The organism is Prosthecobacter sp. SYSU 5D2, from assembly GCF_039655865.1.
In the GTDB taxonomy this organism is placed as follows: Bacteria; Verrucomicrobiota; Verrucomicrobiia; order Verrucomicrobiales; family Verrucomicrobiaceae; genus Prosthecobacter.
The window spans coordinates 115344-230160 of record NZ_JBBYXL010000002.1 but is presented as its reverse complement, the minus strand read 5'-3'; the positions used below and the strand labels follow the sequence as shown (position 1 = coordinate 230160).

Annotated in this window: 101 protein-coding genes and 1 tRNA gene (2 of these 102 only partly in view); 38 read left to right on the top strand and 64 right to left on the bottom strand. The window is 60.5% G+C overall.

The window, feature by feature from the left end:
* The 14 genes from WJU23_RS03675 to WJU23_RS03610 form a co-directional block, all read right to left on the bottom strand.
* Positions 1–197, bottom strand: partial view of a hypothetical protein gene (locus WJU23_RS03675; protein WP_346331182.1) — the beginning only. It extends 235 nt beyond the left edge of the window; the window shows 197 of its 432 coding nt (coding positions 1–197); it begins with the start codon at positions 195–197; the stop codon falls past the left edge of the window.
* Positions 198–222: 25 nt separating this feature from the next.
* Positions 223–606 carry a 30S ribosome-binding factor RbfA gene (gene rbfA, locus WJU23_RS03670; RefSeq protein WP_346331181.1) on the bottom strand — a complete coding sequence of 128 codons (384 nt, stop codon included), beginning with the start codon at positions 604–606 and terminating at the stop codon, positions 223–225.
* Between the two features lie 99 nt (positions 607–705).
* Positions 706–2964: a translation initiation factor IF-2 gene (gene infB, locus WJU23_RS03665; RefSeq protein ID WP_346331180.1), complete on the bottom strand. Its 2259-nt coding sequence runs from the start codon at positions 2962–2964 to the stop codon at positions 706–708.
* A 79-nt stretch (positions 2965–3043) separates the two neighbouring features.
* Positions 3044–4297 (bottom strand): transcription termination factor NusA, encoded by a 1254-nt coding sequence (gene nusA / locus WJU23_RS03660; protein ID WP_346331179.1) that lies wholly within the window; start codon positions 4295–4297, stop codon positions 3044–3046.
* Between the two features lie 215 nt (positions 4298–4512).
* Entirely contained in the window at positions 4513–5916 is a 1404-nt protein-coding gene (locus tag WJU23_RS03655; RefSeq protein ID WP_346331178.1) for a sulfatase, read from the bottom strand.
* 216 nt (positions 5917–6132) lie between these two features.
* Positions 6133–7221, bottom strand: coding sequence for an acyltransferase (locus tag WJU23_RS03650; protein ID WP_346331177.1), 1089 nt, complete (start codon positions 7219–7221; stop codon positions 6133–6135).
* Positions 7222–7242: 21 nt separating this feature from the next.
* The gene (locus WJU23_RS03645; protein ID WP_346331176.1) at positions 7243–8493 is read right to left on the bottom strand and encodes a glycosyltransferase; all 1251 of its coding nucleotides are present in this window, start codon (positions 8491–8493) and stop codon (positions 7243–7245) included.
* 173 nt (positions 8494–8666) lie between these two features.
* Positions 8667–10064, bottom strand: a complete 1398-nt coding sequence (gene nuoF, locus WJU23_RS03640) for an NADH-quinone oxidoreductase subunit NuoF (protein WP_346331175.1) — start codon at positions 10062–10064, stop codon at positions 8667–8669.
* Positions 10065–10303: 239 nt separating this feature from the next.
* The gene (locus WJU23_RS03635; RefSeq protein ID WP_346331174.1) at positions 10304–10759 is read right to left on the bottom strand and encodes a R3H domain-containing nucleic acid-binding protein; all 456 of its coding nucleotides are present in this window, start codon (positions 10757–10759) and stop codon (positions 10304–10306) included.
* A gap of 120 nt (positions 10760–10879) precedes the next feature.
* Positions 10880–12754 (bottom strand): YidC/Oxa1 family insertase periplasmic-domain containing protein, encoded by a 1875-nt coding sequence (locus WJU23_RS03630; RefSeq protein ID WP_346331173.1) that lies wholly within the window; start codon positions 12752–12754, stop codon positions 10880–10882.
* 60 nt (positions 12755–12814) lie between these two features.
* Positions 12815–13156 (bottom strand): membrane protein insertion efficiency factor YidD, encoded by a 342-nt coding sequence (gene yidD / locus WJU23_RS03625; RefSeq protein WP_346331172.1) that lies wholly within the window; start codon positions 13154–13156, stop codon positions 12815–12817.
* Complete coding sequence (rnpA, locus tag WJU23_RS03620; protein ID WP_346331171.1) at positions 13153–13518, bottom strand: ribonuclease P protein component; 366 nt, start codon at positions 13516–13518, stop codon at positions 13153–13155. The genes yidD and rnpA overlap by 4 nt, the downstream gene beginning before the upstream one ends.
* Positions 13519–13536: 18 nt before the next feature.
* Complete coding sequence (gene rpmH, locus WJU23_RS03615; RefSeq protein ID WP_133796731.1) at positions 13537–13719, bottom strand: 50S ribosomal protein L34; 183 nt, start codon at positions 13717–13719, stop codon at positions 13537–13539.
* A 162-nt stretch (positions 13720–13881) separates the two neighbouring features.
* Entirely contained in the window at positions 13882–14277 is a 396-nt protein-coding gene (locus WJU23_RS03610; RefSeq protein WP_346331170.1) for an FKBP-type peptidyl-prolyl cis-trans isomerase, read from the bottom strand.
* Positions 14278–14440: 163 nt separating this feature from the next.
* Here WJU23_RS03610 and WJU23_RS03605 point away from each other — a divergent pair, with 163 nt between their 5' ends.
* Together WJU23_RS03605 and WJU23_RS03600 are read left to right on the top strand one after the other, a co-directional pair.
* The gene (locus WJU23_RS03605; RefSeq protein ID WP_346331169.1) at positions 14441–15889 is read left to right on the top strand and encodes a DUF1501 domain-containing protein; all 1449 of its coding nucleotides are present in this window, start codon (positions 14441–14443) and stop codon (positions 15887–15889) included.
* 321 nt (positions 15890–16210) lie between these two features.
* On the top strand, positions 16211–17602 hold the full coding sequence (locus WJU23_RS03600; protein WP_346331168.1) for an O-antigen ligase family protein: 1392 nt from the start codon (positions 16211–16213) through the stop codon (positions 17600–17602).
* 36 nt (positions 17603–17638) lie between these two features.
* On the opposite strand, the gene WJU23_RS03595 is transcribed toward WJU23_RS03600, so the two are convergent.
* The 3 genes from WJU23_RS03595 to WJU23_RS03585 form a co-directional block, all read right to left on the bottom strand.
* Positions 17639–18964 (bottom strand): dipeptidase, encoded by a 1326-nt coding sequence (locus WJU23_RS03595; protein WP_346331167.1) that lies wholly within the window; start codon positions 18962–18964, stop codon positions 17639–17641.
* A 54-nt stretch (positions 18965–19018) separates the two neighbouring features.
* Positions 19019–21751: an isoleucine--tRNA ligase gene (gene ileS, locus WJU23_RS03590; protein ID WP_346331166.1), complete on the bottom strand. Its 2733-nt coding sequence runs from the start codon at positions 21749–21751 to the stop codon at positions 19019–19021.
* Positions 21752–21929: 178 nt separating this feature from the next.
* On the bottom strand, positions 21930–22430 hold the full coding sequence (locus WJU23_RS03585) for a cation transporter (RefSeq protein ID WP_346331165.1): 501 nt from the start codon (positions 22428–22430) through the stop codon (positions 21930–21932).
* A gap of 204 nt (positions 22431–22634) precedes the next feature.
* Here WJU23_RS03585 and WJU23_RS03580 point away from each other — a divergent pair, with 204 nt between their 5' ends.
* Complete coding sequence (locus WJU23_RS03580; protein WP_346331164.1) at positions 22635–24266, top strand: hypothetical protein; 1632 nt, start codon at positions 22635–22637, stop codon at positions 24264–24266.
* Between the two features lie 71 nt (positions 24267–24337).
* Here WJU23_RS03580 and WJU23_RS03575 read toward each other — a convergent pair whose 3' ends face one another.
* Positions 24338–25360 carry a methyltransferase gene (locus tag WJU23_RS03575; RefSeq protein WP_346331163.1) on the bottom strand — a complete coding sequence of 341 codons (1023 nt, stop codon included), beginning with the start codon at positions 25358–25360 and terminating at the stop codon, positions 24338–24340.
* A gap of 86 nt (positions 25361–25446) precedes the next feature.
* On the opposite strand from WJU23_RS03575, the gene WJU23_RS03570 reads away from it, so the two are divergent.
* Positions 25447–25689, top strand: a complete 243-nt coding sequence (locus WJU23_RS03570) for a glutaredoxin family protein (protein ID WP_346331162.1) — start codon at positions 25447–25449, stop codon at positions 25687–25689.
* 56 nt (positions 25690–25745) lie between these two features.
* Positions 25746–26996 carry a phosphoribosylamine--glycine ligase gene (purD, locus tag WJU23_RS03565; RefSeq protein WP_346331161.1) on the top strand — a complete coding sequence of 417 codons (1251 nt, stop codon included), beginning with the start codon at positions 25746–25748 and terminating at the stop codon, positions 26994–26996.
* A 41-nt stretch (positions 26997–27037) separates the two neighbouring features.
* Here the strand turns inward: purD and WJU23_RS03560 are convergent, their stop codons facing one another.
* The 10 genes from WJU23_RS03560 to WJU23_RS03515 form a co-directional block, all read right to left on the bottom strand.
* A complete protein-coding gene (locus WJU23_RS03560; RefSeq protein ID WP_346331160.1) occupies positions 27038–28204 on the bottom strand; it encodes an HRDC domain-containing protein in 1167 nt (388 codons plus the stop codon).
* Complete coding sequence (gene rho, locus WJU23_RS03555) at positions 28201–29673, bottom strand: transcription termination factor Rho (protein ID WP_346331159.1); 1473 nt, start codon at positions 29671–29673, stop codon at positions 28201–28203. Before rho ends, WJU23_RS03560 begins: the two co-directional genes overlap by 4 nt.
* A complete protein-coding gene (coaE, locus tag WJU23_RS03550; RefSeq protein WP_346331158.1) occupies positions 29670–30284 on the bottom strand; it encodes a dephospho-CoA kinase in 615 nt (204 codons plus the stop codon). The genes rho and coaE overlap by 4 nt, the downstream gene beginning before the upstream one ends.
* Positions 30285–30371: 87 nt before the next feature.
* Positions 30372–32879 (bottom strand): Amuc_1098 family type IV pilus outer membrane protein, encoded by a 2508-nt coding sequence (locus WJU23_RS03545; RefSeq protein ID WP_346331157.1) that lies wholly within the window; start codon positions 32877–32879, stop codon positions 30372–30374.
* A gap of 136 nt (positions 32880–33015) precedes the next feature.
* Positions 33016–33969, bottom strand: a complete 954-nt coding sequence (locus tag WJU23_RS03540; RefSeq protein WP_346331156.1) for an Amuc_1099 family pilus-like system protein — start codon at positions 33967–33969, stop codon at positions 33016–33018.
* A 41-nt stretch (positions 33970–34010) separates the two neighbouring features.
* Positions 34011–35018: an Amuc_1100 family pilus-like protein gene (locus tag WJU23_RS03535; protein ID WP_346331155.1), complete on the bottom strand. Its 1008-nt coding sequence runs from the start codon at positions 35016–35018 to the stop codon at positions 34011–34013.
* Positions 35018–36751, bottom strand: coding sequence for an Amuc_1101 family PilM-like pilus complex protein (locus tag WJU23_RS03530; RefSeq protein WP_346331154.1), 1734 nt, complete (start codon positions 36749–36751; stop codon positions 35018–35020). The genes WJU23_RS03535 and WJU23_RS03530 overlap by 1 nt, the downstream gene beginning before the upstream one ends.
* A gap of 52 nt (positions 36752–36803) precedes the next feature.
* The gene (locus WJU23_RS03525) at positions 36804–37415 is read right to left on the bottom strand and encodes an Amuc_1102 family pilus-like protein (protein ID WP_346331153.1); all 612 of its coding nucleotides are present in this window, start codon (positions 37413–37415) and stop codon (positions 36804–36806) included.
* 230 nt (positions 37416–37645) lie between these two features.
* On the bottom strand, positions 37646–39079 hold the full coding sequence (locus WJU23_RS03520) for a sulfatase (RefSeq protein WP_346331152.1): 1434 nt from the start codon (positions 39077–39079) through the stop codon (positions 37646–37648).
* 96 nt (positions 39080–39175) lie between these two features.
* Complete coding sequence (locus tag WJU23_RS03515) at positions 39176–39445, bottom strand: hypothetical protein (protein WP_346331151.1); 270 nt, start codon at positions 39443–39445, stop codon at positions 39176–39178.
* Between the two features lie 100 nt (positions 39446–39545).
* Here WJU23_RS03515 and WJU23_RS03510 point away from each other — a divergent pair, with 100 nt between their 5' ends.
* Both WJU23_RS03510 and WJU23_RS03505 read left to right on the top strand, forming a co-directional pair.
* Positions 39546–41054 carry an alkaline phosphatase D family protein gene (locus tag WJU23_RS03510; protein ID WP_346331150.1) on the top strand — a complete coding sequence of 503 codons (1509 nt, stop codon included), beginning with the start codon at positions 39546–39548 and terminating at the stop codon, positions 41052–41054.
* Entirely contained in the window at positions 41054–42025 is a 972-nt protein-coding gene (locus WJU23_RS03505; RefSeq protein ID WP_346331149.1) for an NAD(P)-dependent oxidoreductase, read from the top strand. Before WJU23_RS03510 ends, WJU23_RS03505 begins: the two co-directional genes overlap by 1 nt.
* Before the next feature lie 86 nt (positions 42026–42111).
* On the opposite strand, the gene WJU23_RS03500 is transcribed toward WJU23_RS03505, so the two are convergent.
* From WJU23_RS03500 to WJU23_RS03485, 4 genes are all read right to left on the bottom strand, one after another.
* Positions 42112–43539: an aspartate aminotransferase family protein gene (locus WJU23_RS03500; protein WP_346331148.1), complete on the bottom strand. Its 1428-nt coding sequence runs from the start codon at positions 43537–43539 to the stop codon at positions 42112–42114.
* A 175-nt stretch (positions 43540–43714) separates the two neighbouring features.
* The gene (locus tag WJU23_RS03495; protein WP_346331147.1) at positions 43715–44158 is read right to left on the bottom strand and encodes a c-type cytochrome domain-containing protein; all 444 of its coding nucleotides are present in this window, start codon (positions 44156–44158) and stop codon (positions 43715–43717) included.
* A gap of 21 nt (positions 44159–44179) precedes the next feature.
* On the bottom strand, positions 44180–45064 hold the full coding sequence (locus WJU23_RS03490) for a class I SAM-dependent methyltransferase (protein WP_346331146.1): 885 nt from the start codon (positions 45062–45064) through the stop codon (positions 44180–44182).
* A gap of 94 nt (positions 45065–45158) precedes the next feature.
* Positions 45159–45863, bottom strand: coding sequence for a pirin family protein (locus tag WJU23_RS03485; RefSeq protein WP_346331145.1), 705 nt, complete (start codon positions 45861–45863; stop codon positions 45159–45161).
* Positions 45864–45953: 90 nt separating this feature from the next.
* Here WJU23_RS03485 and WJU23_RS03480 point away from each other — a divergent pair, with 90 nt between their 5' ends.
* Positions 45954–46859, top strand: coding sequence for a LysR substrate-binding domain-containing protein (locus WJU23_RS03480; RefSeq protein WP_346331144.1), 906 nt, complete (start codon positions 45954–45956; stop codon positions 46857–46859).
* Between the two features lie 708 nt (positions 46860–47567).
* Complete coding sequence (gltB, locus tag WJU23_RS03475; protein WP_346331143.1) at positions 47568–52178, top strand: glutamate synthase large subunit; 4611 nt, start codon at positions 47568–47570, stop codon at positions 52176–52178.
* Positions 52179–52350: 172 nt separating this feature from the next.
* Here the strand turns inward: gltB and WJU23_RS03470 are convergent, their stop codons facing one another.
* Together WJU23_RS03470 and WJU23_RS03465 are read right to left on the bottom strand one after the other, a co-directional pair.
* Positions 52351–53220 carry a DUF4159 domain-containing protein gene (locus WJU23_RS03470; RefSeq protein ID WP_346331142.1) on the bottom strand — a complete coding sequence of 290 codons (870 nt, stop codon included), beginning with the start codon at positions 53218–53220 and terminating at the stop codon, positions 52351–52353.
* An 87-nt stretch (positions 53221–53307) separates the two neighbouring features.
* Positions 53308–54348, bottom strand: a complete 1041-nt coding sequence (locus tag WJU23_RS03465) for an alpha/beta hydrolase (RefSeq protein ID WP_346331141.1) — start codon at positions 54346–54348, stop codon at positions 53308–53310.
* Positions 54349–54561: 213 nt separating this feature from the next.
* Here WJU23_RS03465 and WJU23_RS03460 point away from each other — a divergent pair, with 213 nt between their 5' ends.
* Positions 54562–54978 (top strand): thiol-disulfide oxidoreductase DCC family protein, encoded by a 417-nt coding sequence (locus WJU23_RS03460; RefSeq protein WP_346331140.1) that lies wholly within the window; start codon positions 54562–54564, stop codon positions 54976–54978.
* A 155-nt stretch (positions 54979–55133) separates the two neighbouring features.
* Here the strand turns inward: WJU23_RS03460 and WJU23_RS03455 are convergent, their stop codons facing one another.
* The 17 genes from WJU23_RS03455 to WJU23_RS03375 form a co-directional block, all read right to left on the bottom strand.
* Complete coding sequence (locus tag WJU23_RS03455) at positions 55134–55499, bottom strand: hypothetical protein (protein WP_346331139.1); 366 nt, start codon at positions 55497–55499, stop codon at positions 55134–55136.
* Positions 55500–55502: 3 nt separating this feature from the next.
* Positions 55503–55919: a hypothetical protein gene (locus WJU23_RS03450; protein WP_346331138.1), complete on the bottom strand. Its 417-nt coding sequence runs from the start codon at positions 55917–55919 to the stop codon at positions 55503–55505.
* Positions 55920–55963: 44 nt separating this feature from the next.
* A complete protein-coding gene (locus WJU23_RS03445) occupies positions 55964–56344 on the bottom strand; it encodes a hypothetical protein (protein WP_346331137.1) in 381 nt (126 codons plus the stop codon).
* Between the two features lie 34 nt (positions 56345–56378).
* A complete protein-coding gene (locus WJU23_RS03440; RefSeq protein ID WP_346331136.1) occupies positions 56379–56807 on the bottom strand; it encodes a hypothetical protein in 429 nt (142 codons plus the stop codon).
* Positions 56782–57678 (bottom strand): AAA family ATPase, encoded by an 897-nt coding sequence (locus tag WJU23_RS03435; protein ID WP_346331135.1) that lies wholly within the window; start codon positions 57676–57678, stop codon positions 56782–56784. Before WJU23_RS03435 ends, WJU23_RS03440 begins: the two co-directional genes overlap by 26 nt.
* Before the next feature lie 31 nt (positions 57679–57709).
* Positions 57710–58399 (bottom strand): hypothetical protein, encoded by a 690-nt coding sequence (locus WJU23_RS03430; RefSeq protein WP_346331134.1) that lies wholly within the window; start codon positions 58397–58399, stop codon positions 57710–57712.
* Between the two features lie 5 nt (positions 58400–58404).
* Entirely contained in the window at positions 58405–59628 is a 1224-nt protein-coding gene (locus tag WJU23_RS03425) for a TrbI/VirB10 family protein (protein ID WP_346331133.1), read from the bottom strand.
* 24 nt (positions 59629–59652) lie between these two features.
* On the bottom strand, positions 59653–60597 hold the full coding sequence (locus tag WJU23_RS03420) for a hypothetical protein (RefSeq protein WP_346331132.1): 945 nt from the start codon (positions 60595–60597) through the stop codon (positions 59653–59655).
* 6 nt (positions 60598–60603) lie between these two features.
* A complete protein-coding gene (locus WJU23_RS03415) occupies positions 60604–61335 on the bottom strand; it encodes a hypothetical protein (protein WP_346331131.1) in 732 nt (243 codons plus the stop codon).
* Between the two features lie 20 nt (positions 61336–61355).
* On the bottom strand, positions 61356–61976 hold the full coding sequence (locus WJU23_RS03410; RefSeq protein WP_346331130.1) for a hypothetical protein: 621 nt from the start codon (positions 61974–61976) through the stop codon (positions 61356–61358).
* A gap of 12 nt (positions 61977–61988) precedes the next feature.
* Positions 61989–63077 carry a hypothetical protein gene (locus WJU23_RS03405; protein ID WP_346331129.1) on the bottom strand — a complete coding sequence of 363 codons (1089 nt, stop codon included), beginning with the start codon at positions 63075–63077 and terminating at the stop codon, positions 61989–61991.
* Positions 63078–63143: 66 nt separating this feature from the next.
* Positions 63144–63998, bottom strand: a complete 855-nt coding sequence (locus WJU23_RS03400; protein ID WP_346331128.1) for a hypothetical protein — start codon at positions 63996–63998, stop codon at positions 63144–63146.
* A 54-nt stretch (positions 63999–64052) separates the two neighbouring features.
* Entirely contained in the window at positions 64053–64568 is a 516-nt protein-coding gene (locus WJU23_RS03395) for a hypothetical protein (protein WP_346331127.1), read from the bottom strand.
* On the bottom strand, positions 64565–67261 hold the full coding sequence (locus WJU23_RS03390; protein WP_346331126.1) for a hypothetical protein: 2697 nt from the start codon (positions 67259–67261) through the stop codon (positions 64565–64567). Before WJU23_RS03390 ends, WJU23_RS03395 begins: the two co-directional genes overlap by 4 nt.
* Before the next feature lie 3 nt (positions 67262–67264).
* Positions 67265–67660 carry a hypothetical protein gene (locus WJU23_RS03385; RefSeq protein WP_346331125.1) on the bottom strand — a complete coding sequence of 132 codons (396 nt, stop codon included), beginning with the start codon at positions 67658–67660 and terminating at the stop codon, positions 67265–67267.
* A gap of 95 nt (positions 67661–67755) precedes the next feature.
* Entirely contained in the window at positions 67756–68079 is a 324-nt protein-coding gene (locus WJU23_RS03380; protein WP_346331124.1) for a hypothetical protein, read from the bottom strand.
* Positions 68080–68228: 149 nt separating this feature from the next.
* Entirely contained in the window at positions 68229–68969 is a 741-nt protein-coding gene (locus WJU23_RS03375) for a sigma-70 family RNA polymerase sigma factor (protein WP_346331123.1), read from the bottom strand.
* A 200-nt stretch (positions 68970–69169) separates the two neighbouring features.
* Here WJU23_RS03375 and WJU23_RS03370 point away from each other — a divergent pair, with 200 nt between their 5' ends.
* Positions 69170–71125, top strand: a complete 1956-nt coding sequence (locus WJU23_RS03370) for a protein kinase (RefSeq protein ID WP_346331122.1) — start codon at positions 69170–69172, stop codon at positions 71123–71125.
* A 25-nt stretch (positions 71126–71150) separates the two neighbouring features.
* On the opposite strand, the gene WJU23_RS03365 is transcribed toward WJU23_RS03370, so the two are convergent.
* Positions 71151–71789 carry a hypothetical protein gene (locus WJU23_RS03365; RefSeq protein WP_346331121.1) on the bottom strand — a complete coding sequence of 213 codons (639 nt, stop codon included), beginning with the start codon at positions 71787–71789 and terminating at the stop codon, positions 71151–71153.
* 68 nt (positions 71790–71857) lie between these two features.
* Here WJU23_RS03365 and WJU23_RS03360 point away from each other — a divergent pair, with 68 nt between their 5' ends.
* From WJU23_RS03360 to WJU23_RS03345, 4 genes are all read left to right on the top strand, one after another.
* Entirely contained in the window at positions 71858–72304 is a 447-nt protein-coding gene (locus WJU23_RS03360) for a GAF domain-containing protein (protein ID WP_346331120.1), read from the top strand.
* 48 nt (positions 72305–72352) lie between these two features.
* Positions 72353–72724, top strand: a complete 372-nt coding sequence (locus WJU23_RS03355; RefSeq protein WP_346331119.1) for an MGMT family protein — start codon at positions 72353–72355, stop codon at positions 72722–72724.
* Between the two features lie 67 nt (positions 72725–72791).
* Positions 72792–75689, top strand: coding sequence for a PSD1 and planctomycete cytochrome C domain-containing protein (locus tag WJU23_RS03350; protein ID WP_346331118.1), 2898 nt, complete (start codon positions 72792–72794; stop codon positions 75687–75689).
* 78 nt (positions 75690–75767) lie between these two features.
* Positions 75768–77192, top strand: coding sequence for a DUF1501 domain-containing protein (locus WJU23_RS03345; protein ID WP_346331117.1), 1425 nt, complete (start codon positions 75768–75770; stop codon positions 77190–77192).
* A gap of 6 nt (positions 77193–77198) precedes the next feature.
* Here the strand turns inward: WJU23_RS03345 and WJU23_RS03340 are convergent, their stop codons facing one another.
* From WJU23_RS03340 to WJU23_RS03325, 4 genes are all read right to left on the bottom strand, one after another.
* Positions 77199–79046: a bifunctional serine/threonine-protein kinase/formylglycine-generating enzyme family protein gene (locus tag WJU23_RS03340; protein WP_346331116.1), complete on the bottom strand. Its 1848-nt coding sequence runs from the start codon at positions 79044–79046 to the stop codon at positions 77199–77201.
* A gap of 85 nt (positions 79047–79131) precedes the next feature.
* Positions 79132–79860: a sigma-70 family RNA polymerase sigma factor gene (locus WJU23_RS03335; protein WP_346331115.1), complete on the bottom strand. Its 729-nt coding sequence runs from the start codon at positions 79858–79860 to the stop codon at positions 79132–79134.
* Positions 79861–80022: 162 nt separating this feature from the next.
* Entirely contained in the window at positions 80023–81372 is a 1350-nt protein-coding gene (locus WJU23_RS03330) for a Gfo/Idh/MocA family oxidoreductase (RefSeq protein WP_346331114.1), read from the bottom strand.
* Between the two features lie 10 nt (positions 81373–81382).
* Positions 81383–81805, bottom strand: a complete 423-nt coding sequence (locus tag WJU23_RS03325) for a SufE family protein (protein WP_346331113.1) — start codon at positions 81803–81805, stop codon at positions 81383–81385.
* Positions 81806–81881: 76 nt separating this feature from the next.
* On the opposite strand from WJU23_RS03325, the gene WJU23_RS03320 reads away from it, so the two are divergent.
* Entirely contained in the window at positions 81882–82583 is a 702-nt protein-coding gene (locus WJU23_RS03320) for an SWIM zinc finger family protein (RefSeq protein WP_346331112.1), read from the top strand.
* A 45-nt stretch (positions 82584–82628) separates the two neighbouring features.
* Here WJU23_RS03320 and folP read toward each other — a convergent pair whose 3' ends face one another.
* Both folP and WJU23_RS03310 read right to left on the bottom strand, forming a co-directional pair.
* Complete coding sequence (gene folP, locus WJU23_RS03315; RefSeq protein WP_346331111.1) at positions 82629–83495, bottom strand: dihydropteroate synthase; 867 nt, start codon at positions 83493–83495, stop codon at positions 82629–82631.
* A complete protein-coding gene (locus WJU23_RS03310) occupies positions 83492–84301 on the bottom strand; it encodes a histidinol-phosphatase (protein ID WP_346331110.1) in 810 nt (269 codons plus the stop codon). Before WJU23_RS03310 ends, folP begins: the two co-directional genes overlap by 4 nt.
* A gap of 294 nt (positions 84302–84595) precedes the next feature.
* Here WJU23_RS03310 and WJU23_RS03305 point away from each other — a divergent pair, with 294 nt between their 5' ends.
* Both WJU23_RS03305 and WJU23_RS03300 read left to right on the top strand, forming a co-directional pair.
* Positions 84596–86074: a hypothetical protein gene (locus WJU23_RS03305; RefSeq protein WP_346331109.1), complete on the top strand. Its 1479-nt coding sequence runs from the start codon at positions 84596–84598 to the stop codon at positions 86072–86074.
* Positions 86075–86133: 59 nt separating this feature from the next.
* A complete protein-coding gene (locus tag WJU23_RS03300) occupies positions 86134–87465 on the top strand; it encodes an alpha/beta hydrolase family protein (protein ID WP_346331108.1) in 1332 nt (443 codons plus the stop codon).
* Between the two features lie 39 nt (positions 87466–87504).
* Here WJU23_RS03300 and WJU23_RS03295 read toward each other — a convergent pair whose 3' ends face one another.
* Positions 87505–88410 carry an AraC family transcriptional regulator gene (locus WJU23_RS03295; RefSeq protein WP_346331107.1) on the bottom strand — a complete coding sequence of 302 codons (906 nt, stop codon included), beginning with the start codon at positions 88408–88410 and terminating at the stop codon, positions 87505–87507.
* Between the two features lie 104 nt (positions 88411–88514).
* Between WJU23_RS03295 and WJU23_RS03290 the strand changes: the two genes are divergently transcribed.
* From WJU23_RS03290 to WJU23_RS03265, 6 genes are all read left to right on the top strand, one after another.
* The gene (locus WJU23_RS03290; protein WP_346331106.1) at positions 88515–89558 is read left to right on the top strand and encodes a TIM barrel protein; all 1044 of its coding nucleotides are present in this window, start codon (positions 88515–88517) and stop codon (positions 89556–89558) included.
* A 22-nt stretch (positions 89559–89580) separates the two neighbouring features.
* A complete protein-coding gene (locus WJU23_RS03285) occupies positions 89581–90414 on the top strand; it encodes an aldolase (RefSeq protein ID WP_346331105.1) in 834 nt (277 codons plus the stop codon).
* Between the two features lie 2 nt (positions 90415–90416).
* Complete coding sequence (locus WJU23_RS03280) at positions 90417–91538, top strand: Gfo/Idh/MocA family oxidoreductase (protein ID WP_346331104.1); 1122 nt, start codon at positions 90417–90419, stop codon at positions 91536–91538.
* A gap of 11 nt (positions 91539–91549) precedes the next feature.
* Positions 91550–92557 (top strand): carbohydrate kinase family protein, encoded by a 1008-nt coding sequence (locus tag WJU23_RS03275; protein ID WP_346331103.1) that lies wholly within the window; start codon positions 91550–91552, stop codon positions 92555–92557.
* A gap of 66 nt (positions 92558–92623) precedes the next feature.
* Positions 92624–93310, top strand: coding sequence for an FCD domain-containing protein (locus WJU23_RS03270; protein WP_346331102.1), 687 nt, complete (start codon positions 92624–92626; stop codon positions 93308–93310).
* Positions 93311–93324: 14 nt separating this feature from the next.
* Positions 93325–94725 carry a DUF1501 domain-containing protein gene (locus WJU23_RS03265; protein ID WP_346331101.1) on the top strand — a complete coding sequence of 467 codons (1401 nt, stop codon included), beginning with the start codon at positions 93325–93327 and terminating at the stop codon, positions 94723–94725.
* 56 nt (positions 94726–94781) lie between these two features.
* On the opposite strand, the gene WJU23_RS03260 is transcribed toward WJU23_RS03265, so the two are convergent.
* Complete coding sequence (locus WJU23_RS03260) at positions 94782–95111, bottom strand: hypothetical protein (RefSeq protein ID WP_346331100.1); 330 nt, start codon at positions 95109–95111, stop codon at positions 94782–94784.
* Between the two features lie 9 nt (positions 95112–95120).
* A complete protein-coding gene (locus tag WJU23_RS03255; protein WP_346331099.1) occupies positions 95121–95648 on the bottom strand; it encodes a DUF6036 family nucleotidyltransferase in 528 nt (175 codons plus the stop codon).
* A 73-nt stretch (positions 95649–95721) separates the two neighbouring features.
* Between WJU23_RS03255 and WJU23_RS03250 the strand changes: the two genes are divergently transcribed.
* The 13 genes from WJU23_RS03250 (at position 95722) to WJU23_RS03190 (ending at position 112447) form a co-directional block, all read left to right on the top strand.
* Positions 95722–98562, top strand: a complete 2841-nt coding sequence (locus WJU23_RS03250) for a DUF1553 domain-containing protein (RefSeq protein ID WP_346331098.1) — start codon at positions 95722–95724, stop codon at positions 98560–98562.
* Positions 98563–98615: 53 nt separating this feature from the next.
* A tRNA-Leu gene (locus WJU23_RS03245) sits at positions 98616–98700 on the top strand.
* A 72-nt stretch (positions 98701–98772) separates the two neighbouring features.
* Positions 98773–99495 carry a hypothetical protein gene (locus WJU23_RS03240; RefSeq protein ID WP_346331097.1) on the top strand — a complete coding sequence of 241 codons (723 nt, stop codon included), beginning with the start codon at positions 98773–98775 and terminating at the stop codon, positions 99493–99495.
* A 124-nt stretch (positions 99496–99619) separates the two neighbouring features.
* On the top strand, positions 99620–100609 hold the full coding sequence (locus tag WJU23_RS03235) for a Gfo/Idh/MocA family oxidoreductase (RefSeq protein ID WP_346331096.1): 990 nt from the start codon (positions 99620–99622) through the stop codon (positions 100607–100609).
* Positions 100606–101577: a Gfo/Idh/MocA family oxidoreductase gene (locus WJU23_RS03230; protein ID WP_346331095.1), complete on the top strand. Its 972-nt coding sequence runs from the start codon at positions 100606–100608 to the stop codon at positions 101575–101577. The genes WJU23_RS03235 and WJU23_RS03230 overlap by 4 nt, the downstream gene beginning before the upstream one ends.
* Before the next feature lie 3 nt (positions 101578–101580).
* Positions 101581–103830 carry an exo-alpha-sialidase gene (locus WJU23_RS03225; RefSeq protein WP_346331094.1) on the top strand — a complete coding sequence of 750 codons (2250 nt, stop codon included), beginning with the start codon at positions 101581–101583 and terminating at the stop codon, positions 103828–103830.
* 19 nt (positions 103831–103849) lie between these two features.
* Positions 103850–104992, top strand: coding sequence for a sialidase family protein (locus WJU23_RS03220; protein ID WP_346331093.1), 1143 nt, complete (start codon positions 103850–103852; stop codon positions 104990–104992).
* Between the two features lie 21 nt (positions 104993–105013).
* Positions 105014–106156 carry a sialidase family protein gene (locus WJU23_RS03215; RefSeq protein WP_346331092.1) on the top strand — a complete coding sequence of 381 codons (1143 nt, stop codon included), beginning with the start codon at positions 105014–105016 and terminating at the stop codon, positions 106154–106156.
* Between the two features lie 4 nt (positions 106157–106160).
* Positions 106161–107789 (top strand): hypothetical protein, encoded by a 1629-nt coding sequence (locus WJU23_RS03210; protein WP_346331091.1) that lies wholly within the window; start codon positions 106161–106163, stop codon positions 107787–107789.
* Between the two features lie 64 nt (positions 107790–107853).
* A complete protein-coding gene (locus WJU23_RS03205) occupies positions 107854–108615 on the top strand; it encodes an SDR family NAD(P)-dependent oxidoreductase (RefSeq protein ID WP_346331090.1) in 762 nt (253 codons plus the stop codon).
* The gene (locus WJU23_RS03200; protein WP_346331089.1) at positions 108612–110144 is read left to right on the top strand and encodes a malonate decarboxylase subunit alpha; all 1533 of its coding nucleotides are present in this window, start codon (positions 108612–108614) and stop codon (positions 110142–110144) included. The genes WJU23_RS03205 and WJU23_RS03200 overlap by 4 nt, the downstream gene beginning before the upstream one ends.
* Entirely contained in the window at positions 110141–111301 is a 1161-nt protein-coding gene (locus WJU23_RS03195; protein ID WP_346331088.1) for a thiolase family protein, read from the top strand. The genes WJU23_RS03200 and WJU23_RS03195 overlap by 4 nt, the downstream gene beginning before the upstream one ends.
* Before the next feature lie 57 nt (positions 111302–111358).
* Positions 111359–112447, top strand: a complete 1089-nt coding sequence (locus WJU23_RS03190) for a substrate-binding domain-containing protein (protein ID WP_346331087.1) — start codon at positions 111359–111361, stop codon at positions 112445–112447.
* Between the two features lie 13 nt (positions 112448–112460).
* On the opposite strand, the gene WJU23_RS03185 is transcribed toward WJU23_RS03190, so the two are convergent.
* The 3 genes from WJU23_RS03185 to WJU23_RS03175 all read right to left on the bottom strand — a co-directional run bounded on the left by WJU23_RS03185 (position 112461) and on the right by WJU23_RS03175 (position 114616).
* Positions 112461–113177 (bottom strand): sulfite exporter TauE/SafE family protein, encoded by a 717-nt coding sequence (locus tag WJU23_RS03185; RefSeq protein WP_346331086.1) that lies wholly within the window; start codon positions 113175–113177, stop codon positions 112461–112463.
* A 36-nt stretch (positions 113178–113213) separates the two neighbouring features.
* Positions 113214–113987, bottom strand: a complete 774-nt coding sequence (locus WJU23_RS03180; RefSeq protein WP_346331085.1) for a succinylglutamate desuccinylase/aspartoacylase family protein — start codon at positions 113985–113987, stop codon at positions 113214–113216.
* An 86-nt stretch (positions 113988–114073) separates the two neighbouring features.
* Entirely contained in the window at positions 114074–114616 is a 543-nt protein-coding gene (locus WJU23_RS03175) for an Rrf2 family transcriptional regulator (RefSeq protein WP_346331084.1), read from the bottom strand.
* A 192-nt stretch (positions 114617–114808) separates the two neighbouring features.
* Between WJU23_RS03175 and ilvC the strand changes: the two genes are divergently transcribed.
* Positions 114809–114817 carry the beginning of a ketol-acid reductoisomerase gene (gene ilvC, locus WJU23_RS03170; RefSeq protein ID WP_346331083.1) on the top strand. It continues 1020 nt past the right edge of the window, so the window shows 9 of its 1029 coding nt (coding positions 1–9); it begins with the start codon at positions 114809–114811; its stop codon lies off the right edge, out of view.

Below are 114817 nucleotides of genomic sequence, written 5' to 3'. Positions count from 1 at the left end.
TGGGTGGCCTCGTTCATGATCGTCTCACCGCGTGCGACTTCGATAGCATTGGCCTCGGTGGCGCTGGGCAGAGAGCTGGCGCTGCGGGCAGAGTGCAGGGTGGCCAGGAGGGCGGCGAGGCCGAGGAGCTGGGCGACCTGCATCCAAGCGCCGAGTCTGGCCAGGAGGGCACCGCGCGGGAATACAGGAGAAGTCATCGGCCCGGTCAATGCGCTGGCTTATTTATTTGAAATCCGGCTCTTCTTCGCCTTCCGGCAGCGGATCCGCAGGCGGGGGCAGGTTGTCAATGGCATTGAGAATGCGTACGCCTTTCTCCACGGACTTGTCCAGGCGGAAGAAGATCTGCGGGGAGTTCTTCATGATGACGCGCTTGTGCACTTCACGCTGGATGGCACCGCGCTGCTTGTTGAGCTTTTCGATGATGCCTTCCTCATCCACCGTGCCGGTGGCGATGATGCCGATGTAGGCAAAGGCCTGTTTCAGGTCCGGCGTGGCGCGCACCTCGTGGACGGTGAGGATGGCGTTATCCATGCGGTAAAGGCGCTCCAGCACCATGCTGAGCTCGCGCTTGACCAGTTCGCTGACGCGTAGGACTCGTTGAGACATAAATGAATGACGAATGACGAATGAGGAATGACGAAATCAGAATGAAGGGACGGACCAGGAGGCCCGACACCCTTTATTCTAAATTTGGTTATTCCATTATTAGAGCACCTGGGCGAATTTTTCCAGTTCGTAACATTCGATGACGTCGCCTTCTTCGTAATCGCTGAAGCCGCTGAGCTTGATGCCGCATTCAAGGCCGTTACGGACCTCGGGGACTTCATCGTGGAAACGGCGGAGGGTTTCAAAACCACCGTCATAGACGGCCTGGCCGTTGCGCAGGACGCGGGCGCGCTGCTTGCGGTCAATGCGGCCGTCAGTGACGATGGAGCCACCGACGTAACCGCGGTTAACCTTGAAGACCTGCTTGACCTTGGCATGGCCGAGCACCTTCTCACGGGTCAGCGGGTCAAGCATGCCCGTCATGGAATCCTTCACCTGGTCAATGAGCTCATAGATGATGGAGTAAAGCTTGATCTGGACGCCTTCGCGCTTGGCCACGCTGAGCGCCTTGTTCTCCACCTTGGTGTTGAAGCCGATGATGACGGCATCCGACCCGGAGGCGAGAAGCACGTCGGATTCCGTGATGGGGCCGACATCGGAGTGGAGGATCTTCTGGTTGATCTTGTCGCTGGTGATCTCGCCCAAGCATTTGACGATGGCTTCCACGGAGCCCTGCACATCGGCCTTGAGGACGATCTTGAGGGTCTTCTTGTTGCCTTCATCAATGCTGTTGAAGAGGGATTCCAGGGTGGAGCGGCGGGTGACGGTGAGCTTCTTCTGGCGGAGCTCTTCCAGGCGCTCGATGCTGAGTTTCTTGACGGAGCGCTCGCTGTCCATGACGACGACTTCGTCACCGACGTGAGGCATGTCGCTGAAGCCGACAAGCTCTACGGGCATGCCGGGCCGGACTTCCTTGATAGGAGCGCCACGGTCGTTGATGAGGGCGCGGGACTTGCCCCAGTGCGGGCCGCAGATGAAGGGCTGGCCGACTTTCAGCGTGCCCTGGCGGACGATGACGGTGGCCACAGGGCCTTTGCCTTCCACCATGGAGGACTCGATGACGGTGGCGCGGGCCGGGGCTTTGGGGTCGGCCTTGAGCTCGAGCACCTCGGCCTGCAGGGCCATGGTCTCCAGCAAGCTGTCAATGCCGAGGCCGGACTTGGCGGAAACTTCCATGACCTCGGTATCGCCGCCCCAGTCAACAGGGGCGAGGCCGATTTCCTGAAGCTGGCCTTTGACGCGCATGATGTCTGCGGACGGCAGGTCGCATTTGTTAATGGCCACCATGATGGTGACATTGGCGGCCTTGGCGTGGTTCAGCGCCTCTCGAGTCTGCGGCATGATGCCGTCATCCGCCGCGATGATCAGGACGACAATGTCCGTGACGTGAGCGCCACGGGCACGCATGCCGGAGAAAGCGGCATGACCGGGGGTGTCAATGAAAGTGATGGGCTTGCCGTCATGGAAGACGCTGTAGGCACCGATGTGCTGGGTGATGCCGCCGGCCTCACCGTGAGTGACCTGGGTCTTGCGGATGGCATCCAGAAGGGAGGTCTTGCCATGGTCAACGTGGCCCATGAAGGTGATGATGGGGGCGCGGAGCTCAAGCTTGTCCTCCTCCATTTCCTCAATGACCTGGGCTTCAGGCTCGACGATGACTTCTTCCACTTTGTGGACGCCGGCGCCTTTTTCGCGCTTCTCACGCTCGAGATGGAAGCCGTGTTTTTCACAGACTTTTTCTGCCACTTCGATGTCAATGGCCTTGTCGGCATTGGCGACGAAGACCTTGAGGGCGATGAGGTCGGCGATGATCTTGAACGGGCGCAGGCCCATCCGCTCGGCCAGTTCCTTGACGATGATCGGCGGCTTGAGGTGGATGATTTTCTCACCCGTTTCAGTCAGCTCAAACTCAGGGGCGGCTGCTTCTTCCACCTTGGGCGGCGCGGGAGGCGTCGGCAGGGAGGGCGGCGGCGGCATGGCCTGGACGGGGCCGGGCTCGCGGATCATGGAGATCGGCGGCAGGGAGGTCGGCTGTTCCGGCGGACGGCGGCGGACCTTGGGCTTGTCGTCGTCTTCGAAAAGATTCAGCGCTTCACGCTTGTGATCATCCAGGGTTTTCTTGGGTGGCTCGGTCGCTTTTGGAGCGGGTTTGGGTGCAGGTTTGGCACCGAGCGCAGGCAGAGGCGTGGCTTCGCGCCGGGGGCCTCTGCTTTTCGGTTTCCCGTCCTCCTCGATCAATGAGAGCACTTTTTTAGCCGCCGCTTTTTTGGGGGGCATGCTCTCAGCCGCAGCATTTCCGTCAGCAGGGCTGGCGGAATCGGTTTTGGCGGGTTTGGATGAAGAGGATCGGCTTGGCATGAGAAACGTTGGTCGTTCGAACGGCGGGTCGGGCTGTCGGTTGGAGATTAAAGAGATGTGAGGCGGCGCGGCTCATAAGCTACGCTTTAGGAGTATAAGCTGCAATGAGGGCGTGAACCTGACGGGCAAGCTGTTCGTCGTCCCCGAGGACTTCGGCGATGTCTTCCACATCTGCCTGGAGGAGCATTTGCAAGTCGCCCATGCCACCATTAGCCAGTTTTCGGGCAGTATCAAGATTGATGCCAAGTGCGCGCTCAAGGTCATGGGCGGCGGTATCGAGCTGGCCTTCGAAGACTTCGGCGGCGTGCTCGTCACGCTCAATGCTCAGCTCCATGCCGACGAGGCGGGAGGTGAGGCGGGCGTTCTGGCCACGGCGGCCGATGGCCTTGGAAAGGTCTTCCTCGCTGACGGTGAGGCGGGCGGCCTTCTGGTCTGGGGCCACCTGGATGGATAGCACCTTGATGGGCTTGAGGGCTTCGCGGACAAATTCAGCCGGATCTGATTTCCAGCGGATGATGTCCACCTTCTCGTTGTTCAGCTCGCGGACGATGTTCTTCACGCGGGCACCACGAAGGCCGACGCATGCGCCGACTGGGTCAACTTTTTCATCGGCGCTGTGGACGGCGACCTTGGTGCGGTAGCCGGCCTCACGGGCGATGGAGGCGATTTCCACGGTGCGGTCGCCGATTTCGCTGACTTCAAATTCAAACAGGCGGCGGACGAAATTGACATGCGCACGGCTGAGGATGATCTCCGGACCACGGGCACCTTCGCGCTCCACAGCCTTGACGTAGAAGCGCATGCGGTCGCCGGGGGTGTAATCCTCCGTGGAGACGCGTTCTTTGGAAGGCATGGAGCCCTCAAATTTGCCAAGATCCACGATGACGTCGGACTTGTCAAAACGGCGGATGGTGCCGTTGACGACGTCGCCAGTGCGGTCCTTGAACTCGTCGTAAAGGTTTTCTTTTTCCGCCATGCGGAGGCGCTGGAGCATGGTCTGCTTGGCCGTCTGCGCGGCGATGCGGCCCATGTTCTTCGGGGTGACTTCCAGGTCAATCTCGTCGCCGAGCTGGGCGTCTTTTTTGATCATCCGCGCCTTGGCCAGCGGCAGCTCTTCCCAGGGATTGGAAACAGTCTCAACGGCCAGCAGCTTGGCCCACGCCTTGATGGTGCCCTTCTCAGGGTCAATATCAATGCGCAGCTCCCGTGCAGGGCCGATGCTCTTCTTCGAGGCCGCGAGAAGCGCCTGGGAGAGGGCTTCGACCATCTTGGTGCGGTCAATGCCTTTCTCTTTCTCGTAGTAATCGAATAGTGCTTTAAGTTCGCTGATCATAAAAAGGGTGACTTCACCAGACAAAAAAGAGCGGGGAAGACCCCACTCTTGCCAAAAAACAGTGCCTTGTCCCGGTAAAGGAGCACTGAGTGTAGTTCAGCGGGACATTTCGGCAAGCCAAAATTCGGATAGTCTTATAGTCCTGGGATTGAGAAGGGGCGTATGGCAGACGGGAACCCGCATTATGAAGGGCCGGGGAATGATAGCGGCGGGGGTTACTGGACGGCCTTGTTCTTTTTCTTTTTGCCTTTCTTGGGCTCCTTCTGGCTCCGGGGCATGCGCTCCAGGGCGGCCATCTCGGTGGCCTGGCCTTGGTCTCCTTGTTGTTTCATCCAGGCATCCAACTGAGTGCGGAGGTCCTGGCGGACGGAAGCGAGGTTTTCATCGGCGATTAGATTGGTGCGGTTCCACGGATCCGCCTCGCAGTCGTAAAGCTCCTCGCCCGGGCGCTGCTGGTAGGCCGTCACCAGCGTCTGGGCGGCCACATCCCCGTCCTTGGCCAGGCGCTGCCAGCTGGCAAAGGGAGCGTCTTTGGTGGCTGCGCACTCAAAGATGGCCTCCGGGGTGAAATTGCGGATGTAGCGGTAGCGGTCATTGCGGACGCTGCGCACGCCGTAAAACTCCGAGCCTGCATTGATGCCGCGCGTGGTTTGCAGGCCGAAGACGGCTTCCTTATGCCGGTCAGCCTGGCCCCTCAGCACCGGCAGGAAGCTGCGCCCCTCCAGGATCTCCGGGCGGGCGATGCCGGCGGCTTCCAGAAAAGTGGGCACGATGTCCACGTATTCGACCAGCGCGGCGGATTCCGCCCCCGCCTTCACCTGCCCCGGCCAGCGGGCGATGCAGCCGCTCTGCAGCCCTGCATCGTAACAGGTCCATTTGGCGAAAGGGAAAGAATTTCCCTGCTCGCTGAGGACGATGACCAGGGTATTCTCACGTTGGCCGTTTTGGTCCAGCAGGTCCACCAGCTCACCCACCTGGGAATCGAAGTAGGTGATCTCGGCCAGGTATTTGGAATAGTCCGCGCGGGTCTCCGGCGTGTCTACCCAGATGGGCGGCAGGGCCAGGGTGGCCGGTGGATAAGCGGAAGGATCTCCCTTCGTGTAGGGTCCGTGCGGCTCATTGGAGGCGGCGATGAATAGGAAGGGCTTCCGGCTTTCGGCACTCGCTTTCAGCACCTCTTCAAACACGGCTGGATCTGGATTGTTATCTCCTTTGCGCTTGCTGAATTCAAAGGGGAAGACGGACGGCGGATTGATGTGGGTCTTGCCAGACAGGTGCGTAGTGTAACCGCCCGCCTGCAAGTAATGGGCGATGCTCTTCACCCACTCATGCGCAAAGGTGTGATTGGGATAGGCCCCGGACTTCACCGGATAAAGGCCCGTGTATAAACAATGCCGCGTGGGGGAGCACATGGGCGCCGCCTGAAAGCAGCGCGTCATCTTCATCCCTTCGGCGGCGAGCTTGTTCAGGTGCGGCGTCTTGGCCTGGCCTCCATAGACGCCCAGGTCCCGGTAAGTGCAGTCATCGGCAATGATGAGCAGAAGGTTAGGCCCAGCGGACTGCGCCGGGGACATCGCAAAAGGAAGGAGCGCCAGGAAGATGGGCAGGAGACGGTTCATGAAATGAAGTGACCGACTTCATGAACGGGGGGACGGGGCCGATTTATCCGGGGATTGTGCAAAGCCCTGTGGACAATGTCTCTGGTCAAAATTTCCGTGCTTTGATTGGCTTTCGGCGCTCTGGCCGCTCATTAAATGAACGCTGAAGTTTCGGAACCGGTTAGCTCAAGTATTTGAGGGCAGAGTATGGGACGCTTGTGGAACCACCGGATTGCGCTAAATCTTTTTGGCAAGCTTGCGCCCCATATTAATAAATGGGACCTCAACAAGGCCGTAGAGAAGAAGGGAAACAAGCGTGGTAAGAACCAGTACAGTTCCAAAGAAAATAAATGCAGGGACCTTTATGAAGGAGAAGCCATAGGCAGTGAGCAGCAAAATTGGAAAGTGGAGAATGTAGATGCCGTAGGAGCACTGGCCAAGAGAGACCAGCCAGGGGCGGGAAAGCGAGGTTGATAGGAACGAGTTTTTTATGGTGGCCAGCATGATCATGGCGGATCCCAAGCCTGCCACATAAAACTGGCCGAGGACGCCGATGCTTTTTCGGTCCAACCACGTGGCGGCACAATAGAGCAAAATACCGGTAACCAACAGGCCTGCCGTCGGCACTTTCATGGCCGGTTTGGTCTCGACCAGCCTCGCCAGGATAATGCCGAGCGCAAAGAGCGGTATCATTCCAATCGTGGGTATGGTAAAGTCTGCCAGCGTGGGGCTGGCGCAAAAGATCAGCAAAGTAACAGCCAGAGCGATCCGCCAATGAAGGATGGCCAGCAGGGCAGAAAGCAAAGGAAAGAGGATGGATATTCGCAGCTCAGCCGTCAGCGTCCACATCGGAGGATTGAAGAAGGTATTTTCGATCGGCGGCATGACCATGGTTGTCTGCATCAGCCATTGAAAGACATCATGATGATTTTGCCTGATCGTTTCGTAGGTGAAATAGCTATTAACCAGACTTTCGATGCTGGAAAGTGGTAAGCCCAGCAAGACAAGGGCTCCCAGCGCTAGCGAAACATAAAACAACGGATAGAGCCGGAAAACCCTCTTTACCATGAAGGATGCGTAAGACCTGGGAGTCAGCGTTTTGTTCTTCAGACTCAAATGCAGCACATAGCCGCTAAGGACAAAAAAGAAAGCAACCGCCGACTTGGCATTGAAAAAACCAGCGAGAAAAAAAGGCAGCTTTGGAACCATTGAGTAAACCGAGTTGCAATGTTCAAAGACGACAATGATGGCGGCGATGAATCTCAGGGTGTCCAAGGCTAGAATCCTTTGGTTCCCGGGCAGAGGGATGGTATTGGGCGTATCCATGAGAGTGCAGATAAAGCCGGCTCAGCGGTGGGATGTGCCCAGCAGATCGGCCGAAAAGACTTGAGGAAAACGCCGGTGACATTCCTCATAGGCAGGCCGGAGAGCTTCCGCATCTTGCTCCTTTGCATGACGCGGATAGGGACGCCAGTGGGGTAGCACCGTGTCTTGTGTCCATGGCAGCCCTCGTTGTTCAGAGTGCTGTCGCAGGACTTGGGTTAATTTGGCGTGGGTTTGAAGGCATGAGATATTTTCCATCGCCCATGCAGCCGGCTTGAGTGAAGGCGCAGCCTGGTGCAGATCATAAATGTCCTGAGCGATGCGCCCAGGCCTCAGCCGCTTTCCAGTCTGTTCATGTATGTAATGCAGAGGTCCGACATGGGCGTCTGCCCTGATGCCGAGGGCACACCCGGCAAAGAGGGACTCCACAGCGGCTACGCAACAGCCCTCTCGCAAGCTGAAAATCAATGAAACCCGGGCTTGCAATTGTAGCTGTGACACCTGCTCAGCCGGGATTGACTGGTGGATTTCCAACTGCTGAAGAACACCGATTTCCCGTGCCAGTTTTAAGATGAAATCGGCATCGCGTCCGCCCTCTTTCTGGCCCACCAGCACCAGCCTCCAGTGAGGGGGGAGATGGCGCAGAGCATTGAAAAAATCCCAGTGTCTTTTGAATTCGCCCCAGTTGGCAACCATGAGGATGTCAATAGGCCGTTCCCCGGTTGTTTCGGAAGAATAAAACTGCGGATCGATCCAGTCGCAAGGAAGGCTCTCCAGAGGCACAATCCGCGGGTGGAACTTTGCCAGCTTGCTTCTCTCCTTATAATTGCAGGGCTGCACAAACACCGGCCCCGAAGTCCTGGCCAAAATCAGACTTAACGAGGCGTAGTCCGTCGGGGACCAACTGGTTGAAAGGATCAAATCATAATGATCGTCCAGCCATTTGAATTCTGCTTCAGGGATGCCTAGGGCCAGCCGCACCCAGTTATACTCGAAATACATCAGCAGAACACCTTTTTCTCCAGAGGGACCTGGGGCCTTCAGAATGATGGACCGGGTGAGGTGTGGTTTCTGCACAACCAGAGTTCTATACCGTGGAAGTGCCGCCACAATGGGCTGCCAAAAATCGGACGCTTCAGGAAACCGTCCCGCGTGCCGAAGCCGGCGGATGATGATTGCATCAAGTTTGGGAGATTCACTAAACTCTAGCGCACGACAAAGCATTCCAGCTCCGTTTTGTGGACTGGCCAGAAAGGACAGCAACAGCCACCGCATGCCATTTAGACTACGGAGGCGCCGTGAATGCCTCAAGGAATCCACCACCCAAAGAGGAAAAAGCACCCTGCAGCGCTTAAGCGCTGAGAATCTCCCTGATGTCGTTTGAGATAGTGGCCTTGCAGACTGCAAACTCATAAATCGGGAGTTGTGGAGCGGAAATTGAACAGGCCTCAGTTCACCGCCAGGCTGGCGGCGGCGACGAGGCCTTCTTCGGAGACGATCTTGCCGGTGAGCTCGGGTTTGCACCCGGCTTTGAGCTCATCGCCAAATTTCTTGATGAAGCTCTGGGTCGGCCAGGAGCAGGCTTCGCCGAAGGCGCAGATGGTCTTGCCTTCGATCTGGTTGGCCACGCTTTCCAGGGTGTCCACATCATCCGGGCTGGCGGTGCCGGCGACGATGCGGTCGCTGAGCTTTTTCATCCACAGGCTGCCTTCGCGGCAGGGGGTGCACTGGCCGCAGGATTCGTGGGCGTAGAAGTTGTTCAGATTGTTGATGACCCAGGACATGCTGCGGGTGTCATCCATGATGATGACGCCGCCGGAGCCTGCCATGGAACCGCAGGCGGCCATGGTATCGAAGTCCATGGGGATGTCCATGATGGTGAGTTCGCGGCCATCCTTGAGCTTGAATTTTTCATCGGCGCGCAGGACCTTGGCAGAGCTGCCGCCGGGGATGATGGCCTTGAGCGTGCGGCCGGGCTTGAGGCCGCCGCAGAGGTCGTTGATGACCTCACCCATGGTCACCTTGCCCACTTCCACTTCATAATAACCGGGCTTCTGGACGTCACCGCTGACGCACAGGATGCGGGTGCCGGTATTGTTCGGCGTGCCAAGTTTGGCATACTCCGCACCGCTCATCTGGATGATGTGCTTCACATGGCACAGAGACTCCACATTGTTCACAATGGTGGGGCACATGTACAAGCCGAGAGCGGCTGGGAAATAGGGCGGCTTGATGCGCGGGTAGGGGCGCTTGCCTTCGAGCGATTCAATCAGGCCGGTCTCCTCACCGCAGATATAAGCGCCGGCACCGCGATGGACGTAGATTTCGCAATCGAATCCGGAGCCCAGGATGTTGCTGCCCAGGAAACCCTTGGCGCGAGCCTCGGCGATGGCTTTTTCGACGATCTTGGCGGCGTGGGGAAATTCTTCGCGGATGTAAATGTAGGCCAGCTTGGCCCCAGTGGCGAAGCAGGCGATGGTCATGCCCTCGATGAGCTGATGCGGGTCCTGATGCAGGATGTAGCGGTCCTTGAATGTGCCGGGCTCGGATTCATCCGCATTGCAGATGAGGTACACGGGCTTGGTATTGGTTGGTGGGATAAACCCCCACTTCACGCCGGTAGGGAAACCGGCACCGCCACGGCCACGCAGACCGGCGGCCTTGACCTCATTGATGATGGCGGACTTCTCCATCTTCAGGGCGACCTTGAGCTGCTCGTAGCCGCCGTCGTTCAGGTAACAGTCGATGGACGGATCGTAGCCGACACGGTCAACGTTCTTGAAAATGAGCCGCTTCTCGCGGGAGTGCGGTTCTTTGCCGGGGAGGTACTGGACAGCGGAGGCCATATTTTGCAGTATCAGGCTACGTCAGAAGGCGGCAACCGGGATTTGTGAAAAATTTCACAAGCGGGGCGGCGAATGACGAAGGGTGGTAGCAGGAGGGTAAAAAGATTGGGGGTGGATCTTTTTTGGACAGGATTGCAGATGGGCAGGATTTACAGGAGGGCTTGTGGCCTGGGCACTGGGATTCTCTTCGCGGCGCTGCGCCAGGTGCGGGCTACTTTTTGCGGCCGGTCTCGGGCCGCCTACTCGCGCTTCTTCAGGAGGATGCGTTTGAAGCGGCTGTCGCCACCGTCCAGGCTGAGGCTCTGGACCTGGGGATCGTTGACGAAGACGTTGTGGATGAGACGGCGATAGTAGCTGTTCATCGGCTCCAGCGTCTGGCTCATGCCGGTGGCGCGCACGCGCTCGCCCAGCTCGCGGGCCTGCTCCACCATCTTGTCCTCGCGGATGGAGCGGAAGTATTCGATGTCCACGCGGATGCGCGGGGCCTGGGGGATGTGACGCTGGAGGATGCGGTTCACCAGGTACTGGATGTCCTCCATCGTGGCGCCGCGCCGGCCGATGAGCAGCTGGGAATCCTCCGTGTGGAGCTGGAGCGTGAGGCCTTCCGGCCCCTCAAGCTCATCAATTTTCACGGTGAAGCCGAGATACCCCAGCATGGTATCCACAATCTGGCGGGCGTGGGAGAGAGGCGTCATGACAGCCGGAATCTTAGCCCGAATGCCCCGGCGCTCAATGGGGAACTGCGGGTAATCCGCATCCGGAGGGAAGGCTGCTCCCCTCTGGAATCACAAATTCGCCTCCCCTGCCTCGCTGGCCTAACCGCCGAGCTTGGGGTTTTTCGGCTTGGTTTTCTTCTCCTTATGATTCGGGTTCATGGGGTTGAAGAAGGGATTTTGGGTGGGGGGGCCTTTGGGGGCGTGCTCGATTTTTTCCAGGGTGGGCTCTTTCATGTAGAGCTTCATGATGCGGCTCTGGAAAATGGCGAAGAGGTTCTGCGTGGACCAGTAAAGGGAGAGGGCGGCGGCGAAGTTATACGAGATGAAGAGGAAGAAGAAGGGCATCACGGCGAACATGATCTTCTGGCTCTTGTCCATGGTGGCGGGCTGCGGCGTCAGCTTCATCTGCAAGATCATGGTGACGCCCATGATGAGAGGCAGGGGATTCAGATCGAAGTCTGTACCCATGATGGGCAGGGAGAAGGGGAAGTTAAAGGTATGAATGGTGTCCGGAATGGACAGGTCCTTCACCCACAGCCAGCCCTGGCCACGAAGCTCGGCGGCATTCTGCAGCACGCTGTAGAAGGCGAAGAAAATGGGAATCTGCATGAGCATGGGCAGGCAGCCGCCCACGGGGTTCACGCCGTAGTCCTTGTACATTTTCATGACCTCCATCTGCTGCTTTTGGGGATCGTCTTTGTACTTGGCCTGAAGCTCTTTCATCTTCGGTGCCAGCAGGCCCATGCGCTTCATGGAATACTGCGCCTTGGACTGCAGGGGCCAGAGGACGGTGCGGATGATGAGGGTGAGGAGGATGATGGCGACGCCCCAGTTGCCACTGAGGTCATGCATCCAGCGCATGACGATGCTCAGCCCCTTGCTGATCCAGCCGAACATGCCGTAAAACATGATGAAATCCCGCTGGCCTTCCAGCTTGCTCAGGCGGTGGTATTCCTTGGGGCCGAGGTAAATCTCATACTGCTCGGTCATGCTGGCACCGGGGGCCAGTTCTACCGGCGGGAGGCTGATGGCGGCCTCGATGCCGTAGTCGTGCTTGGCGGAATCATAGTCGGCGTATTTGTCCGTGCTATGGTCCATGAGGTAGCGGCTGGCCCAGATCTTCCCCGGCTTGTCGCCACCGGGGGTTACACGGCTGACGATGGTGGCGTAAAAGCGGCTCATGACGCCGGCATAACGCATGCGGGTGTGGCTGCTGCGGTGCTCCGTCTTGGCACTGGAGAACCAGCCTCCGCCGAAGTAACCGGTGTCTTCATGGTCGGCATCGCCGCCGTCATTCCAGAAGAAGCTCGGCTTCAGCACCTCATCCGGGCTCAGGCTGGAGGCCGCGCCGGTGTAGAGATAATATTCCTCGGACTTGTGCGGCAGGGTGCCGGTATTGGTCAGCGTCAGGGTGAGCGCAAGAAGGTGCTCGTCGGACTTGTCCCCTTCTGTGAGCTGGTAGGCTTTGCGGACGGTGATGCCATCAGCGGTGACGCCTTCAAAAATGATGCCCTGGTCGGATTTGCTGACGATCTTATACGCCACCAGGTCCAGGCCAGTGGCCTCGCGGCGGAGAGCGCCCACGGGTTCCAACGTTTTACGCCCGGTTTCATTGAGGGTGATCCGGTCCCCGGCGGCGAGCTCCGCCGTGGCGACGCCCGCGCCTTTGGTGGTGAAGTGGTAGGTCACGCTACCGCTGACGATGCTGTGCTTTTCCTCAGGCAGACCGGCCGTGGCGGCGGTGATGGCATCCGGCTGGCCGGGCGTCATGGTCGGGGTGGTAATGGCGGATCCGTCTGTACCAGCGGTGGCCACGCCGGGCGTGGCGGGCTGCACCTCGGTGTTCTTCGGCTTGTTGGCCTCCTCCAGGGCACGCTGGGCGGCGAGGGCCTCCTGGTTCTTCATGAGGAACCAATAATTGGCAGCCATGCCGAGGCCGCAGAGGGTGATGACGATCCAGGCTTTTCTATCCATGCGATTTGAGAAAATAATGTTGAGAGGGGGAGGCGGAGTTCAGTGTTCCGTATTCAGTTTTCAGTCTTCCGGCCCGGCAGAAGGGGGGCGGGAGGGGGCGTCAACGGACGGACCGGCGGATACTGCACACGAATCTGCCGTTTGTCGCTGGCAGGAACACGGCCTTTTTGTAACCGGTGGGACGGGGTCATGCCCCTGGCCGCCCCAGGGATTGCAGCGGAGGATGCGCCAGGCACCCATGGCGCTGCCGCGAAAAAAGCCGTGTTTTTCCACGGCCTGAAGAAAGTACTCCGAGCAGGTCGGAGTGAACCGGCAGCCCGATCCGGGGCCGCCGAAGTAATGCAGAGGGGGGGAGATGAAACGCTGATAACCACGGATGAGGATGCGGACGAGCCATTTCATGGAGCGGGTGGCACAGGTTTCAAAAAAAGACCCTGGCGCCTGGCCAGGCGGAGCCAGTCCTGCTCCATTTCACCAAAGTCCGCGCCCGCAGCCCGCCAGCGGGCGATGGTGACAAACTGCCACCCAGGTGCGATTTCTGCCCGGTGCGCCCGGATGATCTCCCGAAGCTGCCTGCGCACACGGTTCCGCACGACGGCGTTTCCGAGGCGTTTGCTGGTGACGAGACCGAACTGAAATTCAGCGACCGCGTCCTCACGCAGCAGGGCCAGGACAAAAAAGCGGCCCGCCTGGCTGCGCCCCTTCTCCTTGATCCGCGCGAAGTCGCGCGACTCCTTCAAATGAAGGCGGGAAGGAAGACGCATGGGCGGGCCTGCCTGCTACTAGGCGTGCTGCTGGACGTGGCGCTTGTAATGGATCTCCACGCCGACTGGCATGAGACGCTTGCGGCCACGGGCGCGGCGGCGACGCAGGATGTCGCGGCCATTTTCAGTCTTCATGCGTTTGCGGAAGCCGAACTGGCGTTTCCGGGTGCGCTTGGATGCTTGGTAGGTCCTCTTGGGCATAATCGTGTGGGGTGCTTGCTAAAACGTCTTTTTCCTTCGCTGTGGGCCCGGCGCATCATCTAAAACTGCCTGGTCCCCCGCAACAGGGGGCGCGAGATTACGCAGTCTCGCCGGGTTGTCAAATGAGTGCTGCGACGAGTCTTTGCGGCCGGAAGGGCTAAATTACCGAACTTTCAGCAATTCCACGTCAAAAATGAGAGCTTCGTTAGGCCCGATGTCGCGTCCGGCGCCCTGTTTGCCATAGGCCAGCTTCGAGGGAAGATAGAGGCGGTGCTTGGCCCCTTCCTTCATCAGCTGCACGCCTTCCGTCCAGCCGGCGATGACGCGGTTGAGCGGGAATTCGATGGGCTCACCGCGCTTGTAGGAGCTGTCGAAGACCTTCCCGTCGATCAGAGTGCCTTCATAATGAACGAGTACCGTGTCCGTGGCGGAAGGGCTCTTGCCGGTGCCTTCGGTGATGACTTTGTACTGAAGACCGCTGGCGGTCACGGTCACGCCGTCTTTTTTGGCGTTGTCTTCAAGAAATTTTTCACCTTTGGCGAGTGCGATGTCGGACATGATGGGAAGGGGTACGGGTGGATATGGTCAAAAAACGACGGGCGGCGACCATACCCAGCCACCGCGATTGCGCAACCCAAGGCTGATTTCGATGAGATTTGGAAAAAACATGTCCAATCGCCAGCAGGAGCCGCCTTGTGACGTAAACCTCTTCACTCCAGTCATGACACCCCTGCCCCACCACGAAGTACTGACCAACCGCCGTGACTTTCTGCGCCGTGGCGGTGCGGGTTTTGGCGCGCTGGCCCTGTCTTACCTGCTGGGGGAAAACCCGCTGAATGCCGCCCTGGGCGATGAGGGCGGCCAGCCCGGCAGCCCCATGTCCGCCAAGCTGGCGCACCGGATGGGCAAGGCGAAGAGCGTCATCTTCCTGTTCATGGAAGGCGGCCCCAGCCACCTGGACACCTTTGACCCCAAGCCCCTCCTGCAGCAACTGCATGGCCAGGAGCTGCCGCCCAGCTTCGGCCAGGTCATCACCGCCATGGGTGAAAGCCGCTCCCCCCTGCTGGCGGACAAGCGCCAGTGGAAGCAGCATGGCGAAAGCGGCATGTGGGTCTCTGACTGGCTGCCGCACACGGCCAAGCTGGCCGATGAACTCTGCGTGATCCGCTCCTGCGTCTCCGACGGCATCAACCACGCCGGCGGCGTCTGCCAGATGAATACCGGCAGCATCTTCGGCGGGCGGCCCTCCCTCGGCTCCTGGGTGAACTACGGCCTGGGCACGCAGAACCAGAACCTGCCCGCCTTTGTCGTCCTCAAAGACAGCGATTCACAAGTGGTCAATGGCGTGCGCAACTGGGGCAGCGGCTTCATGCCCGCCGTCTATCAGGGCGTGCAGTTTGAGCCGGATGGCACCCCCATTGCCAACCTCACCACGCCCAAAGGCATGAGCGAGCCCCGCCAGCGGGCCAAGCTGGACTTCCTGAGCAAGATGAACACCCGCTACGGGCAGCCCCGCCAGGACAACAGCCAGCTCGATGCCCGCATCAAAGCCTATGAACTGGCCTTCCGCATGCAGGCCGAGGCCCCCGATGCGGTGGACCTGGCCAAGGAATCCGAGGCCACCAAAAAACTGTACGGCCTGGATGACAGCAAGACCGCCGTCTTTGGCCGCAACTGCCTGCTGGCCCGCCGCCTGGTGGAGCGCGGCGTGCGTTTTGTGCAGCTTTACTCCGGTGCCGGCAGCAAATGGGATTCCCACAGCAAGATCGAAGAAAACCACGGCCGCCTGTTTGGCCAGACGGACAAACCCATCGCCGGTCTCCTGATGGACCTGAAATCCCGCGGCCTGCTGGATGAGACGCTGGTCATCTGGGGCGGCGAATTTGGCCGCACCCCCATGAGCGAAGGCGGCACCGGGCGCGACCACAACCCCACCGGCTTCACCATGTGGATGGCCGGCGGCGGCATCAAAGGCGGCCAGGTCATCGGCAGCACCGATGAGCTGGGCCTGCGCGCCGTGGACCAGAAAATGCACGTCCACGACCTCCACGCCACCATCCTCCACCTCATGGGCGTGGACCACACCCGCCTCATCTACAAATACAAAGGCCGCCCCGAGCGCATCGACCAAAACGAAGGCCACGCCTTCACCAAAATGCAGATGGCCTAGGCGGTGGGGCTGTTTTCCTCATGCAATCCCCCTTGTCATAGCCGTCCTGATCGCAGCAGGCGGACATTCAGTCGCCCAGCCCATGGCGGTATGGTAACAACCTCCCGGCAAAGCATGCTGCCCGCGGTCAGCCAGAGCCTTTGATTGAAATGGATCTTTCTTGAGTGTTCTTCAGGAAGAAACTCGTCCGCCGCGCACCTGACCCACAAATGGCTGACAAATTTCAACAAATGCTCCTCTTGGACAAACCGTTTTTGATGCTAGCATTCTTGCAGTTGCGTTTGCCAAATGCTTGCGAAGCCTGATTAGAGTCTGCTTTTGATGGAATATCGCGCCGCCCTCATATTCCTTTTTCTTTATTACATCCGTCCCCAGGACTGGGTGCCTGCGATTTCGGGCGCGAACGTCATCCGTCCGATGATGCTCATCTGGCTGGTCAGTATTCTGAGCGCACGGTCCAGACCTGTGGTTACGGGCATTTTGCGGACGCCCCATGACTGGGCGATTCTGGCCTATTATGCCTATATCGTATGGCACGCCCCAGATTTCTCCGGCACTCTCAAAGGCTTTCTCCCTTTCGTGGTTTTTTATGTTTTTACTGTCAAATCACTGATCTCCTGGGAACGTCTGCAAGGGTATCTGAAATTTTGGAACTTCATGCTCATGGGTGTTGCAGCCATGGCGGTGGCCAGTCTTCATGGGGTGGATATGACGGGAGCCAAAGACGCCACTGAAAAGATGTTTGGCCGGCTTTGTATCGGCACCTGGTTGCATGACAACCCCAACGCCCTCGCCCACTCGGTCATTGTCGTTCTGCCCCTGAGCTATATTTTTTATTTCTGGAAGCGTGGGGTGATCGGCCGGATGATCATCTTTCCAGCCTGCGTGACCCTGGCCTGCTATTGTGTTTACGCGACGGAATCCAAGGGTTCCTTTTTGGTTGGCGGTGTGCTGCTGGTGATGATCTTTGTGGTCGGAAGGCCCAAACCTGTGCAGATCCTGGCTTTGACAATGGCCGCTACGATGGGGGTCTCAGCCCTCAGCTTCCTGCCTCGCATGCAGCAGATGGGCAATCTTAGAGGTGACGCTGGGGTTCAGGGCCGTCTGATGGTCTGGGAAATGGCCAAGCGGACTGCTGAGGAAAAAAGCACGGGGGTCGGGTGGAAGCAGTTCCAGGGATTCATCATCTGGGATGGCCAGATGGAAAACAAGGCCACACATTCCAGCTATGTCCAGATTGGAGGAGATCTGGGACCCTACGGCATGTTCTTTTACCTTCTGCCCCTCTGGCTGGCTCTGAGATCCCTTTTAATGAGTGCTAAACTGACCCGCGAAGATCCTCGCATGGAACGCTGCAGACGGGCCATTATGATTTTGATCATCGCCTACATGGTTTCTGGGTGGATGATCAATCGTGAATATCACACGGAGTACTTCCTGCTGATCGCTGCAGCCGCCGCATTGCACCGCCTGACCCTTGCCCAAGAACTGGAAACGGCTGCCTTGCTCAATGAAACCCAGACGAAGGCCGTGGAAGGCCAAATGGTCTTAGCAAATGAAGCGCCTCCAACGGGCGTTTTACCGGTATTTGAGGCCTTGCACCAAAAAGGAAAAAGGCTCTGGAACCGCATCACCGTTGTGGATGTGGGCATAGGAGTGACGATGACCTGGGCGGTCATGTCCGCCTGGGATTACATCCTCAAGAACCTGTAACACCTCCCTTCCCTGCAGCCAACCTGCAAGGGTTGGCTACTTGCCCAGTTCAGTGAGCAAGGCCTGGTTCAAGCGGATGCCGGCTTCAAAGTTGGCGATGGGGAAGTTCTCGTTCGGGGCATGGGCCTGGCAGTCAGGCAGGGCGAGACCCAAAAGAAGGGTATCAGCTTTGAGCACGTCTTTGAAGGCCTGGACGATGGGAATGCTGCCGCCTTCACGAATGAGGGCGATCTTACCGCCAAAAGTCTGGGTGAGCGCACGCTGGGCGGCCTGACCGAGGGGGCCCTGGGGGTCCATGAGGTAAGCCTGGCCGGTATGGCCACGATGGATGTCCAGGCGCACGCTGGCAGGCGCATGGGCCCGCAGGTAGGCGCAGGCCAAGTCCAGAATGTGCTCTGGATTTTGGTCCGGCACGAGGCGGAAAGAGAGCTTCACAAAAGCTTCCCGCGGGATGACGGTTTTAGAACCTTCCCCCTGGTAACCACCGCCGATGCCGTTCACTTCCGCCGTTGGGCGTGCCCAGCGGCGCTCGCGGTCGGAATAACCGGCTTCGCCAAAAAGAGCGGGCACTCCGGTGAGGGAGAGAGTTTCGGCATCGGCGTCGCCCAGTTCTTCCCAAGCGCTGCGCTCCCAGTCGGCCAGAGGCTTCACGGCGTCATAAAAACCGGGGATCTGGACGCGGCCCTGGTCATCGTGAAGGGAGGCGGCGAGCCGGGCGGCGATGGTGGCAGGATTGGCCACGGCACCGCCGAAGATGCCGGAATGCAGATCGATGCTGGGTCCATGGACTTTGACCTCCATGCAGGCTATACCACGCAGGCCATAAGTGAAAGTGCCGACGCCCGGCGCGACCATGCCAGTATCGGAGATGGCCACGACATCGCAGGCCAGCTCCTGGCGGTGGGCCTCCAAGAAAGGCTTCAAATTGGGGCTGCCGATCTCCTCTTCGCCTTCAAAAAGAATGGTCAGGTTCACAGGCAGGTCGCCATACTTCGCCAGGGTTTCGGCCAGGCCGGAGACGTGGGCGATGAGCTGGCCTTTGTTATCCGTGGCCCCACGGCAGTAGATGACACCTTCGCGGATGGTAGGCTCAAACGGCGGCGACTTCCATTCCGCATACGGCTCCGCCGGCTGCACATCATAATGCCCGTATAGAAGAACGGTGCGGCGGCCGGGGATGTGCTTGTTTTTGGCGACGATGACGGGATGCCCTGGTGTCTCATGCAGGCCCGTGGTCAGACCCATGGAGGTCAGCTTGGCCACCAGCCACTGCGCGCAGGCTCGGGTATCCGCGTGGTGGCGGGAATCCGTGGAGACGCTGGGAAAACGCAGGCAGGTGAGGAGGTCATCAAGAGCGGTCATGGTCGGGAGATGGGTGGGAATCAATGGTGGCTGAGCATTGGCTTACGCCTGTGCTCAGGAGACGGCCTCAGCACAACGGCCGCAGAGGGTGGGGTGTTCGGCGACACTGCCGACATCGGGGAGGTGCTTCCAGCAGCGGGCGCATTTGGGATTGCCGCAAACGGTTACGCTTGCGGTTAGGCCGCTGCCCTTGGTGATGTTGAGGTCGCTGAGAATGAAGAATTCCTGGAGCGTGCCGAGGTCGCCAAAGACGCTGTGGTCGAAGCCTTTTTCGGGGAGGGTCAGGGAGACGGTGGCCTCCAGGTTGGAGCCGATCTTCTTTTCCTGGCGGGCTTTTTCGATGGCCTGCTGGATGACGGCGCGGGCCTGGAGAAGCTGGTCCACAGCAGCCGTGGCGTCCTCGGTTGGGGCGAAGTCGGGGTTGGGCTGGGGGAAGGCTTCCAGGTGCAGGCTGTCGGCATGGCCCAGGTGCTCCCAGGCTTCATCCGCAGTGAAGGCGAGCACGGGGGCGAGCAGCTTGCACAGGGTCTCGGTGATCTCACGGATGGCGGCCTGGGTGGCGCGGCGGCGCGGGCTGTTCGCCGCATCGCAGTACATCCGGTCCTTGGTGATATCAATGTAGAGAGAGCTGAGATCGCCGGTGATGAACTGGTTCACCAGGGTGAAGACCTTGCGGAAATCGTAGGCGGCATAGGCTTCCACACAATCCTTCGTGAGGGTGTGCAGGCGCTCGAGGATCCAGCGGTCGATAAGGGTGACCTCACCGGCTGCATCGCGCGCTTCATCATGAAGGTTGCCTAACAAGACGCGTAATGTGTTGCGGATGCGGCGGTAGTTTTCACTGTTCTGCTTGAAGAGGTCTTCGGAGAAAGGCACTTCATTTTGGTAATCCACACTGGCCACCCAGAGGCGCACCATGTCGGCACCATAGGTGTTGTAGTAATGGTCGGCGGTCATGGGCTTGGCGCTCTTGCCGGCGGCGCCCTGGTCGCTCTTGCTGATCTTTTTGCCGCTCGTGTCCACGACGAAGCCGTGGGTGATGACGCTCTTATAAGGCGCGGCATTGCGGGCGACGATGCTCATCATGAGGCTGCTCTGGAACCAGCCGCGATGCTGGTCGGTGGCCTCAATGTAGAGGTCGGCCGGGGCGTGGAGCTCAGGGTGCTGGTCCAGCACGGAGACATGGCTGCAGCCGGAGTCAATCCAGACGTCCAGGGTGTCATTGCCACGCTTGGTATCCGCAGGCAGGCCGACGGCCTCGGCCCACCAGGCATCGTCTTTTTCAAACCAGAGATTGGTGCCCTGCTTGGCGACGATGTCGGCCACCTTGCCGATGATGGCGGTCTCCATGATGATGGTGCCATCGGCGGTGTAGAAAACGGGCAGCGGGACGCCCCAGGTACGCTGGCGGCTGATGCACCAGTCCGGGCGGCTTTCCACGGTACCATAAATGCGGTTACGCCCCCAGGCAGGCAGCCAGGTGACTTTGTCAATTTCCGCCAAGGCGCGGGTGCGGATGTCATCAATCTTGATGAAGAACTGCTCCACGGCACGGAAGATGATGGGCGTTTTGGAGCGCCAGCAGTGGGGATACTGGTGGACATACTTTTCGTTACCCAGCAGCGCGCCTTTTTCTTCCAAGATGGCGATGATGCCTTCATTGCTCTGGAAGACATGCTTGCCGACGAATTCCGGCAGGCCGACCTCGGCGGTGTATTTGCCATCGCCATCCACGGGGGAAAGGATGTCCAGGCCATGCTCGCGACCGGCCTGGTAATCGTCCGCGCCATGGCCGGGAGCGATGTGGACGGCTCCGGTGCCGGTGTCATCGGTGACGAAGAGGGTATTGATGACCTTGGACGTGCGCGGCAGGAAGGGGTGCTGGGCTTCCTGGCCGGCGAGATCCTTGCCCTTGAGTTTTTCGACAGGCTGCCCGGCGTCCAGTTTGAAACCGGTGCTGGCGGTGAAGGCTTCGATCCGGGAGGTGGCGATTGTGAGCTTTTCCGTGCGGCCGCTCTCATGTACAAACGTACCGGCGGTGTAATCGAACTCGGGATGAAGCGCGATGGCCAGGTTGGCCGGCAGCGTCCAGGGCGTGGTGGTCCAGATGACCAGGGCGGAGTCATTCGGGAGGGCAAACTTCACGAAGACGGCAGGCGAAGTCTTCTCCTTATATTCCACCTCCGCCTCCGCCAGCGCCGTCTGGGCACCGTAGCTCCAGAGGACGGGACGCTTCATGCGATAGACCAGGCCCTGCTCCACGGCCTTGCCGAAGGTGCGCAGGATGCCGGATTCGTAACCGGGATCGAGGGTGAGGTAAGGGTTCTCCCAATCGCCAAAGACGCCGAGGCGCTTGAAGCTGTTGCGCTGGATGTCGATGTATTTGCGGGCCTCAGCCTCGGAGCGCTGGCGGACTTCCACCGGGGTCAATCCGGCGGCCTGTTTGACGACTTTGAACTCGATGGGCAGGCCGTGGCAGTCCCAGCCGGGGACGAAAGGGGCGTGGAAGCCGGCCATGGTCTTGGACTTCACGATGAGGTCCTTCAGGATCTTGTTCAGGGCGGTGCCCATGTGCACATCGCCATTCGCGAAAGGCGGGCCGTCGTGAAGGATGAAGGTGGGCTTGCCTTGGCTCTGGGCCTGGATGCGCTGATACAATTTTCCTTCCTGCCACTTGGCCAGGCGCTGCGGCTCCCGGGCGACGAGGTCCGCCTTCATGGGGAAGTCGGTCTTCGGCAGGAGGACGGTGTCTTTGTAGTTCGTGGCGGGGGCTGGCTCGGCGCTCATGGGAAAAAATTCGGGAAAAGGGGCGCGGAGCCTAGACCAGAGGGCGGCGCAGGGCAAGAGGGGGAAATGAAATGACGAATGCAGAATGACGAATGCAAAAAAAATCTCCGGCACCTGGAAGGGTGGCCGGAGATTTGGGGGAAAAGATGGCAGACAGGAGTGTCCGCCTCACTTCACTTTATTTCACAGTACCGTGGAAGCCGGCCTTGTTCATGGAGGCCAGGAGGTCGGACTCGGTGAACTGGCCCTGGACGGTGAAGGTCTTGGCTTTGTTTTCGATGGTGTAGCCGGTGACGCCAGGGACCTCTTTGACGGCGGCGGTCATGGCATTCACGCACTTCTGGCAGCAGAGGTGGGCACCTGTGACGGTGACGTCGGTGAGCTTTTTGTCCGACTTGCTGGAGGCGAAGCCGGCAGATTCATCGGAGAGCTTACCGTAGTAACCGGCTTCCATGATGGCCTCGACCGCTTTTTTGGCGTTGGACTTGGTCTTGGCAACGATGGTCACAGTTTCCCCGTCGGCGGTGACGGTGGTGTCCTTGATGCCTGCGGCGGCCTTGACAATGCCGTTGGTGCAGCCTTTGCAGCAGTTGTGCACGCCTTCCATCGTGACGGTAGTTTCAGCCTGGGCCAGGCCGGTTAGGAGAAGGAAAAGGGAAACAAGGATGGCATTTTGCATAAGAGGCTGAATGAACGTGTGATGCGACTGCATGCTATCCGAAAAAAGTTCACAAAAATAAATGGTGTCTGATACCGGCCAGAAAAAATGGCGTATAAGATGCTGACTTGCTATGGCCTCACAGCCAAAAGCTGCTTCCGAAGTCAACTCCCGAGCCCAAACCAAAAAAATTAAACACACAAGATCCGACTCACTCATCTATCCATGAAAGCACTCCGTCTCAGTCTCTTAAGCGCCCTGTTGGGCAGTACCGCGGCCATGGGCGCCGCCATCCCTGCCGACATGGCAGGCAGCTATCAGGCGCTGATTTCTTCTGAAACATCGCCTTACGGTCTGCTGGCCCTGAAAGTCTCCACCAAAGGCGCGGTCTCCGGCAAACTGACCACCTCTGACAAAAAAACTTATTCCCTCAAAACGACGCTGGACTACACGGCGGGTGATGATCCCGCCACCGAGGGCGAAGGCCTGACCGAAACAGGTGTGGCCATTAATGCCGCTGCCATTGCCATCAAAGGCACTTCCTACACACTGGAGCTGAAATTCAGGGATTTTGCTGACCGGGACACCCTGGAAGTCACGGTGAAGGAAAGCGATGCAACGGTGGGTCTCGCTATGTCAGGTTTCAAGGTCAAGACCTATGCGAAGGGTGAGACGGTGCCGACGCTGGGCAGCTACACGGTGGCTTTTGAACTGGCAGCGGACGTTGATGGTGCTCCTGAGGGCTCAGGCTATGCCGTGGCCAAGGTGGATGCAAAAGGAGTCATGAAACTGGCAGGCAAGCTGGGTGACGGCACCAAGATCACAGCAACCCTGCCCAATGGCCCGGATAATCAGTTTGTGTTCTTTACGAACCCCTACAAGCGTGACGGCAGCTTCTTTGGCGGGAGATTGGCCATGACTGCGCGTGATGGCGGCGGTTTCCATGTCGAAGTGCCAAATGACATTCTCCTGTCCTATTATGACGCCCAGTGGAAAAAAGCGGCAGGCGCCAAGGACAAGAGCTACCGCGACGGTTTCGGACCTTTGAGCCTTCTGGCCAGTGCTGAACCATGGGCTCCGGAGAAAAAGACCAATGTGGCAACCTACCTCGGCCTTGATGAAGGCTACGTCTTTGATGTCGCGCTGAGTGGCGACATCCCAACTGACCGCCTTCCCGTCCAGTTCACTCTGGATGCGAAAAACAACCTCGTTGTCACCAAGGCACACGCCAGCGCACCGAATCCGGTAACAAGCGACGACTGGAAAAAGATACTCAAAGGCAAGGTGGACATCAAGACGGGCAAGGTGACCATCACAATCACTCTTGGGGACAAGCGCAAAGTGGTTATCGAAGGTGTCGTCTTACTTCCTGAGGGAGATGAACTGGCCACCTTCACACTCGCACCCGGTTTTGTCATGATCCCGCCAGTGGACAAAAAGACCGGCACCATCTCTTATGGTGCGCTTCAGTTCCAAGGGCCGTTTGTGATTGATCCATTGCTTGCCAGTGCTGCAGCGACCGCTGGCACCTACAATGCTGTGATCAAAGAGGAGTCCAACACCGTTCCTCCAGCATCAGGAACCGTGACAGATGGCGAAACCATCAAGTTCACGATTTCACCTGATTTGAAGACCCTGACCATTGATGGGAAAAAAATGCCTCTCGTTGGCGATAGCCGTCCTATCTCTTTGGGTTACGTTCTGATCAAAGGCATGAATAGCACAAGTGTGATCATGTATTTGGACGAATCCGGCACTCCAACGGGTTTCTTCCTTACCTATGCACAACCTAAACTGCCGCCAAAGCCAAGTGCACAGGGCGTCTTTAGCTCGGATCAGATCACCAAGCTTCCTTAAGCAGGCCAAGCTGAAATCTCGATAAAACAAAGCCCCGGTGTGACCCACCGGGGCTTTTTTGTGGCTGGGAATCAGGCCTTCTGGGCGGTCATGAATCCACGGCCAACGACGGTGTCTGCATAAGCGCCAGAGACGAAACCGGCCTCAGTGAGGAGGGCGGCGTATTCGCCGGTGCTGTAGCATTTGCCCTGGGTGGAGTGCATGAGGAGGCAGGAATATTCGGCGACGTGGACGGGGCCGGTTTTGTCCTCGTTGATGAAGGCATCATGGATGATAAGGAGGCCACCGGGAGGGAGGGCGGTGTGGGAGAGGGCGAGGAGCTGGCGGACCTCTTGGACGTCCCAATCGTGGAGGACGTTGCTGTAGAGGTGAACGTCGCAGCCGGTGGGAAGGCCATCAAACATGTTGCCGGTGGTGACCGTGACGCGGTCGGCGCAGCCGCGCTCGGCGATGAGCTTGCTGGCGATGCGGTCCACGGGGACCTGGTCGAACACGACGGCCTGGAGGTGGGGATGCTGGGCGGCGATGGAGCAGGCGTAGATGCCGGAGCCTGCGCCGATATCCAGCAGGCGGGTGCGGGCGGTGAGGTCCAGTTTTTTAGCCAGGGCCTGGGCTAGGTAACGGCCCCGGCAATCCATGGCGGCGGTGAAGCTGCGGGCGAAGTCCTCCTGCTCCATGGCCTGATGCCAGTCAAAGGCGGCCTTGTCCCCGGACCAGCCGGCGGGCTTGCCACTGCGGAGGACCTCCAGGTAATCGCGGGCGATGGGCCGGTCGTGCAGGGAGGCGTAATAAGGACCCAGGAACCACTCGGACCCGGCGCACAGATGCTCACGGGCGGTGGGGGTGAGCTGAAAACGGCCGGACTCCTGATGCACCCAGCCGTTGCTTGCGAAGAGGGTCATCATGACATCGGCGGGGCGTTCTTTGAAGCCGTGATAAGTGCAGATTTCCTGCAGACTGGAGGGTTGCGCGGCCAGCCAGGTGAAGAAATCCAGGCTGAGCGCGGCGGTGATGAGGTCCACGGCATACAGGCCGTCGCGGTAGCGGTAAATGCTGAGCGGATCAGTGGCAGGGGACGCGGAGAGGTCAGTCATGGAGAATAGAACCATGGAAGACTCCGCATCCGTATGCTACAAGAGAAAACCTTTCTCCCCTTCCCCATTCCTCCCTTTTCTTTCTTATGACTCCGATCGTGTATGTAAAAACCGGCTGCCCCTGGTGCGATGATGTGATCTCCTACATGGAGGCAAACAACGTGCCCTTTAAACAGGTGGTGGTTAGCGGCAACCGGGAGGCGATGCAGGAAATGATTGACCTCTCTGGCCAGAGCAAGGCACCGACGATGGACTGGGACGGGGAGGTGCTGGCGGACTTTGGCGTGGATGAGCTGGTGCCGTTTTTGAAGAAAAAAGGCGCGATCTGAAGGGCGGACTTTTCCAGGGTTGCCTAGCGCCGCTGGCGCGCTATGCATCCCGCCCCATGAAGATCCTGGTTACTGGCAAAGGCGGGCGTGAACACGCCCTGATTACCGCATTGAGCGAATCTCCGCAGAAGCATGAGCTGTATGCGTATCCGGGCAGTGATGCCATCGCGACGCTGGCGACGCGGGTGGATGTGCCGGGCCTGCCGGAGCTGATGACCTGGATGCAGGAGAATGCTATAGACTTGTGTGTGGCGGGAGAGGAGGCGTGGCTGGTGAAGGACCGGGGCCTTGCGAACCTGTGCGCAGAGGCGGGCATCCCATGCTGGGGACCGTTCAAAGAAGCGGCGCAACTGGAAGCCTCGAAGATTTTCGCGAAGCGGTTTCTGCAACGGCACGGCATCCCGACGGCGGACTTTACGGTGGCGACCACGGCAGCGGAGGCCAAGGCGGCGCTGAACCGGTTTCCCATTGTGCTGAAATTTGACGGTCTGGCGGCGGGCAAGGGCGTGGCAGTGTGCCCGGACAGGACGGAGGCGGAGGCCTTCATTGAAGATGTGATGGAGAAGCGCATCTTCGGCGCAGGAGACCTTCTCATTGAGCAATGCCTGTCCGGCCCGGAGATCAGCATTTTTGTCTCCGTGTGTGATGACCAGTACCAGATCCTGATGCCGGCTCGCGACTACAAGCGCATCCGCGACAATGACGAAGGGCCAAACACAGGCGGCATGGGCGCGGTGGCTGGCCGGGAACTGGCCACGCCAGAGCTGATGACCCAGATCGAAAACGAGATGGTCAAGGTGACGGTGGAAGGGCTGCAGAAGGACGGGCTGAAGTATCGTGGCTTCCTTTACTTTGGCATCATGCTGACGCCGACAGGGCCGCAGATGCTGGAATTTAACTGCCGCTTTGGTGATCCTGAGGCCGAGGCGGTCATGCCGATGCTGAGGGGCGACTTTGCCAATTATGTCTTTGAGGCGGCGAAGGGGACGCTGAAACCGGAGCTGATCCAGTTTGCCGAAGGCTGGAGCATCTGCCTGATCTCAGCTTCGGCCGGGTATCCGGTTTCATCCCGGAGCGGGGATGTGATCTCCGGACTGGAGGCGGTGGAAGGTGCGCGCGTGTACCACTGCGGGACGCGGAAAAATGAGTCGGGCCAGTTTGAAACCAACGGCGGCCGGGTGCTGGCGGTGGTGGCGCAGGGCAGCACGCGGGAAGCCGCGCGGGACAAGGCTTATGCGGAATCCCAGAAGGTAAACTTTGACGGCTTGCAACGGCGCGGGGACATCGGCACGATGCACTTTGAGTGAGTTTCAAGGAGAGGGACTTGCCAGGTCCCTGTCTTGACCGGTCAGGCAGCGACGGTTTGAGGCTGCTGGAGCACGCTTTCCAGGGGCTCCTTCAGAAGTTCCCGCTGCCAGGCCATGAGGGCATCCAGACCGGCTCCGTCAGCGACGACTTCTTCCAGGGTGCTGCGGGAGCCGAGGAGGCTGCTTTCGATATCAAGGCTGCCAGCGATGGTGTCGCGGAGGGCGCAGAGGCGGTCAATCTGGTCGCGCTGGGTATCGCTGAGGCGGGCTTTGGCCTTTTTGACACGCTGAGGCCAGGCGGACTGGCCAGCACGGAAGACATCAGCGATGAGATCGTGGAATTCTTTTTTCCAGCGCGGGCGCCAGCCGCCGGGAGGATTCATGACGCCGCCGACCTCGAAGGTCTCGGCGTAGCTGACCATCTGCTTGTTGGACATGATCCGGTAGCAAGGGATGTCCCGCTCCATGGCGATGGCCTCCCGCCAGTCCCACATGGCTTTGAGAATGGCAAGACCTTTGGAATGAAGACGGCCGCTGCCCTGGACGCGCCAGGGGTCTTCCTTCGGCGCGATGCTGCGGGCGGCGACATCCACCTGCAGACCGGCGCAGCTCTGCTCGAACCAGGCTTCCCTGCCCTTCTCGCGCAAGAGCTTCATGAGGTAATCAGCCAGGGGGATGAGGTAACGGACGTCATCCACGGCGTAGGAGAGCATGTGCTCCGGGAGGGGGCGGCGGCTCCAGTCGGCCTTTTGGGAGGCTTTGGAAAGCTGGAGGCCGAACATGGAATGGATGAGCGCGGCGAGGCCAAACTGGCGGAAGCCAACCAGGCGGGCGGCGATCTGCGTATCCCGGACGACGCGCGGCGCCCAGCCATAAGTACGGCGGAGCATGGTGAGGTCATAATCCGAGCCGTGGAACCAGAGCTCATGCCGGTCCAGGAGAGCGAGGAGGCCGGAGATATCCTCGATGGCGAGGGGATCTACGAGGGCGAAGCGGCCTGCGCAGGCGACCTGGAGGAGGCAGAGCTTTTCGTGGTAATGATGGAGGGAATCCGCCTCCGTATCCAGGCAGCAGCGGTTCTCACCGGTGGCCTGCATGTGGGCTTCTGTCTCGATGAGCCACTGCTGAAGATGCTCCGGCTGGTCAATAAAGACGTAATCGCCGGGCACGATGGCCGGGGGGATGAGAGGAGGGACGACGTCACTCATTTGAGACCCGTGAGCAAAATTTCAGCGTTGTTGCTGGTGCGGGCGATGTTGCGCAGCAGCAGCTCGAGAGCCTCCACGGCGGGCACCTGGGCCAGCTGCTTGCGGATGGCGGAGACGCGCTTGAACTCATCCGGGTGGTAGAGGAGGTCATCCCGGCGGGTGCCGGATTTCAGCACATGAAGCGCCGGGAAGATACGGCGCTCGGAAATTTCACGGTCCAGGGTGGCCTCCATGTTGCCGGTGCCTTTGAACTCCTCAAAGATGAGGTCGTCCATGCGGTTTTCCGTCTCGATGAGGGCGGTGGCGATGATGGTGAGGCTGCCGCCTTCTTCCACATTGCGGGCGGCCCCGAAGAATTTCTTTGGCTTGACCATGGCCTTGGAGTCCATCCCGCCGGACATGGTGCGGCCTTTGCCGCCGCCGAGGCTGTTGTAACCGCGTGCGAGGCGGGTGAGGGAATCCAGGAGGATGACCACATCTTTGCCCGACTCCACGAGGCGGCAGGCGCGCTCGCGGACGAGCTCAGCCAGCTGGCTGTGGCGCTTGGGGCTTTCGTCAAAGGTGGAGCTGTAGATCTCACAGCCGCTGACGGATTCTTCGAAATCGGTGACTTCTTCCGGGCGCTCATCCAGGAGGAGGATGATGAGGGAGATTTCCTTGTGGTTATGAACGATGGATTTGGCGATGTCCTTGAGGAGGACAGTTTTGCCGGACCTTGGAGACGCATTGATCAAACCGCGCTGGCCTTTGCCCAGGGGGGCGATGAGATCCATGATGCGCACGGAGGCGGCACAGGGGCGAGGCATCTCCAGGATGATCCGCTCATTGGGGAACATGGCGGTCAGTTTGTCGAAATGGACTGGCGGCTCCCAGGTATCAATAGAGACACCGTCCACCTCGGTGATACGGTCAATGGCCAGGTATTTGTCCCGGTCCTTCGGTGCACGGGCAAAGCCGGTGATGCGGTTGCCGGGGCGAAGATTAAATTTACGGACAAGAAAAAGCGGGATGAAAACATCCTCAGGCAACGGGGCAAAGCTGTACTTCGGATAACGGATGAGGCCAAAGTTATCGGAGCCGATTTCCAGGATGCCATCCACCTTCACGCGGGTGCGGTGGTCCGCCATCCAGGCGAGAAGATCATAGATGAGCTGGTGCTTGGACCGGCTGGCATTCATGCGGAAACCCACCTTTTCAGCCAGGGACTGGATGTCAGCGAGGGAGGCTTCCTGAAGGTCGTTGAGGGAGATCTCCTCCGGGAACGGAGGCTCGGCGACGGGAGCGGAAGGCTTTTCCGGCTTGCCCTGGGAATCAGAGGCAGGCACTGCGGGGGCATCGTTATCGGGCGCAGAATCCGGGGAAGGCTGCGGTGCGGGCAGGCCCGGTGCTTCAGAGACTTCCGCAGGCGCTGCGTCAGATGCGGGAGATAGGACCTCTGTGGAGGTCTCGGAGGAGTCGGTTGGATTCATGCTTGCCAGTGCTGTCTTACCAGTGTCAGCACTTGAGCCTCAAGAGCGCTGCGGTCACCATCATTCCAGATGACCACATCTGCTCTCTCAACTTTGGCTTCGATGGGCCACTGAGCCCTCAACATCTTTTCGATCATTGATTCGTCGAGACCTCGACGATCCATCATCCGCCTTTTCTGAACTTCCGGGCTAGACGCCACAACGATGATCAGATCCGCTGAAACTGTGGAACCAATCTCATAGTGCAGAGGCACCTCCGCAAGGAAAAGATTTACCCCCATTTCCGCCTGGGCTTCCCGGGCCTGCTCCAGGCTTTTCAGGACTCTGGGGTGCAGAATCTGCTCAAGAATTTTTCTTCTCTCCGGGTCTGCGAACACCTCTGCACGCAAGACTTCGCGGCTGGCCAGGATGCGGCCTTGCTGGTGCACAACGGCGGATTCACCAAAATGCCGGACCAGTTGGGTAGTGATTTCCGGGGTATCAAGCAGTTCCTGGACCGTACCATCAGAGGAAAAGACGCGGGACCTGTCCTTCAGGAGATGCGTGGCCAGCAGCTCTGTGACCAGACTTTTGCCGCAGGCGACGCCGCCTGTGATGATCCAGGATTTCATGAACCGGTCTTTTATTTTAAAAGCACACAGGCAGGTGATCAAGGACCACCTGCCTGCGGCAGAACATACTTTCAGATGAGTGCCAGATCAGTTGCCAACAGGAGGCAGCAGCAGATTGGAGGCCTCAGCACCTGCGGAGGCACCGCCACTGGTGGAAAGGTTCGGGTTGATGGGCTGGCCGGCAGGGTCAATCTGCTTGGCAGTCACAAAGATCATCAGGTTGCGCTTGAAGTGATCTTCCACGGTGGACTTGAACAGACGGCCGATGAAGGGCAGGTCACCCAGCACAGGAATCTTGTCTTCCACATCTTGCACGTCCTCGCGGATCAGACCGCCCAGCACCACCGTCTGGCCGTCCCAGATGGTCACGTTGGTCGTGACGCGGCGGACGGAGAACACAGGCTGGTTGATGATGTTCGGAGTGAGTTCGACTGTGCTAGGAGGAACGGCGGCAGTGGTTGTGACGAGGCCCGTAATTAGGTCAAGAAATTGTGACGCAGGGCTGCCAGGGTTGACGCTGTTGATAGGGCTGCCGTAGTTGATGAATCCGTCGAACTCCGTCACTTCAGGATTGAGCTGAAGATCAATGGTATAACCGTCGGCACCGACGGAAGGTTCCACTTCCATGCGAACACCCACCTGGCGCATTTCAAAAGCGGTAGGAGTGGTTGGGGTGACGGGAATGGAACCGCCGCCGCCGCCGCCGCCGCCCTGGATGGCACCGACGTTGGTTGGGATCTGCGGTGGGTCAAACTCGGTCGGGTAGATGAATTCGCGAACGACTTCAACCGTGGCCCGCTGAGTATGCTTGGCCGTGACGCTCGGGGCGCTCATGAGATCCACGCCTTTGCGCTGGGACATGGCCCGGATGACGAGAGCGAACTGAGGATCGGTTAGAACACCTGCGACACTAAGAACGCCAGGAGCTTCAGATACAGCAGGAGTGCCATTGATGAGGGAGTCAATCGCATTGCCGCTGATGGCATTACCACCCGTGCGGAGGCTGCGGCTGATGGGAGCCACGCCGCCGGCGAGCGCATTACCAGCTCCAGGCAGAATGCTGGCAACAGCAGAGGGGTAAGCAATCGTGGTGGAACTGACGCCGGAGTTACCGTCAGTGCCGCCGCCGCCCTGGACGTCGTTGCCGCGTCCGATGGTGCCAAGCAGCCAGTCAAAGCCGAGTTCATCGGTGTTTTTCTGGGACACTTCCACAAACTTGGAGGTGATGTAGATCTGCTTCGGACCTTCATTGCGGGTGGCTTCGACAAAGGCTTCAACCAGATCAAGGTTTGGCTGGGTGTTTTTGACGATCAGCTGGGAGGAAACCCGGTTGAAGACAGCGGAGGCACCTTCAGGGAAGGCAATGCCCTGGGATTTCAGGATCTCGATGGCCGTCATGCGGGTGCCAAGGCCCGTGGAGGGTGCCGTTGCACCCGTGGCGAAGGGATCCGCAGAGGCAGCTGGCGCTGCATCACCGCCACCAGAGCCGCCAAGGGTGAGGAAGTCCGGACCGACTTTGTAGATGCGGGTGAACTGCTCCACCGTCGTTTCAGAACCTGGCACGATGAGCACTGCAAAAGGCTCCACCTTATACTTCATGCCGGCAAGTTCAGTGACGTAGCGGAGGGCTTCCACCATGGGCACATCCTTCAGGTCAAGGCTGATGGAGGCGGTGACAGGGGCATCGCCGGCCTTGAGAATGATGTTCACACCTTTTTTGGTTGGATCGGTTTCCACCAGGTCAAGGTCGCGGCTTTTGACACGAAGGAACTCAACAGCTTCTTCGATGCTGGCACCGGCAAACTGGACGCTCGGGAAAACGATTTCCTGCATCTTGCGGGTCAGATAGACGGTGGGTTCGACACCGCCCGTGTCCATTGGATCAATGACCAGACCACGAACTGGCGGCTTGTGCTCCCAGGCTTCGTTAACCATGTTCAGCATGCGGGAACGCTGGTGGTCACGCGCAGTCTCAAAATATTCACTGCGCTTCTGCTCAGTCTTCTGCATGCCCAGGCGTGCAGCGGAGTTGTAAGGGTCAATGCGGAGGGCTTCCTCAAACATGAGGTTTGCCTTGTCGTAATCGCCGATTTCCATGGCGCTGTGGCCGAGGTGGAGCTGCTTGGTCACTTTGCTGACGTTCTCCACGTGCTGCGGGGTCAAGGCAGGCGGCCAGCGGTCCGGATCATCCAGATGCTTGGCGAAGATGCGTGCGGCGCGATGGTCAGGAACGGCAAGCTGGGCTTCTTCGATCAGCTTTCGGGCGGCGACGTAATCGCCGATCTTGGCCTTCTCACGGGCAACGACGATGGCACAGTCAGCAAACTTGAGATTGGCCAGATTCCGCCAGTCCTGAATGAAAGGAGCGTTTGGCAACTGGTCCAGAATGTCCTTGGCAGCACGGTATTGGGCCAACGCGGCTTCATACTCACCTTTGCCGTAAAGCTCGTCGCCTTTTTCCATGGCCTGCCTGGCATCTTCCACGCGTGCAGCACGACGGGCGATTTCCCGTTCTGCGATGCCGGGGACACTGACGATACCACCCTCGCCGGCAACGGCGGGCGTGGCGACCATGGGAGCTGCAAGAGCAACCATGAGGGCAATTTGGTTTTTCTTCATTCGGGAGAGGTGCATCATAGAAGGGTGCGATTTGACAAAATTAACAATGAGCCGAGCTGTTTATCAGGATTTGCGTGCGTCTGGCGAGATTTTTTTGGTTGGGCTGAATAAATTATCCTTTGTTGATTGTAATGGGTTCCCCGCCATCCACCGGCTGGATGACAGCACTGGTCTCTTCAATCTCCAGCAAGCGGTAGGTCGTACCGATGCCGGGAATCTGAAAGGTATCACCTTTCTTGACGATGCGCGTGGGCCGGTCACCGAGGATGAATTCAAATTCAGCCTCGTATTCGGCAAGGTTCATTTCTTCATTTCTGATGAGCTTGAACTCTTTGTTAGTGCCTTTGTCCAGGACGGTCAGCTCGGACACGTCCTTCTCACCCACTGTAGGGTCGGCGACGGTCTTGGCTTCAAAGCTGATGGCCTTGAAGCGCTCAACACCGCGATCAAACCCAAAGTCGGCACCTGGAATAACGAAGACGCTTTTGGCGGGTTCCGGAGTCAGGCGGCGGATCTGGAAGGGGGATGAACTGCTGTTCAACTTCAAGATATAGTCGAAGGTAATCCGGCGCTTCAGAACCAGCTTGTCTGTGAAAGGAGGGTGGTCCTTGGGATCACGGGGGCTGGTGTTCTTGTTGAACTCCTCCAGGTTGCTGAAGCCGTCACCGTCAGGATCCAGATCTCCCACATTGGGCGAGAGGATGTCCGGCAGGTCGTTTTCCACCAGATACTTGTTGGTCATGGGTGGACGGAACTGCGGCTGCTCCAGCTGAAGGTCGAAAAGCTCATCTCCTTTTTTAACCAGAAGGATGGACTTGTTGAGCGGCACAGGCTTGCCCTTCTTGACGGGGGAAACCCAGAGGGCTTTTTCGCTGAGGCGCTGGACGGTGGCCGTGACAAGGCCCGTCGGAGGCTGCCCAGGATCGTTCCTGGAAGAGCTGTTAAGACGCACAAGCCTGTCTCCAAAGCTTTGACTGGTCCAGACAAGGTAACCCGCGACCCCCAGGGCAATCACCGCGGCGATGCCCAAAAGGACTTTTTCATATTTCCCATTCCTGTTCTGCATATGGCTGATCTAAAGTTGTGACGAGATGATGCCGGGTGTCTTCACCGGGTGGCAGCGCTGGCCGTTTGAGCGTTCAAGAAGTACACGAGGTCAATTTCGAGGAAGACGCGTAGCCGCTCATTGCCCAGCACGGCCACGGCATCCACCGGAGCCGCCACTGTGGCCACGGCCTGGGCTGGTGTACCCTCTACCGCAGGCACCACCGGGACTGGGATGGGAACGCCGTTTTCATCAACTTCACCAGTCGTGGCGACGGGGATGAAAACTTCCGAGCGGAGAGGTCCTTCCTGGCGTTCGTTTTCAATGCGGAGCTGGCGGACGACGGTGAAGTAGGCCATTTCCGAAGGGCTGGCCAGATTGCTCATGAGAAGCTGAAGCGCAGCCTGGTCAAGCGTGAGGATGGCGCGCACCTGGCGGCGCTCCGTCAGCTTGGGTGCAGCCACGGCCGGACGGGCAGGGCCTTTTTTGGCTGCCCCTCGGGTGGTGGGCTGGACCTCGCTTTTTTCGGAATCCAGTTCAGAACGCTCCAGCATTTCCACCTGCCGGACACCCGCATTGGCGAAGGCATTGACGATGGCATCCACCGCGTCCAGGTAACCGGAAAGATCCGTGGCGACCTCGTTGGACTTTGGCAGTTCAGCCGTATAACGGTCGAAGGTGAGGTTATAGGTGGCCGGGAGGCCCATGCGGCGGTCTGCTGCGTATTTGCGGGAATCCGCAATCTTGGTCTTCAGCTTGGCCTGAAACTCCGTGTCCGTGGTAGGCTTGGCCTGGGTTTCAGACTGCATGGTGTTGAGCACCAGGGAAAGCCGGCCAGCTTCATCGGTGAACTCCTTGACGAGGCCCTGCTTGATGGCCAGGTTTTCAGGTGAAGGGGGCAGCGTGGCACTTTTCAGCGAGGCCAGGCTGGCGTTGGTAGCATCAAACTGCTCCAGGCTGGTCGTGTAACTTGAATAGGCGGAAAAGAGCATAAAGCCCAGACCGGCGGCACCTGCGGCTGAGACACCAAGAATGGCGGCAGGCAATTTGTTTTGTTGGATCCAGCTCATTACTTTGTGAATTCCATGGGCTGCGCGATAGGCAGCTTGATGTTAAATTGGTATGCGTAGCGGTCTTCCTCGACACCGCTCTGGGCGCTGACATAGTCGGCGCGTTTTTCTTCGAACTTTTCAGCGGCAAACCAGCTCAGTTTGGAAAGGGCGCTGGCATAGCGGTAAACGACCTGCTCGCCCTCGTCATTCTTGCGGTAAAGACCCTGGAGACGAAGTTCATAGACGGGCTGGGCTCCGGGTTTCGGCGTGGTGCCTGAATCCGAGGGGGAGTTCTCCACGTTGAAGAGCGGGATGGTGATGGGCTTGCCGTCCTTGAGGACTTCAACCACCGTGATCCAGATGAGATCGTCTTCAAACTGGTTGTTGATCTCGTTCAGCATCCGCACCCAATAGGAGCGCTCGCTGACGGCTTTGATCAAAGGCTGCGTCAAGGCGATGGACTGGTTTAAAGTGGCATCCAGGTTGCGAATCTGGTTGGCCAGGCCGGTCAGACGAACATTTTCCTGCTGCATGCCGCCGAGCTGCTCCAGGGTGACGCGCTCAGCATTTTTGAAGTACATCATTCCGGCACCAAGGGCGGCCCAGAGACAGAGGCCGGCCATGATCAGGGCAGGAGCGCGGCGCGCGCCATCGCGTGCGTTGGCCAGAGCGTCCGGAACAAGCTCTATTTCCGAAGGGCATGCGCCAGCAGACCTGAGGGCGAGACCGACGATCTCTGCCAGGAAGGGAGCATCATTGGTGGCCGCCTCAGCATTCACGCCACGGTCAGTCTGCACACCGCGGAGAGGATTGAAAAGCTCGACGGGGAGCTTCAGTTTTTCCTCAAGGAAAAGGGTCATGTTACCCAGCAATGCACCGCCACCGCAGACAAAGACCCGCGCTGGCGGGGACCCGCCCTGCTGGGTGCGGTAATAATTGATGGTGCGCATGATCTCGCCATGGAGCCGTGTGGCAGCATTGCGTATGACCTTGGAAAGGGCAGCGATGGCCGGATCCGAGTGCTCTTCAACGGCTCCGCCCTGGGCCACATAACCCACGGAGATCTTTTGCTGTTCAGCCTCTGCAAAACTGATGTTGAACTCCTTCGCAATGGCGTTGGTGATGGTGGCACCGCCAACGAGCACGTTGCGGGTGAAGAAGCGGCCTTCTTCCACAAACACCAGATTGGTGGAGCGTGCACCGAGGTCAATGATGACCACCGGTTCATCCACATCCGGGTAACTGTAGCGGAAGCCATTGAAGAGGGCCAGCGGGGCGAGGTCCACACAAGCGGTCTTCAGGCCCGCTTTGGTGACGGTGTCATTGACTTCATTGAGGGAGTCCGACTTGATCGCGACGAGGATGACTTCCGTCTCTCCCATTTCTGAGACCACTTCGTAATCCCAGATCACCTCATTAATGGGGAAAGGCACGTTCTGGCGGGCCTCAAATTCCACAATCTGGTCCATGCGGTCGCCCTGAACAGGCGGGAGCTTGACGAACCGGGAGAATACAGTGTGGCCTGCGACAGCGTAATTGACAGAGCTGCCTTTAATCTTGAGCCGGGAGACAAGCTCCTGAATGCCAACATTAAGCTGGGGGATCCGGGAAACGTCCACGGTGGGATCGCCGCTCATGTCCACAAACTCGTACTTTTTCAGTACAAGATCGCCCCCTGATTTGCCGAAAATGGCACCTGACAATCTCTGTGAGCCGAGATTCAGGACCGCTATGCTTTTGCTGTCTGCCATGCTGTTTGTTTGTAAAAAAACGTGCCTTGGAAAAAGAGGGCCGGGAACCTGATCAGTTCTTCTTGGCGCTGACGTCGTAGTCACCCCAAAGAATACCAAATGGAGTGTCTGTCTTGGCCAGCAAGACGCCGTCATTCATCGAGAAAGAGTCGCCCTTTTCCCACCAGGCATTGCCAATGCTGCTGTCACCGGCGATCCGCTTGCCGTCCACCATGATTTCATATCCCCAGGCTTTGATGTCGGAGGTGGTGAAGCCATCCTTACCAAGAAGGCGGCGTAGAGAGGCGGGTGCCACATAAGCCAGAGCGTGGCACTTTTCAGAAGCGGGGATGTCAATGTAATTAAAGACGCCCTTGATGACCTCAAACTTGCCTTCTTTGTTTTGGGCGTTCAGGCCGATGTAATAATTCACCGTCATTACCGAGAGGCTGCCGTTGCGGCCACCGGCCGCGTTGGCCAGTTTGATTTCAAATGGAAGATCAACTTCGAGCCAATCTTTGGGACGCCACCGTTTTTCGCCAACATTGCTCGCCTGAAACTGGGGAGTCTGAATCGAATTGATCTGCAGCTTTTCACCCTTCACCTGAACGGATTCGGCGTCCTGAGCAATGCCGGAGTGAAGACCAATGACAAGGATCGAGAGGGCTGTGTAAATTTTCATCATGGTTGGGGGGAATGAGACCTTTATGCTTGGGCTGATGGCGTTGGCACAATCGGGATTTTTTATTTTTATCCGCAAAGAGCCTCCGGCAGCAAGACACGATTTTCGGAAACAGCGAAAATTTGGAATAAAAACGCTGAAAAGTCCGTCACAGAGGGAAATCCAGCGGCAATCACGCAGCCTGCAAGCCCGCGTGAAGGAACTTTTGATGCAACCGGGAGGCTTGCTGAGGGTTATTGCCCCTTTATTTGACCCGCCTGGCGGCTGCCTGAACCTTTCGGCTGCTTGTGGAGCTTGTCTCCAAGCTCGGCACGAATGCGGCCAGCATGGGCCTTGAGCTGGCTGACGACCTCAGGCTGGCTGGCAGCGAGGTTTTTGGATTCGCTAATATCCGCATAAAGGTCATACAGCTCTGGCTCTGCCACCTTTGCAGGCTGGTATTGGACAGGGATCCCGCCGGTGGCAGGGGCTCCCTCGCCCAGGGTGCGGTAGGTGTGGGGGAAGACCAGTTTCCACCGCCCATCGCCGCTGGTGAGGGCCTGGAGTTCGTTTTGATGGTAATAAAAAGCGTAGAACTCCTGGGGGTTTTTGGCACCTTTTTCGCCGGTGATGAGGGGCCAGACATTTTTGCCGTCTATGGGGTGTTTGGGCAGGTCCGCGCCGATGACGGCTGCCAGGGTGGGAAGGATGTCAATGGTCATGAGCATGGCATCGCTGGTGCTGCCTGCGGGGATCTTGCCCGGCCAGCGCATGATGCCGCTGACGCGGGTGCCGCCCTCCCAGACGGTGCCTTTGCCTTCGCGAAGAGGGCCTGCGGAGCCGCCGTGGTCGCCGTAGCTGAGCCAGGGGCCGTTATCGGACGTGAAGATGACCCAGGTATTGTCCTCCAGCCCGTGTTTGTTCAGGGTTTCCATGATCTGGCCGACGGACCAGTCCACCTCCATCATGACGTCTCCATACAGCCCGGCTCCGGATTTGCCGGCGAATTTATCACTCACGAAAAGCGGGACATGAGTCATGCTGTGGGCGAGGTAGAGGAAGAAGGGCCGGTCTTTGCTGCGCTCGATGAAGCTGACGGCGCGCGTAGTATAATCCGTGGTTAGGCGGGTCTGGTCCTCCGGGGTGACGTCCTCATCCACGACCTTCTCATTTTCATACATCGGCAGTTTGGGATAGGTACCGGGCCTGGCCTGCGGGTGAAAGGGCCACATGTCATTGGAATAAGGGAGGCCATAGTATTCATCGAAGCCGTGGCGGGTGGGCAAAAAAGGCGGCAGGTGGCCGAGGTGCCATTTGCCGACGGCGGCGGTGGCGTAACCTTTCTGTTTGGCCACCTCGGCGAGGGTCATTTCATCCGCATTCAGGCCGTGGGTGGCCTTGGGAGAAAGCGCGCCGTGGATGCCGATGCGGTTAGGGTAACAGCCGGTGAGCAGGCCTGCACGGGAAGCGCTGCAGACGGGCTGGGGAACATGGAAGTTGGTGAACTTGCGCCCTTCCTGTGCCAGGCGGTCCAGGTTGGGGGTCGCATAACCCTGGGCACCAAAGCTGCCGACATCCGCATAGCCCATGTCATCCATGAAGATGACGACGACATTGGGCTGGGCTTGATCTGCTGCGGGAAGAAGGGAGGAAAGACTGAGGGAGAGGCAGGCAATGAGACGGCGCATGCAACCAGGAACGGCAGGCGGGGCGGCGTCCTGTCCTGAAAATGCAAAAGCCCGGCATCACTGCCGGGCTTCTGAAAAGAACTCAAAGGGGAAAGATTAAGCTTTGGAGATGCTGGTGATTTTGCCGTGCTCGCTGTCCACTTTGACTTTTTTACCGACGAGTTTTTCAGCATCGTCAGCGCCTTTGGCGGAAGGGGTCAGGGTGAGCTTGGCTTCTTTGCCGTCTTTGCCTTCAACGACGACAGCCTTGGTGGCGGCATCGAAGGACTTCAGTTTGCCTTCATTGGTGACGACCTTGCCGCAGCCTGCGTAGGCGGAGCCGAGAGCCAGGGAAACGAAGGCGAGGGTGGCGAGTGCTTTTTTCATAATTGTTTCAGGATGCGTGTTGGATGGGTGCAACCAATGGCGTTGCTATAACCTTATACGATTCTCCACATCCTTTGTTAGCTTACAAGCCTGAATTTTTATGAAAACCTGCCTGCGCCTCGTCGCCGCCCTCTGTTTTTTCTCCATCGCCTGGGGGCATCCGGTGCCGGATATCCCGGTGCGGGCCTACTTTACCCCGGAGGGAAAATGCACCCTGACGGTGGAGGTGGACCCGCGCTGCTTCGAGGCAGACCCGGAAAACGCACCGTCCCTGATGCAGCCGGTGGTGGGGGAACTGAAGCCTGAAAGGGTGGCGGAACTGAAGCAGAAAGCCGGGGAGATGGTGGAAAAATACATCGAATTTCTCTTCGAGCCTTCAGGCGTGGTGAAGCCGCAGTTCAGCTTCGAATTCACAGGTCACAACCGCGGTCCCCTGGATACGGAGGATGACATTGCGGTGCTAACAGGCACCTGGGAGACCCGGGTGCCAGAAGGCAGCACAGCCTGGCGTATCCGGGCCACGAAGGACACGCCGCTGGCGGTGGTCTTTCGCAATTACATCTCCTGCATGGAGCACCCGAAGTTTTCGGTGCTGTTCCCAGGAGAAACGAGCTTTCCTTTTGATTTGAAGGCCCCGGCGCAGCCTCTAAAGCACATTGTTTTCGGCTCCTGCCTGAATCTGACGAACCACCCGATGCTGGAACGCACCCTGACTCTGCCGATGGATCTTTTCTTGTTCATGGGGGATAACATTTACGCAGACACGGAAGACATGGCGAAGATGCGGGCGAAGTATATGGCGCTGGGCGAAAGCACGTTTTTCCAAGGTCTGCGCGCCAAAGCTCCGATGCTGGCGACATGGGATGACCACGATTTTGGTGTGAATGACGGCGGGGCGGACTACCCGATGAGAAAGGAATCCCAAAAGGAGTTTTTGGACTGGCTGAACGAGCCTGCGGGGTCGCCGCTGCGGAAACAGGAGGGGGTTTACCAGGCGCGCACGTTTGGACCCGATGGCAAACGTACGCAGGTGATCTTGCTGGATACGCGCTACTTCCGCAGTCCACTGAAACGGGTGCCGAAGGACCAGGCCACGAACGGCGGCAGCGCGGTGCCGACCAACGACCTGACCACGACCGTGCTGGGAGAGGCGCAGTGGGCATGGCTGAAAAAGGTGCTTCAAGAACCGGCGGAACTGCGCCTGGTCGTCTCCAGCATCCAGTTTGCCGCGGCGGCGAGCGGCAGCGAAAGCTGGGGTAATTTTCCGCATGAACAGCAGCGGATGGTGAAGCTGATCGCGGATACAAAAGCAGCGGGCGTGCTTTTCCTGAGCGGGGACCGGCACTGGTGCGAGATGTCCGCGCTCACGCAGGGAGTCCCTTACCCTCTCTATGACTTCACGGCCAGTTCCATGACGCAGGTGCATAAACGCGGCACGCCCACGCCGAATGAGAACCGGGTGCTGCCGAAGACCTTTCACCAGCCCAATGTGGGCACGCTGGACATTGACTGGCAGACGGCCGATCCGGCGCTGACGCTGCGCATTGTGGATGAGCAGGGCATGCCACAGATCGAAAAAGTGCTGCGCCTGGGCGAACTGAAACCGTAGTGTTGACGGCCCTGCATTATTGCAGACAGACTTCTACACCCGCCACCTTTACCTTTTCCCAACCCCAGTTTTTTTATTTTTTCTTTATGAGCAAGACCATCGCCTTTGTCGGAGTCGGACGCATGGGAGCCAACATGGCCCGTCGTTTGAAAGATTGCGGATACAGCGTGACCGCCGTGTATGACAGCCACCGCCCCATCGCCACTGCCCTGGCGGAAGAACTGGGCTGTGCCGCCCCGGAAACACTGGCTGAGGTGGCTGCGGCTGCGGACGTGATCTTCACCGTCGTCACCAATGACGAGTCCATGCGGACCATCTTCTTCGGCCCCGGCGACAACCTGCTGAATGAAGCCAAGGGAAAGATTTTCATCAACTGCGCCACCGTCTCCCCGGGCATCCATCGGGAAGTCTATGAAGCGGCGAAGGCAGCCGGGGCGGACAGCCTGGAAGCCAGTATGGCCTCCAGCATCAGCCATGCCCGCGAAGGCAAGCTGTACCTGATGCTGGCGGGTGATGAATCCGTCTATAACGACGTGCTTCCCATACTGGAGCAGATGAGCGTGAACCGCCGCTTCATCGGCGGCCCTGGCCGCGCAGCGGAAGTGAAGGCGCTGGTGAACATGGTGATGAACATCAACACCGCCGGCCTGGCCGAGGGCCTGGGACTGGCCGCCGCCCTGGGGCATGACCTGGACATGATCCGCGAGGTCTTCAGTCAGACCGGTGCCAACAGCCGTGTGCTGGAGACGGACAGTGCCGACATGGTGGCGCGCGAGCATGACTGCTGGTTCTCCGCCGAGCACGCCGCCAAGGACAGCGGCATCGCCGGCAGCATGGCGGAAAGCGTGAACCTGAATCTGCCTCTGAACCTGGCCACCATCGCCCAGTATCAGAAGATGGTCAGCCTGGGGCTTGGAGGTCTGGACAAATCCGGCATTGCGGAGCTGACGTTTAAAGGTCGGCACGGGTGAGCAAACCAGGGCTGCCTCTTCATCATTCCATAAAAAATCCCATGACCTGGCAGTCATGGGATTTTTTTGTGAGGAGTCTGGAGAAGTTAAGCGACCAGCTCGGCCTCTTTTTCATCAGCGGTTTCGACTTCGACGTCGTCGTACATTTCGGCGACGGCTTCATCGAAGGCTTCGGCCATGACGGCGATGCCTTCCTGGAGGGCGTCCAGAGGGATGGTGAGAGGGGGGCAGATTTTGACAGTCTGGCCCCAGGCACCGACGGGTGCGAAGAAGAGCAGGCCCTTCTGATAGCAAAGCTCGATGACGCGGTGGGCGAGATCGTGGTCCGGCTGCTTGGTGCCGCGTTTGACGGTCTGCAGACCGGCGACGAGGCCGGCGCAGGTGACGTTGCCGATGACTTCAGGATGGCGTGACTGGATCTCCTTGCAACCGGCCAGCAGCACGGGGCCCAGGCGGGCGGCATTGCCGGTGAGGTCTTCATCCAGCAGCTTGCGGATGTTGGCCAGGGCGGCAGCGCAGCAGACTGGGTTACCGGAATGGGTGCTCGTCATGGAGCCCGGAGGGAACTGGTCCATGATGTCCGGACGGCCGATGACGGCGGCCAGGGGGAGGGAGGAGGAGATGCCCTTGCCACAGCAAATGAGGTCCGGGACCACGCCGTAATACTCAAAGGCCCAGAACTTGCCTGTGCGCCCGAAGCCGGATTGCACTTCGTCAAAGGTGAGCACGACGTCATGCTCGGTGCACCAGGCGCGGAGTTTTTCGATGTATTCCACGGGGGCGAAGTCGGGGCCGACGCCCTGATAGCTCTCCATGATCACGCCGGCGATCTGGGAGGGCTTCATGCCGCTCTTTTCCACCGCATTCAGGAAACCGTCGAAGCTGCTGTCGCTATCCCAATAGCCGTCCGGGAACGGCACGTTGATGATGGCGGGGTCCATGTTGACGATCCAGGTCTTCTGGCCCGCCATGCCGCCAGCCTGCTGGGAGGCGAGGGTGCGGCCATGATATCCGCGTTCGAAGCCGATGATGCCGATCTTTTCCCGGCCGCCGACGGCAATGCCGTGGGCGCGGCTGAGCTTGATGGCGCACTCGGTGGCCTCGCTGCCGGTGCTCAGCAGGAAGACTTTTTTCAACGGCTCAGGAGAGACGCTGGCGATGAGCTCGCAAAGCTCCGGGCGCTCTTCGCTAGGGAAGACGTAGTTGTGGATGAGGCCGCTGTTGACCTGGTCAATGATGGCCTTGCGGACTTCCGGCACGCCGTGGCCGCAGTTGGTCACGAGGACGCCGCTGCTCCAGTCGAGCCAGCGGTTGCCGTACTTGTCATAAACGGAGATGTCTTCAGCACGGTCCCAGACGATGGGCGGCATGCCGCGCATGGAGTAGGGCTCATACTTGCGGCTCCGCTCAATGTGCTGGATGGAATCCGGGTGGGGGACCTGGGTGCAGATCGTGCGGTATTTCGTCGCGACGTGCGGGACGGTCTGTGGAGTGGTGTCGTATTCTTTGCCCATGGTGAAATTGTCGGTTGGTCAGGACAACGTTTATCATGTCCAGCATCCTACAGGCCAGCTACGCGCAAACTCTCCCATGTGGGTATTTTTGTGACTGACCCTCTGAAAACTGCTGAAAACACTGAAGTCCGAATTGTATCAATTGGAGTTAGACAGGCCTGGAATCCTTGTAAAATCAAGGATTCTCGATGTTGTATCGCGGCTGGAGGAAGCCGTCCGGATTATCAGGCCAGTAGGCTCCGTCCTCGATCCATTCATGCAGCGCGCCGATGTCATCATCTGTCAGCGTGATGTCCAGACGGGGCATGATGAGGGGGTGGGTGCCGACCCTGGAGACGGCGGTGAGCAGCAGGCTGGCCTCCGGATCCCCTGGGACGATGAAGGCGCGGTCACGCTTGCGCGGGGCATAAGCACCGCTGCGCTGGACGAGGGAAAGCCCAGCGGGTGGATTGGCACCCTGATGGCAGCGCAGGCACTGCGTCTCCAGGATCGGCTTCACGAATTGTACAAAATAATCCCGCCCGGCGAGGGCTTCGATGGGGTCTTCCGGGGCGACGGGTTTGCTGGCACAAGCGGCCAGTAAAAGACCAACAGCACAAACGGGAGCGAGTAATTTCATCGGGAGGATATTAACCGGGATTCAGGCGGATGTGACAGCCTGCTTTTGCCAGAGCAGGGCCAGGAAAAGCGGGAACTCTTTTCTAGCACGGTTTTCCGCCCGGGCGCGCGGCCCTGGCTGGCTTTCTTTGTGCGAATACCATTCCCCCAGCCCGGTCATGGCCAAGCCGGCCTTGAAGCCGGCGGAGGTGAGCGTTTCAAAACTGCGGTGAAAGCTGACAGTGCTCTCGCTGTCTGCCTTGCCTGGATGCATGAGAATGGGGATGCCGAGCGTGCTGCTGTAAGCATCAACACGGCGATACTGAATTTTTCTCTCCTCTTCATTGCCCCAGGAGGACTGGCGGGGGATGCGGAAGGCGGGGTGGTTCAGCACCCAGAGCATCCTGCCGCCGGGCTTCAAAACGGCTGCCGTGGCGGCAATGACCGTGTCCAGGTGCTCCATGTTTTGCAGGCAGAGGATGGCCGAGGCGGCATCGAACTCGCCCAGGCCCGTAAGCTCTGCAGCATCCCGATCATAATAACGGATGGGCGTGCGACTCTGATAGGTACGAGCTTTGGCGATGAGGGTAGGCGCAGCATCCACACCGGTGACCTTGGCCCCTTTGTCCGCAAGCGCCCGGGAGAAAACTCCCTGGCCGCAACCGAGATCCAGGATGTGCTCGCCCTTTTTTGGCTTCAGCAGGTCCAGTGAATTGGGAATGACGACGGCCTGATACAGCTCCGAGCCACGCTCCCCGAGGATGCGGTCATACCAGTCGGCCGACTTTTCCCAGGACGTACCGCCCTGGCTGCGGTCCGGGCGCGGTCCTGATGCCGGCCCCTGGGCCCCTTTTCCCTGAAAAGGACGAGGACCGGGACGTGGCGGCGTGCGTGAGCCGGTGGGCTTGCGATGAAAGTCGGAGCGCATGCTTCCTTATCGCTTGGAGATGGGCGTTGTGCCATCGCAAAAAAAACCCTGCGGGTCGCTGGGACCCGCAGGGTTTTGTTTTTTTACTGGCGGCTTAGCCGAGGTCGAAGAGCAGGGCTTCGGTGTCGGGGCCGTCGGAGGTGATGGTGAGGGTGCCGGCATCCTCGGTGCTGAGAGCATCGCCGGGCTGGAGGGTGTGGCCGTTGATGGTGGCCTGACCTTTGATGAGCTGGAACCAGACGCCGCGTCCAGTTTTCACCTCATGCTCGATGCTGGCGGAGCCGTCCAGACGGACGCGATAGACATCGGCATCCTGGTGGATGGTGGCGGAGGCATCCCGGCCATCCGGGGAGATGACGAGCACCTTGGGCTCCTTTTCCTGGGCGGGATCGGGGTGCCACTCCGTGTAGCTGGGGACCAGGGCGCGGGCTTGCGGCTGGATCCAGATTTGCAGAAAGTGCGCGGTTTCGGTGGAGGACGGGTTGAACTCGCTGTGCAGAACGCCTTTGCCGGCGCTCATGAGCTGGACCTGGCCGGGCTTCAGCTCGCGGCCGTTGCCCAGGCTGTCCTTGTGGGCCAAGGTCCCTTCCAGCACATAGCTGAAGATTTCCATGTCCCGGTGCGGATGCGTGGGGAAACCGCCACCAGGGGCCACACGGTCCTGGTTGATGACACGCAGGCTACGGAAGCCCATCTGAGCCGGATCATAATAATCGGCAAAGCTGAAGGTGTGGTGACTGTCCAGCCAGCCGTGGTCAGCGTGGCCTCTTTCATTGGATCTGCGAAGTTTGGTTTTCATGACAGGACGATACTGCACTCAATAGATAAGGGAGGCTAATGCGGCTGTGTTTGCCTGAGACTGCGGGCGGTGTATGCTGGAGCTCTCCTCATGGAACTCCGCCCCCTGCGCTCTTTTATCGCTGCTGCTGAAGATGGTAACATTAGCCGGGCTGCGGCGCGATTGCACCTGACCCAACCGGCGCTGAGCCGACAGATCAAGGGGCTGGAGGATGAGCTGGGAGTGGGGCTGCTGGAGCGGGGAGCGCATTCTTTTAGCCTGACTCCGGCGGGGGAGCTGCTGCTGAAGGAAGGGCGCGTGCTGCTGGAGCGGGCGGATGCGCTGGAGCAGCGCGTGCGGGCCACGGCGAAGGCGCAAACGATCCGTGTGGGCTACTCCCCTTCCCTGAGCGCGGGCATTCTCTCACCGGCCATGGAGGCTTTTTCCCAGGTGCATCCGAAAGCGCGGGTGGAGCTGTCTGACTTGGCCAACCAGGAAATGATGGATGGCCTCATCAAAGGCAGCCTGGATGTTATTGTGACCGTGCCGCCGGTGAAGGATATGCCGGACATCCTGTGGACCACCGTACAGCGCCAGGCCTGGCGGGTCGCCCTGCCGCGCCAGCATCCGCTGCAGGCGAAAAAGATCCTGTCGCCACAGGATCTCCATGAGCAGCGGCTGGTCGTGTACAACCAGCGCGACTATCCGGACTATTGGGCCTTCATTGGCGCCTGGTTCAAAGAGCACCGCATCAATGCGCGCATCGCCAGCGAGTGCGACGGCGTGACCAGCCTGATCTCGGCGGTGGAGGCGGGCATCGGCATCGCCCTGGTGGTGGAGCGCATCGCCTGCCTGATCCCGGAGCGCATTGTTTTAAAGCCGCTGAGCCCGCAGCCGCAGCCGATTCACATCGCCGTGGGCGTGCTGGACCGGCAGAAGAATGACAAGGTGTTTGCCGTCTTTGTGGAGGAACTGAAGCGGGCCGGAGAGCTGGATTTAGGAAGGCCTGGGATTTAGCAGTCTGGAAGCCTCTCTGGAAATTGCCAGCGAGGCAAACATACATTCAACCTGAACTCCGGGTTCAACCCCAGTTTTTTGGCCCCAGCGTTCGTTGGATGTTCCATAGCATGCAGCCATACCTGTTCAAAAATGGAATTTACCACGAACAGGGGCAGCAAGTGAAAGAAACGCCCCGTCACAGACATCCATTTATAATTGTATATAATATCCCTGGCCAGCTCTCAGAACTCTCATTTCCCCCACCAAAGAAATATCCAAATGCTTCCGGCCCATACCAATCTGTCATTTTTTTATCCCCGGTTGGCCACCTCATCCTCATCTTCCGCCGCCCGGAAGAAAATTCCCGACCACAGCTTCAGCCACCTGCCCAAATCCCCATCCATCCGCTAAATGATGATGCGTTAAAGAATTGTCATTTTTACAAATCACTGATATTCAACCCTTTACATCACCATCATTCATAGACGAACGACCGGTTCTTTTCATCGCCAGGCATATCCTGCCGCTTCTGAAGCCCGCTTCCACGCCTCCCGTTTGCCTACCAAAAAGCCTAAATTTGACCCACACCCCGTCAAAATTTGCCTCAGGCGCAAAAGCCAGTTTCGCTTCCTGGCATTCTCCTTGCTTGCCAATTCATTCTGAAGGTACAAACTACCCACCCCTCTGACCTGACGGCAGTCGTCTGGCAGAGGGGTTTTCTGCCCCATGAAATACCCATTCTACGACCAGGATATCCCCAACGAAGGCTCGCTCCACTTGATCGACATGGAACGCGATGCCTGTGGCGTCGGCTTTGTTGCGAACATCCATGGTAAACGTAGTCGTGACATTCTGGACATGGCCCTTTGCGGCGTCTGCAGCGTCCAGCATCGCGGTGCCGTGGATGCAGACCGGGTCACAGGAGACGGCGCGGGCGTGCTCACCCACATCCCTTATAACGTCCTTCTGCCTGAGGTCGAAAAGCTCGGCCACGCGCTGGACCATCCCATGGACCTAGCCGTCGGCGTGTTTTTCCTCCCTCATGATCCGGGTGAACAGCTCCGCATCCAGCTCCTCACCGAAGCCATCGTGCGGAACCGCAAAATCCGCGTGCTCGGTTGGCGTGACGTGCCGGTGAACCCCAATGAGCTGGGCGAGAAAGCCCGCCGCACCATGCCCTTCATCCAGCATCTCTTCCTGGAGCGCCCGGAGGAAATGGATGACAACACCTTTGAACGCCAGCTTTACCTCGTCCGCCGGGAGCTGGTCATCAAGGCTCGCGAGCAGAAGATCACCAGCTTCTACATCTCCTCGCTCTCCCACCGCACCATCGTTTACAAGGCGCTCCTGCTGCCTTCTTCCCTGGAGAAATTTTATACCGATCTCCAGAGCGATGATTATGACACCTCGTTGGCGCTCTTCCACCAGCGTTTCTCCACCAATACCTTCCCAACCTGGGCGCTCAGCCACCCCTTCCGCACGCTCGCCCACAACGGTGAAATCAATACCGTGCGCGGCAACCGCAACTGGCTCAGCAGCCGCACCAGCGACTTTGAGCATGAGTACTGGGCGCAGGAAGAGCACCTGCTGAAGAAGCTGGTGGATGCCAACAGCTCCGACTCCGCCAGCCTGGACCAGGCCCTGGAACTTCTCGTCCTCAGCGGCCGCAGCCTCACCCACGCCCTGGCCATGCTGGTCCCCAGCGCCTACGGCATTGACACCACCACCTCCCCGGAGCTCAAGGCCTTCTACGAATACCATGAGTGCTTCAGTGAGCCGTGGGACGGCCCGGCTGCCCTCGTCTTAACTGACGGTCTCACGGTCGCTGCCGGCCTGGACCGCAATGGCCTGCGCCCCAGCCGCTGGAAACTGACCGAAGACGGCATCTTCGCCCTCGGTTCAGAAGTCGGCATCATCCACATTGACGATGCCAAGGTCATCAAAAAAGGCCGCCTCGCTCCCGGCGAGATGCTGGAAGTGGACCTCCAGGCCGGAAAACTCCGTTTCAACGACGAGATCAAGCAGACGCTCGCCTCCCGCCAACCCTATGGCGAGTGGTTGAAAAACCGCAGCCGCCTGACCGCCCAGTCCCCTGGCGCACCCAAGGAAGAGCTGGACATCCTTGGTCTTTCGCAAAAGCAGGCCGCCTTTGGCTGGACCAAGGAGGAGCTGGACTTCTCCCTCATCCCCATGCTGCAGAAGGGTGAGGAAAGCGTCTATTCCATGGGCGACGACGCCTCCCTTTCCATCCTCTCCACCCGTCCGCGTCTGCTGCCATCTTACTTCAAGCAGCTCTTCGCCCAGGTCACCAATCCTCCGATTGACCCGATCCGCGAGCGTGCCGTGATGAGCCTGGACGTCGTCCTCGGCCAGCAGCGCAACCTTCTGGATGAAACGCCTGAGCACGCCAAGGTCGTCCACCTGACTTCCCCATTCCTTTTCGAAAACGAACTGGAAACGCTGAAGGGCATGTCCGACTTCCCCAGCCGCGTCCTGGACATCACCTGGCCCGTCAGCGAAGGCACAGCGGGTCTCAAAGCCGCCCTGGTCCGCCTCTCCCATGAGGCCACCAAGGCCGTCTATGACGACATCCAGATCCTCATCTTGAGTGATCGCGCCGTCAGCGAGGAGCGCGTCGCCATTCCCGCCCTGCTCGCCACCGGTGCCGTCCACCAGCATCTCAACCGCAAGCAAGTCCGCATGCGTCTGAGCATCGTTGTGGATACCGCCGAGGCCCGCGACACTCACCAGATGGCCACCCTGTTTGGCTTCGGTGCCTCCGCCGTCTGCCCCTACCTCGCCTTTGATACCATCCAGGAAGTGCTGGAGGCGGACAAGACCGCCCGCAAGCCCGCCCTGGAAGGCTACGACTACCCGAAGGTCCTCGCCAACTACCGCAAGGGCCTGGAAAAAGGCGTGCTCAAGATCATGAGCAAGATGGGCATCTCCGTGCTCAGCAGCTACACCGGCGCCCAGATCTTCGAAGCCGTCGGCATCGGCAAGGAAGTCATGGATTACTGCTTCAGCGGCACGCCTTCCCAGATCGCCGGCATCGGTTACGCGGAGATCGCTGAAGAAGCCCTCGCTCGTCATGCCCTCGGCTTCGGCCAGGCTGTTCCAGATGATGGCACCGCTCCCGCCGCCGCCTCCAAGGTGGACCTTGGAGATCCGGGCTACTACCGCCCGCGTCAGAAAGGCGAGATCCATGCCGTCACTGGCCCGGTCATCAAAAATTTCCACACCTTCGTCAAGTCCGGTGCTCCGGAGGACTACCAGAAGTACGTCGCCGCCCAGCTTGAAAACTCGCCCGTGGCCCTCAAAGACCTCCTGGAGTTTGTCCCGAGCAGCGATGGCCCCATCCCGCTTGATGAAGTGGAGCCGATCGAAGACATCCGCGTCCGTTTCACCACGGCTGCCATGTCCCTCGGTGCCATCAGCCCGGAGGCTCACGAAGCCCTCGCCATCGCCATGAACCGCATTGGCGGCAAGTCCGATTCCGGTGAAGGCGGCGAGGATCCAAAGCGCTTCAAGCCCTACGACAACGGCGACTGGGCCAACTCCAAGATCAAGCAGGTGGCCTCCGGCCGTTTCGGCGTCACCGCTGAATACCTGGCCAATGCCTGGGAACTGGAAATCAAAATGGCCCAAGGTGCCAAGCCCGGCGAAGGTGGACAGCTCCCGGCCATGAAGGTGAACCGCATGATCGCCCGTCTGCGCAACACCACGCCCGGCGTCATGCTCATCAGCCCGCCGCCGCATCATGACATCTATTCCATCGAGGACCTAGCCCAGCTCATCCACGATTTGAAGGAAGCCAATCCTCGTGCTCGCGTCTGCGTGAAGCTCGTCGCCGAATCCGGCGTCGGCACCATCGCCGCCGGTGTGGCCAAGGCCAATGCTGACATCATCCTGGTCTCCGGCCACGATGGCGGTACCGGGGCCAGCCCGCTCAGCTCCATCAAGCACGCCGGTCTGCCCTGGGAGCTCGGCCTGGCCGAAACCCAACAGGTCCTCATGCTCAACGGTCTCCGCGAGCGCGTCACCCTGCGCACGGACGGCGGTCTCCGCAACGGCCGTGACATCGCCATCGCCGCCATGCTCGGCGCGGAGGAGTTCAACTTCGGCACCATCGCCCTCATCGCCCTCGGCTGTGTGTATGTGCGCCAGTGCCACCTGAACAACTGCCCCGTCGGCGTCGCCACCACCGATCCCAAGTTCCGCGCCAAGTTCAAAGGCAAGCCGGAGCACGTGGTGAACTTCTTCAACAGCGTTGCTGAAGAAGTCCGCGCCATCATGGCCCAGCTCGGCGTCGCCAAGATGAACGACCTCATCGGCCGCCCTGAGTTCCTGCGCCAGCGCCAGGTCCCGGGTCATAAAAAGGCCAACATGATTGACCTCAGCCGCGTCCTCAAAGACGTCGGCCTGGAGATCAAACAGGACGTCGCCCGCACCTGCCAGATGAACCAGAACGACGGCCTGGACGAGCATCCTCTGGATGACCGCCTCATCCAGGACGCGCAGTTCGCCATCAGCGACAAGCGCAAGGTCAAGCCGGTCCGTTACAAGATCAAAAACACCTTCCGCAACATCGGCACCAAGCTCAGCGGCGAGATCGCCTTCCATCACGGCAACCACGGCCTGCCCCCTGGCAGCGTGGACATCACCTGTGAAGGCAGCGCCGGCCAAAGCTTCGGCACCTTCCTTTGCGGTGGCGTCAAGCTCACCCTCGTCGGCGAAGCCAACGACTACGTCGGCAAAGGCCTCTGCGGCGGTGAGATCATCATCCGCCCAAGTCCGCGCCTCAATCCCGTCTGCAACTCCTGGGAAAACAGCATCATGGGCAACACCGTCATGTACGGTGCCACCAGCGGCCAGCTCTTCGCAGCTGGCCGTGCTGGCGAACGCTTCTGCGTGCGTAACTCCGGTGCCACCGCCGTTGTCGAAGGCATCGGCGACCATGGTTGCGAATACATGACCGGCGGTGTCGTCGCCGTCCTGGGCACCTTTGGCAAAAACTTCGGTGCCGGCATGAGCGGCGGTCTCGCCTACTTGCTGGATGAAGCCGGCAGCTTCGACCAGCTCCACAATCCGGAGATGATCAAAGGCGAGGCAGTCACCGATCCCGAGGACATCAACCAGCTTCACACCCTGGTCTCTGACCACCTGGAGCGGACCGAAAGCCTCCGCGCCAAGGACATCCTCGACAACTGGGACAAGTACCTGCCCCTCTTCATCAAAGTGACCAGCAAGGCCGAGCCCGTGCAGGTCCCCGCCGAAGAGGAGACAGCCACCACCGCCCCTGTCATCACCGAGGCCATCGAACCCGCCGCCGCCTGACCCATGTAGCTGCCTGCGCAAGCAGGTGGCAGCTGTGATATTACTCACCCGTCCTCTTGCCCCGCAGGAGGACGGGTTTTTCGTAGCCGCCTGCGCAAGCAGGTGGTTCCCATGGCTGCCACCGCTCTCCCCCATCCCACGCTCTGGCGAGCGCAGCTACACTACTGCCCCCTCAATGCGTCAGCGCATAGAAGACGATGTTGATGCCCAGCGGATACGCATACTTCTCTGAGAACTCGCGGAAGTACCAGGGGTCCGTGCCTTCTTCCTCCCACCCATCGCCCAGGTCGGTGTTGTGGCAGATCATCATGACGATGCGCTGATTGTCATCAAAGATGGCCCGGTAATGCGGGGTCTGCGCATCCTGCCGCTCCGCCGTGATGCCCATGGACCGCCCTGCCATCGCGTGGCCCACACTGGGGATCTGCGGCTTCACTTTTAGCGGGAACACCATGTGGAAGATCTCATGCTCCAGCGGCAGTTCCTCCGGCTCCCGGTCTGGGAAGATCTGCTTCAGGGCTCCGTAAAAGGTGTCCCACTCCTGCTCCCCCCAAAAGTCATCCACCATGATGAAGCCGCCATTGAGCATGTATTCCCGCATCACCTTGGCCTCGTCATCCGTGATGCTGATGTTCCCCGGCTCGATCATGTAGATGAACGGGTAGTGGCGCATCTGCTCGGCATTGATGTCCACCACGGCCCCCTTGGGGCTGACTTGCAGGGAGGTGAGCTGCTGGAGGCGGTAGCTGAAGTTCAGGTCCGCATCCGGATAGTCGGTCGTCCAGCGGCCGCCCCCTCGCCGCCGCCCCCAACCGTAGCTTTCGGAATTGTACCTCAGGCGGGCAAAGGTGAATACATCGTTAGGCAGCTCCTTGCTCACTGGCCAGGTGGGAAAGTCCATGAACTGGCCGCCCCGGCCCGCCTCGCGCGGATCTTCCGGCACGGAGCCGTCTGTGATACCAAAGTTGGTTGGCGAGGCCGCCTCCTCCGCCAGGGCATAACCCAGGAGACCGAGGGCAAATAAAGCAGGCAGCAGTTTCATAGCTTCAGTTTCACACGGCGCAGGTAAGACTACCAGACAGAACAGCAGGGAGATGCCCAATCTTCCCTCTATTCTTCACTTTCCCGCTCAGGGCTTGCCCAGTACGGATTCAATCAGTTTATACGATTCATACCTCTCCACATCCGGGAAGTCATGGTCGCTGTCGGGGTGACGTATGTGAATACGGTCCCCTGCCTCGTAGAGCTGATACACCCCCGCCGCAGCCGCAGCGATGCGGTCAACGCTGTCCCACTTGAAGTTAGAATCGCGCAGGGGCGCATTCACATAGAGATGCCGGGGGGCCAGGCAGGCGATGAGTTCGTAATAATCAAAAGGCACGTCCTGCGGCCTGCCCAGGTAGTCCCCCATCTTCAGCATGTACCGCTCCTGCACCCATCCCTTGAGATTGCCGCCTTTATAGTCCAGCACCGAATCAAAACCGCAGCTGGTGACGATGACTTTTAGCCGGGTATCAAACACGGCTGTGAAGATGCTGTTATGCCCGCCCAATGAATGGCCGATGGTGGCAAAGCCCGCCTCCTTTTTCACATAGGGCAGCGTCTCCAGCAGGTCCAGACCGCGAATGTTATCCCAAACTGCCTTCATGGTGCCGCTGGTGAAGCCCAAGGCCTTTAAATCCGGCTGATACTGCGCCAGCAGCGGATAGCTGGGGGCCAGAGTGACATAGCCCCGTTCGGCCAGCTCGGAAGCATACTGCCGGTGCGGTTTGCCGCCGAGCCCGACCACCACCTTAAAGCCGATATTGTTCTCCGTGGGGTGCAGGCACAGCACACCCGGAGCCGCCTGGCCCGCCAGCGCCGCCTTGGGGATGCAAAGATACGCCGACACCCGTCCTCCGGGGGATGACTCATAGCTGATCAGCCGCCGCACATAGCTGCCGCAGTCTGCCTCCTCCTCCACCCGCAGGTCCAGCGGGCAGCGTTTGTCAGCGCCTGGAAGCGGCCCGGCCACGCTTTCAAATGCCGCGATGGCCTCCCGCCTCCGGATCTCCCATTGCGCTGGGGTAGCCGCCTTTTTCAGAGCGCCGCTGCTATCCTTATGCTCCAGGAGATCGGTCCGGCTCAGCCCCCGGATCGGCGGGGTTTCCGCCGCGTGCAAACCGGACATGACAAATCCCAGGAGGGGCAGAACATACAGGCTCTTCATGGCAAACACATACGTCGGCAGCAGGCAGGACCTTCAATAGAACTGCAGGGTGTCTTGATGCAGCATGGGACACGGGCGTCCCGCCTGAGTCCGGGTAGGATCTTCGGTAAAACCTCAGGATGTCTTGCACATCGCCCCGACGATCCCTTAGACTTCAAGTCGCCCCCCAATCGTATGACTGCCCAAGCCCAATTTCCGACCCACATCTGGCTGTTCGACGGCGTCTGCAACCTTTGCCATGAGGGTGTCCAGTTTGTGCTCAAGCACGACCGCCAGGGCCTCATCCACTTCGCCTCTATCCAGTCCGAAGCCGGCCGTAAGCTCTACAGCGAGCACGGTCTGGACCCCGATGCCCCCGATACCATGCTCTTCATCACTCCCGATGGAGCCTTCCGCGAAAGTGATGCCGCCCTGGAGCTGGCCGCCTATCTCGGCGGCCTCTGGAGCCTGACCCGGATCTTCAAGATCATCCCCCGGCCGCTGCGTGACCGCGCCTATCTCTTCATCGCCAGACATCGTTATCAATGGTTCGGCAAGAAGGACGCCTGCCCCCTTCCCCGCCCCGAATGGCGTGACCGTTTCCTCGACTGACCTGCTGTCCTTGTCCTGTGACATCATGTCCTCATGACTTGGCTGATTTCACGCCATGTCACGGGCCGCTGCTATCGTCCGTCTGCTACGTTGATCATATAAGCTGCGCCATTCTTCCAGACGGGCCTTCCCGCGCCTGCTCCCCATCCCACCTTCTAGCGCAGCTTGTGGCCGGCGGCGGGCAGGGACTGGGCGTGGGACTGCTGCCATTTGCCGTCTTCTTTTTTCAGGCCCAGGGATTCGCCGACGCTTTGGGACTGCTCCTCTTTGGCCCGCGCTTGCTCCTGCTTGAGGCGGCGGTCGTTGGCATCAATCTCGTTGTCGCCGTCCAGGTCATTGACCCGGCTGTCGGCGGCATCGATGCGGCCGTCTTTGTTGAGGTCGTTGAGCTTGCGGTCTCCCACATCAATGCGGCCGTCCTTGTCGAGATCGCGGGAAGGGTCGTCGGCACCGTCTATGATGCCGTTGCCATCGAGGTCACGGGCGGGATCCGCTTTCTTTTTTTGGGGGGGCGTGGCCATGACTTACAGTGCCGGGCCTCCCACCGGTAGGGGAGGCGGGGTGGCGGCCAGGGCGGTATCGCCCGCTTTTAGCCCGGTGCCGAGGCCCGGGGCATTTGCATCCGGCGGCAAGACGGATTTGCCATCTATATCCTGGCTCCCACCAAGTTCGTGAACCACTTTGTTGCCATGATCATTGAGAGTTTGGAGGTTCTTATCGATACTTTTGAGCAGATCGATCTTTTCCGGGCTGTCCGGCAGCGTGTCTATGCCTTCTTTGATGCCTTTGAGCTCTTTGAGCATGGAATTAAAGCGGTCGCTGTCCAGCTTGGCTTTGTCGGCGGAGAGCTTGTCAGACTCCTGTTTGTTGAGCATTTTCTCGAGCAGTTCGAGCCATTTTTTGAGCTCTTGGGCGGCGGTGGCGGCGGGATTGTCAGACATGGCGGTGGCAGATGGATTCGGGGACGGGAGGTGAGGCGGATGTCTCAGTGCCTGACCAGCTCGTGCGGGTGGGCGCGGGTGGGGAAGACGGCGGTGCGGTATTCTTTCCGGTAAGGCTCCGGGTGGGTGACTTTCAGGTAATAACGGGTCCACTGGAGGCCGGCATCGCGGTTGCCGACGCCTTCAGCCCACTGGCGGGCCTCGGCCCCGGTCATGGGGCGGGGCAGGTAGGCGATGTGGATGTTGGAGTTATGCCAGCCGAAGTCGTCATGGTCCACCCAGAACTCGATGCGGCTGCCGACGGGTATGACGTCTGAATCCGCCAGGAAGGCGGGCGGCGTGGTGCAGGCGCCCAGCAAGAGCAGGGCGGCCAGGCCGATGAGGAGCCGGAGGGCGGAGCGGAGGGATGTGGGAAATGACGGCATGGGAGGCGGCGGCGGCGCAAAAGGGATTAGCCCGTCAGGTCTCATGTGTGACAGGCGGGGGGACAGGAATGACAGGTTTCTCCTCTTCGACGATGAGGGCCGGGCTTTCCGGCGGCGGCTCCTCATCGTCACGCCGGGGCTGGGGGATGAGGCGGGTGGCGGCGGGCGGGGGTGCATCGTCCGGGTCTTTTTGAAACCGGCCAAACCATTCGGCAAAGCGCTCGTCCCAGTAGGCTTTGTTCTCCCGGCGGCGGCGCTCCAGCTCGGCCTTGCCGAGCTGGCGGTACGGCTCGCCCCAGCGGCGCATGGCATCCATGATGAGCATGCCGATGAAGACAATGCCGGCGGCGGCCCAGCGGTCCGTGATGATGGCGCTGAGGATGAGCAGGGCGCTGATGCCGTAGAGGTCCAGCTCCGGCTTCCAGCGGAAGTAAAAGTCACGAATGGATGACCAGATGCCCATTTTCGGCGATGAGGGTTCCGGAGGTGGGTTTTCCCGCCATGAGGGCCTCCCGCACGGCATGTCGGCAGTTGCTCTCAGCAGTGGTTCGCATGCGGCGCACGCCCAGGCGCGGCTCCACGCCCTGGGAGACGAGGAGGTCAATGACGCCCTGGCCGGCGGTGAGCTCGTAGCCTTTGCTGCGCAGGTTTTTGAGCTCCTTGTTCAGCATGATGCTGGCGATCTGTTTCTGCGCGGCGTAACCGAGCTTTTGGAAGACGCAGCGGACGTTGAAACGGGCGAGCACTTCCGGGCGCAGCTCGGCGGCGGCCAGGTCTTCAATGAAGCGCTCGATGGTGGACATGGGGCTGTTTTTCAGCTCCATGAGGGCATCGGCACCGATGTTGGAGGTGGCGACGATGTAGAAGTTGCAGAGGTTCAGCGTCTCGCCGTTGGCGACGGTGATGCGGCCGGCATCCAGCACCTGGAGAAAGATGTCCAGCACGCGCGGGTGGGCTTTTTCGATCTCGTCAAAGAGGATGATGCCGCGGCCCTCGGCACGGTCATAAAAGCGGCCCATGTTGCCCCGGCTGCCCTCCCCCTGGCCGAGCAGGAGGCCCAGAGATTCCTGGTTCTGGTATTCGGACATGTCCAGGCGGATGCAGTGCTTGTTGACGTCTTTGAAAATGTATTCGCAGAGCAGCAGGGTGATCTCCGTCTTGCCCACGCCGGTGGGGCCCAGGAAGAGAAAGGTACCCTTCGGACGGCCAGGATCGCTGAGGCCCAGCTCGCCGTTCTGGACGATGGGTACCACCTTGGGGATCACGTGATCCTGGCCGATGATGCGCTCCAGCAGGAACGGGGGGAGGCCGCGAATAAGCTCTAGATCTGCCATGCCGGTTTGCGAAAAAAAATCAAATGGGCTCTTACTTTTTGCTGCTGCCGAAACCCTGGGAGGAGGAGCGCAGGCGCAGGCGCTCGGCATCCTCCAGCTCTTCCAGCCGGGTTTTGACCTGTTCCAGCTCGGTGCGTGCCTGGTCCCGCTCCTGGATGGTTTTGGACAGGTAGGTCTGGATTTCCTTGGACTCCTCCTCCGCCTCCTCAAAGGCCAGGCGTTTCTTTTCCAGGTCCTTTTGCAGGGTGCCCAGCTTGGCCATGGTGATGGTGAGGGACTGGGTTTTGGCCATCAGGCTCTGGCGCTCCTGCTCGATGAGGGTGGTGCTGGGCACGGCGCTGCGGGAGGGCTCCACGATGCCCAGGACGACGCCGCGTGAATCCATGGGCGTAGCGGGCAGGCGGGTATCCCAGCGGGCATCCTGCTCCACGCGGTAAACGGTGTGCGCCTCATGCATCTCCCGCCGGTCGCGGCTGGGCAGGCGGCCCACATGGTAGGCATGCACCTCCTCATCCAGGCGCACGCGGGACTGGTCATGCGGGTCCAGGCTGCGGCCCTTGGGCCAGCCGGCCACGACGGTCTTGGAGTAGGTGGGAATGTAGGCGGGCTCCTGCTCCTCCACGGGGAAGGCCAGCGGATCATCCGGCAGGGCGGGCTCCTTTTCAGAGGCGCAGGAGGCCAGCAGGGCACAGGCGGCGGCGGTGAGGGCAGATCGGATCATGGTGGTCATGGCGTGGTGCTGGAGGAGGAAGAGGTACTGGTGGTGGTGGCGGCGGCCGGAGAGACCAGACTGCTGACGCGGGCGGCGCGCTCCGCCGTGCGCCGCTGCTCCTCCGCCTGGCGGGTGGTTTCAGCGGTTTTGGCGGCCCCGTCTGAAGCGGAGGCGGCCTGCGCCTGGGCGCGCTGGTAGGTTTCTTCGGCGAGCTGCCAGCTGGAGGCGGCCTTGCCGCCCTGGCGCAGACCAGCCACGCTGGCCAGGTCCGGCTCGAAGACGTCCTTGGTGAAGATGTAAAACTGGGTGCCGGCGGCCACGCGGACGAAGTCCAGGTCCGCCTCCAGCTTTTTCGTCAGCAGGCCGGAGTAGGCCGATGCGGCCTGGGAGCCGCCGCCCAGCGCGGCATTGCGGCTGTTGTTCTGCGGGACCAGGCCATAGACGGTCTGGAACTGGTCCTGCTGGTTGTTCATGATGCCCTGCAGCGCCTCCGCCACCAGGATCTTCAGCTCGGCATACTGGTCGTTCTGGATGATCTGGCCGCGGATGCCGGCGGAGCCGTCCGTGATGCCGTAGCTGCCGTCAGACAGGCGCACATGGTCCAGCGCCACGCAGTTGATGTTGTATTCCCGCCCGTCCGCCCAGACGAAGGTGTAGGTGCCGGTGATCTCCATGCGGTCACGCACGCGGCCTTTGCTGGCCTGGGCATGCACCTGGGTGCCGGCCGGGACGATGAGCCGGCCGTTCCAATAGACATCCTCCGTCACCAGCGCCAGCACGGGCGTCTCCAGACTGGAGGAATCCACCGTCAGCACCAAGGCAGCTTTGAAAAGCATGCCGCGCGGGGCAAAGAACTCCGGCTCGGAGGGCTTGAACTCCGGCGGTGTGGTGTTGGTGATGTGGACCAGGCGGGGATAGGGAGGCGGCGCCTCATCCTTTTTCTTGCCGCTGCCGCCCATGTTGATGAGGGAGGGCGGCGGCGGTTTCTTGGCCGGCACCACGAAGCGCTCCACCTGCTGGTCCGTGCCGATCCGGGCGGTGCGGTTTTCTTCCAGGGTCACTTTTTTGTCATCCAGGGCCAGCGTCTCCGTGGTGACGGGGTTGCCTTTCCGGTCCTCCTTGGGCGGCGCATTCACCGGCGGCGCGGGCTGCTTGGTCAGGAAAAACGCCCCGGCGGCGATCATGAGCACCACGGCCAGGAGGGCCATTTGTACACCGGGTTTTTGAAGATGTTTCATGGGAGCGGAAAAAGGTCTTCGGGGTTATTTGCTGCCATCATCCAGCATCATGGCATTGGCATCCCCAAACAGAGCGGCGGAGGCCTGGGTGCGGCCTGGCTCAGGCAGCTCGATGCGGAAGTCCTGCTGGATGGAAAGGCCCTCCCGCCCGCCGCCAGGCCCGCCCTGGAGAACGACCTCCATGGGCACGCGCTGGCCGGGCTGCACCAGGCCGCTGCAGTCAACAAGCTGGGCGTTGTAGCTGCGCTCTCCCACCCGGACCTTCACGCCATTGGGCTCAAACTCATAGGACTCGGTGCCGGTATTGGTGATCCAGCAGCGGAAGACGGTGGCGTCCTTGGCCGGCTGGCGCTGGATCTCATAGATGGTCGTCGTCAGGGCGTCGTCCGTCACCGTCATGTCCAGCCCGTTGCGCTCCAGCCAGCCGGAGTACAAACCGGGGTTCAGCGGCTGCAGCGCCTTGCGGTTCTTGGCCTTGCTGAGCACGCCGACGAGCTCCTCCGTATTGTAATCAATGCGGTTTTTGACGATGGATTCCGAGCTGACCGGCACGGCCGCATCCCGCTCCACCGGCGGCGGGACGATGACGGCCAGGTTGGCCAGCTCCGAGGGGACAAAACGCAGCAGGTGGATGTGCTTGTCCGTGCGTACGGTGACGTGGCAAGGCTCCCCCTGCTTCACCAGGCGCACCACCAGGGTGTCGTCCAGCACATTGTCATAATGCACCAGCGCCACCTTGCTCAGCTCCATGTGCCGGGCGGCGGAGGGATCCGTGACCATGCCAAAACCCGTCAGCAGGGTAATTTTGGCCGGAAAGGTGATGGTGGTGGCCACGGTGCTGTTGATGGCGATCTCATTGACCAGCTTTTTCGGGTCCAGCATGACGAGCTCGCGTCCTTCCTGCACCTGCGCAGGCAGCATTTGCGGCAGCAGGCCTAACAAAAGGGTGAGTGGGAGATGACGGAGCATGGTCATTTATTCGCTGATTTTCTCCAGGCTGTAAGTGCTGATCTTGTCAATCACGGCCGGGTAGAGCCGGTTGCCGCGCATGTTCGGGTTCATCCTCCAGATGAAGGCCACCTTGAAGCGGTAGCTCTCCACCTGGGCCTGGCCTTTGAAAAAGCCGCGCCGCGTGACCAGGCCGGTGGCCACGGTGGCGGCGGCGGTGGAGAGCGCGCCGGTGAGCTTGGGCTCCCCCTCCAGCTCCACCGTCTGCTCCACCTTCTGGTTTAAAAAGTAGGAGTCCTCTTTTTTCAAGATGTCCTGGAGCATGCTCTTGCCCTGGCGGTTAAACAGCCTGTCCACCCGCTCCCCGCGGTACAGGCCCTCGGGCCCGCGCTCAAACATCGTCTCCACCGCGATCATGGTCAGGTCCACATGCATGGGCTTCATGCTGTCAAAGTTCAGCCCCGGCGCCACATAGTAGGCCCCGGCGGTGTCCATGACGACAAAGGGCGGGCGCGCCTTCAGCACCTCCGCCATGATGACGAGGTACCAGGCGCAGCCGGAGGCCACCACGCAGGCCACCAGGAACCAGAACACCGCCGTCTTGTCCCGCGCCACCAGGGTATCAATGGCGCTGCGGCGGCGCGGCACTTTCACCACAGCCTCCTTGACCGGCGCTTTCACTGACGGCACGACGGATTCCTTCCGCTCCCCCGCCGGGGCGGTGATGGGCTGCAGAGAGGAGGGGGATGCGGGAGTCATGGAAGCGTCAGGCATGGCGGTCACTGATTCGCAGAGCTGGAGATTTCCTTGAGGTCATACTGGATGTCTTTGCAGACGAAGAGGAAGCGCTTCCGGTCCCGCAGGTTCTTGTTACGCTCCCATTGCATGATGGCATTGAAACTGAAGGCCTGGGTGATGGCCTGCTTCTCCGTGGGGTCAATGCTGACGCGGATGAGCTGGCCGCCCGCACGGGTGGTCGCGCTGCCGTCCGGATAATGCAGGGCGCTGACGGCGCCGATCTCCAGCATCTGGTGGATCTGGCGGGTGCGGAAGTCATAGCTGTTATCTTTGATGTCCCGCAGCGCCTGCTCATGCCCGGCGGGGTTGAAGAGGAAGCCGATGCGCTCCGCCGTGACGGGTCCTTTCGGGCCGCGGTTTAAAAACGTCTCCAGCGTCAGCCGCGTCTGGAAGTCCACCATGTCATCCAGACCCTGGCTGGTCAGCTCCGTGTCAATGTAAACGTCCGCCTGCTCGATGGGCACATAGAGCATGCGGCTGCGCCCTTCGATGGCCACGCCATAAAGATGCCAGGCCGTGCCGACGATGCAGCCCAGGCTCACCAGGAACCAGAAGATGGCCAGCTTTTGCTTGGAGATGAATATGTCGGTGACGCCTTTCATGCTTCGTATTGCTTACTTGTCCCCCGCGCTGCTGATGGTGCTGCCCAGGCTGGCCCCGGCCCCGCCCATGGAGCCCGCTCCGGCCGCCATCATGCCTGCACCCACGGGCGCCCCGGCACCGGTGGCCGTCAGGGCCGCACCGCCGGCCATCATGGCCGCACCGGAGGCCGCAGACACGCCCGCGCTGCCCACGCCCATGGCAGTGCTGCCCGCAGCGGAGACCAGGCCCATGCCAATGTTGGCCCCCGTGGTGATGGCCTTGGAGACGATCTTCGGCGCGGCAAAGAGCACCACAATCAGCCAGACGATGATGATGAGCAGGAAGATGATGATGGCACCCACCTGGATGATCCAGCCGACGAACGGGATCGCGCCGATGGGCCCCGTGATGAACAGGACGATCGTCGCGGCGAGCCCAAAGGAGGTCATCATCGCCTCCGTAAACAGCATGCCCAGCCCCCAGCCCAGCGGCCAGAAGCAGATGCTGATCAGCCCGATGTGATACTTCACCCCGGTATCCTTCGTCTGCTCAAAGACCAGCATGGCCAGGAAGATGGGCGCACAGGCACTGCCCAGGTAAATGGCGATGACCTGGATCTGGAAACCGCACCAGAACAGGGCATACATGACGATGGCGATGCAGGCCATGAGGAAGAGCCCGATGGCGGTGGCAAAGTATTCAAACCAGGCCAGCGGATCAAAGATGCCCAAAATGATGTCCGGCGCACTGTTCGTATCAAAAGGCGCTTCCGCGAAGCTTTCGCCAAAATTGGTCAGGACCGAAAGCGGGTCCACCTCCAGTGCCGACAGCAGATCACCGCTTAAAGCAGATTGCGCCGCCAGCATCCACTCCGGGTAATAAGGCATGATGGCGATGATGATGCCCGTCACCAAGATCTGCCTGAACATGCCGGACAGGTCCCCGCCGATCATGCCTTTGTACACCTGCAGGAGCAGGCCGGCAAACATGATCACAAAAGCGATAAGCTGCAGCACCTCGCTGCAACGCACGCAGACATCCGCCAGGTCTTCATAAAAGAAGAACAGCGGATTCCCACCCGACTGGATGAGGTCAACGGTGCCTGCGGCGAGGAAAGTCATGATGAATAAGTGGAAAAAACAGGCTCAGGTGAGCGCTCCACCCGGAGCGTCCTGCGAGGCCTCAAATCAGGGTACTTCCTCCTCGGTCCCGCCAGGGTTGCCAGTGCTGCCCTTGCGCCCCCAGGGAAGCTTCCTGGGCGTGGTGCCTAATCCGGGAAAGGTGCCCGTCGCCGTCGCAGGATCCGGAGCCGGGCGGTTCAGCATGGCCGCCTCACTCTTGGCCTTGGTCATGATCTGGGCCTGGCCCACGAGCTCCTTCTGCGTCATCTCCGCATCCGCCTGGGCGATGAGGATGCTCTGGTTGATCTCATCAATCTGCCCGCGCAGCAGCGTGATCATGGCGTTGAGCTTTTGAATGGAGGCCAGGTCCTGGGCATCTTCGAGATCCTGGATCACCTCCCCCAGCTCCGTGGTCAGGGCGGTTTTCCGCTGCAGGGCCTCCTCACGGACGCGCTTGAATTCCTTGATCTGCGCCATCACGGCGGCTTCCATGCGGTACTTTTCCGGGTCACGCTCCACTTCCGTGCCGTCGTCCTTGGTGACGGTGGCGCCGATGGGCTCCATGAGGCCGAAGGCATCATCGGTAAAAACTTCTGCGCCGGTGAGGCCGGTCATCATCATGCGCTGCTGGTCCTCCGTCTTCAGCAGGGTGGCGGAATCCAGGATGTCCTGCTTGATGAGCTGCACGGAGGCCAGGTTCACCGCCGCCGGATCCCCCATGCGGTCCAGGCTGGTCTGCAGCTTTTCAGTCTGCCTTTCCGCCTCGTTGAGGAGCTGCGTCAGGGTGGCGTTCAGGTCCGTGCTGGAGGTGTTGATGGCCGCCTCGATGGACGGGGCGGAGGTGACGACGGTGCCGCCACTCTGGGCGGCGGCTGCGGCGGCCGCCAGGAAGCTGGCAAGAACGAGTCTGGATGTTTTCATAAGCGTTGCTTGGCGTTGCGGTTCGTTTTGCGGATGCGGAAAGGGCAGAGGCGGTTATTCCACCACCTCGATGACGACTTTTTTGGGCTCCACCAGGACGCCGTCCGTGGTGACGTGCTCCGGCACGGGCACTTCATAATAGCGGCGCTGGATGCTGGAATCCTCGCTGGGCCGCTCAGCATCCCGCTTCACCCAGTAGAGCTCCTTGATGGCATCGCTGCGGCCTTTGTTATACCCGTCCATGTAGCGCTCGCGGATCTCCTTTTTGGCAAAGCTGTCGCTGATGGCCCCGGCGGCATAGCCTGCCACCGCACCGGTGATGAGGCCGGAATTGTCATCCAGAAAGCTGCCGTCGTTATTGTTGTTGTTATTCCCGCCGCCGCCGCCTCCGCCGCCGTTGTTATTGTTGTTGTTATTCCCGCTCAGCAGGTTGTCCCCGATGAGCGCGCCGATGAGACCGCCTGAGGCGGCGCCCAGGATGCCTTTGTTCATGGTGCCATCACTGTTCGCGCAGGAGGTGACGGACGCGGCGCAAAGGGCGGCGAGGATGAAAGGGAGGGAGCGTTTCATTTGGACTTGGCTTGGCTGAGAATCATCTTGTAGGCGTCATCATTGAATTCCTTGAGCTGCGCGTTCTGCCGCTCAAAGGCCTCCCCGGACGTGGCGGAGGCGAGGATCATTTCCTTGGACGCCTGGTGCCGACCGATGGCGATGCGGGGGCGGCCGGTGGCTTCGTGGTAATAAACAAAGGAGCCGTAAGGGTCGCTCTTCATCTCGGAGGGGTCCGGGAAGCTGGTGACCTGTTTTTTGGTGATGGAGGGAATGCGGAAGCCCTCGCTCATGCTCTCCACATCCCGCTGGTCGGGCTGCTTGAGCATGAACATGATGCGGCTGTTGCCCACCACGGAGGAGCGCACCGGGTGGTCCTTGATACGGCCAAACTGCTGGATGATGGAGAACACCCAGCAGGAGTACTTGCGCATACGCTCATAGTATTCCCGCGTGATGCGGTCGCCGTCCGGCATGGCCAGGAAGGCGGAAAGCTCCTCCAGGATGACGCGCTTGCGGGTGGACCGGGGGCGGCTCATGATCTCCTTGCGCAGGTCATTGGTGATGAGGAAGGCGGCGACGGTGCGCAGTTCCTTGGCGGATTCCGGGATGTAGGACAGCTCAAAGTGGACCACCTTGCCGCTCAGATCCACATTGTTCACCCCGTCCAGGATGCCGCCGTAGCGGCCCGTGCGGCTCCACGGCTCCAGCAGCATCCGCAGCAGGCCCAGGTCCTCATGCGCACGTCGCTGGCGGCTCTCCAGGTTCAGCAGCTCCACAAACTGGCTGTGATTGGGCATGTCCTCCGGCTTCATCAGCGTGTAGCCCAGGCTCATGAGCTCCCACTGGTTGCCGGGATTGTTCAGGTAGTCCTCCACGATGGCGGGGTCAATCTTCAGCCGGTTCAGCTCATTGGCCTCGGCATTGCCCTCCAGCATTTCAGCGGTGAAGTCCAGCCAGGCATCCGCCAGCACCGTGCCGGGCGTCATTTTGCGCTTTCGCCATTCTTCCGCGATGTTCACGCGCCGTGCGGCCTCCACCCGGCCCTCGGCATTGCGGCTGGCCCAGGTCTCAAACTGGTCCACATAAATGCGCTCGATCTGTTTGGAGAGGAGGGCCTGGCGAATACGGTCCTTGTCAATGTCCGGCGGCGGACCCGCCATCAGGTGGGCGATGGCCGTGGCACCGCCGAGCTGGTCGGAGGTCAGCGGCAGGCCGCGTGTGTCAAAGTAATTGAACGTCAAGTTCCCGTTCGGCTGCACGATGATGGGTTTGCAGCCATACAGGCGGGTGAAGAGGTTGTAGGAGAGCCCTTCCTCCACGATGGCCGTGTAGTCATAATACGGCGCGGTCTGCGTGAGCAGGTCAATGGTGAAGACGGATTTGCCCGCACCGGAGGCGCCGAACATGATGCCGTGCTCCGGCCGCATGCTGCCTTCTTTTCCAACGAAAGTGGTGCAGCCGACGAGGGCACCGCGCGGGCCGTCATAGATGGCCTCCGCATCCTCCAGGTCCCCGGTGGGTGTGCTGGAGATGGGCAGCAGGTCCGCCAGGTTCACATCCTCCACATACAGCTTGAAGTCGTTGTAGTTGGCCCAGGTCCAGCCGGGCATGCAAAGCTGCCAGTAATTCCGCACACTCGTCGGCAGCGTCGGCTCATAGGCCTGCGCACCGCCGAGCTTGAGGACGGAGTTTTTGATGGCGGAAAGCTTGCTGGCGCAGTTGTCCGCATTGCGGTCCCACACCCGCACCAGCAGGTGCATTCGGTAGGGCACCACCTCATTTGTTGTTAGGCGGCGAATGCGGGTGCGCAGCTTCATCAGCGTGGCCTCCAGGGAGGGCGTGATCTTGCCGCGCTCCAGGCGGGTGACCTTGTGCTCCGTGGCGATGCGGTCCTTTTCCACATCGCCGGCCTCAATGTTGACGACCACCTGGTAGTCCAGGATGTCCAGCTGGGTGAGCAGCCGCATCATGCCGATGTAGGTGAACTTGGGCAGCGTCTTCATCACGCAGATGCCCTGGTAAAAACCGTCCATCTTGAAGGTGGACGTGCCCATGCGGTAGGGGGCGGCATCACTGTTGAAGCACATCTCGCACACCGTTTTGGACGGGTCATAGATGTCATCCAGGTTCAGCGCATCGTTTTCAAAGGCGCTGGGATTGAAGTAACGGTAGAAGGCCTCGAAGTGCTCCATGTCCGTCATCGGGGCCACGCGCCCGCCCAGGCCGCCGAGCTGCTGGCGCAGCGCCTCCTCCAGCTCTCCCTGCTCCCGCTTGGCCGCCTGCAGCAGCTCTTCATAATAGGCCCGCCCGCCGCCCATGGCGCGGCCCTGGATGCGGGAGGTGTAGTAAAATTGCAGATGCTCACGACGCAGCAAATGGTCGCGGATCTTCTTGTCATAGCGGTTGTACCGCTCATCCCGCTGGCGGGTGGACCAGCGGTCCTGCGGCAGCGCCTCCGTCTTGGCCTTGTATCTTTCCAGCTCCTTCCGGTAGTCACTGTCCACGCTCCAGGAGACCTGCAGGCGCGTCTCCGGACGGACCATGCGCAGCAACACGCGCAGGTTGTCCTCCAGCGCCATCAGCCAGGAAGCGTCCGTGTTTTCCGTGTCCGGCATCTCGATGTTGTACCCTTTGCCAATGGCGCCGCCACGCTGCAGGCCACGGTAGATGATCAGGTCTTCGTCGAGGTAGGAATTGACAAATTTGGCCATGCGTCAGATCTCTTTCTTCTTGGCTTCCTGGTTTTTTTCTTTGCGCATGGGATCCTCCACCCAGGGGAGCGACAGAGGCTCCACCTGCCGGGGGGAGAAGTAAGGATTGGCGGAGGCTTTGATGATGAGCCACTCCCCCAGCTCAATGTCATAGGAGGCGGGTTTTCCCTGCTTCAATCCGAAGACGTAGGACATGACCACCAGCATGGGAATGGAGGCGATGCCGAGGGCGACCAGCATGTTCGGGTTGCTCCCTTCGGAAAATTTGCGGAACAGCAGCAGGCCGAGACCGAGGGCCAGCATGAAGTAAAAGGCATTGGCCCCTTCAAAACCTGCGATGCCCTGCTGGGTTTCGCGGCCTTCATTGGTTTCGTGCAAGCGTACGCCTTGTTGTTCCATAATCGTAACAAAAATCTGAGGAAAGCGGCCTCCAGCCCAGAATGGGACGCCTGGAGGCCGCCTGAATTTTGGATCCGGCTTGGACCGGACGCAGATTAGGGAGCGTCAGTGGTCATTTCCAGACCGGAGATGTCTTCCGAACCGCCTGCGGTGGAGAACATGACCTTGACGATGACGAAGGACAGACCGCCGATGCCGGCACCCACCAGGCCGTAAAGCACGCGCTCTGTCTGGCCCATCATGAACATGACGGCGGAGAACAGAAGGCCACCGAAGGCCAGCACCAGGCCCACGAGGTTCAGAATGTTAATGATGCCACCCATGGTGCCCGCCAGACCGGAGGAATCTGAGGCTGCGGCGAGGGGCATGGTGAAACGCAGCATGTTGGCACCTGCGAGAGAGATTGCGACTGGGCTCATAGTAGTGAGATGTAGTTGATGGTATTGTTTTGGGTTCAGCTTGCGGGCTCATGAGCCTTCTGCTGGAGGGTGATATGCCTTCTGTTTCCGGGTGTGACAGTTTTTTTTTCCAAACTTACGGCCAGACCCGCCCTCAGCCACGAATTGCCTTATCCCACGAGCGCATTGCGCAGGGAGGCCAGCTCTTCCTGCACGGATTCATCCGTCGGGTCGGACAGGGTGGCGGCCACCAGGTCCCGCATGATTTCCCGGAAGCGCTTCCGCAGCCGGGAGATGGACTGGCGCACGGCGTCATGGCTGATGCCCAGCTGGGCCGCCATTTCAGCATCATTGCCGGAGCCCGCCTGGGATGGGTCCAACCGGCTGCGCAGGGCGCGGAACTGATCACCCTTGCCTGCGACCTCCTGCTCCTTGGCCAGCTGCTCGATGGCAGCCTCAATGATGCGCAGCGCGCACAGCCGCTGGTAGATGGACTCCGGCGTGCGGTGGTCCGCCGGGTCAATCGTGATCTCGTCCTCCGCCTGGGAGGCCTCGATGGAAACGATGTCCCGCCCGCCCCCGCGCTTCTGCGCATTCGCCTGCCGCTGCCAGTGCTTGATGTGCCGTCCGAAAGCCGTCAGCAGATAGTTCCGCATCTTGCCCAAACTCGCGTCAGCCGCTGCGAAGAGGTCTTTCTCCAAGGCGAAGGTGAAAAAACTCTGCGTCAGGTCCTCAGCATCCGCCGGGGACAGGCCCTGGTAGCGCGCATAAGAGTAGAGCGGCCGCCAGTAAATCTGGCACAGCTCGTTCAGCGCCAGGCGTCCGCGCCACACGTCCTCCCCCTCACGGAGAGCCAGAACAACGCTCCAACGGGTGACGGGGAAGGCCCCATGATGAGTATGCGGGTTCATGCGCGGAATAAGAATGCCGAATTTCCTCTAAATCCCGCATTTGGCAACCTGTGGGCCGTCATCTATGGAAAATTGCTGTCACAAATGCCGGGTTATCTGGCTAATACGGGGCGTTGCCATGGACAGCAGTGGTTTTTTGTGATGACTTATTCATGAAACGGAAGCGCCTGGCAGCGGATTTCCTTCCATCTTAATCAACCATGGGTAAAAAACCTGACGCCAACCGCCCTTCCAGCCACATGAACGGACTCAATCCGCTCGGCCTCATGGACGGAGTGATGGGCGGCCAGGGCACCGACTGGGAGCCGCCCATGGCGGAGGAGCTGGAGCCGCTTTTCCCCGGTTATCATGATTTTGAGTTCATAGACCGGGGCGGCATGGGCGCCGTCTATGCCGCCACGCAGAGGTCCTTGGAGCGGCGCGTGGCCATCAAGATCCTGCCGCCGGAGATGGGCCAGGATGCGGCCTTTGTGGACCGCTTCCACCAGGAGGCCCGCCTGCTCGCCCGCCTGCAGCACCCGCACATCGTAGCCATTTATGACTTTGGCCGCAATGACTCCGGCCACCTTTACATCGTCATGGAGTATGTGGAGGGTACCTCCCTGCTGGACATCATGAAGCTGGCCCGCCTGCCCCTGGCGAAGACGCTGGAGGTCACCACCCAGATCTGCGAGGCCCTCCAGTTCGCCCATGACCACGGCGTCATCCACCGGGACATCAAGCCCACCAACATCCTCATTGATGTCTGGGGCCGCGTGCGGGTGGCGGACTTTGGCCTGGCCAAGCTCTCCGCCGCCTCCCCCTCCGCCCCCACCACCAGCCGCACCGGCCTGGCCATGGGCACGCCTGGCTATGCCGCCCCTGAACAGCGCCGGGGGGAGGCCAGCCTGGACCACCGGGCAGATATTTTCAGCCTCGGCGTGACCCTTTATGAAATGCTCACCGGCCACCTGCCCGTGGGTGTCTTTGAGCCGCCCTCCAAAAAGTCCGACGCTCCCGCCATCCTGGACAAGGTCGTCACCCGCGCCCTCCGCGAGCGGCCAGGAGACCGCTTCCAGCGCGCCGCTGAAATGCGCAGCGCCATCCACTCCACCCTGGAGCGCCTGCAACGGCCCATGGTCCAGCGCGCCATCGCCAAGCGGCCCATCGTCTCCATGATGACCTCCGTCATCGTTGGCGCAGGCTTCATTTATCTGCTGGATGAAATCAACACCCAGGTCCTGCAAAAACCCGCCGCTCCCCTCCCGGTGAATGTGGAAAACGAGCACGGCCCCACTGTCATCCGCCTCAATCAGCACTTCTCACTGCTCCGCCTGAAGCTGAACTGGGAGGAAAGCCGCCGCCGGGTGAAGGCCACACAAGGCGTGGAGATGGCCAGCTTCCACTCCGCGCAGGAGCTCAGCGAGGTGGTGGCCCGGCTGCGGGAGCTGGAAGTCCGGGCCCCGGTCTGGACCGGCGGCAGTATGGACCCGGTCACCGGCGCCTTCCGGTGGGATGATGGCAGCCCGGCGGACTTCGAAGCCTGGATGCCCGCCGCCCCCTCCCCCCCGCTGCTCATCACCGAGATCCAGGCTAAAAATCAAAGGACCCTCTTTACCTCCACCGGCGTCACGCCGGACTGGATCGAGGTGCACAACCCAGGCACCTCCCCTGTGGACCTCAGCGGCTGGCATCTGCGCCACATCACCGGCCGCTACGCCTTCGAAGGCCGCCTGGGCAGCCGCAGCACGCAGCCGCCGGCCGCGCCCCTGCTCATCCAGCCCGGCGAATACCGCGTGATCTTCTGCCTGGACGATGACCCTGCCGTGCAGGAAAAGCTGGCCTTCGGATTCCAGCTGGAGGCCCAGACCGGCCGCCTGCGCTGGTCTGACCCGCGCGGCAACGGCATCCAGGGCATCCGCCAGGACTGGACCCGCTTTCCTGCGGATGCCAGCCTCATCTACGATGCCGCCACGCAGACCTGGTCCTGGTCCGCCCGGCCCACGCCCGGCGCTCCCAATGCCGCGCCTGCAGAGCTTTTTATCGAGGCGCCCGAGCCCGCCCAGACCCCGCAGGCCGTGCTCATGCTGCCGGACTTTGACGGCCGCTGGAGCATGGACACCCAGCGCCGTACCGCCTGGACCCTGCTCAGGCACACCCCAAAAGCGCGGAAATGAAGCCGGCAGCGGAAGGGGAGTCCGGTTACTTTTTAAACAGCTTCTTGAAGAAATTCGGCTTCGGCTTTGCCTCCTCCTTGGGCGCCTCCGGCGGCGGCATGAGCTGCGGTGGCACCACCGGCCCGGCCGCAGGCTGCCCCCCGGCGGGAAGCTGCTGCGGGGCGAACCGGGATGAATTCGGCGCATTGGCACCCGGCGCAGGCTGCTGGCCGGTGAAGTCAATCGGGGCCGGTGCTATCACCGGCTGAGTGGCTGTTTTCAGGTTGATCAGCTTCGGTGTCAGCGCCTTGCCGTCTTTTCCGTATTCATGGATCACCTGCTGAAACACCTCCCCGTTCAGATTCGTCAGCCGGTCCTCTTTGCGCCGGCCCAGTTCATCATAGATCATCTGGCAGCGCGCCACCAGATTGCCCCGTCCGTCATACACATTCCCCTGCAGCGGGTCCCCCTTTTCATTCAGCAGAAACACCTTCTTCACCGTCAGCTGCCCTGCCGGATTGTACGTCATCTCCGTCATCTCACGGATGCTCGGATCACTCACCGATTCCGTCCTGCTGTCGTCCGCATGGTAGATCGTACGGCCCACCACATTCGGCGTGCTGCCCAGGGACAGGCCCGCCAGGGACAGGGAACAAATGCCAAAAATCACAGCGCAGTTTTTCATGGTTTCCAGGTAACGTTGCTCCAGACTAACCTCTGAGCCAATTTCCGACAATCCCCAATTCTCCGCCCATGAACCTCCCCGCCCAGACCGCCTCAGACGAATGGAGCCAGTTCCTCGCCTCCACCGCCGCCGACTTTGGCTGCATCACTGGCACCCTGCACCGCTATGATGCGGCGGACAAGCACCTCAAGCTCGTCGCCCAGCTCGGCATCCCCCCGCAGCTCATGCCCGTCATCCAGTCCATTCCCATAGGCAAAGGCATCGCCGGAGCCGCTGCCGAGCGCCGCCAGCCCGTGGAGCTCTGCAACCTGCAGACGGACACCAGCGGCGTCGCCCGCGAAGGCGCCAAGCAGACCCAGGTGCAGGGCAGCCTCGCCGTCCCCGTCCTGGATGGCGACCGCCTCTGCGGCACCCTCGGCATCGGGAAACGCGAGCCGTATGATTTTTCTGAGGAGGAGAAAGAGCGCCTTATTGCCCTGGCGGCAGGGATCGCAGGGCGGCTCCTGCCGCAATAGTGTGATGGGCCTTTCAATGCACAGGCGCTCTCCATATACTCTCATCCCATGGCCAAAGCCAAGTCCACTGCCTTCATCCGCATCCGGGCGGAGGTGATCCGTCTGGTGGGGCTGATCCCGGAAGGAAAGTTTACCACGTATGGCAGCATCGCAGTGCATATGAATGTGGTGGCACGGCATGTGGCCACGGTGATGAGCCGGCTGACGGAAGAGGAATCGGCAAGACTGCCGTGGCATCGGGTGGTGAGTGCGGATGCGCGCATCAGTCCGAACATGGCTCTGGAGACACAGGAGAAGCAAAAGGCGCGCCTGGAGGCGGAGGGGATGACGGTGGATGGAAAGGGCTACATCCAGGAAGCGGACCGGTTTTTCCATGTGGTGGGTCTGCGGCGGGACATCCGCTGGAGCGAGCTGCCGTAGTCTTTTGGCACTTTTCAGCCGCTGAACGGGAAAAGACAGAGAACCCTTGATGCACCGTTTCACTGCCATGCCTTTACGCACTGCCCTGCTTGCCCTGTTGATCACCTCCCCGCTCGCCGCAGAAGAGGCGGAGGCTCTGTTTGTCCGGCGTGTGTGGCCGATGTTTCAGGAGAAATGCCTGGCCTGCCACGGCAATGATGAGGCGAAGATCAAAGGCGGCCTGGATATGCGCAGCCTGGCCAGCACGCTGAAGGGTGGCGACAGCGAGGCGTCCAGCCTGGTACCTGGAAAGCCAGATGAAAGCCCGCTCTACCTGGCCTCCACACGCAGCCACGATGACTGGGAGGCGATGCCGCCGAAGGAGAATGACAGGCTCACGGACCCGCAACTCGTGGCCCTGAAGGACTGGATTTCAAAAGGCGCTCCGTGGCCTGACGAGGCGCGCCGAAGCGAAGTGGCCAAGGCGAATGCGGAGAAGTGGAATGCGGAGGACGGCATCATCGTGAAGACGGTGGGGGCGCTGTCGCCAGACTGGGCGGGCCGCCGTTATGTACCGGAGGCGCTGTGGGCGTATCAACCGGTGAAAAAGCCTGTGATCCCGGCAACGGAAAAGAGGCATCCGGTGGATGTGCTGATCGCCCAACGGATGCCGGAAGGGCTCCAAGCCGCGCCGGCAGCGGATGCGCGAACCTTGATCCGCCGGGCGGCGTTTGACCTGACCGGGCTGCCACCGTCGCCGGAAGAGGTGGAGGCTTTTGTCGCAGAGATGGCACAGACGAAGGGAGCGGATGCGACGTATGCAAAATTAATCAACCGTTTGTTAGAATCGCCACATTATGGGGAGCGCATGGCGCGGCACTGGCTGGATGTGGCGCGGTATGCGGACAGCAGCGGCTTTGCCAATGACTATGAACGCGGCAATGCCTGGCGCTATCGGGATTATGTGGTGCGCAGTTTTAATGAGGACAAGCCGTATGACCGGTTCATCCGGGAGCAGATTGCGGGGGATGAGATGGTGGCGGGCAAGGAGGGAAAGGCCACGCAGTCTGAAGCGCTGATCGCCACGGGCTTTTTGCGCATGGGGCCGTGGGAGCTGACGGGCATGGAGGTCGCGAAGATCGCTCGGCAGCGGTTTTTGGACGATGTGACGAACAGCGTGGGAGAGACCTTCCTGGCGCATTCGCTGCAATGCGCGCGCTGCCACGACCACAAGTTTGACCCCATCCCCACGCATGATTATTATGCGATGCAAGCCTGCTTCAGCACCACCCAACTGGCGGAGCGCCCGGCTCCGTTTACGGACAAGGAGAACACGGCGGGCTTTGAGGAACGGAAGTATCTGGAGCAGCGTTTCGAGGGTCACCTGGCCGCGCTTCGCGAGCTGGATAACAAAATGCTTGTCAATGCAGAGAAATGGTTTGCTGACAAGAGTCTGGACCGCAGCGCGTGGGACAAGGCGGTGGCGGATGCGCGTGCCTTTGTGGAAACTGGCGGGCAGGTGAAGAAGGGCAAAGGCAAGTCGAAGAATTTCACGGGCGTTTTTGAAGTGGCGCGGGCGAGCCTGCAAAAACAAGGGGCCAAGGAAGGCAGCTATCCGCCGAAGCTGGTCGGATTTGAGCCGGTGGATTTTGGCAATGAACGTGTGGCTCGCAAGGGGCTGGAGCGCCTGAGATGGGAGATGGAGCGCTACGAGCCGTTTGCCTTCAGCGTTTACAACGGTCTCACACCGCAGATGACCAGCGTAAACCAGCCCATGCGGATGCCGGTGAATCCGATGGGCCAGGGCGAGCTGGAGGCGACCGCCATCCTGGGTGGGGGCGATCCCTTTTCCCCCACCACGCCGGTGAAGCCGGGCGTGCTGACGGCGCTGTTTGAAACGGCTGACCTCCAGGCGGAAATCCCAGCTGAGGTTGAAGGCAGGCGTAGCGAACTGGCCCGGTGGATCGCCTGTGCAGACAATCCACTGACGACGCGCACAATCGTCAACCGCTTGTGGCTGTGGCACTTCGACCAGGCGCTCGCAGGCAATCCCAATAACTTTGGCAGCACGGGCAAGAAGCCGACGCACCCGGAGCTGCTGGACTGGCTGGCGGCGACGTTTGTGGAAAAGGGCTGGTCGTTTAAAGAGATGCACCGGGTGATCATGATGAGTGACGCGTATCGCAGGAGTGCTCAGTTTGCAGTGCGCAGTTCTCAAGAAGCAACAGGGGCGGAGATGAGCCGGGGGGAGATGGAGGCGGCGTATGCGGTTTTTAAACCGAGACGGCTGACGGCGGAGGAGCTGCGGGATACAATGCTGAAGGTGACGGGGGAGCTGAACCCGACGCTGGGCGGCATCCCGAACCGTCCGGAGATCAACCTGGAGGTAGCGATGCAGCCACGTCAGGTCATGGGCACTTTTGCTGCCGCCTGGGTGCCGAATCCCCTGCCCTCCCAGCGACATCGGCGCAGCCTGTATGCGCTGAAGATTCGCGGCCTGCGGGATCCTTTCATGGAGGTCTTCAATGAACCGGGGCCGGACTTCTCCTGCGAGGCGCGGGAGGTCTCCACCGTCACGCCACAGGTCTTCAGTCTGTTTAACGGACAGGCGAGTTATGACCGGGCACTGGCCCTGGCGGCCCGTGCCTTAAAGGAGGCTCCGTCGGCGGCGATTGACCAGGTTTTCCGCCTGGCCTATGGCCGTGCGCCGACAGCGGATGAAAAGGCCGCCTGCGAAGCCCACTGGCAGCAGATGGAGACCCGGCAAAAGGCGCTGGTCTTTGCGCCGAAAAAGCCGCCGCTGGAGATCACACGCGAGGCGGTGGAAGAGAACACGGGCGAGAAATTCAGCTTCCAGGAAAAGCTGCCTGCCTACGCCGATTTCGTCCCCGATCTGCAGCCCGGCGACGTGGATGCCCGCACCCGGGCCTTGGCCGATGTGTGCCTGGTGCTGATGAATGCCAACGAGTTTTCGTATGTGTATTGAGGGGAGCCGGGGCCATGAATCCTGCCCATGTTTTTTCTGGCACTCACTCAATGTTTCAAAGGAATATAAGATAGAACTATGAGCCGACCTTTTTTCCCCTGTGCTGGAGCGCGGGCGCTGCATGCGCCGACGCGGCGTGAGTTTGTCTATGGCCTGGGCACGACGCTGGGCAGTGTGGCGCTGACGTCGCTGATGGCCTCGGAAAAGGTGGGGCCGCTTTCGCCGAAGGCGCAGCAGGCACCGGCGAAGGCGAAGAACTGCATCTTCCTGATGATGGAGGGCGGGCCGAGCCACATTGACTGCTTTGACCCCAAACCGGTGCTGGAGAAGCTACACCTGAAGGAGTTCATCCGCGAAGGGGCGATGAAATCGGCCATGGAAAGCGGCAAGCGTTACTATGTTCGCAGCCCGTTCAAGTTTGCGCAGCATGGGCAGAGCGGCGCGTGGATGAGCGAGCCGTGGCAGCACCTCAGCAAGGTGGCGGATGAGCTGTGCTTCTTTCGTGGATGCCAGGTGGATAGTGTAAACCATCCGACGGCGATGTACCAGATGAACTGCGGCAACCGGTTCGGCGGAGATCCGGCCATCGGTGCCTGGGTGACGTATGGGCTGGGCACGATGAACCAGGACCTGCCGGGTTTTGTGGTGCTGCCGGAGATCAGTTACCCGCAGGGCGGCAGTGCGAACTGGAGCAACGGCTACCTGCCCGCACATTTTCAGGGCACGCCGCTGCGGCCCAAGGGCAGCCCTATTCTGGACCTGCAACCGCCGCAGGGCATCACCCCGGAGCACCAGCGCGCCAACCTGGACCTGCTGGGGAGGCTTAACCAAAAGCATGTCAATAACCACCCCTGGCATGATGAGCTGAAGGCACGCATGAACAACTATGAGCTGGCCTTCCGCATGCAGATGCAGGTGCCGGAGGTGATCGACATCGAGCAGGAAGACACGAAAACGAAGGAGCTGTACGGCATCGGCCAGGATGCCACGGACGCCTTTGGCCGGAAATGCCTGCTGGCTCGGAAGCTGGTGGAAAAGGGCGTGCGTTTTGTGCAGCTCTACGCGGGCACCTGGGACAGCCACGACTACATCGAGCGCGCCCATGGCAACCTCATCCGCCAGGTGGACCAGCCCATCGCGGCACTGATCGCCGATCTCAAACAGCGCGGCATGCTGGAGGACACGCTCATTGTCTGGTGTGGTGAATTTGGCCGCACGCCGGACAATGGCGTGCGCGGCGGCACGCAATACGGGCGCGACCACAATCCGAAAGCGATGACTGTCTGGTTTGCAGGTGGTGGGGTGAAGGCCGGGCACACCATCGGTGCCACCGATGACCGGGGCATGGAGGCCGTGGAGGATGTGCATCATGTGCGAGACCTGCATGTGACGCTGCTGCGGCTACTCGGGCTGGATGATAACAAACTGACCTTTTACCACGCAGGCCGTTTTAAACAGCTGAGCCAGTTCGGCGGCCAGGTGATTGAGAAGCTGATCGCGTAAGCGCCTTCAATTATCAGGGGTGATCGGATCCAGCGGACGGGGGACCATGGATTTTGCATCCAGATCCAGCACCACACGAAAGCCAAAATCAGGCTGCGCCCGTGTGCTACGGGCGTGGTGGCGGGATTCAGGCTGCATTTTCATGACCCTGCCGGTGGCCCAGGAGCCGCCACGCAGGATGTAATGGCCAGGGGCAATGCTGCGCCGGTTGTCCAATTGGGTGGCCGTCCATTCAGCAGCATTTCCATGCATGTCAAAAAGGCCATGGCGGTTGGCCGGAAAACTGCCCGCCGGAGCCGTGCAGACAAAAGAGTCCTCCGGAGCATCCGCAGACATTTGGGAAGGCCACAGGGCATGCTCCAGGACTTCCGGGCCGGCAAAGTTGCCTGCAGGGAGAACGTTCGGCTCCAGAGGCAGCTCAATGTTGGCATACGGGCCCGGATCCTGGCTGATTCCTGCGGCCAGGCTCCACTCGGCATCCGTGGGCAGGCGGTAAACCTGGCCTTTTTTTAACCAGCCGGCAGCCAGTTCCTTGCTGGTGAGCCAGGCGCAGAAGAACCGCGCATCCAGCTGGCTCATGCCGCAGACAGGATGCGAGGGCCCCTGCTGAAATCCGGGAGCGGCCCAGCTGGTCGGCTGGGATGCGGAGGCCTGTCCCGTGAGGGAATCCTGTCCCACCTTTTCCACCAGTGCGGCCGCCCGCCAGTCAGGAGCGAGCTCGCTTTCGATCTTGTCAAAAGCGGCATAGTCCTGGACACGGGTTTCATGCTTGCAGAAGAGGACCTGGGTGCCGGGCACAGGTACAAACTCCATCCCAAGGCTGTTTTGCCAGGGTGCGTCGGAGGAGGCACGGCTTGCATCCTTCAGGCTGCGCAACGGATGGTAGAGAGACTGGCCGTCTTTGCTGATCCAGGCACCGGCCGCCACCCCGAGGCCCATCATCAGCACCACCAGAGCCCCTGCGCGGAAACGGCGGCTACGGACCTTTTTCTTGTGCCTCCGCCGGTGATCCTCGGCGATTTTTTCCACCGTCCGGGCCAGCTCGGAGACGGATGCCAGCCGCCGCTCGGGATCATCCGCCAGGGCGTGGCAGACGATGGCGTCTATCTTTTTGCTCAGCCCTGTCTTTTTCGACAGCGGCGTGAACTGACCCATGGGTACGGAACCGGTGAGCAGCTCATACAGCAGCACGCCCAGCGCATACACATCTGCCCGCACATCCGCCGCACCGGCACTGCGGGTGACTTCCGGGGCGACGTAGTAAGGCGTGCCAAAGGTGTCGCGCGTCTGCGTAAAACTGTAGCCGGTGGAGTTTTCCACCAGGGTCTTGGCCAGGCCAAAGTCCGCCACCTTCACCGTGCCATCCGCGCCGATGAGGATGTTGGCAGGTTTGATGTCGCGATGAACCAGCCCCCGCTGATGGGCATGGCTGACGCCCTGGCAGACTTTCAAAAAGATGTCCAGCGCCCGCTCCATATCCAGCCGCTGGGCACGCAGCAAGCGGCGGAGGTCACAGCCGTCCACATACTCCATGACCAGGAAATGCCGCCCGTTGGCCGTCTCCCCATGATCCAGCACACGCACCACATGGTGATGGCTGAGCTGGGAAAGGGCCGCCACTTCCGCCTCAAACCGTGCCGTCACTTCCGGGTCCCGGGTCAGCCGGCCGGAGACGACCTTCATGGCGACCACGCGGCCCCGGGCGGTGAGGATGGCGCGATACACCTCCCCCATGCCGCCACCGCCGATGAGCTCCTGAATCTCATAACCCTGGACATTGAGGGAGAGGGGTTCCTTTTCCTCGATTTCCGCATCCAAATTGGAAAAGAAATCCCGCTTCAGGGTCTGTGCCACACAGGAAGGGCAGAGGCCGCCCACCATCAGCTTGGGGGCTTGCGGCTTCCCGCAGCGTGGGCAGGGAATCAGACTGGAATTGCTGTCACTCAAAACTCAGAACACTCATCAGGTAACGCAGTTCCTCATCCGTGTCCGTGTCCGGGGACAGGGTGATGGCCACTTCCGTACGGAGTTCCTCCGCAAAACGCCGCCGTGCGCGATGAACTTCCAGTTTCACCTGATTTTCTGTCATGCGCAGGGCTTCCCCGATTTCGGCATAGGGCCGGAGCAGCTCCGGGCTGATGAGCCCTTCTTTCAAAGCGGCAAACACCGCACCACGGTTGCGGCGCAGATAGCGTGCTTCCAAACGGTCCATGGCGTGCTTCACCACCGACCAGGCCCAGCGGCGGTCAAACCACTGGTCCGCTGCATCCGGCTGGCTCGGCACGTCAAAGACCTCCACATCATCCATGGAGACGAAAGTCTTGCCGCCGCCGCGTTTTTGCCGCGCTGCATCCCGCCGCACCGTCGTGAGGTGGTTGCGTAATGACTGCCGCAGGTAGCTGCGCAAACGGCCGCGTTCAGGCGAGACGCTGTGCAGCCCGCCGCCCTGGATGAAATGCGTCATGAACTCCTGGGTCTCATCCAGCGCCTCCTCCCGGTCACAACCCAGGGCACGGAGATAGGTGTAAATGGCCGGCCAGTAGCCTTTGCACAACTCCTCCAGCGCCGCCTTCGAGGCCACTTCGTCACCTTCACGTGCCGTCACCACCTGAGTCCAGGCGGTGATGGGAAACGAAGCACGAACTGTGGATGCGGGGCGAAGAGACATTGAGAATGAGTAACGTCAACCCCGCTTTCAAAGACTCAATTCACGGTCTAATTTCTGCGGGCAGATGCTGCCCATGGCCCCAAAATCAGGCTTTGGCAAGCCTGTCAGAACTTAAAATGGCAATAAGTTACAAACTTATTAATCAGTATATTACATATGATTTCAGATAGCCCAACCATCACGGTAAGTTTTGGTCAGCAGCTTGTCAGCCTCTGGGAAGTTCTTAATCCGCAAGTTTTCTGCATCCCACTCTAAAATTTTCGGCTCAAGCGGATCACCCGTGCGTGCATCAATAGGACCAGTGCAGAATCGCGTGGCCACATTGCCAAGCTGAACCGCCTCCGAAAGTGGGCCCGCGTAGTGGAAACCGTCGCTCGTTTTCCCGCCGGCCAGGCAGGCATCCACCCAGACATGCCAGTGGCTGAGGCCCTGCTCTTTGGGATACTTGAAGGTGGTGAAGTTTTCCGTCGGATACAGGCGCGGTCCGGCCACGTGACCGAGCACCATATTGCCCTTTTCCCCGATGAACAGGGAGCCGCTCTTCGGCAGGTCCAGATCGCCGGGCATCTTGGCAAGCTTACGGGAAGGGCGCAGACCGCCGTCGCTCCAGGTTACCTTCAGGGTCTTGTCCACGGTCATGTCACTGCCGGGGAAAACATATTCCACTTCCTCCGAGGTGGGCCAGATGTGCTGGTTAATACCGCTGTTGCGGGCGGTGACGGTCAGCGGCGCATTCAGCCCCAGCGCGGTGAAAACAGGGTCCAGAATATGACAGCCGAAGTCGCCCATGGCCCCGCCACCGAAGTCCTGCCAGTCACGCCAGATGAAGGGATGATAACAAGGGGCGTAATCGCGCATGGGGGCCACGCCAATCCACAGGTCCCAGTTCACATTCGCGGGCACCGGTGCGCCGGGCATCGGGTCCAGGCGCTTGTTGCGCTCGTTGCCCGTCACGCCGACCCAGGAAAAGACTTCTTTGATTTTGCCAATGGCCCCTTCCTTCAACAGGCGCGTGCCCAGGCGGTACTCGATGGCGGAGTGGATCTGGTTGCCCATCTGCGTCACCACGCCGGCCTTTTCTGCTTCCAGGCGCATCTGGCGTGATTCCCACACGGTGTGCGCCAGCGGCTTCTGGCAATAGACATGCTTCTTCATGCGCATGGCATCAATGGAGGCCTTGGCATGCATGTGGTCCGGCGTGCCCACGGAGACCGCATCAAACTTGTCGCCCAGTTGCGCATACATCTCGCGGAAATCAGCAAAGTGTGGCGTGCCAGGAAAGGCGTCGTCCACCTTGTCAAAGCGGCTGCTGTCAATGTCGCAGAAACCCACATACTTCACCGCCGCATGACCGCCGATGTTTTTGATGTCGCTGAAGGCCATCCCATTGGCCCCCACGGAGACCACCTGAAGCTTGGAATTGGGGTTGGCCGACTTCACCACCGCCGGAAAGGCGACGGAGGCAGCAGCAAGGGAGGTGTTTTTGAAAAAGGTACGGCGGCTGACAGGCATAGGCTCACCACTACGCCGCCGGACCCTCCATGCTTGCAGCGGCCCAGTCCCGCATCTGGCTGCGCATGGAGGCCAGTCCGTTCAGCCGCGTGGGCGACAAAACCTTATGGAATGAGCATCCGGCCCAGATTTCAGGCTCCACGGCCACCACTTCCGCCGGTTCCGAATCCGTGTAAAGGTGACACAAAAGAGCCACTAATCCCGCCACCATGGGCGACTCCGCCGCACAGCGGAAATGGCAGCGCCCCTCCCGCAGTTCCCCATGCAGCCACACGCGGGAAACACAGCCGGGGACCAGCAGGTCTGGCGTGCGCTGTTCCTCCGGCAAAAGCACGGCAGGAATGTAGGAGCTGAGCACGGAAAGCCGCTCCTGGGCATTTTCGATCAGGTTGAGGTCGGCGATGAGTTCGGTCTGTTTTTCGCGAAGCGGCATGGGCTAAAATCCACCGCGCGGGCCATGGTGCCACTCGTTTCGCTAGCATCTGGAAAAGGCCGCTTTTAAATGCCCCATGTCATGGGACCAGGAAGAAGTGAATGAAAGCCGCGAACGCGTGCAGCGCGAGATCGCCAAACGCCGCGCCCGGGGCGAGCCGCTGCTGGCGCTGGAGGCTCCGCAAAAAAGCCGCAAGCTGAGCCAGACCTTCTGGGGCCAGGCCTGGTGCCAGAACCTGGAAACCTGGTCCCACTATGAGGCCCGCCTGCCGCGTGGCCGCAGCTACCTGCGTCAGGGCCAGGTGCTGGACCTCACCCTGGAGCCAGGCACCGTGAGCGCCGTGGTGTCCGGCGGAGAACTGTACGACACCCTCATCCACATCCGCCCGCTGGAACCCGCCCACTGGCAGGACATCGTCCAGGCAAGCCAGGGCCAGGTGAACTCTTTGTTAGACCTGCTGACTGGCAAACTGGGTGACGGCCTCCTGCAGATTGTCAGCGATCCCGAAACAGGCCTTTTCCCCCGGCCAGCGGAGATCCGTTTTGACTGCTCCTGCCCGGACCACGCCGACCTCTGCAAACACGCCTCCGCCGTTCTTTATGGAGTGGGTGTCCTGCTGGACACCCGCCCCGAGCTTCTCTTCACCCTTCGCGGCGTGGATCAGACGGATCTGCTCTCCTCCGCCAGCGCCTCATCGGCAGCCTCGCTAAATCAGAATAATGGCGAACTGAAGGACACGGATTTGTCCGCCCTCTTCGGCATTGATCTGGCAGAATAGGTCCCATCAAGGAGAGGGACTTGCCAAGTCCCCTCTTCCTCCACCTCACCTCACCCCCCAAAGCACCTTCACCGACTGCGCTGCCGCACGCACATGGTGCACACGGAAGATCTGCGCCCCGCGCCGCATCCCGGCGGCGATACAGGCCACGGTGCCCGCATCTCGATCCGTCGCCTCCGGCAGATCCAGCACCTGGCCGATCACCGTTTTCCGCGAAACCGGCAGCAGCACCGGGCGGCCCCATTTTTGCAACTGGTCCGCATGGCGATACAACGTGAGGTTGTCCTCCCGCTGTTTGGCGAAGTCAATGCCCGGATCCAATATCAAGTGCTCCAAAGCCAGCCCTGCCCCTTCCGCCAGCACGATCTTTTCATTAAAGAACTGGGACATCGTCTCCAAAATGTCCGCATACCCAACATGCGTGTGCGGCACCTTCGGCTGGCCGATGCTGTGCATGATGAGCAGGCTGGCTCCATGCTCCGCGCACAGCCTGGCATTCGTCGCATCCGGCAGCGCGCTGATGTCATTGATGAGGTCGCCCCCATACGGCAGCACTGCGGCGATCACCTCCGGCCGCCAGGTGTTGATGGAAAGCATTGGCGGCCACAGTTGCTCACGGTCCCAAGGCGCCTCTTGCATCTTCGCCGCCAGCTCCGGCCAGACGGCCATGAAAGGCAGCAAACGTTGTATTTCCTCCTCCACGCTGATGGGGCCACGGTTGGTCCGTGCGCTCTCGGCACCGATGTCAATGATGTCCGCCCCGTCACTCAGCATCGCTTCCGCCTGGGCCAGCGCCTTGACAGGATCCAGCGTGCCATCGCCACAAAACGAGTCATCATTGATGTTCACGATCCCCATCACCAAAGGGCGGCGGGGAAACTCAATCACGTGCTCACGAGCTTTCCAGATCATAGTGGCCAAGTCTCCGGCAAGGGAACAATGCTCCGCTGCCGCTGGTGAAAACGCACCGTCTCGCGGTAACCCACACTGCGCACCAGCTCCAGCGCCGTGGCAAAATCGGCCCCCACATCGGTGGGCTTGTGCGCATCAGAATTGATAACGATTTGCACCCCGCCGCTGAAGGCCATCTCCAGCATCGCCCGTGCCGGATAGCATTCGCTCAGGCCTTTCCGCAGGCTGGCCGTGCTCACTTCCAGGATGCCTTTCGTATCCACCAGGGCCTGGATCACCGGCTCATAATAAGGCCGCAGATCTCCTGCGGGCAGCGCGCCGAATCGCTTGGCCAGATCCGGGTGCGCATGGAAATCATACTGCCGCGTGCGGATCATTTTTTCATACAGCCTCCAGTACAGCTTCCACATCTGCTCGATCTCGGTCGGCGTCTTGAAGTGGTTCATATACTTCGGATCATCCACTGCCAGATCCTCTTGGAGGTAATGCACACTGCCGATGAGATAATCCCAGCGGGCCATCCCCGCCGTCTCATCCGTCCAGGCCTCGCGTCCTTCCAGATAGTCGCACTCCAGCGCCAGCCGCACCGGGATGCCCACGCCCTGCCGCGCCTCTTCCACCATCTCCAAGTAACGCGGCAGATCTCCCAGCGCCATCCTCCAGTCATCCAGATGCCCCTGCACCGGATTGTGGTCCGAAAGCCCGATCTCTGCCAGCCCGATGCTCTCCGCATGACGCGCGTACTCGATGGGTTCACCCTCCGCATGATGACAGAGGGGGGTATGGTTATGATAGTCAGTCAGCACACCTCTTCTTGGCGGCAAAGAGGCCGGGTTGCAAGTGTCTCCGCGCCTTCCGTACTTCTGCAGATCCGGGCTGACCGGCATCTGTTCTTGGGCAATTCGATTTATCCGCAGAGGGGCAGAGGAGCAATGATGCAAAGAACGCCTGAGTTTCCAATCCCATCCAACTGAATGATCTACTCCCTCTGCCTCTCCGCCCCTCTGCGGTGAATCCGAGCTACCCTGGTCTCTCCATGACACCAGCAGACAAGTGGCTTCATCCTGCAAAAAAGTCCCCTCTCACCCTGTAAAGGTCCCATGCGCTTCCCAGCCCTGCTCCTCATCCTGGCCACCAGTCTCACTCTCGCGGCGGATCCCATTGCCCTGGGTTCACGCCGGGAGCTGTTTGTGGACAAGCTCCTCGTTGAGGAAATGAAAGGCACCACGCTGAAGATGCATGCTCCGGTGCCGGCTGGAGTGGCGGTGAAATTTGACCAGCCTTGGGAGGGGAGGTTCAGCGCTTACATCACGGTTCTGCACGATGAAGAGCTGAAAAAATACCGCATGTACTATCGCGGCAATGCCGGCTTCCGCGATGGCACGGATGGCGAGGTCACCTGCTATGCGGAATCCGAAAACGGCATCACCTGGACCAAGCCGAAGCTGGGCCTGCATGAGGCCAATGGCAGCAAGGACAACAACATCATCCTGGCCCACACCGCTCCCTACACCCACAACTTCGCCCCCTTTCTGGACAAGCGGCCCGGTGTGCCTGCGGACCAGCGTTACAAGACCCTGGCCGGCCTGGGCGGCAAGCATGGAGGGCTGGCCGCCTTTACCTCCGGCGATGGCATCCACTGGAAAAAGATGCGCGAGGAGCCGGTCATCACCAAAGGTGCCTTCGACTCCCAAAACGTCTCCTTTTGGTCCGAGGTGGAGCAATGCTATGTGGCCTACTTTCGTGTCTTTGTCCCCGGTGTGGAAAAGGATGCGAAGGGCAAACCGAAAAACGTCCGCTGGGTGAGCCGCGCCACCAGCCAGGACTACCTCACCTGGACGGACGCCGTGCAGATGACCAGCGACCAGCCCCTGGAGGACCAGATTTATATCAGCCAGACCACGCCTTACTTCAATGCGCCGCACCTCTACATCGCCACCGCCGCGCGCTTCATGCACAAGAAAAGCAGTCTGGATGACCAGGCGAAAAAGTATCTCGCCGAGGACACCAAGGCTTATGCTTCGCTCATCCAGGACACTTCCGAAGCCGTACTGATGACCAGCCGCGCTGGCAGCACGGAATACAACCGCAGCTTCATGGAAGGCTGGGTGCGCCCCGGCCTGCATTTTCGCAACTGGACCAGCCGCACCAACTACCCCGCCTGCGGCATCCTGCGCACCGGCAAGTCCGAGATGTCCACGTTCATCGAGCGGCACTACGGCCAAAGCACCGCTCTGCTCCAGCGCTACACGATGCGCCTTGATGGATTCGGTTCCCTGCATGCCGGGTATGAAACCGGCGAGATGACCACCCAGCCCATCACTTTCACAGGCAAGCATTTGCACCTCAATCTCTCCACCGGCGTCGCCGGCCATGTCGCTGTGGAAATCCAGGACGCCAAGGGTCTGCCCATCCCCGGTTTCACCCTCGCCGACTGCCAGGCCATCAGCTACGATGACATTGACCGCGTGATCTCCTGGACATCTGGCAAGGACCTCAGCGTCCTCGCTGGCCAGCCTGTGCGCCTGCGCTGGCAGTTAAAGGATGCCGATGTGTTTTCGTTTTGGTTCGCACCTTGATCTCCCCGGCCTCGGGGACTGATACCGTAAGACACTGCCAAACGACACCTCAATTGATTATGCGCTTGTTAGCTCAACTTCCTCGCTGTGCCCAACTCATCTATGCAGTCATCGCTCTGGCCGGGGCCGCACTGGTGACCGCATCACCAGTCCAAGCCCAGGCACCCAAACGGACCGGCTCCTGGCCTGAAAAGCGGCAGCAAATCGAGCGCGCCTGGCTGGATCTGCTGGGCGACTTTCCCACGGAGATCCCTTCGCTCAAACCCATCATGAAGCAGGTCACCCTGGAACCGGGCTGCCCGTCCGAGCGACTGACCCCGCAACAGCTCGCCGTATTGAAGCAGCAAATCGCGGAGGAGAAAGACGGCATCCAGCGCTATCATGTGAGCTTTCAAACCGAAGCCAACGACCGGGTCACCGGCTGGCTGCTCGTGCCGGAGAGCGCCCGCAAACAACCTTCACCGGCCATGATCTGCATCCACAGCACGACGCTGGGTTCCGGCAAAGACGCCACCATCGGCCTCTCCGGTCGCACAGCCGTGGACCCGCCGGATACCACCGAGGGAGGCCGTTCCTACGGCCTGCATCTGGCCCGCCACGGTTACGTCACTTTGAGCATAGATCTGCTCACCGATGGCGAGCGTGTGGAACCTGGCGAGGAGGTCAATGAAACCCGCCCTTTTTACAAACGTCACCCTGAGTGGTCCATGGTGGGCAAGAACACCTGGGACATCATGCGCAGCGTGGACTTCCTGGAAACGCTCGACTTCATTGACCCCAAGCACATCGGCTGTATTGGCCTGTCCCTTGGCGGTCACACCTCCGTCTTCGCCGGCGCCTTTGAACCCCGCCTTGCCGCCACCGTCAACATCGGCGGCGTGCTCGACTGGCACCGCCCGACCGAAACCTGGTCCCGCAGCAAGGGAAGGTACATCTACATCAAAAAGTTCCGGCCCTACGTGGATGATCCAAAACTGCCGGTGCCGGCGGATTTTGATGAATTGATGATGCTCGTGGCTCCGCGTCCCCTGCTCATCCTGTCCAGCGAGTGGGAGTTTTACAACCGCCGCAGCCTTTTGGACAAATGCCTCTCCGTGGCCAAGGTCTATCGCGACTGGAAAGATGCGCCCGGTCTGCCCAGCGTGATGGAGGCCCGCCGCAACCTGAAAAGTTATGCGAAAACCTTGAGCTACTACAAGGAACGCTACGACATCTCCCCGGAACAAATGGAAAAGGACCTCCGCAAAATCGGTGCCGGCGACTGCTTCGGCTGGTTCTCCTACCCCGGCGGCCACAGTTTCCCCCCCGTCGCCCGGCAATACACCTTCGCGTGGCTCGACCGGTGGCTGGACAAGGATGATCAGTGGTATGGCCGTTTCGCGCGGCCTTAATCCTCTGAGAAAGATCTGCCTTGGTGTGGCTGTTTCGCCTCACCCCTTCCTTCCCGCTCGGTAATCCGTCGGGCTGCACTTCATCACCCGGCGGAACAGGCGGTTAAAAAACGATACCTGGGTGAAGCCGCAGCGCAGGGCGATCTCCAGCACGCTGCGGTCGCTTTCCACCAGCTCGCGGCAGGCGGCCTGGAGGCGCAGGTGATTGAGGAACTCGCTCATGGTCCGCCCGGAGTGTTTCTTGAACTGGCGGGCGAAGGTGGGACGGCTCAGGTGCGTGAGTTTTAAGACCTCCTCCAGCCGTACTTCCTCGCGGTAATGCGCCACCAGATGACGTACCGCTTTGGCAATGGCCTGCTGGTAATGCGACTCCGCCGCCAGGGCAAAGGAGCGCCCTGAAAGCGGCCGGTGCTCCGCTGCCGAGGCCTGCCGGATGCTGGAAAGAATGCGCAGCAGCAGCGCCAGTTGTTGCAGCCCGTCCGCCTGCGTCATCTCCTGCAGCCAGCCGGAGATGGCCTCTGCCGTCTGCCCGCGCAGGTGCAGCCCCTGACCGGCTTGGCGAAAAACCTCCGCCAGCGCCGCCGTCTCCGGAAAGGACCAGAAGGCATGGCCTAACGGAAAGTACCACTGCACGGAGATGCCGCTGGAAGCCTGCCGCGTATGCCAGTAATGCGGCAGCCGCTCCCCCAGCAGAACCAGATCTCCGGGCGCAAAAGCGCCGATGTGATCCCCCACAAACCTCGTGCCCTCGCCCGAGGTGAAAAGCGTCAGCTCCATTTCCACATGAAAGTGCCAGTGCGTGCCCTCCCCCGTCACCCGCTCCGCCATGTCTGGCCCCAGCACGCACTCCACCTCCCGCAGAGAGCGCGACCAGCGCAGCACCCGGAAAGAGTGCCCGCTGGGTATCTGGATCTGCTCGCGCTCCACCTGCATGACCACTTTCATAGCACCTTTTCACCCCATTTCCAAAGCTGAATGAGATGATAGTGCCAGTTTTCGAGACGGCACACGTAGCGCCCGCCACCCAAAGCCGTTACAAAGGACACCGCATGAGCACTCCAACCGACTACCGTTTTTCTTTTGGCCCCTGGAACATCAGCGAAGGCGCAGACCCCTTCGGCACCGAAGTCCGCCCCGTTTTCCCGCATGAGGAAAAATACGCTCTTTACCGCCCGCTGGGCTTTGAAGGCGTGCAGTTCCACGACGACGATGTCGTCCCCGGCATGGACGGTTTCACCCCCGCGCAGCTCACGGAAAAAGCTACCGAGGTGAAGACCATGCTGGCCAACCAGGGCCTTATCCCTGAGTTCGTCGCCCCGCGCCTGTGGTTTGCCGAGCAGACCACCGATGGCGCTTACACTTCCAACAGCGCCTCCGACCGCCAGTATGCCTGGGATCGCACCAAGAAGTGCATTGATATCGCCCGCGCCCTGGATTGCAAAGCCATCGTCCTCTGGCTCTCCCGCGAAGGCACCTACATCCGCGAAGCCAAAGATGCCCGCCTCGCCTACCAGCGCATTTTGGAAACCGTGAACGCCATGCTGGACTACGACAAGGAGATCGAAATCTGGATCGAGCCAAAGCCCAATGAGCCGACCGACCAGGCCTACGTGCCCACCATTGGCCATGCCATCGCCCTGTCTTTCGCCTCCAGCGACCACAAGCGCGTCAAGGGCCTCATCGAAAGCGCCCACGCCCTCCTTGCTGGCCTCGACCCCAGCGATGAAATGGCCTTTGCTCTCGCCCATGACAAGCTGGGCAGCGTCCATCTCAATGACCAGAACGGCCTGAAATACGATCAGGACAAAAACTTCGGCGGAGCCAATCTGCGCGTCGCTTTCAACCAGGTCCGTGTGCTTGAAGAAGCCGGCTACGGCCAGCGTGGCGAGTTCATCGGCCTGGACATCAAGGCCATGCGCACCCAGCGCGGCTGCCCCGTCACCGCCCACCTCAGTAACAGCCGCGAGCTTTTCCTCCACGTCCTGGAAAAAGTCCGCACCGTGGACAACAACCTCATCCAGCAGTTCCGCGACGCCCGCGACTACGAAGCGTTAGAATTGTACATCATGAAGCACTTGATGGGACTCAAATAATCGCTGAACGACTCACTCTTCCATGAAACAATACCGTCTCAACCGTCTCTTCAATGCCAAGTCCGGCCGCTGCTTCGATGTGGCCGTGGACCATGGTTTCTTCAACCAGCCTGGTTTCCTTCAGGGCATCGAGGATATGCGCGTGGTCATCAAGACCCTCGTGGATGCCGCCCCGGACGCCATTCAGCTCACCGTCGGCCAGGCCCGTCATTTGCAGGAAGTGCCAGGACGCTTCAAGCCCTCCCTCGTGCTCCGCACGGATGTGGCTAATATCTATGGCAAAGAGCTGCCAGAAAGCCGCTTCAGCCTCATGCTGGAAGAAACGATGCTTCAGGCCGTGCGCCTGGACGCCGCCTGCGTCTGCGTGAACCTGTTCCAGATCCCGGGTGCACCGGAAGTGCATGAGCAGTGTGTGGAGAACATCCTCCGCCTCAAGCCCCAGGCCGACTACTACGGCATGCCGATGATGATCGAGCCGCTGGTTTTCCAGGCCAACAGCATCGCTGGCGGTTATATGGTGAATGGCGATGAAACCGCCATCACTTACCTCGTCCGTCAGGCCGTGGAACTGGGTGCCGACATCGTCAAGGCCGACCCGACCGATGACGTCAGCGTTTATCACAAGGTCATCGCCGCCGCTTCCGGCATCCCCATCCTCGTCCGTGGCGGTGGCCGCGTGAGCGACAAGGAAATCCTGGAGCGCACCCAGGGCCTGCTTCAGCAGGGCGCAGCGGGCATCGTCTATGGCCGCAACGTCATCCAGCACCCCAATCCGAAAGGCATCACCCAGGCCCTGATGGCTATGGTGCATGACAATGCCAGTGTGGACGAAGCCCTCAAACTGGTGACCGCATGAGCATGAAAGACATTCGCATCGGCATTATCGGCGGCGGCCTCATGGGCCGCGAAATGGCTAGCGCCTTCGCCCGCTGGTGTGCGCTCACCGATGTGAGCGTGCGCCCTGTGCTCACCTCGGTTGCAGACCTGAACCCGGCCACCCTGGCCTGGTTTGACTGCATCCCCTCCTGCACTCAGAAGACCACGGATTATAAAGAGCTCCTCGCCAATCCCGAGGTGGATGTGGTGTATGTGGCTGTGCCGCATAACCTGCACGAGAAGCTTTATCTGGACGTCCTCGCCGCTGGTAAGGACCTCTTCGCTGAGAAACCCTTCGGCATTGATCTGGCCTCCTCCCGCCGCATTCTCGATGCGGTGAAGTCGAGCGGCCGTTTCGTCCGTTGCAGCTCGGAGATGCCGTTTTTTCCAGGCGCTCAGCGTGCTTTTGAAATCGCCAAAAAAGGTGAAATCGGCCGCGTGCTGGAAGTCGTCTCCGGCTTTCATCACAGCAGCGACCTGGACCCCTCCAAAGCCGCCAACTGGAAGCGCCTCAACGTCACCTGTGGTGAAGGCGGCGCGCTCAATGACCTGGGCATGCACTCCTGCCACCTTCCCCTGCGCTTGGGCTGGAAGCCAAAGCGTCTCTTCGCCCAGCTTCAGAAAGGTTATGCCCAGCGCCCGGATGGCAAAGGCGGTACAACCAATTGTGATACCTGGGACAATGCCATGCTGCACACCTGGGCGGACATTGGCGGTCAGGAGACTCCCCTGCGCCTGGAAATGAAGCGTCTGGCTCCCGGAGCCACCAACACCTGGTTCATCGAGATCCTCGGCACCGATGGCGGCGTGCGTTTCAGCACAGCTGAACCGAAGACCCTGTGGATCTTCGAACGCGGTAAAGAGCAGTGGTGGAAGCGCACCGAGCTCGGCTTTGGCACCCCGTTCAAAGCCGTCACCGGAGGCATCTTCGAGCCGGGTTTCCCGGACGTCATTCAACAGATGTGGGCCGCCTATCTGATGGAGCGCGAAGGGCTGCTGGAAGGCCGCTTCGGCTGCGCCACGCCTGAAGAGGCCGTGGCCACTCATGAGATCTTCGCCGCCGCGCTGGAATCGCAGCGTGCAGGTTCCGTCGTCAGCCTCTGATTTGATCCCTCATGACCTCACCTCGCTCAGGCATTCTGGCCGCTGGCAACTTCATCGTGGACTACGTGAAGATTGTGGATCACTACCCCCAACAGGACATGCTGGCCAGCATCCTGGGCGAGTCGCAGGCCAATGGCGGCGGGCCTTATAACGTATTGAAAGACCTCGCCGCCATGCAGGCCGGTTTCCCTCTGGCCGCCTGCGGCCTCGTGGGAGATGATTCTAATGGCCACTGGATCCGCAGCGATTGCGAGGCGCACGGCATAAACACCGCACAACTGCACAGCACCACCCAGCGCTCCACCTCCTACACCGACGCCATGACCGTGCAGAGCACCGGTCGGCGCACCTTTTTTCATCAACGCGGGGCCAATGCCCTCTTCGATGCCACTCACTGCGACTGCTCGCAAACGAACGCCAAAATCCTGCATCTGGGTTACCTCATGCTGCTGGATCACATGGACAGCTTTGCACCCGATGGCCGCACCCATGCCTCCCATCTGCTGGCCCAAGCCCAGCAGGCCGGTTTGGAAACCAGCGTGGACATGGTCAGCACTGAGAACCCCCAGTTCCGTGAGATCGCCCTCAGCGCCCTGCCCTATACGGACCATCTCATCATCAATGAGATCGAGGCTTCACGTGTGCTCACCCGCACCGTCCCCGCCGATGACTTCCCTGGTCTCCTCGCCGCCGCTCAGGAGATCCTCCAGCTTGGCGTCAAACAGAGCGTGACCATCCACGTCGAGCACGGTGCCGCCGCCTGCACCCGCAGCGGTGGAACCCACATCCAGCCCTCGCTGAATCTCCCCGTAGGCTACAGCCAGGGCGCCACCGGCGCAGGCGATGCCTTCGCCGCCGGCCTCCTCTACGGTCTCCACGAATGTCTCCCCCTCCCCGACCGCCTACGCCTCGCCGTCTGCACCGCCGCCGCCTCGCTCTCCCATCCCACTCCTTCTGGCGGCATGAAACCCGTCGCCGAATGCCTGGCCCTCGCGGGCCATTTTGAGTTCCGGTTTTAAAAGCTTCTGATAAAACAACCCATATCTTGACGTTCTAACAATGGTCAGACCATCTGATCACCCGCCATGATTCTCGATACCATCGCCCGCCCGCCTTCGTTGGTGGAAAAAGTCTGCCAAAGCCTTGCCGCCATTGCCCGGCGGGACCGGGCCGATGAGGAAAACTGGCTGCCCACCGAGCGCGAACTCGCCGCCCAGCTCGGCGTCAGCCGTAGTGTCGTGCGCGAGGCCACCAAACGGCTTGAGCAGCAAGGTCTCCTTGAGATCCGCCAGGGCCTGGGCACACGTACGGTCAACCATCTGCACAAGCCGCTTACCGGTGCCCTGGAACTCCTCGTCCCGGAGGAAACTGAACGCCTGCGCCAGCTCATCGAGGTACGCCTTATGGTCGAGCCCGAAAACGCCCGTCTCGCGGCCGAACGCGCCACCGCAAAGCAGATCACCACCCTGCGTGCCGTGCATGAAAAACTGGCCCTCGCAGACTCCTTTGAAGACTCCGTCATGGCCGATATGGAATTTCATCGCACTCTTGCGGTGCTGTCCGGGAACCAGATCGCCGGGCTGCTCATGCAGTCTCTTTCAGAACTGCTGCAGGTCAGCCTCAAGCATGGCTACAAACGTGTCACCCCCGCCACGGCCATCAAGCAGCACGCCGCCGTGGTAAAGGCCATCGAACAACGCGACAGCGCCGCCGCCGCCCGTGCCATGCACCGCCACCTCGTCACCGCCTGCAACGACCTGGAACTCAACTGATCCACCGCCTAACCATGAATGCGACCTTTCTTTCTCGCCGTGCGTTTTTGGAGCGCATGAGCACCGGCCTCACCGGCGTGGCCCTCACCCGGCTGATCGATGGTGCGCCGGTCCAGCATCCGCACTTTGCGCCGAAGGCGAAGCAGGTGCTGCAGATTTTCTGCCCAGGTGCCGCCTCCCATGTGGATCTTTGGGATCACAAACCCCTGCTGGAAAAATACCACGGCACGCCTATGCCCGGCGGTCAGGCCGAAGTCAGTTTCCAAGGAAAAAACGGCAATCTCATGCGCTCCCCTTGGGACTTTGTGCCTGCGGGCAAAAGCGGCAAAAGGATCTCCTCCATGCTGCCTAATATGGCACGGCATGTGGATGACATCGCCTTTGTTCACAGCATGGCCTCACGAACGAACACCCACGGCCCCGGTTGCGTGAACATGAACTCCTGCTTCACCCGCGACGGTTTCCCCAGTGCCGGTTCCTGGGTCAGTTATGGCCTGGGCAGCCTCAATGAAAACCTGCCCACCTACGTCTCCATCCAGGACCTCCGTGGCGAGCCGCCTAACGGCAAGTCCAACTGGAGCAACGGCTTCCTCCCGGCCCAGCATCAGGCCGTCTCCATGGCCGCACAGCAGCCCTTGCGGAACCTCGACCGCCCCACCTCCATCCGCCCGGAGGAGGAAAAGGCCACCCGCGATTTCCTCCAGTTCATGAACCAGGAACATGCGAAGGCCCATCCCGGCAATGAAGAACTGCGCGCCCGCATGGCCGCCTATGAACTGGCCGCCAAGATGCAGCTCACCGCCCCAGAGGTGAGCGACCTTTCCAAAGAACCCCAGCATATCCAGGATCTCTACGGCACCGCCGACAGCAATCCGCTGAAGGCCGCTTATGCCCGCAACTGCCTGCTGGCCCGCCGTTTCCTAGAGCAGGGTGTCCGCTACGTCAGCCTCTACTGCGCCTCCCGCGCCAGCTCCGTGGACGGCCTCCTCAACTGGGATGCCCACAAGACCCTGAAGGCCGACTACGAACGCCACTGCCCCATCTTCGACCAGCCCACAGCCGCCCTCTTAACCGACCTCAAACAGCGCGGCATGCTCAATGATGTGCTCATCATCTGGTGTACCGAGTTCGGCCGTATGCCCACCCATCAGCAGGGCACCTCCGGCCGCGACCACAACCCCGATGCCTTCACCACCTGGATGATGGGCGCGGGCATCCGCGGCGGTATCAGCCACGGTGCCACCGATGACTTCGGTCGGCGCAGCGTGCAGGACATCACCACCGTCTATGACTTCTACGCCACCATCCTTCATTTGTTAGGCCTGGACCACGAAAAGCTCACCTACTACCACAACGGCACCAACCGCCGCCTCACCGACGTCCACGGCCATGTGCTGTCGAAGATTTTGGCGTGAGATTTCATTGCACCCTGCGAATGACTTTAACGAATCATCCAACGAGAAGCCTTCCATCACGCCGCATCAGCGGTGACACGGGCGGCCCGGGACATTCGTTGCTCAAGCGCTCGCTCAAAGCTGACCAGCTCGCGCAAAAGCGCGTTGTACCGGCCATGTGCCTCGTTCCCATGTTCCTGCGCCAGCAAGAAGTAAAGGGCGTGATCCGCCTCCAGGGCCTGCTGAGAAGTGACCTGAACAGGCACACCGCAGCGCTGCAGCTTCGGGCTTGCAATACGCACCAGAAAAGCCTCTTCACTCTCCTTACAGGCAGCCAGATCCCCGAGCCCCCTCAGGATCAGGTCGGCTCCAGGCAAGCCATCAAATCTCAGCGCATCATCGGGCATACTGGCACTCTACATCCCTTCCCCGCAAACGTCCAGAACACGTTGTTTCAACGAGGGTGCATCAATGGCCGGATACCTTATAACCTGGGCTTCAACCTCCAGAAAAAGTTCCTTCAACCTCTCGCGCTGAACCAGTCCGTCATTCATCATGCAGGCGACGTCATGCCGGTCTCGAGGATGATCCCGCTCAATCTTCGACAAGGCCTGGCCATAGAAATCGTAATGATAAAAGGTCAGCAAGCCATGCTGGGCAATGAACCGGCTTCTCTCCTGCCATCCGGGCAAAACAGGTACAAACTGGTCGGGCGAAGCGAGTTCGATGTTCAAATCCAGGCTGTCTTTAAGATGCGGCAGGCACTCGAAAAAACCCAACGGTTCAGGCTCGGCTTTCAAATCCACATCAATCGTCATTTCACGCCAGCCCAGGAGCACTGCGGACACTCCGCCGGTAAAATACACCCGCCCTGCCGAGCGCACCGCCCGGCCCATTTCACGCATCAAACTTTCGATTCGCGCAGCCGTCGTGTGAGATCGCATCTCTTACGCTAAGCCATCCTCCTTTTTCACCCAAACCGTTTCTGCGTGCTTTCCAACCATTTCCCACCCAGCCATGAAGCCCGTCCTCTTCCTCCTGACCGTCTTCTCCCTGCCCGTCCTCGCGGCGGACGACATCGCTTTCTTTGAGCAAAAGGTCCGCCCGGTGCTGGTGGAGCATTGTTATTCCTGCCACAGTGCGGAGGCGAAAAAACTCAAAGGCAACCTCTACCTCGACTCCAAAGCTGGCTGGGAGAAAGGCGGCGATAGCGGTGAGCCATCCATCATTCCGGGCAGGCCGGAGGACAGCCTCCTCATCCGCAGCATCCGGCATCTGGAGGAGGACCTGGAAATGCCGCCCAAAAAGCCCCGGCTGCCGGACGCCGTCATTGCCGATCTCGTCACCTGGGTCCAGATGGGCGCGCCCGATCCCCGCACGGGTGCACAAGTGGAAGCCAAGCGCGCCGACAAATCCTGGTGGTCCCTCCAGCCTCTCGGGAAAACTTTTGCCCACAAGGATGTGGATGCCTTCATCACCGCCCGGCTCGATGAAAAAGGCCTCAGCCAAAACCCACCTGCGGATGCGCGCAGCCTCATCCGCCGCATGAGCTACGACGTCACCGGCCTGCCCCCCACACCGGATGAAGTGACCACTTTTGCCGCCGCCTTTCAGGCGGATCCAGACCGCGCCACCGCCGCTCTCGCGGACCGCCTGCTGGCCAGCCCGCAGTATGGTGAGCAATGGGGCCGACACTGGCTGGATGTCGTGCGTTTTGGTGAGAGCAACGGCTTCGAGCGCAACTTCATTATTGATGACCTCTGGCCCTTCCGGGATTACGTCATCCGCTCCATCAACGATGACAAACCCTTCAACCAGTTCATTCAGGAGCACCTCGCTGGCGATGTCATCGGCAAGGACAATCCTGCTGTCGAAGTCGCCAGTGCCTTCCTCGTCGCCGGGCCTTATGATGACGTCGGCAATCAGGATCCCGTGGCCAAAAAGAACATCCGCGCCGCCACCCTGGATGACATCATCACCGCCACAGGCGGTGCCTTCCTTGGCCTAACAATCAATTGCGCACGCTGCCACCATCACAAGTTCGATCCCATTCCCACCGAGGACTATTACCGCCTGCGTGCCGCCTTTGAGGGCGTCGTCCATGGACGCCGTGTCGTCGCCAGTGCCGAGCAACGCGCTGCCCACGCTGCCGCCATGAAACCCCTGGTTGAAAAACAGGCCGCCCTCACCAAGGACAAAACCGCACTCGAAGCCAGCATCGAAAAACGCGCCAAAGCCGCCCTCGCCCAGCAAAAGCCCACGCGCCCGAAGATTGATCCCCACGGCACCGACGAATCCTTTCCTCCCGTCCAGGCCCGCCATCTCCGGTTTGTCATCCAGGCCACCACCGGCGACAGCAAGGATAAAAAAGTGTCCGGCCGCCTCACCGAGTTCCAGGTCTGGAGCGCCACGAAACCGGATCACAACGTCGCCCTCGCCAGCCACGGCAGCACCGCCGCAGGAGCCAAATCCGCCACCGCCGAAGACTTCCCCGAGGCCTACGGTCCGCATCTCTGCATTGACGGCAGTTTGGGCGAGCAATGGTTCATCGGCAACCCCGCCATCCTCACCCTCACCTTCCCGCAACCGGAATCCATTAACCGCATCACCTTCATCAACAACCGTGGCGGCAAGGACATGGACGACAGCAGAGCCCGAGGAGCCACCCCTTGCGAGTATGAAGTGCAGGTTTCCATGGATGGTAAAACTTGGCAGACAGTCGCCAGCGACGAAGGCCGCGAGTCCTGGTCCCCCGCCCATGGCATCGCCAAAATCAGCCAGCAGATCATCACGCCCGAAGAAAAAAGCCAGCTAACTGGGCTGAAGAAACAGATCGCCACCGTCCAGGCCGCCATCACTGCCGTTCCCCCGCTCCCTCAGGCCTGGGTGGGCAATCACACCCAGCCTGCAGGACCCACCTTGGTTGACAAAGGCGGCGACCCCATGAAACCCGGCGATCCCGTGCAGCCCGCCAGTCTTCAGGTGCTGGACCAGATCACGCCTGCCTTTGAACTGCCCGTGGACGCCCCGCAGAGCGAGCGCCGTCTCGCCCTCGCCCGCTGGATCACCAGCGATGAGAACGCCCTCACCGCCCGTGTCCTGGCCAACCGCGTCTGGCAGTATCACTTCGGTACCGGCCTGGTGGATACGCCCAGCGATTTCGGTTACCTCGGCAGCCAGCCCACCCATCCGGAGTTGCTGGATTATCTCGCCCAGCGCCTCCTCCATCATGGCTGGAAGCTCAAGCCGCTCCATCGGGAGATCCTCCTCTCCCGCAGCTACCGCCAGTCCGGCAGCTACCGGCAGGAGGCCGCGCAGGCAGACCAGGATGCCCGCCTCCTTTGGCGCTTCCCGCCCCGCCGCCTCACCGCCGAGGAAATCCGCGATACCCTCCTCGCCACCGCCGGCCAACTGCGCCTCACCCCCGCCGGCGGCCCCGGCTTCCGCCTGTATAAATTCACCCAAAACAACGTCAGCACCTACTTCCCTCTCGATGCCCACGGCCCCGAGACCTACCGCCGCGCCGTTTATCATCAAAATGCCCGCGCCAGCGTCGTGGATGTCCTCAATGACTTCGACCTCCCCGACATCTCCTTCGCCTCCCCCCGCCGTGCGAATACCACCACCCCGCTCCAGGCCCTCACCCTGCTGAATCACAGCTTCACCCTGGACATGGCCACCGCCCTCGCCTCCCGTTTGCAGGAGGCAGATCCCGTCACGGAAGCTTACGCCCTCGCCTTCCAGCGACTACCCACCCCAAAAGAGCAAAAAGCCGCAGCTGCTTTCATCCATATCCACGGCACCACCGCCTTCTGTCGCGCACTGCTGAATGCCAACGAACTCATTTATCTGGAATGAAACCCTTTGGCCCCTGGCCAAATCACGCTACAATCTCCCCTTCAACTCATCATGCCGTTGTGGTGAAATGGTAAACACAGCAGACTTAAAATCTGCCGGGAGGTAACTCCCTTGCCGGTTCGAGCCCGGCCAGCGGCACCCTGCAAACCCCAGGTTTGCAAAAAATGCCAAGGCATTGTTAGTAAGCTGCGTCTCACCCGCAGCCTCCCGATGAACAAGTACCGCCTCCTCGCACTCTCTTTGATCATCACCACCTTCGGTCAGGCTACCGAGGTCATCGTTGACCGGGCAGATTCAAAAATCTTCCCCGAAGCCTGGCTGAATCCCAAAACCAATCCCAGTGCCCAGCTTTTGCCAGAGTCCGACCAGGCCCGCTGCCGCGCCCTCATCCTTCAAGCCCTAGCTGCCTATCCATCTGAAGTTCTGGAGGAAAATCTGAAAAAAGTCCATGTCGTCGGCTCCCTCCGGTACAGTGGCGTCAGCACCGGCGGCACGAATTCACGCGGCACCGTGTATGTCGTCAGCAATGAAAAGTACACCACCGCCCAGTTTGAGCGGATCTTCCACGCGGAGTTCTCCAGCATCCTGTTCAGAAACCACGCCAGACATTTTGATCCCGCCGCCTGGCAGCAGCTCAACCCGCAGGGCTTCGTCTATGGCGGCAGCGGTGTGAAAGCCGTGAAGGCCAAAAAAGCCTCCACCCGCATCAATCCCGGACTGCACCCGGAAGGCTTTCTACACAGCTACGGCACAGCCAGCATCGAGGAAGATTTCAATTCTTTCGCCGCCCTCCTCTTCATGGGCGACCCTGCCTTCTGGTCCGCCATCGAGAACTATCCCAAAATCAAAGCCAAGGCCGGTCACGTGGCGGCCTTTTACCAAAAGATTCATCCCTCCTTCACCCTCGACTTTTTCAAGTCCCGCCGCCGATGACCGCCCATCACTCCCGTTCTCCACGAAATAAATCCGGCATTCGACCCCCTGGTCTCTTCATGTGACCAAAGCTTGTTCATAATTCCCTCCTCCATCTTCCGTAAATCTCTCCAGACTTCCCCACATGCATTCCATCCTCATCATCGGCTGCGGCAGCATCGGAGAAAGACATCTGCGCTGCTTTCAGAAAACCGGACGCTGCACCGTCACTGCGTGCGATACCAATCCCGCCCTCCAGGCCGCCATGGCGGACCGCTATGGAGTCCCCGTCCACCCCACACTGGATGCTGCATTGCAGGCCGCCACTTATGATGCCGCAGTGATATGCACCCCGGCGCATATTCATCTTCCCATCGCCATCCGCCTCCTGGCCGCCGGGCTGCATCTCTTCATTGAAAAGCCCCTCGCCATAGACCAGTCACTCGTGGCTGAAACCCGTCACGCCATCGCCGCCGCGCAGCGCCATGTGGCCGTCGCCTATGTTTATCACCTCATGCCCTGGGTGGCTGGAGTCCACAGCTTTCTCGCCAGCAGTCCCTTGGGGAAAATCCTTCATGTCAGCGCCGTTTCAGGCCAGCATTTCCCCACCTTCCGCCCCGCCTACCGGGACATCTATTATGCCCGGCATGACCTCGGCGGCGGGGCCATCCAGGATGCCATCACGCACACCGTCAATGCCATGGAGTGGCTCGTCGGCCCCTGCACCCGTGTTTATTGCGATGCCGCCCACCAATTCCTGGACGGCGTCACGGTGGAGGACACCGTCAACGTCACCGCCCGTCACGGCAGCATCCTCGCCAGCTACGTCCTCAATCAATTTCAGGCCCCCAATGAGACCACCTTCCTCATCCATGGCGAGCTTGGCAGCGTGAAAATCGAGCTTCACGAACGCCGCTGGGGTGTCCTCTTGCGTGGCGATGCTGACTGGACCTGGCATGTCACACCCGTCATGGAACGGGACGATCTTTTCATCTCTCAGGCCCACGCTTTCATGGACGGCATGGAGGGAAAATCCCACCCGCTTTGTACCTTTGAGGAAGCCGTGCAGACCCTGCGTTTCAACGAAGCCGCGCTCCTCTCCGCCTCCACCCAGCTTCCAGTCCCTCTGGCATGAGCATTCCCGTCACAGAACTCCGCCTGGCCATGCTCGGCATGATCGAGGGCAATGGCCACCCCTACTCCTGGAGCGGCATCATCAATGGGTACAACCCGGAAGAAATGGCCAAAGGCCCCTACCCCGGCATCACCGCCTACATGGGCAGACAGCCCTTGGAATCCATCCGCATTCCCGGTGCGCGCGTCACTCATATTTGGACGGATGATCCCGTCGATGCTCCCCAGGTCGCCGCCGCCAGTCTCATTAAAAACATCGTCGCCAGGCCCGAAGACGTCATCGGCCAGGTGGATGCCGTCATCATCGCCACCGATGACGGCAACGACCATGTCCGTCGCGTCCGCCCTTTCATTGAGGCCGGCCTGCCCGTTTTTATTGATAAGCCCATGGCCACCAACCTGGCCGATCTCCGCCAGTTCATCCAGTGGCACCGCCAGGGTCACATTCTCCTCTCCACCAGCGGCATGCGCTACTCCCCGGAGATGCGTTTAAACGACACCCAGCTTGCCCACCTCGGGGACCTCCGCTGGATCACCAGCTTCACCTGCAAAACGTGGGAGCGATACGGCATCCACGCGCTTGAAGCCGTCGAACCCCTCCTCGGCCCCGGCTTTCTCACCGTCCAGGCCCACAGCGATGCCGGCGGTGATGTCATGCACATCACGCACCAGAGTGGCGTGAGGCTGACCCTCGGTGCCCTTCACGATGCCTATGGCAGCTTCGGCGCCGTCCATCTGTATGGCACAAAAGGCGACCTGCCGCTAAAGCTCACGGATACCTACCACGCGTTCCGTGGCCAGCTCGTTGCCTTCATTGACATGCTCCGCACCGGCACACGCCCCCTGCCCTTTGAAGAAACCGTGGAGCTCATGGCCGTCATCATCGCTGGCATCCGCAGCCGCGAAAACGGCGGCAGCCCCGTCTCCGTTCCCGGCATCCTCAGCGAACTCGAATCCGCCCCCGCCTGATCCATGAAACCGCACTTCCTGCACCTGAGCCTACTGCTCGCCCTCACCACCGCAGCGCAAGCCGTAGAGGATCCCCGGCAGGAAGCGCGCAACCGTGCCCGCGAGGCGGCGGTGCAATCCGCTGGCCTCACCCGCGCCCTCTCCAAAGAGATGCCGGATGAAGTCAAGGCCCTCCCCGTTTTCGGCGAGATTGACTGGACAGTGAAGGAGCTGCCCTTTGTCGAAAAAGGCCCCCATGCAGGCATCAGCGGAGCCGGCATGGTGCTGGTGGACGGGCAGATTTATCTGATGGGCGGTTTCATTCCTGCCGGGGATGAAACCCAGGATGTCAGCCGCCGCAGCTCCCGCTGGGCCCATCGTTATGATCCCAAAACCGATCACTGGACCCGCCTCCCGGACCTTCCCGCCCGCCGTGAGTACACCCGTGCTGTCGCCGCAGACGGGGTCATCTATGTGCTCGGCGGAGCCTCCCAGGACAAACCCACCGTCGCCTCCGCCGAAGTCTATCGCCTGGATACCCGACAGCCGGAAGCGGGCTGGAAGAAGCTCCCGCCCATGCAGGTGGCCCGCACCCATCTCTCTGTGGAAAAGGTCGGCATACAGCTCATCGTCGCCGGAGGGAATCGCTATGACTTCGCGGAAAAAGGCTACAGTCCCAAGACCATCCAAAACACCGCCGAGAAGCTGGACCTGAACGCGCCAGACAAAGGCTGGACCTCTGTCGCCCCCATCCCCGGCAGCCCTCGCGGCTGGAGTGCCACGGCCGCGCTGAATGGAAAAATGTACCTCCTTGGCGGCGTCACCTGGACCGCCAGCGCCCGCCAGCGCCTGACTGAATCCCTGGCCTATGATGCGCAAAAGGATGAATGGAAACAGCTCGCCAGTTTCCCCATGCCCATGTCCGGCTGGGAGGCGGACGTGTATGACAGCCGCTACCTCATCACCATCGGCGGTGCGGGCACCCGCTGGAATGACGTTCCTTTTGTGTACGATACGCAGTTAGACCGCTGGCTCCGCATCGCCAGCCCGCTGCCTCCTGGCGCCCTCTTCAATGACTGCGGCGTCTGCATCCAGGGAGATACCATTTATGTCATCGGCGGGGAGGGCGCAGGCGGCAGCCACTTCAATCATTTCCTCATCGGCAAGATCCGCCCCGGCAAAGCCGCTGCCGCAGGCAAGCCCACAGCCAAAAGCCCCTCCGCAGCTACCGTCATTGAGACCACCATCATCTCTCAGCTTCCGCAATTCTACCACGGCTGGCCCACCCTCGCCCGCCGCAGGACGGGCGAGCTGATCCTGGTTTACTCCGGCGGCCGCGAGTATCACATCTGCCCCTATGGCCGCCAGGAAATGATCATCTCCCGCGATGACGGCCGCCACTGGACCCGCCCACGCATCCTTGTGGACAGCGTGCTTGACGACCGCGATTCCGGCATCGTGGAGACCGCCAAAGGCACCCTGCTGGTTACCATGTTCAATTCCTTTGCCTACCAGCAGCACATGAACGCCCCGGAGCGCCTGCTCAATGCTACCTTTGGCAAGGAAACCCCCGCCATGCTGGACCGCTGGCGGCTCATGGATGCCGCCACCACCCAGGAGCAAAAACAGGCCGAGACCGGCTACTGGATGCTCCGCTCCACCGATGGCGGCGTCTCCTGGTCCCCGCGTTATCGCGTGCCCGGCTTCAGCCCGCATGGCCCCATCAGCCTGCTGGACGGGCGGGTTTTTTACGCCCTGGCCAATGGTAAAACAGCCGTCGCCCATGTCTCCGAAGATGACGGCTTGACCTGGAAACAACTCTCCGAAATGCCCGTACGCGCGGGCGAACTCCACGCCGTGCAGGCTGCCGACGGCACCCTCATCGTCCATGTCCGGGACAAGATCCCCACGCCCAAAGGCACCGTCCAAAACACCTCCCAGATCCTTTCCACCGATGGCGGCCTGACCTGGACGGAAAAGCAAAAAGTGGCCGATGGCTACCCCTCCCACCTCATCCGCCTGCGCGATGACACCCTGCTCATGACTTACAGCTGGCGGCAGGTCCCCTTTGGCATCCGGGGCAAATTCAGCCGCGACCATGGCCGCACCTGGTCGGATGAATTCCTCCTCACCGATGACGCTGCTGATTGGGACCTCGGTTATCCCAGCAGCGCCGAACTGGCCGATGGCAGCCTCCTCACCATCTGGTATGAAACACCCAAGGGCACCCATACCGCCGTCCTCCGCCAGGCTCGTTGGAAGCTGAGCCGATAGCCTTTTTTCTCCCGCTTTTATGAAATCCACCACCCTCATCCTGGGTAGCTTGCTAGCCCTCTCGTCCACCCTCTTTGCGGCTGAAGACGTGAAAGTTCTGGAGACCAAAACCATCAGCTTTCAGCCGGACTATTATCTCGGCTGGCCCACGCTTCTCCGTCAAAAAGACAACCGGCTCATCATCGTTTTCTCAGGCGGGCGCCAGGCTCACGTCTGCCCCTTTGGCCGGCTGGAGTTCATCACTTCTCAAGATGATGGTCAGACCTGGAGCTTCCCCCGCACCATTCTCGATACCGACATTGATGACCGCGATGCCGGCATTCTCGAAACCTCCAAAGGCACCCTTCTGGCCACCACCTTCACCTCCACCGCTTATGAGACCTATCTAAACCTGGCCAAAGAAGGCAAACCCGCTCCCTATGCCAAACCCGAAACCCTTCCCCTTTGGGAAGCGGCCCACTCCCGGCTGACGCATGAGCAACGCCAGTCTCTGCGCGGTGAATGGCTCGTTCGCTCCACCGACAACGGTCTCACTTGGTCCGCTCCCATCCGCACGCTGGTTGACAGCCCTCATGGCCCTGCTGAACTGGCCGATGGCCGCCTCTTGTATGTCGGCAGGGAACTCGTGAGCAAGCCCCCCCGCATCGGCGTCTCCGAGTCCAACGATGACGGTCTCACCTGGCGCTGGCTCTCTGAAATTCCAGTCCGCGCCGGGGACAAAGCAGGCCTTGATTATCACGAACTACACGCCGTCCAGGCCAACGATGGCCGGATCATCGCCCAGATTCGCCACCATGGCGAAACCAACCACTACGAAACCCTTCAGACCGAATCAGAGGACGGCGGCAAGACCTGGAGCGAACCCCGCTCCATCGGCGTCTGGGGTTATCCATCCCATCTTCTCAAGTTGCGCGATGGCACCCTTCTCATGACTTACGGGCATCGCCGCGCCCCTTTTGGGAACCAGGCCCGCATCAGCCGCGACCATGGCCGCACATGGTCCTCCCCTCTCATGATTTCTGAAGATGGCCAAGGCCAGGACCTCGGTTACCCCAGCTCCGCCGAGCTGGCCGACGGCACCCTGCTCACCGTCTGGTACGAGAGGCTGAAGGGCGATAAAAAAACAGTCCTCCGCCAAGCCCATTGGAAGCTGAACCAATAACCCCTTTCTCTCCCGCTGTTTATGAAACCAACCACCCTCCTCTTGACCAGCCTGCTGGCCCTCTCATCCACCCTCTTCGCTGCCGATATAGTCGAGGTCATTGAAACCAAGACCATCAGCTTCCAGCCGGACTATTATCAGGGCTGGCCTACGCTCATCCGTCAAAAGGACGGCCGCCTCATGGTGGTCATTTCCGGTGGACGTCACGCCCACGTCTGCCCTTTCGGCCGGGTGGAGCTCATCACATCCGTGGATGAGGGCAATAGCTGGACCTTCTCCCGCACCATTTTGGACACGGACATGGATGACCGCGATGCCGGCCTCCTGGAAACTTCCAAAGGCACCCTCCTCGCCACCACATTCACCTCCCCGGCCTACGTGCCCTTTTTGAAGCAGGCCCAGGAGGGCAAAACCAACTCCTTTGTCAACAGCGAGACCCTCCCCCAGTGGGAGGCCGCCCACGCCCGCCTCACGGATGAGCAGCGCAAGGCCATGAGTGGTGAATGGGTTATCCGCTCCACCGACAATGGCATCTCCTGGTCACCCCCCATCGCCACGATTGTCAACAGCCCCCATGGCCCCACCGAACTGGCCGATGGCCGTCTTCTTTATGTCGGCAAAGAACTCTGGACTGAAACCAAGCGCATCGGTGCCTGCGAATCCACCGATGATGGTCTCACCTGGCGCTGGATCTCTGAGATCCCCACCCGCCCCGGAGACAACGCCACGAACGAGTATCATGAGCTCCACGCCGTCCAGGCCAACGATGGCCGGATCATCGCCCACATCCGCCATCACGGAAAAGCCAACCACTACGAAGTCCTCCAGACCGAATCCGCCGACGGCGGCAAGACCTGGAGCGAGCCAAAAACAACCGGCGTCTGGGGCTTCCCCTCCCACCTCCTCAAGCTCAAGAATGGCGCCCTGCTCATGACCTTTGGCCACCGCCGCGCACCCTTTGGCAACCAGGCCTGCATCAGCCGGGACAACGGCCGCACCTGGTCTGCCCCCCTCATCTTTTCAGGCGATGCCGCCAATGGAGACCTGGGCTACCCCAGCACCGCCGAGCTGGCTGATGGCTCCCTGCTCTCCGTCTGGTACGAGAAGCTGAAAGACGGCAAAAAAACCGTCCTCCGCCAGGCCCATTGGAAGATTCAGGACTAGCCCTATGAAGCCCTCTCTGCCGGTTTTAGCCTGCCTCTTTCTGGCCTGCCTCAACCTGAATGGGCATGGGGCTGAGCGGACGATCCTCTTTGTGGATGATGACGATGTCCTCTACCGCCCAGGCACGCTGAAGCGCGCCGTCGAATTCACAAAACATTCCTCGGATCCCGTCATCGCACCGGACCGGGAATGGGAGGGCATGATCGGCTGGACCAGCGTTTACCGGCATCCCGAAACGGGCAGATACCAGCTCTGGTACCAGGCTTATCAGGAAAGGCGCAAGGAGGACAAAAGCCTCAAATGCACCGTTTGTTATGCCGAGTCCGACGATGGGCTGAAATGGACCAAACCGGGCCTCACCCTGTTCCCCTTTTATGAGCAGAAGGCCACTAACATCGTTCTCATCGGGGCCGGCGGCATGAAAGGCGGTTATGGCGACCGCTACTGCAATTCCGTGGTCGTGGAACCCCAAGAAAAAGACCCTGCCCGTCGTTACAAGATGGCTTATTACGACTGGGGCACCGGTGAGGGCGAAAACAGCGGCTCCGGCACCCATGTCGCCTTTTCGCCCGATGGCATTCACTGGACCAAACATGAAGGCGGCATCGTCTGCAAAACACCCTTTGGCGGCAAGGGCCTGCAACCGCCGTTTGCCGATGAAGGCCCCTATGTGGAGGACGTCCGCAAAGACGGCACCGTGGTCAAAAAATGGCGCATCCCCATCGGCATGTCGGATGCCATGGATGTTTTCTATGATCCCCTGCGCCGGGTCTATGCCGCCTATGGCAAAAGCTGGACTCCCGGCCCCGATGGCGGCCTGGCCTGGAAGCACGGCATGGCCCGCATCGAAAGCCGCGACTTCATCCACTGGAGCAAGCCAGAGCTGCTGCTCACCGTCAATGACCGCGACCCGCCGCATCTCGAGTTTCATACCTCACCAGTCTTCATGCATCTGGGCAGATACTTCTCCATCAACCAGATACTGGACCGCAGCGCAGGCACCATTGATGCCGAGTTCATGAGCAGCCGCGACGGCCTCCGCTGGGACCGCAGCTTTGCCAATGCCTGGGTCATCCCGCGCGGCCCGCCGGAGAAGTTTGACGCAGGTTCCATCATCACCAACGGCACACCGGTCATCACGGATGAAGAGATGCGTTTCTATTACGGTGCCTATCGCGGCACCGCCATCGGCGGCGTCGGCCTGAATCGCCAGGAAGTGGGCTCCAAAGATTACTACAGCGGTGTCGGCCTCGCCATCACTCCGCGTGACCGCCTGGTCGCCGTCGGCATTCATCCTCACAGCCCCGTCAAAGGCCAGAAGAAAGGCCAGCCCAAAAAGCTGAACACCATCGGCCACGTCACCCTCCGCGCCCTGGACCTGACCGGCATCCAATCCATCACCCTCAATGCCGATGCCACTCAAGGCAGCCTGCGCCTGGAGCTGCTCAATGAAGATGGCTACCGCCTGCGCGGCTATACGAAAGACGATGCCGTCCCCATGACCACGGACGACCTGGCTCATGAAGCCCGATGGGCGGAGAAAAGCCTGGGGGACCTCCCACCCGGCCGCTACCTCCTGCGCATCCACCTGCAATCCGCCGACCTCTTTGCCGTGACTCTCAAAGAGCGTTAATTGAGCAGCTTCGCGCTTTGCTCTTTAACCCTCCTTTGAGTACCTGCTATACAACCCGACAATCATGAACCTCAGCATAGACCTTCAAGGCAAAGTCGCCCTCATCACCGGCGCATCCCAGGGCATTGGCGCCCAGATGGCGCGTACCTTTCATCAGGCAGGCGCTACCGTCGTGCTTAACCATCCCGGCATCGGCAGCAGCGCGGAGGATGCTGCCAAAATTGCCGCCGAACTCAATGCCCTGCGCACCGGCAGCGCCGATGTGTGCGCGGCCGATGTCGCCAAGGCTGAAAACGTCCAGGCCATGATGGTACACATCCGTCAGCAGCACGGCGGGCTGGATTATCTCATCAATAACGCCGCCATCCTGCGTGACCGCACCATCGCGAAGATGAGCCACGAGGAGTGGGAATCCGTGATGGATGTTAACCTCTCCGGCGTCTTCCACTGCTGCAAATACGGCCTGGAGATCCTGCGGGATCACGGCTCAATCGTCAGTATGGGCAGCATCGCCGCCATCCAGGGCTTTTATGGCCAGGCCAACTACGCCGCCGCCAAGGCCGGTGTGCAGGCCATGATGCGCGTGCTCAGCCGTGAGGCCGCCCGCCGCAGCATCCGCGCCAATGCCATCGCCCCCGGTGTGGTGGATACCGCCATGGCCGCCACCATTCCCGAAAGCGTCCGCGCCGAGATGTTGAAGAACGTCCCGTTAGGCCGCTTCGCCACCACGGAGGAGATCGCCAACGTCGCCCTCTTCCTCTGCTCCCCTCTGGCCTCCTACATCACCGGCCAGACCATTGAAGTCAACGGAGGCTGGCGCGGATGAGGGCCGCCGCCCGTTTTGTCACCGCCGATGAAGCCATCGCCGCCATTCCCGATGGCGCGACCGTGGCCGTGGGCGGCTTTGTCGGAGCCGGCCATCCGGAGATGCTCACAGCGGCCCTGGAGCGGCGTTTCCTTGAAACCGGCACGCCCAATGGCCTAACGCTTTATTATTGCGCTGGCCAGGGCGACCGCATCGGACGCGGCCTCAACCACCTGGCCCATGCCGGGCTCATCAAACGGGTCATCGGCGGCCATTGGAACCTCGCCCCCAAGCTCGGCGCACTGGCCTTGGCCAATGAAATCGAAGCCTACAATTTCCCTCAAGGCGTGCTCAGCGTTTTGCTGCGTGAGATCGCCGCGAAGCGCCCCGGCCTCATCACCCAGGTCGGCCTGAACACCTTCATTGACGCCACCCACAGCGGCGGCCGCATGAACGCCCGCACCACCGAACCCCTGGTGGAGCGCATCGAGCTGGATGGCCAGACCTGGCTGCGTTACAAACCGGTGCCCGTCACCGTCGGCCTCATCCGTGCCACGCATGCAGACTCGCGCGGCAATCTCAGCATGGAGCGCGAAGGTCTCGTCGGCGAGGTCCTCCCCATCGCCCAGGCCGCGAAAAATCACGGCGGCATCGTCATCGCCCAGGTGGAAAATTTTGTGGACCAGCTCCCGGATCCCAAGGCCGTGCGTGTGCCCGGCATCCTGGTAGATTACATCGTCCCCAGCCACGGCGTGCAGCATGACCAGACCTTTGGCGAGACGTTTAATGCAGACTACGTCCGCACCTGCCTGGGCAGTTTTGACCTGCCGCCCATGGCCTTTTCCGAGCGCAAAATCATCGGCCAGCGCGCCCTTCATGAGATTCGCCAGGGCGACATCGTGAACCTCGGCATTGGCCTGCCTGAAAGCGTCGCCCAGGTGGCGGCGGAGACCGGCCGCTTGCAGGATTTCACCCTCACTGTGGAAAGCGGCCCCATCGGCGGCGTCCCCGCCTCCGGCCTCAGCTTCGGTTGCAGCCACTTCCCGGAGGCCATCATAGACCAGCCTTCGCAGTTTGACTTTTACGACGGCGGCGGCCTGGACATCGCCGTGCTCGGTGCCGTGGAAGTGGATGCCGAAGGCAGTGTCAATGTGGCCAGTTTTGCCGGCCGTTTTGCGGGTGTCGGCGGTTTTGTCAACATCGTCCAAAGCGCCCGCCGACTGGTCTTTTGCCTCACCCTTCGCGCTGGAGAATTGGAAGTGCAGATGCAGGACGGCAGGCTCGTCATCGTCAAAGAAGGCCGCCATGCCAAATTCGTCCCCAGCATCCAGCACGTCTGCTTTCACGGCCCCACGGCCGTGCAGCGCGGCCAGCAGGTACTGTATGTAACGGAGCGCGCCGTCTTTGAACTGACCGCCGATGGCCTCGTCCTCACCGAGCTCGCACCCGGCATTGACCTGCAAACTCAGGTGCTGGACCAGATGGCCTTTACACCCTCCATTGGCAATGTGATCCCCATGCCCTCCGGCTGCTTTCCCCTTTCCTCATGATCTATTCCGCCCCCGTTTACATCACCGCCGCCAGGCGCTCTCCCATCGGCCGCTTGGGGGGCAGCTTGCAGACCTTGTCCGCCACAGATCTGGCCCTGCCCGTCGCCCAATCCATCATTCCCGAAGTGCTCAAACCCGCCATCCAGCAGGTCATCCTCGGCCAGGTTTTGCAAGCAGGCTCCGGAATGAATGTGGCCCGCCAGCTCGGTCTCCGGCTCGGTCTGCCGCAGGCCACCCCGGCCTATATGGTGAACATGGTCTGCGGCTCCGGCATGAAAGCCGTGACCCTCGCAGCCGATGCCATCGCCAGTGGCGAATCCACCCTGGCTCTCGCCGGCGGTGTCGAATCCATGAGCCAGGCCCCGCACTACGCCAGCGCCCTGCGTACCGGCTGCAAGTTGGGCCATAGCTCCCTCGTGGATGCCATTCTCGCTGATGGCCTAACCGATCCTGTGTTAAATATCGGCATGGGTGAGACTGCTGAGCGCATCGTGGACTCATGCGGCATCTCCCGTGCAGATCAGGATGCCTTTGCCCTCCGCAGCCAGCAGCTTGCCAGCGCCAACCGCGCCGCCTTCCAGCGTGAGATTGTCCCCATCCAGATCCGCGATGTCCTCATCGAACACGACGAGCATCCGCGTGCCGACACCACGCTTGAGAAGCTGGCCAAACTCAAACCCGCCTTTCGCAAAGAAGGCAGCGTCACCGCAGGTAACTCCTCCGGCGTCAATGACGGCTCCGCCCTCCTCCTACTGGCCTCCGCAGCCGCCATTGATACCCACCACCTCACCGCCCGCGCCCGCATCATCGGCACCACCGCCGTCGGCTGCGATCCCGCCACCATGGGCCTCGGCCCGGTGCATGCCATCCGCCGTTTGTGTGAAGAGACCGGCTGGAATCTGGCCGATGTGGACGCCATCGAGATCAATGAAGCCTTTGCCGCCCAGGCCCTCGCCTGCGCCCGCCAGCTCGGCCTGGATCTTGCCCGACTGAACCAGCGCGGTGGTGCCATCGCCCTCGGCCATCCGGTGGGCTGCAGCGGTGCCCGCGTTCTCGTCACCCTCCTTCACCTCATGGAGGACCTGAACCTGCATCGCGGCATCGCCTCCCTCTGCATCGGCGGCGGCATGGGCATCGCCATGGCCATTGAGCGCTGAATCCATTTGCCAATCCCGCCTTGAAGCCGATCCATCCTGGTCACCTCGTGGAACCAGATGAAAAACAAAGCGCCCACCACCCCCAGTCTTCCCAAGCGCCTCTCCCTCGTGGCACAAACCGTGGACAGTCTGTGCGAGGGAATCCGCAATGGCCACTGGCAAAAGGAACTCCCCGGTGAGCGCGAGCTCTGCCAGAGCCTGCAAGTCAGCCGCCGTACCCTACGCTCCGCCCTGGATGAAATCCAGCGCCAGGGCTGGATCGAGGTCACTGAGCGCCAGCGACGCCGCATCAAAAACCGCCGCACCAGGCAGCCCGCCCCCACGCCCAAAAAGGTCGTCGCCATCCTCATGCCCGGCTCCTTCCTGTCTCTGCCCTCCCGCATCACCTTTGTCATGGACACTCTCCGCAGCAAGCTCACTGCGGCAGGCTGCGTCGTTCAGTTCCACATCCATCCCGCCTGTTATACCTCCAGCCCCGCCCGCGCCTTGGAGCAGTTCGTGACGGATCACCCCGCCACTGTCTGGCTCGTGCTCAGCGCCCAGGAGCCCATGCAGCGCTGGTTTGCCCGGCAGCCCTTCTCCAGCCTCATCCTCGGCTCCTGCGCCCCCGGCATCAGCCTCCCATCTGTGGATGTGGACCTCCATGCCGCCTGCCATCATGCTGGCGGCCTGCTCTGGCGCAAGGGCCACCGCCAGATCGGCCTCGTTCTTTTCAAAGGCATCTACGGCGGCGACATCGCCAGTGAAGAAGGCCTGCGCGAAGCCCTCAAGGACATGCCCGGAGCCCACCTCCACGTGCTGCGCCACGACAACCAGGCCGCCAGCCTCTGTGCCCTCCTGGATGAATCCATGCGCTCTGCCAAGCCGCCCACCGCCTACCTCGTCGCCGGGGCCACCCCCGTATTGACCGTCATGATGCACCTCATGCGCCGGGGCAAACGCATCCCCCAGGACGTCAGCGTCATCTCACGGGACAACGACCCCATCCTGGATGCCACCAGCCCCAGCGTCGCCCGTTACGCCATCCAGCCGGAGCAGCTCGCCACCCGCATCGCCCTCGCCGTGCGCCAGCTTGCCGAGACCCGCACCATGCCCGCCCACGCCATCCGCCTCATGCCCACCTTCATTCCCGGCGATTCGGCCTAACCAAAAAACCGTCTCAAGAAAAACTCAGGATCAGCGTCCGCAGGCTCAGCCCGATGACCACCAGGCCCACCACCACCAGAAACGGCCGGTGCGGCACATGTTTGCACACCCACGCCCCAATGGGTGCCGCCACCACGCCCCCGGCCGCCAGGCCCAGGATGACATTCCAATGGCTCAGCCCGATGCCGATAAGGAAGCCCAAAGAGGCCGACAGCGTCACAAAAAACTCCACCGTGTTTACTGTCCCCACCGTCTCGCGGAAAGGACTGCCGCGCGCCATCAGAGTGGACCCCACAATCGGCCCCCAGCCACCGCCACCCACCGCATCCACAAATGCGCCAAAGAAGGCCAGCGGCTTCAGGTGCGTCGTCACTTCCCGCGAAGGAAAGGCGCGGAAGGCTTTCACAATCAAAATGATGCCCATGATCAGCAGATAGCCCGCAATGTAAGGCTTGATGAGATCCCCATCAATCATGGTCAGGATGTAAGCGCCCAGGAAGGCACCCACCACACCAGGGATCAGCAGCCCCAGGAACAGCGCTTTATTGACGTTTCCAAACGCCCGATGCGAGATGGCCGAGGCCCCCGTGGTAAAACATTCCGCCGCATGCACCGTGCTGCTCACCACCGCCGGAGGCACGCCCACGCCTAACAACAAGCTCGACGCGCTCACGCCATAGGCCATGCCCAGCGCACCGTCAATGACCTGCGCAATGAAGCCAATGAGCATGTATGTAAGAAAGGTCTCGTCCACAGCAGGTCAGGATTACAGGTTGGGCGCGTAAGCCTGGAGCTGGCGGTATTCCGCCAGGATGGTTTTCACAGCAGCCACCGTGGCCTGCACCTGCTGGCGCATCGGGGCCAGCGCCGGTGTCTCAAAGACGATCTCCAACGGCTTCACCGCCTGCTCCGGCGGTGCGCTCAGGATGCCCCCATAGCCTTCTTTGATGATCCCGCCTGAGGCCAGGAATCCGTCAATGATCGGCAGCTCATTGCGCGGCAGCGCCTCACTGGCCGCCTTCAGCGCAGGCTCCAGCAGATGCTCGCTCAGCAGCGCCCCGCTGACGAATCCGTAGCAGCCGTCCGAGTCATCATCCGCATGCAGTGCAATGATGCCGTCGTATTCCTCACGGCGCAGCTCGCTTTCCAGATACACGACCTCCGGCTCAATGGACCCCGACCAAAACTCCCGGTTCAAATCCAGGTTGTTCTGATTGTGCCGGATGCCCAGGTTGCGGCCCGTCGGATTGCAGATCGGAAAAAAGTGCAGCTCATAGTCATGAAGCTCCTCCGGTTTTTCCGCCGCCCATTGAATGAGTTCCTGGATGGCCAGCGTGCCCGCCTCCTCATCCCCATGAATGCCGCCAAAAATGCCAAACTTGAACCCCTGCCCTTTCTTGACCGGCTTGCTCACGATCTTCGGAATATAAATGCCCTGGTCCGGCGGCAGGCTCTCCAGGATCAGCCGCGTATCACAGCCCCGCACCGGCGTGTGGCGGCTGCGGGAAAGGTGGATGCGTGGGAGAGTGTTCAGGCTCATGTTCGGCTAATCCCTATCTTTGATATCTACACTTGGCAAGTATGAATTAAATCGCACCGCCAAGTTTTTTCTCTGCCTCTTTCACCTCAAATTTGCGTGTCCAAAAGCAGCGCCAGAAAACCATCCGCCGGATCTGCGTGCCTGTCCTTCACAGATTTTCTGGCGGGCTTCTTTTTCACCGGCGCACCGCACTTTCCCTGTTTGCGCAGAGTCACCTCCACCACATGCTCCAGGGTGTAGCGGTCCAGGATGTTGGCGATCGCATTGCGCACGTCAATCATCAGCATCCGCAGCCCGCAGTGCTCCTCGTCCGGGCAGGTGCACTTCTCGTATTCCGTCTCGCTCGCACAGCCGATGGGCGCCAGCTTCCCGTCAATCAGCCGCACAATCTCCCCCATCTTGATCGTCTTCATCGGCCGCGCCAGCCGCGCCCCGCCATGCTTGCCCCGCAGGCTCTCCACATACCCCGCCGTGCGCAGCTCAAACAAAATCGCCTCCAGAAACTTGAACGGCAGATGCTCCTGCTCCGCCAGCGAGGAGACCGAAATGACCCCCTCCCCGTTCCGTTCGGCAATGCCGAGCCGGATCATGGTGCGCAGGCCGTATTCGCCACGTTTCGTCAGTCTCATGACAAGGAAATAGGCTTAAATCCCGACTCCTCAAGTATGATTTAGTCAAAACTTGTGAATCACTTGTGGAATCGAAAGCCCCGTTTGACCGCCTGCACACACCCCCTCACGGCCTAACCGCCTGTCAACTCCCCCTTGACCATTCACCTGGGATGCACCACTCTGCCCGCCCTCTAACCAGACCCACAACTAATGCCCGCA

Excerpts from the sequence above, each read along its gene's own strand:
- rbfA (WP_346331181.1), bottom strand. The coding sequence starts at position 606 with ATGTCTCAACGAGTCCTACGCGTCAGCGAACTGGTCAAGCGCGAGCTC.
- infB (WP_346331180.1), bottom strand. The coding sequence starts at position 2,964 with ATGCCAAGCCGATCCTCTTCATCCAAACCCGCCAAAACCGATTCCGCC.
- nusA (WP_346331179.1), bottom strand. The coding sequence starts at position 4,297 with ATGATCAGCGAACTTAAAGCACTATTCGATTACTACGAGAAAGAGAAA.
- WJU23_RS03655 (WP_346331178.1), bottom strand. The coding sequence starts at position 5,916 with ATGAACCGTCTCCTGCCCATCTTCCTGGCGCTCCTTCCTTTTGCGATG.
- WJU23_RS03650 (WP_346331177.1), bottom strand. The coding sequence starts at position 7,221 with ATGGATACGCCCAATACCATCCCTCTGCCCGGGAACCAAAGGATTCTA.
- WJU23_RS03645 (WP_346331176.1), bottom strand. The coding sequence starts at position 8,493 with ATGCGGTGGCTGTTGCTGTCCTTTCTGGCCAGTCCACAAAACGGAGCT.
- nuoF (WP_346331175.1), bottom strand. The coding sequence starts at position 10,064 with ATGGCCTCCGCTGTCCAGTACCTCCCCGGCAAAGAACCGCACTCCCGC.
- WJU23_RS03635 (WP_346331174.1), bottom strand. The coding sequence starts at position 10,759 with ATGACGCCTCTCTCCCACGCCCGCCAGATTGTGGATACCATGCTGGGG.
- WJU23_RS03630 (WP_346331173.1), bottom strand. The coding sequence starts at position 12,754 with ATGGATAGAAAAGCCTGGATCGTCATCACCCTCTGCGGCCTCGGCATG.
- yidD (WP_346331172.1), bottom strand. The coding sequence starts at position 13,156 with ATGAAATGGCTCGTCCGCATCCTCATCCGTGGTTATCAGCGTTTCATC.
- rnpA (WP_346331171.1), bottom strand. The coding sequence starts at position 13,518 with ATGCGTCTTCCTTCCCGCCTTCATTTGAAGGAGTCGCGCGACTTCGCG.
- rpmH (WP_133796731.1), bottom strand. The coding sequence starts at position 13,719 with ATGCCCAAGAGGACCTACCAAGCATCCAAGCGCACCCGGAAACGCCAG.
- WJU23_RS03610 (WP_346331170.1), bottom strand. The coding sequence starts at position 14,277 with ATGTCCGACATCGCACTCGCCAAAGGTGAAAAATTTCTTGAAGACAAC.
- WJU23_RS03605 (WP_346331169.1), top strand. The coding sequence starts at position 14,441 with ATGACACCCCTGCCCCACCACGAAGTACTGACCAACCGCCGTGACTTT.
- WJU23_RS03600 (WP_346331168.1), top strand. The coding sequence starts at position 16,211 with ATGGAATATCGCGCCGCCCTCATATTCCTTTTTCTTTATTACATCCGT.
- WJU23_RS03595 (WP_346331167.1), bottom strand. The coding sequence starts at position 18,964 with ATGACCGCTCTTGATGACCTCCTCACCTGCCTGCGTTTTCCCAGCGTC.
- ileS (WP_346331166.1), bottom strand. The coding sequence starts at position 21,751 with ATGAGCGCCGAGCCAGCCCCCGCCACGAACTACAAAGACACCGTCCTC.
- WJU23_RS03585 (WP_346331165.1), bottom strand. The coding sequence starts at position 22,430 with ATGCAAAATGCCATCCTTGTTTCCCTTTTCCTTCTCCTAACCGGCCTG.
- WJU23_RS03580 (WP_346331164.1), top strand. The coding sequence starts at position 22,635 with ATGAAAGCACTCCGTCTCAGTCTCTTAAGCGCCCTGTTGGGCAGTACC.
- WJU23_RS03575 (WP_346331163.1), bottom strand. The coding sequence starts at position 25,360 with ATGACTGACCTCTCCGCGTCCCCTGCCACTGATCCGCTCAGCATTTAC.
- WJU23_RS03570 (WP_346331162.1), top strand. The coding sequence starts at position 25,447 with ATGACTCCGATCGTGTATGTAAAAACCGGCTGCCCCTGGTGCGATGAT.
- purD (WP_346331161.1), top strand. The coding sequence starts at position 25,746 with ATGAAGATCCTGGTTACTGGCAAAGGCGGGCGTGAACACGCCCTGATT.
- WJU23_RS03560 (WP_346331160.1), bottom strand. The coding sequence starts at position 28,204 with ATGAGTGACGTCGTCCCTCCTCTCATCCCCCCGGCCATCGTGCCCGGC.
- rho (WP_346331159.1), bottom strand. The coding sequence starts at position 29,673 with ATGAATCCAACCGACTCCTCCGAGACCTCCACAGAGGTCCTATCTCCC.
- coaE (WP_346331158.1), bottom strand. The coding sequence starts at position 30,284 with ATGAAATCCTGGATCATCACAGGCGGCGTCGCCTGCGGCAAAAGTCTG.
- WJU23_RS03545 (WP_346331157.1), bottom strand. The coding sequence starts at position 32,879 with ATGGTTGCTCTTGCAGCTCCCATGGTCGCCACGCCCGCCGTTGCCGGC.
- WJU23_RS03540 (WP_346331156.1), bottom strand. The coding sequence starts at position 33,969 with ATGCAGAACAGGAATGGGAAATATGAAAAAGTCCTTTTGGGCATCGCC.
- WJU23_RS03535 (WP_346331155.1), bottom strand. The coding sequence starts at position 35,018 with ATGAGCTGGATCCAACAAAACAAATTGCCTGCCGCCATTCTTGGTGTC.
- WJU23_RS03530 (WP_346331154.1), bottom strand. The coding sequence starts at position 36,751 with ATGGCAGACAGCAAAAGCATAGCGGTCCTGAATCTCGGCTCACAGAGA.
- WJU23_RS03525 (WP_346331153.1), bottom strand. The coding sequence starts at position 37,415 with ATGATGAAAATTTACACAGCCCTCTCGATCCTTGTCATTGGTCTTCAC.
- WJU23_RS03520 (WP_346331152.1), bottom strand. The coding sequence starts at position 39,079 with ATGCGCCGTCTCATTGCCTGCCTCTCCCTCAGTCTTTCCTCCCTTCTT.
- WJU23_RS03515 (WP_346331151.1), bottom strand. The coding sequence starts at position 39,445 with ATGAAAAAAGCACTCGCCACCCTCGCCTTCGTTTCCCTGGCTCTCGGC.
- WJU23_RS03510 (WP_346331150.1), top strand. The coding sequence starts at position 39,546 with ATGAAAACCTGCCTGCGCCTCGTCGCCGCCCTCTGTTTTTTCTCCATC.
- WJU23_RS03500 (WP_346331148.1), bottom strand. The coding sequence starts at position 43,539 with ATGGGCAAAGAATACGACACCACTCCACAGACCGTCCCGCACGTCGCG.
- WJU23_RS03495 (WP_346331147.1), bottom strand. The coding sequence starts at position 44,158 with ATGAAATTACTCGCTCCCGTTTGTGCTGTTGGTCTTTTACTGGCCGCT.
- WJU23_RS03490 (WP_346331146.1), bottom strand. The coding sequence starts at position 45,064 with ATGCGCTCCGACTTTCATCGCAAGCCCACCGGCTCACGCACGCCGCCA.
- WJU23_RS03485 (WP_346331145.1), bottom strand. The coding sequence starts at position 45,863 with ATGAAAACCAAACTTCGCAGATCCAATGAAAGAGGCCACGCTGACCAC.
- WJU23_RS03480 (WP_346331144.1), top strand. The coding sequence starts at position 45,954 with ATGGAACTCCGCCCCCTGCGCTCTTTTATCGCTGCTGCTGAAGATGGT.
- gltB (WP_346331143.1), top strand. The coding sequence starts at position 47,568 with ATGAAATACCCATTCTACGACCAGGATATCCCCAACGAAGGCTCGCTC.
- WJU23_RS03470 (WP_346331142.1), bottom strand. The coding sequence starts at position 53,220 with ATGAAACTGCTGCCTGCTTTATTTGCCCTCGGTCTCCTGGGTTATGCC.
- WJU23_RS03465 (WP_346331141.1), bottom strand. The coding sequence starts at position 54,348 with ATGTCCGGTTTGCACGCGGCGGAAACCCCGCCGATCCGGGGGCTGAGC.
- WJU23_RS03460 (WP_346331140.1), top strand. The coding sequence starts at position 54,562 with ATGACTGCCCAAGCCCAATTTCCGACCCACATCTGGCTGTTCGACGGC.
- WJU23_RS03455 (WP_346331139.1), bottom strand. The coding sequence starts at position 55,499 with ATGGCCACGCCCCCCCAAAAAAAGAAAGCGGATCCCGCCCGTGACCTC.
- WJU23_RS03450 (WP_346331138.1), bottom strand. The coding sequence starts at position 55,919 with ATGTCTGACAATCCCGCCGCCACCGCCGCCCAAGAGCTCAAAAAATGG.
- WJU23_RS03445 (WP_346331137.1), bottom strand. The coding sequence starts at position 56,344 with ATGCCGTCATTTCCCACATCCCTCCGCTCCGCCCTCCGGCTCCTCATC.
- WJU23_RS03440 (WP_346331136.1), bottom strand. The coding sequence starts at position 56,807 with ATGGGCATCTGGTCATCCATTCGTGACTTTTACTTCCGCTGGAAGCCG.
- WJU23_RS03435 (WP_346331135.1), bottom strand. The coding sequence starts at position 57,678 with ATGGCAGATCTAGAGCTTATTCGCGGCCTCCCCCCGTTCCTGCTGGAG.
- WJU23_RS03430 (WP_346331134.1), bottom strand. The coding sequence starts at position 58,399 with ATGATCCGATCTGCCCTCACCGCCGCCGCCTGTGCCCTGCTGGCCTCC.
- WJU23_RS03425 (WP_346331133.1), bottom strand. The coding sequence starts at position 59,628 with ATGAAACATCTTCAAAAACCCGGTGTACAAATGGCCCTCCTGGCCGTG.
- WJU23_RS03420 (WP_346331132.1), bottom strand. The coding sequence starts at position 60,597 with ATGCTCCGTCATCTCCCACTCACCCTTTTGTTAGGCCTGCTGCCGCAA.
- WJU23_RS03415 (WP_346331131.1), bottom strand. The coding sequence starts at position 61,335 with ATGACTCCCGCATCCCCCTCCTCTCTGCAGCCCATCACCGCCCCGGCG.
- WJU23_RS03410 (WP_346331130.1), bottom strand. The coding sequence starts at position 61,976 with ATGAAAGGCGTCACCGACATATTCATCTCCAAGCAAAAGCTGGCCATC.
- WJU23_RS03405 (WP_346331129.1), bottom strand. The coding sequence starts at position 63,077 with ATGACTTTCCTCGCCGCAGGCACCGTTGACCTCATCCAGTCGGGTGGG.
- WJU23_RS03400 (WP_346331128.1), bottom strand. The coding sequence starts at position 63,998 with ATGAAAACATCCAGACTCGTTCTTGCCAGCTTCCTGGCGGCCGCCGCA.
- WJU23_RS03395 (WP_346331127.1), bottom strand. The coding sequence starts at position 64,568 with ATGAAACGCTCCCTCCCTTTCATCCTCGCCGCCCTTTGCGCCGCGTCC.
- WJU23_RS03390 (WP_346331126.1), bottom strand. The coding sequence starts at position 67,261 with ATGGCCAAATTTGTCAATTCCTACCTCGACGAAGACCTGATCATCTAC.
- WJU23_RS03385 (WP_346331125.1), bottom strand. The coding sequence starts at position 67,660 with ATGGAACAACAAGGCGTACGCTTGCACGAAACCAATGAAGGCCGCGAA.
- WJU23_RS03380 (WP_346331124.1), bottom strand. The coding sequence starts at position 68,079 with ATGAGCCCAGTCGCAATCTCTCTCGCAGGTGCCAACATGCTGCGTTTC.
- WJU23_RS03375 (WP_346331123.1), bottom strand. The coding sequence starts at position 68,969 with ATGAACCCGCATACTCATCATGGGGCCTTCCCCGTCACCCGTTGGAGC.
- WJU23_RS03370 (WP_346331122.1), top strand. The coding sequence starts at position 69,170 with ATGGGTAAAAAACCTGACGCCAACCGCCCTTCCAGCCACATGAACGGA.
- WJU23_RS03365 (WP_346331121.1), bottom strand. The coding sequence starts at position 71,789 with ATGAAAAACTGCGCTGTGATTTTTGGCATTTGTTCCCTGTCCCTGGCG.
- WJU23_RS03360 (WP_346331120.1), top strand. The coding sequence starts at position 71,858 with ATGAACCTCCCCGCCCAGACCGCCTCAGACGAATGGAGCCAGTTCCTC.
- WJU23_RS03355 (WP_346331119.1), top strand. The coding sequence starts at position 72,353 with ATGGCCAAAGCCAAGTCCACTGCCTTCATCCGCATCCGGGCGGAGGTG.
- WJU23_RS03350 (WP_346331118.1), top strand. The coding sequence starts at position 72,792 with ATGCCTTTACGCACTGCCCTGCTTGCCCTGTTGATCACCTCCCCGCTC.
- WJU23_RS03345 (WP_346331117.1), top strand. The coding sequence starts at position 75,768 with ATGAGCCGACCTTTTTTCCCCTGTGCTGGAGCGCGGGCGCTGCATGCG.
- WJU23_RS03335 (WP_346331115.1), bottom strand. The coding sequence starts at position 79,860 with ATGTCTCTTCGCCCCGCATCCACAGTTCGTGCTTCGTTTCCCATCACC.
- WJU23_RS03330 (WP_346331114.1), bottom strand. The coding sequence starts at position 81,372 with ATGCCTGTCAGCCGCCGTACCTTTTTCAAAAACACCTCCCTTGCTGCT.
- WJU23_RS03325 (WP_346331113.1), bottom strand. The coding sequence starts at position 81,805 with ATGCCGCTTCGCGAAAAACAGACCGAACTCATCGCCGACCTCAACCTG.
- WJU23_RS03320 (WP_346331112.1), top strand. The coding sequence starts at position 81,882 with ATGTCATGGGACCAGGAAGAAGTGAATGAAAGCCGCGAACGCGTGCAG.
- folP (WP_346331111.1), bottom strand. The coding sequence starts at position 83,495 with ATGATCTGGAAAGCTCGTGAGCACGTGATTGAGTTTCCCCGCCGCCCT.
- WJU23_RS03305 (WP_346331109.1), top strand. The coding sequence starts at position 84,596 with ATGCGCTTCCCAGCCCTGCTCCTCATCCTGGCCACCAGTCTCACTCTC.
- WJU23_RS03300 (WP_346331108.1), top strand. The coding sequence starts at position 86,134 with ATGCGCTTGTTAGCTCAACTTCCTCGCTGTGCCCAACTCATCTATGCA.
- WJU23_RS03295 (WP_346331107.1), bottom strand. The coding sequence starts at position 88,410 with ATGAAAGTGGTCATGCAGGTGGAGCGCGAGCAGATCCAGATACCCAGC.
- WJU23_RS03290 (WP_346331106.1), top strand. The coding sequence starts at position 88,515 with ATGAGCACTCCAACCGACTACCGTTTTTCTTTTGGCCCCTGGAACATC.
- WJU23_RS03285 (WP_346331105.1), top strand. The coding sequence starts at position 89,581 with ATGAAACAATACCGTCTCAACCGTCTCTTCAATGCCAAGTCCGGCCGC.
- WJU23_RS03280 (WP_346331104.1), top strand. The coding sequence starts at position 90,417 with ATGAAAGACATTCGCATCGGCATTATCGGCGGCGGCCTCATGGGCCGC.
- WJU23_RS03275 (WP_346331103.1), top strand. The coding sequence starts at position 91,550 with ATGACCTCACCTCGCTCAGGCATTCTGGCCGCTGGCAACTTCATCGTG.
- WJU23_RS03270 (WP_346331102.1), top strand. The coding sequence starts at position 92,624 with ATGATTCTCGATACCATCGCCCGCCCGCCTTCGTTGGTGGAAAAAGTC.
- WJU23_RS03265 (WP_346331101.1), top strand. The coding sequence starts at position 93,325 with ATGAATGCGACCTTTCTTTCTCGCCGTGCGTTTTTGGAGCGCATGAGC.
- WJU23_RS03260 (WP_346331100.1), bottom strand. The coding sequence starts at position 95,111 with ATGCCCGATGATGCGCTGAGATTTGATGGCTTGCCTGGAGCCGACCTG.
- WJU23_RS03255 (WP_346331099.1), bottom strand. The coding sequence starts at position 95,648 with ATGCGATCTCACACGACGGCTGCGCGAATCGAAAGTTTGATGCGTGAA.
- WJU23_RS03250 (WP_346331098.1), top strand. The coding sequence starts at position 95,722 with ATGAAGCCCGTCCTCTTCCTCCTGACCGTCTTCTCCCTGCCCGTCCTC.
- WJU23_RS03240 (WP_346331097.1), top strand. The coding sequence starts at position 98,773 with ATGAACAAGTACCGCCTCCTCGCACTCTCTTTGATCATCACCACCTTC.
- WJU23_RS03235 (WP_346331096.1), top strand. The coding sequence starts at position 99,620 with ATGCATTCCATCCTCATCATCGGCTGCGGCAGCATCGGAGAAAGACAT.
- WJU23_RS03230 (WP_346331095.1), top strand. The coding sequence starts at position 100,606 with ATGAGCATTCCCGTCACAGAACTCCGCCTGGCCATGCTCGGCATGATC.
- WJU23_RS03225 (WP_346331094.1), top strand. The coding sequence starts at position 101,581 with ATGAAACCGCACTTCCTGCACCTGAGCCTACTGCTCGCCCTCACCACC.
- WJU23_RS03220 (WP_346331093.1), top strand. The coding sequence starts at position 103,850 with ATGAAATCCACCACCCTCATCCTGGGTAGCTTGCTAGCCCTCTCGTCC.
- WJU23_RS03215 (WP_346331092.1), top strand. The coding sequence starts at position 105,014 with ATGAAACCAACCACCCTCCTCTTGACCAGCCTGCTGGCCCTCTCATCC.
- WJU23_RS03210 (WP_346331091.1), top strand. The coding sequence starts at position 106,161 with ATGAAGCCCTCTCTGCCGGTTTTAGCCTGCCTCTTTCTGGCCTGCCTC.
- WJU23_RS03205 (WP_346331090.1), top strand. The coding sequence starts at position 107,854 with ATGAACCTCAGCATAGACCTTCAAGGCAAAGTCGCCCTCATCACCGGC.
- WJU23_RS03200 (WP_346331089.1), top strand. The coding sequence starts at position 108,612 with ATGAGGGCCGCCGCCCGTTTTGTCACCGCCGATGAAGCCATCGCCGCC.
- WJU23_RS03195 (WP_346331088.1), top strand. The coding sequence starts at position 110,141 with ATGATCTATTCCGCCCCCGTTTACATCACCGCCGCCAGGCGCTCTCCC.
- WJU23_RS03190 (WP_346331087.1), top strand. The coding sequence starts at position 111,359 with ATGAAAAACAAAGCGCCCACCACCCCCAGTCTTCCCAAGCGCCTCTCC.
- WJU23_RS03185 (WP_346331086.1), bottom strand. The coding sequence starts at position 113,177 with ATGCTCATTGGCTTCATTGCGCAGGTCATTGACGGTGCGCTGGGCATG.
- WJU23_RS03180 (WP_346331085.1), bottom strand. The coding sequence starts at position 113,987 with ATGAGCCTGAACACTCTCCCACGCATCCACCTTTCCCGCAGCCGCCAC.
- WJU23_RS03175 (WP_346331084.1), bottom strand. The coding sequence starts at position 114,616 with ATGAGACTGACGAAACGTGGCGAATACGGCCTGCGCACCATGATCCGG.